We start from the raw sequence: 90,448 nt of genomic DNA, 5'->3' as shown, positions 1-90,448 counted from the left end.
CGCGCCGCGCGTCGACGCGCCGCCGCCATCCTTCGCGCCGGCGCCAGAGCGCGCCGCGCTTGCGAACTTCGACGCGCTCGTCGCGCTTGCGGCGGAAAAGCGCGACATACAGCTCAAGATCGCGCTCGAATCTGAAGTGCGGCTCCTTCGCTTTGAGCCCGGGCGGATCGAATTCGAGCTCGCGCCGGGAGGAACGCCGGGGCTTGCGTCGACGCTGACGCAGAAATTGCAGGCCTGGACAGGCGAGCGCTGGATGATCTCGGTCGTCGCCTCGGGCGGGGCGCCGACAATCAAGGAAAAGCGCGACGCGAGCGAGCGCGAGCGGCGCTCCGGTCTCGAGTCCGACCCCTTTGTCGCCAGCGTGCTCGCGCGTTTTCCCGGCGCGCAGATTATCGCGGTGCGCGGCAGGGAGGAGGGCGCGGCGTCCTCCGAAACGCTCTATGATGACATGCTGCCGCCGGCAGACGACGACGGAGAAGCGCAATGATGGATTTCATGGGCCTGATGAAACAGGCGCAGCAGATGCAGGCCAAAATGGCCGAAGCGCAGCTCGAACTCGATCAGATTATCGTCGAGGGCGAGGCGGGCGGCGGGCTCGTGAAAGTCGCGCTCACCGCGAAGGGCGCGATGAAGTCGATCTTCATTGATCCGAGCCTCGTAAAGCCCGAGGAGAAGGAAATTCTCGAAGATCTGATCGTCACCGCGCATATGCAGGCGCGCGCCAAGGCGGAGGAGGCGATGGCGGAAAAGCTGAAGGCGCTTACCGGCGGTTTGCCGCTGCCGCCGGGCTTCAAACTGCCGTTTTGACTTGCTTTGCGTAGCGCCGCGTTTCTCGCGTCATGGCCGGCCTTGAGCCGGCCATCCACGTCGTGACGCTGCGCAAGGTCGACCTTTGTTGATGACGGTTACGGCGTGGGTGCCCGCGACAAGCGCGGGCATGACGCGAAAACCTGATGAGGCCAGTTGATCCGATTATGGCGGAGCGCGTCGCCGGTCCCGAAATCGAAAAGCTCGTGCAATTGCTTGCGCGCGTGCCGGGACTCGGGCCGCGCTCGGCGCGGCGCGCGGTTTTGCATCTCATCCGCAAGCGGGAGGAATTGCTCGCGCCGCTCGCCGAGGCGATGCGCGTCGCCAAGGAGCGCATCGTCGTCTGTTCCGCCTGCGGCAATATCGATACGAGCGATCCCTGCACCATCTGCCGCGACCAGCGGCGCGACGCGTCGATCCTCGTCGTCGTCGAGACCGTCGCCGATCTCTGGGCGCTGGAGCGGGCCGGGCTGCTCAACGCGCGTTATCACGTCCTGGGCGGCGTGCTGTCGCCGCTCGACGGCGTCGGGCCGGACGATCTTTCGATCGCGAGCCTCATCGCGCGCGTGCGCGCGGGCGAGACGCGCGAAGTGGTGCTCGCGGTGAACGCCACGGTGGATGGGCAGACGACCGCGCATTACGTCGCCGATCTGCTTGCGCCCACGGGCGTGAAGGTGACGCGGCTCGCCCATGGCGTGCCGGTCGGCGGCGAACTCGACTATCTCGATGAAGGCACGCTCGCGGCGGCGCTGGAGCGGCGCAGCGTTTTTTGAGTCTTGCGCCGTCCTGGCCGGGCTTGACCGGGCCATTCACGCGACGACATCGCGCCGGACTTATATCATCTGGCCGAACGCCGTGAATGCCCGCGACAAGCGCGGGCATGACGGCTGATTTACTTCGCCGCGGATTTTGAGGCGATGATCTTGTCGAGATCGGCGACGCCGATTTCGCCCGTATATTTGTCGCCATTGATGAAGAAGGTCGGCGTGGAATTCACGCCGAATTTTTGCGCCGCCCGATCGCGGACCTTGTTGACGTTCTCATAGAGCGCCTTGTCCTTGAGGACCGCCTCGAATTTCTCCTGTCCGATGCCCGCCTGTTTCAGCACATTGGCGAGTCCGTCGAGCGGCTTGTCGATAAAGGCCCAGTTCTTCTGCTGCGAAAACAGAAGATCGACCGTGGCGTCGCGCTTGTCGCCGAGTTCGCGCGCCAGCATGAAAGCCGCGGCCGCGAGCGGATCGAGCGGAAATTCGCGCAGGATGAATTTCGCCTTGCCCGTGTCGATGTAGTTCTTCTTCAAGGTCGGATAGACGTCTTGATGAAAGGCGGCGCAATGGCTGCAGGTCATTGACGCATATTCGACGATCGTCACGGGCGCGTCCGCCGCGCCCTCCACGATGTCGGGCAGGTCGCCCGGCGCCATCAATTCGTCGATCGAGACTTTCCCCGACGGGGATTTTTCGGCCCGCGCCGGGACGCTTGCGAGCGTCAGCGCGCCCGCGGCGACGGCAAAAAGACGGCGGCGGGACAGGGCAAGATAGAGGAATTGCATGGGCGGTCCGTGAATTGTGAAGACGAAAGACCATATCGTCTTCGACGAATGTGGCAATTCAAATCTGGCGCTTCGCCGGGCCCCTTTTCAAAGCCCGTGTCGAGGCTGAATGAACCAATACATGACGCCGAGGAATGCGACGACGCCGCCAAACCAGAAGACGACGTCCCCGATCATCAAATCCTTCATGGTGAAGCTCAATACGCTGACGAGCAGGCCGCCGATCGCGATCCAGAGCGGCCGCTGGCCGCGCTCCTCAACTTTCGGCCGACGCTTATTCGGGAGATCTGGCATAGGAAGTCTTCCTGCATTTGTCGAAGCGCCGCTCAGCGCCAGATAAGCTTTAGCGCCGCATTCGCAATAGGGAAGGGCGCGCCGCCTCGGGGAAGCTTCCAAAAAAAGAGCGGCCGCCTTTTCGCGGCCGCTCCCGGGCGGAACGACGCCGGCCGCGCATTTAGCGGGAATAGAACTCGATGACGAGGTTTGGCTCCATCTGCACCGGATAGGGCACTTCCGTCGCATGCGGGACGCGGGTGAGCTTCGCGATCATCTTGGCGTGATCGACGTCGTAATATTCGGGCGTGTCGCGCTCGGCGAGCTGGACCGATTCAAGCACGGTCACGGCCTGTTTCGAGCTTTCCTTCACCTCGATCACGTCGCCGACCTTCACCTGATAGGAAGGAATGTTGACGCGCGAGCCGTTGACGCGGATATGGCCGTGATTGACGAATTGGCGCGCCGCGAAAACGGTGGGGACGAATTTCGCGCGATAGACGACCGCGTCGAGACGGCGCTCCAGAAGGCCGATCAGATTGTCGCCCGAGTCGCCCCGCATGCGGATCGCCTCCGCGTAATATTTGCGGAACTGCTTTTCCGAGATATTGCCGTAATAGCCCTTGAGCTTCTGCTTTGCCTTGAGCTGCGTGCCATAGTCGGAGAGCTTGCCCTTGCGACGCTGGCCGTGCTGGCCGGGGCCATATTCGCGGCGATTGACGGGGCTCTTCGGGCGGCCCCAGATGTTCTGGCCCAAGCGGCGGTCGAGCTTATATTTGGCTTCGGCGCGTTTCGTCACTTAACTTCGTCCTCTCACTGGCTGCGTTCCGCGCGCGAGAGGCGAAAAGACGAAACGCCTCCCGAAGCGTCAGGCTTCGGGCGGCGCCTCTCAAATCGCGTTTCCCGCGCGCTCCCGGTCTCCGGGGGCAGGAACGCGCCCTCCTCTGCCGGAAACCGGCCGACAGGCGTCCGCTCGGGAGCGCCACGGGTGCATGTCCGGCGGGGCGAAACCCTGCCGGAATGAGGGGAGCTACAAGAGCGCGCTCCTCAAGTCAAGGCAGTTCGTTCCCGCCTATTGGCCTTCGAGCATGTCGAAAATCGGCAGGTTGGACTCGTAGGGAACGATCACGTTGTCGGGCAGGCGCTGCGGCAGCGTCTCGTTCATATACCAGCTGCGCTGATTGGCCTGGATCGGGTCCTGATTGAAAAAGGTCTGCTGGACCATGTAGCGATTGGTGCTGCCCACCGGCACTTTGGTGCCGGGATCGAGGAAACTGCGGCGCTCGATCTCGATCGGACCCCTTGCGCGGGGGGCGTCGTCCGGGGAAACGCGCGTGCGCGATTTGGCGAGCGCGTCGCCGCCCGCCACGATCATCAACAGGCAGGTCAGACCGGCCGACAGCATCTTGTCCTTGCGCATCGCAATCCCTTTCTTCGCCTTGAGGCTCGCGTGCATAATAGCCGAAGGGTTGCGCAAAAGCGAATTACGCGCGCCGCGCCAGCGCCGGTTTCGCGCATCATCTTGAACGCCGCGCGAAGGCGCGTTGGACGTGGCTCAGCGCGGGCTCTGCGCCGAAGTCCTCGCGCGGGCGCGATGCGCGCCGCTTGCCGGCTGCGCCGCGTGTTTTTGCGCGGGGATCGTGGCGGTCACGTCGTCGCGCGAGACATTGACGCAATCCTTGCCGCGGCCCGCTTCCGCCTTTTTCAAGAAATCGTTGAGGAGGACGTTGTCGGCGCCGGGCGCATAGGCGAGCTTGTCGAGAATGCAGCCGAGCGCGACGCGGTCGATGGGCTTGCGCGCCTCGCCGCAGGCGAGGCCGGCGATCTCGATGCCGGCGGCGCCGTCGATGAGGCGGGCGGCAAGGCAGGCGCGTTCGCTCGCCGCGACGCCGTCCGCCGCGGGCTGGACGAGACGAATGTCGGCGGTCTCGAAGGCGCCGAATCTCGTAAGGAGCGCGGCGGGCTGGCCGATCTTCGCGACATCGAGGCCGGCCTGCGCGGCATGGCGGGTCATGTCGAGGAAGAAGTCGGACGCCGCTTCCGTCTCGGCGATGTCCTGATGGACGTCGACGCGCATGAAGGGGCCGCCCATCGCAAATCGTCCCATGGTGAGGCTGTCGATCCGGCCCAGGCCTTCCGCGCCCTCGCGCACGGCGATGGTCTTTTTCTCATGCGCGAATTCGGGCGCGGCGATATCGAAGGCGCTGAAGGGCCTCGCGACGAGCGCCGAGGCGCCGACGATGTTGTCGATGGCGATCTTCGTCGCGAATTTGCTGGCGGAGGGCGTCGCGGCCCGCTGCGGCGTCGCGGCTGGCGGCTCCATCCGCGTTTCGGCGACCCGCGTCTCGCGCGGCGCGCTGAAAAGAAGCGCCACAAGGAGGGTCATCGTGGCGGTCACGCCCATGCCAAGCGCGGCGCGCACGCCCAAGCGCCGCGCGCGCAACGCCCGCGGAGAGGACGAACGCCCATAGTTTTGATTTAAATCGGCAGCGCTCATGGGACGCGACTCCAGGGGTCCCCGCCCCCTCGCGGACTGGAACCATGCGCCCCATCATCGCGCGCCTTATCAAAATTAGGGTTAACGCAATTAAGCGATTGGCGTCACGGTGAATGAAAGGTTGACGCCGGAACAAACGAAAAGGCCCGCGCCGGGGCGCGGGCCTTATAGCTGGTGGAATGGCGAAGGATTATTCCTCCGCTTTCTTGCCTTTCTTGGGCGTCTCTTCGCGCGCCTTGAGCGCGGCGCCGAGAATGTCGCCGAGCGACGCGCCGGAATCGGCCGAGCCGTATTGCGCGATCGCCTCCTTCTCCTCGGCGACTTCAAGCGCCTTGATGGAGACGGAGATTTTGCGCGCCTTGCGGTCGAAGAGCGTGACGCGGGCGTCGACCTTTTCGCCCACGGCGAAACGCTCGGGACGCTGGTCGGCGCGATCGCGCGCGAGTTCGCTGCGCTTGATGAAAGTGGAGAGATCGGTGCCGGCGATCTTCACGTCGATGCCGGAATCCTTCACCTCGATCACTTCGCAGGTGACGACCGCGCCCTTCTTCACCTCGCCGCCTTCCTCGCCGCCGCCGCCGCCGACGGAAGCGAAAGGATCGCTGCCGAGCTGCTTCACGCCGAGCGAGATGCGCTCTTTCTCGACGTCGACGTCGAGAACCTGGGCGTTGATGACGTCGCCCTTCTTATATTCCTCGATCACCTGCTCGCCCGGACGGTTCCAGTCGAGGTCGGAGAGATGGACCATGCCGTCCACATCGCCGTCGAGGCCGATGAAGAGACCGAATTCGGTCTTGTTCTTGACTTCGCCGGAGACGGCCGAACCGACGGGGTGCTTCTCGGCGAAGGCCTCCCAGGGGTTCTGCAGGCACTGCTTGAGGCCCAAGGAAATGCGGCGCTTGACCGGATCGACCTCGAGCACCTGAACGTCGACCTCCTGGCTCGTCGAGACGATCTTGCCGGGATGCACGTTCTTCTTCGTCCAGCTCATTTCGGAGACATGGACGAGGCCCTCGATTCCCGGCTCCAGCTCCACGAAGGCGCCGTAGTCGGTGATGTTGGTCACGCGGCCGTGGAACTTCGCGCCGATCGGATATTTCGCCTCGATGCCCTGCCACGGGTCTTCGAGGAGCTGCTTCATGCCCAGCGAGATGCGATGCGTCTCGTGATTGATCTTGATGATCTTCACCTTGACGGTCTGGCCGATGGTGAGCACCTCGGAGGGGTGGTTCACGCGCCGCCAGGCGATGTCGGTGACATGCAGCAGCCCGTCGATGCCGCCGAGATCGACGAAGGCGCCGTAATCGGTGATGTTCTTCACGACGCCGTCGATCACCTGCCCCTCTTCGAGATTGGCGACGATCTCATGGCGCTGCTCGGCGCGGCTCTCTTCGAGCACGGTGCGGCGGGAGACGACGATATTGCCGCGCCGGCGATCCATTTTCAGGATGTGGAAGGGCTGCGGCACGTTGAGGAGCGGACCCACGTCGCGAATGGGACGGATGTCCACCTGGCTGCGCGGCAGGAAGGCGACGGCGCCGTCGAGATCGACGGTAAAGCCGCCCTTGACCTGGTTGAAGATGACGCCGTCGACCTTTTCATTGGTCTCGAACGCCTTTTCGAGCTTGACCCAGCTCTCTTCGCGCCGCGCCTTGTCGCGCGAGATGACGGCTTCGCCGAGCGCGTTCTCGACCCGCTCCAGATAGACCTCGACCTCCTCGCCCACTTTCGGGGCGGGGTCGCGGCCATAGCCGGTGAATTCCTTGATCGGTACGCGGCCTTCGGTCTTCAGGCCGATGTCGATGACGGCGACGTCCTTTTCGATGGCGACGACGCGGCCCTTGATGACGGACCCTTCGAAAGCCTCGTTGTCGCCATAGCTTTCTTCAAGCAATGCGGCGAAATCTTCGCGCGTGGGCGCGCGCTCCGTGATGGCGGCCATTTTTTCTCCTGAAAAGCCCCGATGGGGCGGCGCCGGCTAGGTTGGCGTTGCGGGCGGCTTTCGACGATCGGACGTCCCCGCGCCCTGACGGCGCCTAAGAGGGACGAAAAGTTCGCTTACGAACTGGCCGGCGCGGCCCGAAGATCGAAAACCATGCGAAAAACGCCGGCGGATCGACCGTCAGCGTCCGGCTTCTCTATCAGCGCCGCCGCCCGTCCGCAAGCGGGACGATGACGCCCGTTTCGATGGCGGCCCTGGGAAACCGATGACATGATGGCGCAATAGTCTCGATAATATACTTTTCTGGTGGATTATTCATCTTTTAAAAGTCTTCCGCGACAGATGAGATTCTCGCTGGCGGAATCGCAGCGCCGCGCATAATCTTTCCAAACTCTCGAGCGTCTTCTTTAAGGAAGATGCGAAGGAGATGACGGCGACAAGCGTTTCGGGCGCGGGGAGCCCGCCCGAGCTTCCGTTATTTTAGCATGGCGCCGGCGGTCGGCTCCCGGCGAAGATCGGTTCGCGCCGGTCGGCGCGAATCAGGCGACATCAAGTCAGTCGAATTCCGCCGCGCAAGCGGCGAGAACGTTTCTCTGTCGCTTGTGACGGAGTTTTTTGGAGAGGAGAATGCAATGAAGTCGAATGTTATTTCCGGATCGGCGCTCGCCGCCGCCGCCATCGCCCTCGCGCTCAACGGCGCCTCGATGGCCCCGGCGCATGCGCATGGCGCGACGCAGACGCAGGCCAAGACCCATTGCGGCGGCAAGGGCAGCTGCCATCACAAGGCCAAATGCCATCACAAGGCGAAATGCCACCACTACAAGGGCCACTGCAATATGAAGAGCCGCTGCCACAGCAAGTAGCCGCTTCGGGCGCGGGAAGGCCTTTGGTTCGTTCCCGCGCCGCCTCGTCGCCGGCTTCGGCCGGAGCGGCGAACCTCCGGGAAAGAGGAAAGGCGATGCAAAAACCTGCGCCGCTCGGATATGGCCTCGGCCTGCGTCCCGTCTATTACGACGAGATTTTGGAGACGCGCCCGCCGATCGATTGGTTCGAGATCATTTCAGAAAATTACATGCTCGCCGGGGGGCGGCCGCTCGCCATGCTGGACCGGGTGCGGGCCGATTATCCGATCGTGATGCATGGCGTGTCGATGTCGCTTGCCTCGACGGATCCGCTGAACTTCGACTATTTGCGCGCGCTCAAGACGCTGGCGGAGCGCGTGGAGCCCGCCTGGATCTCCGATCATCTCGCCTGGACGGGCGTGCATGGCCTCTCGCTGCACGACCTTCTGCCCATCCCCTATACGCGCGAAGCGCTCGCGCACGTCGTCGAGCGCATCCAGCGCGTGCAGGATTTTCTCAAGCGCCGGCTCGTCGTCGAAAACGCCTCGACCTATGTCTCCTTCGCCGATTCCGAGATGAGCGAGCAGGAATTTGTCCGCGAGATGGCGAACCGCGCCGATTGCCTGCTGCTGCTCGACGTGAACAATGTCTTCGTCTCGAGTTTCAATCACGGGTTCGATCCGGTCGCCTTCATCGACGCCGTTCCGGCCGAGCGCGTCGTGCAGTTTCATATGGCGGGCCATACGAATGAAGAGACGCATCGCGTCGACACCCATGACCAGCCGGTCTGCGAGGAGGTGTGGGAGCTCTATGAGCGCGCGCGCCGCCACTGCGTCGACGCATCGGCGATGATCGAGCGCGACGACAATTTCCCGCCGCTTTCCGAGCTTCTCGACGAAGTCGGGCGCATGCGCGAGATCGACGCCCGCATCGCGGCGGAGGGCGCGCGCAGCGCGGCATGAAGCTCGCCGATTTCCAGTCCCGGTTTCAGGCGAGCCTGCTCGGCGGCGCGAGCGACGCCGACGGCCCGCTTATCGAAAAGATTAAATCATCGCCCCGCGGCGCGACGCCCGAGACGCTGCTCGGCGTCTATCAAAGCGGTTATCGCGCGCGGCTTGCCGACTTCGTCTCCGAGGATCATCCCGGCCTGCGCGCGCTCCTCGGCGATGAAGATTTCGATGCGCTCGTCGACGCCTACATCAACGCATGTCCGGCGCGACATCCCAACGCCCGCTGGTTTACGACGGGCCTCTCCGATTTCATGCGCGAGGACCAGCGCTGGCGCGACGACGTTCACGCCCTGTCGATGGCGCGTTTCGAGCGCGCCATGACGGACGCTTTCGACTCCGCCGACGAGACGCCCCTAAGCGTTCAGGCGCTCGCCGATTTTTCGCCGCAGGATTGGCCGCGCCTCGTCTTCGCCTTTCATCCCGGCGTCGCGCTGCTCGAACTCGCGCCCGGCGCGCTGGCCGCTTACGCCGCCGCCGTGAGCGAGGAAGAGGAAGAGCCAGCGACGGAGGATGCGCCTGCGCCAGAAGGCGTGGAATATGTCGCGGTCTGGCGCGTCGACCACGAGTCAGCCTATCGTCGGCTCGAGGCGGATGAATATGTCGCGCTCTGCGAGGCGCGCGCCGGCCGGGCCTTTGGCGACATCTGCCAGATGGCCGCTTTTCAGCAGTCCGGCGAGATGAGCCCCGAGCGGCTCGCGCAATGCCTCACAGGCTGGTTTGAAGGCGGAATGATCGTCGGCGTGCGCGTCGAGGACGAGGATCACTCCTCGAAGACGCCCTCAAGCGCGTAATGCGAGATGGTCTTGCGGTTGGCGATCAATTCGTCGACCGTCGGCTCGCCTTTGATCGCCCGCGAGATCGCGAGCTTCGTCGCCTCGTAATTGGTGCGATAAAGATCTTTCTTGTCGAGTTTCTTCTGGTGCTTGGCGCAGCGCGGATCGAGCCAGACCATGATGATCATGCACAACTCGTCGATCTGCTCCCTGGGGATGATTCCCTCGGCGACGCAATCGACGATCGCGTCGCCCGTCGCCGCTTGCACGATCCCGCCGAGAAGCTCGACATAGTCCTCCGACTTCACCGTCATTTTGGTGGTCATCATGGTGGCGGGACGCACCTGCTGATTGAGATCGCGGATGACGAACATGCGCGGATGGCCGGCGACCTGTCCCGCCAAACTGGCGAAGGCGTGGCCCACCGGGCCTTTCACGTTGCCGATCAGCACTTCCGGCATGGCGTCGGTATATTGCCCATCCGCCGCCAGAACCGTCGCTTCGCCCGTCGCCAGCCAGATATGCTCGGTCATCGTCATTCCTCTTTGTTGGATGCGCGTTGGATAGCATCGGGCGCTGTCACATGAAAGCGGCCCCCGCCGGCTCGCCCTCGGCGCGGCGGCCTTTACGGGAGGGCTCGCGTCGAACGCCCGCGCTTTTTGCAAATTCCTTATGGCGGAGCCGGAGAAAGCGAATGGATTCCTTATGCGCCCACGCCGCAATTTACCAAGAACGGGGTCGATGTTCTCCCCTCTTGGAGATGCGATATGAAGCCGCTATTCGTTTGCGCCGCTCTTTTGGCGAGCGTCGCATCCACTCACGCACAGCCGACCGAATTCTCCGGACCGACGGAACAGTCTCAAGCCGCATCGAGCAGAAGCGAGGTCTCCGTTGACTATTACAGCGCGACCGGCCGCCTGTTAGGAAGCGTGATCACGATCGGCGGCACGACCTATTTCGCCGGCCCCGATGGCGCGCCGTTGGGAACGTCAACGACGATAGACGGTCGTAAGGTCTACAGGAGATATTGACGCCCGTCGCCGACATAAGCCGGTTCCCGCTCAACGGATCGCTGACGCGCGCACGCCGATCTTCGCGGCAAGCGAAGAGCCGTCGTGCGCCAGCGCATCGAGCAGCCCCCGCTTGATGCGCGCGATCAGCCCGGGGCCTTCGTAAACCAGAGCGGAATATAGCTGCACGAGCGCCGCGCCGGCTTCGATCTTGGCGAGCGCCGCTTCTGCGCTGTCGACGCCGCCGACGCCGATCAGCGGAAATTGTCCTTCGACGCGCAGATAGGTCTGCGCGAGCATGCGCGTCGAAAGATCGAAGAGAGGCGCGCCGGAAAGGCCGCCGCTTTCATTCGCGAATGTCGGGCGCAGCGAAGCGGGCCGCGAGATCGTCGTATTCGACACGATCATGCCGTCGATGCGCCGTTCGCGCGCGACGCGCACAATATTATCGAGTTGCGCGAGCGTGAGGTCCGGCGCGATTTTGAGGAGCAGGGGACGGCGGAGGCTCGCCGCGTCCCGCGCGTCGATAACGCGTGCGAGGAGCTCGGAGAGCGCCTCGGGCTCCTGCAGATCGCGCAGGCCCGGCGTATTCGGCGAACTCACATTGATCGCAAAATAGCTCGCGACGTGGGCGAAGGCGCGAACGCCCGCGACGTAATCGGCGACGCGGTCCGCGGCGTCCTTATTGGCGCCGATATTGACCCCGACGATTCCGCCGCGCCGACGTTTCGACAGGCGCGCGAGCGCCGGCGCATGGCCCTCATTGTTGAAGCCATAGCGATTGATCACCGCGCGGTCTTCCGTCAGTCGAAAGGCGCGCGGGCGCGGATTGCCGGCCTGCGCGCGCGGCGTCAGCGTGCCGACCTCGACGAAGCCGAAGCCGAAGCCAAGCATCGCGTCGGCAACTTCGGCGTTCTTGTCGAAACCCGCCGCAAGCCCGATTGGATTTGGAAAATTAAGGCCGAAAGCGGAAACGGCGAGACGCGGATCGTCTGGCGCTTGCGCTCGCGGCGGCGTAAATTTCAGCGCGGCGATGGTCGCGCGATGCGCGTCCTCGGGGTCGAGCAGGCGCAGGAGCGGCGCCGCGAGGCGAAAGGCGTCGATCATATAATGAGGCCGGAAAAATCATGACGCCCGTCGGCGCGAAGCGGCAGGGGATGAAGGCGCATGACGGCGTCGAGCGCAAGCGCGTCATAGAGATGCGGAAAGAGCGCGCCGCCGCGCGAGGCCTCCCATTTCAGCGCGTCGCCGAGCCGCTCGGCGTCGATCGCGATGAGCAGCAGATCGTCGCGCCCCGCGAAATGTCGCGCCGCCGTCTCCTCGACCTGCTCGGCCGTGGAGAAGTGAATATAGCCGTCGGTAAGATCGATGGCCGCGCCGCGGAAGACGCCTTCGGGCTCGGCGGCGCGCCAGTCGGTGTGCGAAACGATTTTGTAGATAAGGGTCACTGTCTGCTCCTTCTCGCGGCCGGAGGGGAGAGGCTAGCGATGAGCGGAAAGCAGTTTTGCTTCGCCGCCGCTCTGCTTGATCTTCTTAACGGCGTCGCGATCGAAACTGGTGAAAACCACGCCGCCCGCGCGTCGTCCTTCAAAGGCGATCACGCCATCGGCGAAATCGCCGCCGGCTTCCAGAACCGAGAGTCCCGCTTCGACCGCCGGCCGATCGGCCTCGACCGTCTCGCTGTCGATAAGCGCGCGAATGGCGCTGGCGACCTCGCGCGCGCTCCTCTTATAGCCGCGCATCAACACCCACGAGAATTCGCATAGGCTCGCCGTCGCGACGGCGACGCGTTCCGCGCCAAGAAGCGCCCGGGCGGCGATGGGGCTTTGAACGGGATCGTCGCCGACCGCTGCGCGCAATAGCACATTCGTGTCCGGCGTGATCCTCACTTCTCGCCCGCCCAGCCTCCGGCAATGATCTCATCGATCTTCTCCAGTGGCATGCCGGCTTCGCCGGGGCGACGGAGGGAATTGACGAAGCGCGTCAAATCGCTCTTGCCCGTCGCCGGGCGCAATTTCGCGCTTCCGGCGGCGGTCAATTCCACCGTCACGCGATCGCCCGGGCCGACGCCAAGATGGTCGAGCACCTTCTTGCGAAGCGTCACCTGGCCTTTGGCGGTAATTTTAAGCGTGTTGGTCGTCATGCGATAAATGTAAGGTAATATTGCCTTACTTTCAAGGCGGCGCGGCTCACTCGGCGGCCCTTGCCTCTTGCGGCGCGCTGGCGAGAGCGCCGCGACGCGGCAGGCGCGCGATCATGCCAATCAGGGCGCGGTCGGAGATGACGACGAGCCGCTCGCCGCGATTAAGCCAGGCGACGGCGTCCTCGATCGTTTCGGCGTCGGCGATCTTGGCTTCCGCCAGCGCGCGGTCGGCGCTGATCTGGCCGCGCTGGCGCGGCCTTCGCGTCGGCAGCCAGTTTTCATGCCGTTCGCGCAGGTCCGAGTCGCCATGGATCGCGATCAGGCAATTCACTTCGTCTTCGCCAGCGCGCGCCAGCGCCTTCGAGAGCGCCCTGGCGCGCTTGGCGATCGGAGGCGTCGTCGTTTCTTCAGGCGTCGCCAGCACGCCGGCGCGGCGGAAGACGAGGCCGAGCCAGCGCTGGCTCGTCGCCCATGAAATGAAGATCGCCAGCACGAGGCCGGCGATCGTCGGCGACATCCAGGCGACGAGCGAAGGCGAAATCATGAAGCCGGCGACGAGGCTGAGGAGGCCCAACGCCACATGCCAGATATGGCGGCGCACGATGTCGGGGAAGGGCACGGAGCCGTCGTCGCGCCGCTGCGGATCCCAGCCCGTATCGAAGCCGAAGACGATGTGGAGAACATGCCCGGTCTGGATCAGCATCATGATCGGCGCGAGCAGAGCGGAAAGCACGATCTCGAAAACCGTCGAGATCACCAGCATAAAAAAGCCGCCCGAGCCCTTGCGCGTCTCCGGCTCATAAAAGGCGACGAGCAGGCCGAAGAGTTTCGGCGCGAGCAGAATGCTCATGGTGAGCGCGAAGAGCTGCAGCGAGCGCTCGGCGTCGAACCGCGGGAAGGTTGGAAAAAGCACAAACTCGCCAGTAAAATATTCCGGGCGGAAATAGCTCGCCTGAAAGACGATCACAATGCCGACGAGCAATTGCAGAAGCCAGAGGGGCGAAGTCAGATAGCCGAAAATGCCGGTGAGGAAGTGCTGGCGCGACGCCCAGTGCAATCCCTTGGCGAGCAGTACGCGCGAATGCTGCAGATTGCCTTGGCACCAGCGCCGGTCGCGTATCGAGACGTCGATGAGCGAGGGCGGGCTTTCTTCATATGAGCCGCCGAGGGTGGGCGTCATATAGACGGCGTAGCCGGCGCGGCGGATGAGCGCCGCCTCGACGAAATCATGGCTCAATATATGGCCGCCCCACGGCGGGCGTCCGCGCAGGTCGGGCAGGCCGCAATGCTGGGCGAAAGCCTCGGTGCGGATGATGGCGTTATGGCCCCAATAATTGCCGTCGCGGCCCATCCAGGCCGAAAGGCCCATGGCGATGACGGGCCCGTAGACGCGCGCCGCGAATTGCTGAACGCGCGCGAAAAGCGTGTTGCGGCTGATGATGAGCGGCAATGTTTGAATGATGCCGCTGTCGGGGTCCGCCTCCATGGCGGCGGCGAGACGCACGATGGTCGGGCCGGCCATCAGACTGTCGGCGTCGAGGACGACCATATGCTGATAGGCGCCGCCCCACCGGGAGACGAAATCCTCGATATTGCCGGCCTTGCGGCCCGTGTTCTTTTCGCGCCGCCGATAATAGACGCGCGCCTGCGGACCGAGCCGCCGGCGAATGCCGATGAAGGCGCGCTCCTCGGCGATCCAAATGTCCGGATTGGTCGTGTCCGAGAGAAAATACCAGTCGAAATGCGCGCCCAGGCCGGTCGCTTGCACGTCCTCATAGATCGTTTGCAAGGCGGCGAAGACGCGGCTTGGCGCCTCGTTATAGATCGGCATGACGACGGCGGTCTTCTCCGCGAGCGTCGCGGGAAGCGGCGGCGGCCGCCGATGGCGGAGCAGCAGGACGAAGCCCACGACGCAGCTTGCGAAGGAGAGGGCGATCCAGGAGAAGTTGAGGACGAAAAGCGCCAGCAGCGTCCACTTCAAGGTGGTGACGCCGCCCACGTCGATGACCCGATACATCTCATGGGCGCCATAGGCGGTCAGCGCGAAGCCGCCGCCGAAAGTCACGAGGCGCGCGAGCCAGGGCGTGCGCCACAGCCAGGGCGCTTCCGGCTTGCGCCTTTGCCGGCTGTCAAATTTGTAAAGATTTTGCGCCGGCATGGAGAGCCGGCTTTCGATCGGCGTCGGCGGCGCGACGGCGGGATCGGCGGTCGCCGGCGTTTCCCTGGCGGGCGGCGCCTCGTCTTCCGGCGCGAGGGTTAAAGCGTCCATCTGTAAAGCCAGGTTTCGCTTATCGGCTGCTCGTCCGACTGCAAGACGAGCCGCAACTCGCAAAAAGTCTCGTTCCCAGGGTCGACGTCGAATGTGACGCGGCAGGTCTTGGCCAGCGGGTCGAGAAAAGTGCGAATATTCGTCGCCGATCCGGGAGAAGTCGTCAACGCCGCATTCAGCTGCGCCGTACGCTGAGGATTGGCCAAGATATCGCCCGCAAAGACGACGAGAAAACGGCGAAGCCTGCCGCCCGGCGCGCGGCCGGAGCGCGCCTCGGCCGCCGTCGCCAGCGGCGGACGCGTCGGCGGCTCCCAGCACCAGAATTGCCGGTAGGCGAAGGCGGCCTCCTTGCCGGCGACGAGGGGCGCCTTGGGCCGCCAATAGGCGACGATATTGGAATTGATCTCAGATTCCGAAGGAATCTCGACAAGCTGCATGGCGCCTTCGTCCCAATCGCCAAGCGGCTCGATCCAGAGCGACGGGCGGCGCTCCCAATGCTGGTCACTATCTTCGTAGGCCTCTATGTCGCGTTGGCGCTGCAGCGCGCCGAAGCCCTTGGGATTGGCGTCGACAAAGGAGGAGAATTGCAGATTTTCGCGATTGGATACGGGACGCCAGAGCCATTCGCCCTTGCCGGTCAGCATCTGAATGCCGTTGATCTCCGCGGCCATGGGCCGCCAATCGTCGACGCGGCGTTGGTCGAGCGGCGTAAAGAGCGACGCCGCCGCGAAGCCCGCGAGGCCGTAATGATCGACGTTGGCGCGCGGGTAGAGCGTGAGCTCCGTGTCGATGAGCGTCGCCTCGCCCGGCCGCAGCGTGAAGCGATAGACGCCCGCGACGCTCGGCGAATCAAGGAGCGCGTAGATGACGAGCGCGTGGTCGCCCGGCGCCGGCTTTTCGATCCAGAAGCTGCGGAAGGCCGGGAACTCCTCGCCGCGCGGATCGGCGGTCCGAATGGAGAGTCCGCGCGCCGTCACGCCCAAATTCTGGCCCTGCGCCAGCGCGCGATAGAAACTCGCGCCCTGAAAAATGGCGAGCTCCGCGTCCGGCACGCCGCTTTGCGCATAGAGCACGCGAAACCCGGAAAAGCGGAGATCGGGGAGCGGCTCGGTAATCTTCAGGCCGCCATAGTCGAAATTACTCTGATCATAGAGGACGCGCGTCGCGGCGCCATTCTCGACGAGATAAATGTCGACCGCCGCCGCGAAAATATGGCCGCGATGCAGCGGCTCGATGGAGAAGCCCCTGTTCTCCCGACGCCATATGGCGGCGCCCGGCCTGTTCTTGATCCCGACGAACTGCTCGTAGGAAAGATTTGCGAAAGGTTCGCGCAGCTCCGTCGGAGGCGGCTGATAGGGCTTGGCGGCGAGCGCGCGGGCAAGCTCTGCGACCATGTCGCGGGTGAAGGGGGCGGGTTCGGCCGTCGACGCCCGCGCGGCGGCGTCCGCATGGAAGCCGGGTTGCGCCGGCGCCATCCCGGCCGCGATCGCGGCCAAGCCCGCTTTCAGAACATCTCGACGTTCAAACATGAGCTACCGAAGGGAGGGCTCGAGCCGATCCGCGCAGATCCCGAACATGGCGCTTTAGCTTATTATTGCGGCGCAGCGTGGACGACGACCCTCTATACTAGATAGCCAAGGAGAGAAAACGCTTTTCTTGGTCGTTTTCATGGCCCGCGCGCGAATGCCGCGGCGGCTTGCGCTCCGCCGCGCGAATCTGCCAGAACCGACGCGCAGGCCGCGCCGCCCCCGCGGCTTCTCTCGTAACCCCAACCCTTGAGGGCGTCGATGCCGACACCCAGAAACGCCCTCGCCGTCATCCTCGCCGCCGGCGAAGGGACGCGGATGAAGTCCGACCGGCCGAAGGTTCTGCATGAGATCGCCTCTCGCTCCCTGCTCGCCCATGCGCTGTCGAGCGCAGCCGAGGCGGGCGTCGGCCGCGTCGCCGTGGTCGTGGGGCCTGGGCGCGACGACGTTTGCGCCGAGGCGCGGCGCTATGCGCCCGAGGCCGAAATATTCGTTCAAAGCGAGCGGCGCGGCACGGCCCATGCCGTGCTCGCCGCGCGCGCGGCGATCGCCAAGGGCTGCGACGACCTTCTTGTCCTCTTCGCCGATACGCCGCTCGTCGAGGGACGAACGATCGCCGCCTTACGCGCGGCGCTTGCCGCAGGCGCCAGCGTCGCCGTGCTGGGCTTCGAGGCTTCCGATCCCTTTGGCTATGGCCGCGTGTTGCGCGACGCTGGCGGACGCCTGATCGCGATCCGCGAGGAGAAGGATGCAAGCGAGGCGGAGCGCGCCGTCACGCTCTGCAACGCCGGGCTGATGGCGATCGACGGCGGCGAGGCGCTGGCGCTGCTCGACAGGATCGACAATAAAAACGCCAAGGGCGAATTTTATCTCACCGACGTAGTCGAGCTGGCGCGCGCCGCCGGCTGCGAAATGGGCGTCGTGGTCGCGGACGAGTCGGAAGTGCAGGGCGTCAACGACCGGATGCAACTCGCGCAGGCGGAGGCCGTCGTCCAGACGCGGCTCCGTCGCGCCGCCATGGCGGGGGGCGCCACCCTCATCGCGCCGGAAACCGTGTTTTTGAGCGCGGATACGGTCATCGGCCGCGACGTGACGATCGAGCCGCATGTCGTCATCGGCCCCGCCGTCGTCATCGGCGACGGCGCCGTGATCCATTCCTTCTCGCATCTCGAAGGCGCGCGCATCGGGGAGGGCGCGGCGGTCGGCCCCTTCGCCCGGCTGCGGCCGGGGGCGGCGCTTGCCCAAAACGCCAAAGTCGGCAATTTCGTCGAGATCAAGAACGCCAATCTCGCGCAGGGCGCCAAGGTCAATCATCTGACCTATATCGGCGACGCCGACATCGGCGCCAACGCCAATATCGGCGCCGGAACCATCACTTGCAATTACGACGGCTTCCTCAAGAGCCGCACGCGGATCGGCGAAAACGCCTTCATCGGCTCCAATTCCGCGCTCGTCGCGCCTGTGACGATCGGCGCGGGCGCCTATATCGGCTCTGGCTCCGTCATCACCAAGGACGTCGCCCCGGACGCCCTCGCGGTGGCGCGTGGCCGGCAGATGGAAAAGGCCGGCTGGGCCGTCTCTTTCCGGGCGGCGCAGGCCGAAAAGAAGGCGAAGGGGAAGACCTCATGAGACTCCTTCTGACCGCAGCGATCCTATTCACCGTTGCGAGCTCTCTATGCGCGCGGGCCGATCAAAAAATCGATCGCATAACCGTGGACGCCGTGGAAACCTTCACGATGGATAGGCTCTCATGGAAAGACGAGCCGATCCTTCCGAAAGGCGCCAAGAGCGCGCTACTGATCGGCGACCCGGCCAAGGCGGGCGTGTTTATCGCCTATCTCAAATTTCCGCCGAACTATAAAATCCCGCCTCACACGCACCCTTTCGCCGAGGTCGTTACCATCCTGAGCGGGAAATTGGGGAACGGCGTTGGCGAGAAATTCGATGCGCCAAAAGGCGGTGTGCTGAAGGCGGGCGCCAGCTTCGCCTTGCCGGCGGGGCATGCGCATTTTGTCTGGACCACCGATGAGGAAACGATCGTCGAACTGATCGCGACCGGGCCATGGGGCATCGCCTATGCCGATCCGAAGGAGGATCCGCGCCAGGAGGCGAAGTAGGCGCCTGCTATAACCACGGTTTTCGTCTCCTTCCCGCGCCTGTTCGCCCTGGCGGCGCGCTTGCTAAAATCGCTTCGGAGGTCGTCATGTGCGGCATTGTGGGAATTCTCGGGAAAGGCCCGGTCGCGGGGCAAATCGTCGAGGCCCTGAAGCGGCTCGAATATCGCGGTTATGATTCCGCCGGCGTCGCCACTCTGGAGAACGGGCGGCTGACCCGGCTGCGCGCCAGCGGCAAGCTTAAAAATCTTGAAGAAAAGCTCGCCGCCGCCCCGCTTTACGGCGCCATCGGCATCGGCCATACCCGCTGGGCGACGCATGGCCGTCCGACCGAGAACAACGCCCATCCGCACGCCAATGACCGCGTCGCCGTGGTGCATAACGGCATCATCGAGAATTTCCGCGAATTGCGCGCGGAGCTTGCCGCGAAGGGCCATGTCTTTACGACCGAAACGGATTCCGAAGCCGTCGCCCATCTCGTCGCCGAAGAATTGCGCGATGGCGCGACGCCTGAAAAAGCCGTCGCGGCGGCGCTGAAGCGCCTCAAGGGCGCGTTCGCGCTCGCCTTTCTCTTCGAGGGCGAGGAGGATCTCCTGATCGGCGCGAGGCGGGGCTCGCCGCTCGCCGTCGGCTGGAGCGACGAAGGGGCCTATCTCGGCTCCGACGCTCTGGCCCTCGCGCCTTTCGCGACTTCCATCGCCTATCTCGAAGAAGGCGATTGGGTGACGCTGACGCGAGAGAAAACCACTTTCCACGACGCCGACGACAATATTGTCGAACGGCGGCGCCAGCCGCTGCAATCGGGCTCATTCCTGGTCGACAAGGGCAACTACCGCCACTTCATGGCGAAGGAGATCCATGAGCAGCCGGAAGTCGTCGGCCGCACGCTCGCCCATTATCTCGACCTCGCCGAAGGCGTCGTGCGTTTGCCTTTCGATTTGAAATTCGATCCGAAGGCGCTGACGCGGATCACCATTTCCGCCTGCGGCACGGCCTATTACGCCGGACTTGTCGCGCGCTATTGGCTGGAGCGTTTCGCGCGGCTTTCGGTCGAGATCGACGTCGCCTCGGAGTTTCGCTACCGCGAAGCGCCGCTCCCCGAAAACGGGCTCATGATCGTCGTCTCGCAGTCGGGCGAAACGGCCGACACGCTTGCGGCGCTGCGTTACGCCCGCGCGCAGGGCCAGCACATTCTGGCGATCGTCAATGTCGAGACCTCGACCATCGCGCGCGAGAGCGACACGGTGGCGCAGACTCTCGCGGGTCCCGAGATCGGCGTCGCCTCGACGAAAGCCTTCACCTGCCAGCTCGCGGTCTTCGCCTGTCTTGCGCTCGCGCTCGGCCGCGCGCGCGGCGTCTTGAGCAAGGAGCGCGAACGCGAGCTCGTGGCGGAGCTCGTCGCGACGCCCGGACAGATGGCGGAGGCGCTGTCCCGCGAAGCGCAGGTCGAGCCCGTGGCGCGCGATGTGGCGCGGGCGTCGAGCGTGCTCTATCTCGGGCGCGGCCCGGCCTTTCCGCTGGCGCTCGAAGGCGCGCTGAAGCTCAAGGAGCTCTCCTACATTCACGCCGAAGGCTATGCGGCGGGAGAATTGAAGCATGGCCCCATCGCGCTCATCGACTACGCCATGCCGGTGATCGTGCTGGCGCCGCCGGACGCGAACCTCGAAAAGACGGTCTCGAACCTGCAGGAGGTCGCGGCGCGCGGCGGCCACCTCATTCTCATCGGCTCGCCGCACGCGCGCGAAGCCGCGGCGGCGGAGCTCGCCGGCTTCATCGACATGCCGGAGAACGTCGCGGGTCCTTTCGCGGTCATCGTCTATGCCGTTCCGGCGCAGCTCCTCGCCTATCACGTCGCGACTTTCATGGGCAAAGACGTGGATCAGCCACGCAATCTCGCAAAGAGCGTCACGGTGGAATAATCACCCTCGGCGAATCGTCTCGACGGCGGCCAGCGCCTCGGCGATGGCGCTTTCGGCCGCAGGCATGCCCTGTCCGTCCGAATGGGCGAGCAGCACATTGCCGAAGCGTTTCGGCAAAGCGCGCATCATGCCGACGACCCCAGGCGAGGCGATGAGGTGATGATGTCCCCAGCGCGTGAGGCGCGCCTCAACCAGCCGCGCCTGCGAAAAGACTTCGGGCATGAGGCGTCGTAAATCCTCGACAATCGGACGGGCGAGCGCGGCGCGGTCGCCTGCGAGCAATTGCGCGCGGCCCGCGCCGGGATCGCGGAAGGGCGCATAGACGGTCAGGACGCCATGATCCTTCGGCCGGGCTTGCGGCGCGAGGACCGCCGCGGCGTCGATCGCGTCGATGAAAGCGCCGCCGCCCGGCGTCCAGCTATCATAGGGGCGGGGCGAGATGGGGCCGTCGAAGCAGCAATTGGCGACGAGATAGCTTCCCTGCCGCAGGCCCGTCATTTTCGCCGTCACGACCGGATCGACGCCGCGCAGAATGCGGGCGGCGAAGAAATAGGGCGCCGCGACGACCGCCCAGCGCGCCTCGATGCAGCGCGGCTCGCCGAAAGTCGCAGCGTCGAGCCAACCGATGCGCGCATAGCCGTCTTCCGCAGGCTCCACGGCGAAGACCGCAGCGCCGGTGACGATCCGGCCGGCCCCGCCGCGCACGATCCGCTCGGCCATCGCGCGCGTGATCGCGCCATTGCCGCCCGGAAAGGCGTGGATGCGCCCGATGATCTCGGAGAGAAAATTGACGCCCGCATAGGCCGAGATTTCGGCGGCGCGCGCGCCAAGCGCCGAGAAACAGAAAGCGTCGATAAAATCGAAAAGACGCGGATCGATATGCTCGCGCCGCAGAAAATCGAGGAGCGAGAGTCGATCGAGCGTCAGCGCCGCCTCCGCGGCGTCGTTGATTGGAATTTTTGGAAAGTCCGCGCGGTCGGCGAGCGCGCGAAGCAGTTCCTTCAGGCTTTCATAGGCGCCGCGCCATTCGCCGTCGCGCGGGTCTTGCGCGCCGGGAACGCCTGTCAGCAGGCGATCGACCGGCTCCGGAACAGGCTGGGGCGTCAGGCCCAGCCGATCGTAAAAATCGCCGAAAGGCTTTGCAAGATCGACGATATAGGCGGAGCCCAGCGCATAGTCGATGTCGCGCCAACGCCCGGATTTGGCGACGCCGCCGGGCGCGGTTTCGCGCTCCAGAAGGACGAGGTCGCGGTCGTGGAGCAGCGTCGCGACGGCGAGTCCCGCAAGGCCGCCGCCGACGATCGCCACATCGACGCGCCGCTCGGGCGCAGGGAGGGGCCTGCGCCACAGCCCGTCGCGTATGGCGTGCATCGGCGCGAAACTGTCGCCGGTCCAGTCGCCAAGCCGATAGTCAAATTCCTCGGCCGCCCGCGCGCGCCAGCGCCCCGGCGCGGCTGCGGCGGCGCCGAATCCCGCAATGACGGCTCGGCGCGTCAGCATGGCGGTTTCCCGTACGGACGGGCTTGATTATACATGTGTTCTCGCTACGGATTTCGCCCCGCCATTGACAGGGGGCGGGCCAAACTGGTCTATGCGCTAAACTCGCGCTTCGCGCCCTCCCGGCAAAGGACGCCCCGCCACTTGCTCGCCTCCATTCCCTTGGCCTATGTCGCTCCCTTCGAACGTGCATGGCGCAATCGGGAGCTTATCCGCGCCGTCGCTCGGCGCGAATTCATTTCGAGGTTTCGCGGCTCGGCGCTCGGCCCGCTCTGGGCGGTGCTCTCGCCGCTGTTCATGCTGCTGACCTACACGGCGCTCTTCTCCATTACCGTGCCGCAGCTTTCCACCGGCATGAGCGTGTCGGATTATGCAAGCTCCATTTTTATCGGGCTGATCGTCTTCAATTTGTTTAGCGAACTTGCCTATCGCGCGCCCATGCTGCTGCATGAGCATGTGAACTTCGTCAAGAAATCGATCTTCCCGAGCGAGACCATCGCCTGGACGGCGACCATCCGCGCCTTCACATACGCCGGCGTCGCCTTCGGCGTTTACATCGGCTTCCGACTGTTGACGGCTGGCGGCGTCCCGCTGACCATCGTGCTGACGCCCTTCCTCGTCATTCCTTTCGCGCTCTTTATCCTGGGCGTCGTCTGGTTTTTGATGGCGCTCGGCGCCTTCACGCGCGACGTCGCGCATATCATGGCGTCGGTTGTGCCGATGCTCATGTTTGCGACCCCGATTTTCTATCGGCTCGACCAGATCGCGGCGATGTCGAAATCCGCCGCTTTCTGGCTGCGGCTCAATATCGTCGGCGAATATATCGAAATGCTGCGCGCCATCGCCCTCGACGGAAACATCCCGAACATTTTCGGCTATCTCGTTGTGGTCGCCATCTCCTATGCGGTGTTTCTCGGCGGCTATCAGTTCTTCATGCGCTACAAGTCGGTCATCGTCGATGTCATCTGAGCTCGCCATTCGCTGCATGGGCGTCGGCAAGGCGTTCCAGCTTTACGCGCATCAGAACGACCAGCTGAAGCAGGTGCTGTTTGGCTTGTGGAAGAAATTCTACAAGGAGAAATGGGTCCTGAACGACGTGAATTTCACCGTCGCGCGGGGCGAGCGCGTCGGCATCGTGGGGCGCAACGGCGCCGGCAAGACGACGCTTCTGCAAATCCTTTGCGGCATCACTCAACCGACGAAAGGCGCCTTCGAGGTCAAGGGGCGGATCGCGCCGATCCTGGCGCTTGGCTCCGGCTTTGACGGCCTCCTGACCGGGCGCGAAAACGCCCGCATCGGCGCGGCGATCCTGGGACTGTCGCGCAAGGAGGTCGACGCCTGCATCGAGGACATCGCCGCTTTCGCCGATATTGGGTCTTTTTTCGAGCAGCCGATGCGCACCTATTCGATGGGCATGATCGCGCGCGTCGCTTTCGCGATTTGCGCCCACGCCCGGGCCGACGTGCTCATCGTCGACGAAGCGCTGTCCGTGGGCGATGAAATCTTCCAGAAGAAGTGCGAGGATTACATCAACGAATTTGCCAAGACCGGCACGATTCTCATTGTTTCGCACAGTCTTGAGTTTCTTCAATCCCTATGCACGCGCGTGATCTGGCTGGAAAATGGCGTCGTGCGCGAGGTCGGAGATCCCGAGAAAGTGACCGCCGATTATCGCGCGGCGATGCTGGCGGAGCGGCAGGATCAGGAGAGCGGCGCGGCGTAAGCGTTTGGCGGCGCGGCGCTCGGCGCGCCGGCAAGGCGCCTGGGCTTCCCGCTCCGATTGAGCCGGGCGATGAGCTGGGCGGAAACGCCGACTTCAGCGAGCGCCAGCCCCCCGAGCAACAAGATAAAAAGTCCGCTTATCCGCAACAGCGATTCGAGCGCGACCAGAAAGCCGATATGCACGGCCGGAATGGCGATGATCGTCAGGCTTCCCGCCGCGCCGCGCCGGCCGGTGATATTGCCGAAGGTCAGCACCAGCGCCATGGCGAGCAGCGTATGGGCGAGCGCGAGCGCCGGCACGCCGAAGCGCTTCGCCGCTTCCGCCATCCATTCGCCGATTTCGCGCGGATCGCCTCCTACGCGCGGCCGACTGGCGAGGAAGTCGTCGGCGGATAATTCATAGACGCCGCGCCAGCCGCGGTTCGGCAGCGTGGCGCTCCCCTGCATCGGCAGCGCCATGGCGTATTCGTCGAAATTGGCGATGCGCACGTCGCCGGTCGTCAGCGAGCGCGTCTGGATGCTGCCGTTGGAGAGGGCGACGATGACGCCCGATTCATTGCGGCGGAATTCCGCGCGGGCGGCCGTGATCGTCTCTTCCTGCATCTTCTCGATCGAGAGTTGCCGGACGAAAAGATTCACCGCGAGGTCGGGCGTCTCCCAGCGTTCGATGTAGAGCGTCTTGACGCCCTTGTCGAAAGTGTAGAAATGCGCCGCGTCCAACATGCGATGATTGAGCGAATTGCGCACGACATTGAGCACGTCCTGCATATTGGTCGAATAATAAGGCGCGACGAAATTGGCGAGGACATAGCCGAGAACGGCGATTCCGGCGGCGAGCGTCAGCGCCGGCCGGCAGATCGACCAGACCGAAAGGCGCAGCGCATAGAGAACGGCGATCATGCCTTCGCTCGCCATGCGGGCGAATTCGAGCGCGGTGGCGACGCCGACCGCCATCGGCAGCGTCACGTATGCGACGGTCGGCGTCACGCCGACCAGCGCCGGGAACACGAGGCCGCCGCGCACGGCGGCGGGCGGAAGCTGATAGAGCAGATAGGAGAGGACGACGGGAACGGAGAGCGCGAACTGCACGACGAGCACGCCGAGGCCGATGCGCTTGAAGAGGTAGAAGAACAAAAGGCGCGGCATGGCGGGAGTCTCAACAGGTCATTGCGGGCGCAATAAAGCGATCCGGCGCCACGCCTGTGATTCCGGCCCGCTTCGTCGCTTCGCATGCGATGAGGACGCTCGTCATTTCTTGAACCTCGCCCAGGCGGCGCGGGAATATTCCGTCCAGGCCGCGTCGAACACGCTGCTGCGGGGCAGCGCCGTCGCGCCTGCCCAATGCGCGAAATAGATCTCCTTGCCTTCGTAATCCACCGGCTTGCCGTCGCGAAAGGCGACGCCCGGCGCCTTGTAGAAGCTTTCATGCGAAGCGCCCGCGACGACATTGGGCAAAAGGTCGATCTTGAGCCCGCGACGATGCGTCACGAAATTCACGAGCGGCTGCGCGAAGAGCTGGCCGCGCTTGCGCACGTCGTGAAAGATCGCCGCGTCGTCGCGGACCGTGTCGATAAAATCGGAAAGCTTCAGGAATTTGTTCGACGTGACCCAGAATCCGTCGTTGAAGAGCAACGCGTCCTTTAGAAAGGGATAATGGTCGCGCCTGTCGTTATAGACATATTCGAAGCTTGGCGACGCCACGATGAATTCGGTCTTGCCTTCCTCGAGGCGTCCGAAAGCGGGCGTGAAGTCACGAAAGAGAATGACGTCGACGTCGACATAAGCGACTTCGTCGAGCGGCAGGGCGAGCGCCTGCAGCTTGCGCAACCGGCGGCGGTTGCTGTTGAAAATGCCGGGATAGAGTTCATGCGAGAGTTTGTCGATTTCGATCGGCTCCTCGCCGACATAGACGGCGCCATAGACGTCCGCCGCGCGCCGCGTCATCGCGACATTGTCGTCATAGGGAATAAGATAGAGCGGCAGCGACGAATTGGTGTCGCGATAGCTTTCCAAAAAAGGCAGCAGCCAGTCGATGATCTTGTCGTTGCCGACGATGGCGATCCCGTAACGTTTTGACAGAGAAGGGGCATTTCCCGCCGCGGCGTCCTGCGGCGAGAGGGCTGGATTTGGAAGACGAAGGCTCATATAGGGGGTGTACTTGTAAAATTCGGGCAAAAGCAAGGGGGCGCATCCCTCTCCCCGGTTGCGGGGCGAGGCGGGACGAAGGGCCAGCGGATTGGCGATATTCTTGAAAGCTTGTTTCGGGCGGCCAGTGAGTTGGAGACCCTTGACGTTGGCGTTTCGCGAAGCGGACGGCGAATCGATTAAGAGCGTCGGAACGATTTGGCGATCCGACGCGCCTATGTCGCCGCGCCATGTCTGAAGCGGCGCGCCTTTCTCCGGAAGCGGCGCGCGGCGGCGCCGACGCCGCGCCGCTCGCCGGTAAGACCGTCGCCGTCGTGCACGCCGCCTGGCACAGTTGCGGCAGCTATCAGGTCAACGTCAGCCAGATCGCTGCCTATAAGCGGCTTGGCGCGCGCGTTCTGTCCATCGCCATGATGGACGACATCGGGCGGCGTCCGCCCCATGGCGGGCGCTGGGCCGGCTATCTCGCCGCCACGCGCGATATCGGCGCCGACCGGCGCTTTTACTCCAGCGCGCCGCTTTCGGCGCTCGCCTCGCGCTTTCTGATCGACGGATGGTGGCGGCTCATTCATGGCGATCAGGCGACCTGGCTGATCGAAATCGCGAAGCGCGCGCCGCTACCGGAGGGGTTTGAGGGCGAGAGGATCGATCTCGTTCACGCCAATCATTATTTCACGCTGCCCTTCGTCGAGACCTTGCGGCGCGGCCGACGCATTCCCATCGTTCTGGAGACGCAGGATATACAGGCGCGCCAATATGTGCTGCGCAACAAGGGCGGATTCTTCATTCCGCCTTATGCGACCTATGACGACATGCTGAAAATCGAGCTCGAATGGATGCGCCGCGCCGATCTTTGCGCGCATCTTAACGAGGAGGAGCATGAAGATTTTCAAAAACTCCTGCCGAAGATGCGCCACAAGCTCATCTATCCCGCCGTGGCCGAGGCGCCCCGCGCCAGGGGACGCGAAATCGTGATCGTCGCGAGCGACAATTACGCCAATTACATGAGCCTGCGCTGGTTCTTGCAGGAGGTCGTCCCGCGCGGGGGAGCCGCGCGCGTTTCGATCTATGGCAATATCGACGGCGGCTTGAGAAAGCGGGATGCCGCGCTTTACGAGGCGCATCGCGCTCTGTTCAAAGGCCGCGTCGACGACATTGGCGCGATTTACGCCAACGCCGGCTGCGTTCTGCTGCCGACCGTCGAAGGGCATGGCCTGTCCATCAAGGCGGTGGAGGCGCTTTCCTGCGGCGCGCCGCTCGTCGCCACGCCGCTGGCGTTCAGGGGGATGCGGGTCGATCCGCGCCGATTGGGCAATGTCGCGCTCGCCGAGAACTCCGCCGAATTCGCGCTGGCCTGGCGCGCGGCGCAAGCGCGCGCGGACGCCGGCGAGACGCCGCTCTGGGAGCTGAGCGACACGCGCCGGCTTTACGAAGAAAGCTTCAGCCCGCAGGCCTATGCGCGGGCGCTGGCGACGGCCGTCGCGACATTGGGGATCATGTGAGCGAAACGCCTCTTGCCGGCCGCCGCGTCGCCCTGCTTCATCCTGCCTGGCATTCCTGCGGCACCTATCGCGTCGTCCTCGGCCAGATCGCCGCCTATCGGGCGCTCGGCGCGGATGTGTCGCCCATCGCGATCAGCCTCGATCCGGGCTTCTTTCCGGGGCGCGGCTGGATCTGGAAATCCTTCATAGAGGCGACGCCGGAGCTTGACGACAGCCCGCGCTATTATGGCGGCGCGCCGTTTCGCGCCATGTTCGCGCCGCGTTTTCTGCGCGATACGCTCTGGCCCTATCTCCATGGCGATCAGGCCGTGATCCGCCTGGGCATGGCCAAACGCGCCATGCTGTCGCCGGGCGTCGAAGACGCCGCCTACGATCTCGTTCACTGCAATCATTTCTTTCTCATGCCCGTGGCGCGCCGTCTCGCGCGCGGGCAGGGGGGCGCTATTGCGCCGATCCTGCTCGACACCCATGATCTGCAAGCGCGCCAATTCGCGCTCATGAATGAGCGGATGCCCTGGCTTGCGCCGCGCGCGACCTATGAGGCGATGCTCGCCCAGGAGATCGAGGCGATGCGCGGCGCGGACCTTCTCCTGCATCTCAACGCGCAGGAGGCGGAGGATTTCAGCGCCTTGCTGCCGGAAAAGAGCCATCGGCTGCTCTACCCCGCCGTGCCCGAGGCGCCGACGGGACCGGGCGGACCGGATATCGTTCTGGTCGCCAGCAATAACAGCGGCAATGTCGAAAGCGTCGTCTGGTTCCTGCGCGAGGTCGCGCCCAAGGCGCCGGGCGTCGCCGTCAAGATCGTCGGCAATGTCGACGCGGGCGTGCGTGCGCGGGCGCCCGACGTTTACGCCGCATATAAGGGCTGGTTCCTGGGCCGCGTCGAGGATCCCGGCGCCATCTATGCGGGCGCGCGCCTCGCTTTGCTGCCGACGATCAGCGGCGCCGGCCTCTCGATCAAATCCGTCGAGGCTTTATCGAGCGGCCTGCCGCTCGTCGCGACGCGGCAAGCGCTGCGCGGCATGGACGAAGAGGCGTTCCGCCTCGCCGATCTCGCGCTTGCCGATTCGCCCGATGAATTCGCCCGCGCCCTGACGGAAGCGGCGGCGCGCGCGCCTTTGGACGAAGCCGCGCGGCGCGCGAGCGCGGCCCGCCGTTATTATGAGTCGCATTTCTCCCTTTACGCCTATGAGCGCAGTCTCGGCGCGCTGGCGAGCCCACTCATCGCGCGCGCCAAGTGAACGCCGCGCTTAAACAGCGGCTTGCATGGAGGTGTGGCGGTTTGGCAACGGCGCGGGAAAAACCGCGTCCGCGGCCCGAAGATTAATTACGTCTCAGAGTTGAGGATGTTACCTTGCATTTGAAACCGCCGCTCCATTCGGGAGGGCGCGGCTTCGGCCGATTGGAGCGCGTCAGATGACCATTAAAACTATTATTGCCGGCGCTTTGGCGTCCGTTTTCATGATCGGCGCGGCTTCTGCCGCCGACCTCCCGAGCCGTAAGGCTCCGCCGCTTCCGCCGCCGCCGGCGCCTTTCAGCTGGGACGGCTTTCATATCGGCGTCAGCGGCGCCTATGGCGGCGGAGACGCGAGCTATTCCTCGAACATCTATTCGTTTGGCGGCGCAGCCCCGTTCTTCGGCCTGCAGACCTCGAATTCGTTCGGCACCAGCGGCTATCTCGTCGGCTACCAGAGCGGTTATAACTGGCAGTTCGCCAATGGCGTCGTTGTCGGTTACGAGGATGAATTCTCCTACGCCGACATTCGCGCCAATTCGAACAGCTTCGTCGGCGGCTCGGCGGCCCGCATCCAATGGTTCGGCACGGAGCGCCTGCGCTTCGGCTACGCCTTCGGACGCTTCCTGCCCTACATCACCGGCGGTCTCGCCTATGGCAAGGTCCGCTCCTCCGGCAGCGATTTCGTCAACGGCGCGTTATTCATGGGCAATAACCAACCGGTCTGGCAGGCCGGCTGGGTGGTCGGCGCCGGCCTCGAATATGCTGTGTTCGACAATTGGTCGGTCAAGGCGGAGTATCAGTACACGAGCCTGAACGGCCCCAACGGCGCCAGCGTCGGCTTCCCCGGCGCCTATCGCGTCTATCAGGGCAATCACCTCGACACCCATATCGCCCGGTTCGGCGTCAATTATAATATCAAGAGCATCGGCGCGCTGATCGGCTGGGACAATCTCGGCCTCTGAGCGGTTCGCCTCTCGGCGTCATACATAGCCCGGCTGCGAAATGGTTTCGCAGCCGGGCTTTTTTCGCGCCCGCGCCGATGCGATATTCTGATTGTCATGATCCGACACGTCCCGCTCGTCCCTCCCTCGGCCGCCAGCCTCGCTCAGCTCAGCGACCGGTCGCGCGAAATCTTCCGGCAGATCGTCGACGGCTATCTGGCGTCGGGCGACCCCATGGGCTCGCGCCAATTATCGCGCCTTCTTCCCATGACGCTGTCCCCGGCTTCCGTGCGCAACGTCATGCAGGATTTGGAGGAGCTCGGGCTCATCTACGCGCCGCACACCAGCGCCGGCCGACTTCCCACGGAGCTTGGCCTCCGTTTCTTCGTCGATTCGATGCTGCAGATCGGCGACTTGGAGGAAAGCGAGCGCGCCCGCATAGCGGCGGAAGTCGAGGCGGCCTCGAAAGACCATGATCTTGCCGGCGTCCTCTCGGAGGCGACGAGCCTGCTGTCGGGTCTGACCGGCGTCGCGGGCGTCGTCGTCGCCTCGAAGGACAATGTGCGCCTGAAGCAGATCGATTTCGTCCGCCTCGAGCCCGAACGCGCGCTGGCGATTCTCGTCGCCGACGACGGCAGGGTGGAGAATCGCGTCATTCCGGTGCCGCGCGACCTGCCGGCCTCGGCGCTGACGGAAGCGGCGAATTATCTCAACGCCCGCATCAGCGGCCGCACGCTGGCCGAGGCGCGCGCGAGCATCGAGGCATCCCGCAAGGCGGCGAAGCTCGAACTCGACGAATTGACGGCGCGCCTTGTCGGCGCGGGGCTCGCCAGCTGGACGGGCGCCAATTCCGAGGATCGTCAGCTCATCGTGCGCGGCCAAGCGCATCTGCTCGAGGACCTCACCGCCGCGGACGATCTCGAACGCGTGAGGCTGCTCTTCGCCGATCTCGAAACCAAGACCGAGGTGATCGATCTCCTCGAGCGCGCCGAGCAGGGCGAGGGCGTGCGCATCTTCATCGGCTCGGAGAACAAGCTATTCTCGCTCTCCGGCTCCTCGATGATCGCCGCGCCGTTGCGCGACGCCGATCGGCGCATCATCGGCGCGCTTGGCGTCATCGGTCCGACGCGGATCAATTACGCGCGTATCGTGCCGATGGTGGATTACACGGCTAAAGTGGTGGCGCGCGTCGTCGGCGGCGGCTGAAAATCGCTCCGCGCTTAAGAAAAATTCTGCGGATCGACGTCGACCTGCACGCGCACGCCGCCGCGCTCCTTCGGCCCAGTTGCGAGCATGTCGCGCAGGAAGGCCTGCATGTCGGCGCCGCGCGGACCCTTCGCCAGCAGCCGAAAGCGATAGCGGCCGCGAATCAGCGCGAGCGGCGCCTCGGCGGGTCCGAAAAGCGCGATCTCGCCCTCTGTTGCGAAGGCGCCGGGCGGGGCGACGCGATAGCGCGCCGATGGCTGAAGCTCATGGGCGGCGCGCGCGAGCGCCCGCGCATGCGCTTCGGCGACGCCGGCGTCCTTGGCCGAGACGATCAGCGCCGCGAGCCGGCCGAAGGGCGGCAGGCCGGCGCGCTCCCTGATCGCGATCTCCTGCGCGTAGAATTTTTCCGCGTCGCCCGACAGCAGCGCGGCGATGACCGGATGGCCGGGCTGAAAGGTCTGGATCAGCGCCCGGCCGGGCTTGTCGCCGCGCCCGGCGCGCCCCGTCACCTGATTGAGTAATTGGAAAGTGCGCTCGGCGGCGCGGGGATCGCCGCTGCCAAGGCCAAGATCCGCGTCGACGACGCCGACGAGCGTCAGATGCGGAAAATTATGGCCCTTGGCGACGAGCTGCGTGCCGATGACGATATCGAAGGCGCCTTTGGCGATCTCCTCCAATTCGCGCCGCAGCCGTTCGGCCCCGCCCGGAAAATCCGAGGAGAGCGTGAGGATGCGGGCGTCGGGGAAGAGCGTCGCCGCCTCTTCGGCGAGACGCTCCACGCCGGGCCCGCAGGCGGCGAGCGCGTCCTCGGCGCCGCATTCGGGGCAGACGTCGGGGCGGCGCTCGACATGGCCGCAATGATGGCACATCAGCGCGCGGCGAAAGCGATGCTCGACGAGCCAGGCGTCGCAATTCTCGCAGCGGAAGCGATGGCCGCAGACCCGGCAGAGCGTGAGCGGCGCATAGCCGCGGCGATTGAGAAAGAGCAGCGCCTGTTCCTGGCGCGCGATGGCCTCCCCGATCGCGAGGGCGAGCCGCGGCGCGATCCATCTACCGCGCGGCGGGCCTTCCGCGCGCATGTCGATCGCCTCCAGCGTTGGCATCAGCCGGGCGCGCGCGCGCGAATCGAGCCGCAAATGCTTATAGCGCCCGCGCATGGCGTTCACCCGCGATTCGATCGAGGGGGTCGCCGAGGCGAGCACGATCGTCGCTTCCTCGAAACGCGCGCGCGCGACCGCCATATCGCGCGCGTGATAGCTCACGCCGTCGTCCTGCTTGTAGGCGCCGTCATGCTCTTCATCGACGACGATGAGGCGCAAGTCGCGAAAAGGCAGAAACAGCGCCGAACGGGCCCCGACGACGACGCGCGCGTCGCCCGTCGCGCAGCCGCGCCAGATGCGCGCGCGCTTGCGCGCGGTGACGCCGGAATGCCATTCGGCCGGCTTTTCCCCGAAGCGCGCCGCGAAACGTTCGAGAAACTGCGTCGTCAGCGCGATCTCCGGCATCAGGACGAGCGCCTGTCCCCCCGCCTGCAGCGCGCGCGCGATCGCCTCGAAATAGACCTCCGTCTTGCCGGAGCCGGTGACGCCTTCAAGAAGGAATGGCTTGAAGGCGCGCGAGGCGAGCGCTTCAGCCAGCGCGTCGGCCGCGGCCTGCTGCGCCGCTTCCAGCGCCGGCGTCGCGAAACAGGGGTCGAGCGGGCGCTGGACGGGCTCGGGGGGCGCCGAGACGGTCTCGAGCGCCCCTTCGTCGACGAGCGCGTCGATGACTCCCGTCGAGCAGGCGGCGGCTTCGGCGAGCGCTTTTTTAGGATATGCGACGCCGCCCTCCGCCGCCTCCAGCATGCGCGCGCGGGTAGGGGTGGGGCGCGCGGGCGGCTTGCCCGTCGCGCGATAGAGCGTGCGCGCCGTCTCCGGCCCCGCGTCCTCGGCCGCGCGCGTCGCGAGCCGCAGCGCCATGCCGCGCGGCGTCAGCGTGTAGCGCGCGAGCCAATCGATGAAGTTGCGCAATTTCTCCGCGAGCGGCGGCCGGTCGAGCCGCTGGGAGATCGACTTGAGATTGCCGCGGGGGCCGGGGGCGGGTTCGACGGACCAGACGACGCCGTAAGCCTCGCGCTTGCCGAGCGGCGCGATGACGCTGTCGCCGGGCTGAAGCCGCATCGCCGGGGGCGCGAGATAGGAATAAGCCGCATCGACGGCGACGGGCGCCAAGACCTCGACGATCTGGGCCCCTGCCTCGCTTCCGTCGTCTCGCGCCGCGCACATGCGGCGGGCTTAAAGCAAATGGCGGCGGCCCGGAAGCGCCGCGCCCGTGCCAAATATTCACAAGCCTTGCGGCGCAATCTTGCCTTGCACGTGCTGCAGGTGTCCGGCAGAGTCCAAACGTAACAGTTGTCGCAGCACCGCTTGAATGGCTGCGAATCTAATCGCTATTATTGCATTCTGAGCTGTATGGACTTGGTTGCAAAACAATTGTGTTATCGGTGGTAGCGTTGGTAGGATTCAAGAGCGTGCAAAAGTTAATGTGGTGTGTGATTTCAGGATGAAATATATCTGCGTATTCCGCGTGGCCCCACATTATAATTTCGCCTTCTTTGTTTAGCGCTCGGATAACATCTTCCTGTTTGACTGCAATTCCTGCAAGTTCGGACGAACTATTGGGGCTAATAACTGAGTTTTGTAGGGGGACTTTGTTGTACGGCTTTGAAAAATCGTTACTATTTGGAATTCCTCCTTGAAAAAATCGAATTGAAGCCCACGCGATAAAGCGGGAGGTTCGAGTCCCTCCGTGGTTTTGAAATTTGTTAACGAATACATAAGAAGTCGGAGTTCCATCCTTCTCTTTAATGATAATTTCGTTTCCAGGAATTTGAGATACCAATGCCCGTAACTGTTCTCTATTGTCTGCCTGCGTTTGATTTGCTACGCTCCATTGTTGATATATAAACCAATCACTGATTACGGAAGCTATGACAAGGCATCCAGTAAAAATAGCGACGGCTCGCGTCCACCGAACCATTTCATTATCAAGATTTGAGGCCGATTTGTCTTCGGTAGGCTCACTAGTAGCCATACTCTAATCTCCAAGTTTACAATGGCAATGGAATCTGACGGATCATAGCTATTAACACCGCATACCGCTGGTTCAACCCCTGCTTCTATCGCCAAAATATACGCAATCGTTTGGCATGCGAGGCTTCAGTAGTCTGACGAAGGGCGTGCGCCCGTCAAGGCTACCAGCGTTCCGCCCTTCGACGCCGCCCTTGCATTGCGGCTCATGCGCGCCTATCCCCTAAGACGCCAGTCGGCTGGACGGCCGCTGCGTCATGCAGAGGAAAGTCCGGGCTCCACGGAGACACGGCGCCGGATAAGGTCCGGCGGGGGCGACCCCAGGGATAGCGCCACAGAAAGCAAACCGCCGCGCAAGCGGTAAGGGTGAAAGGGTGCGGTAAGAGCGCACCGCCTCAGCGGCAACGATGAGGGCACGGCAAGCCCCGCCGGGAGCAAGACCGAATAGGGGCGACGCGGAAATCGGCCGCAAGGCCGGTCTCCAAGCCCGTCTCCGGGCGGTCGCCCGGGTTGGTCGCCAGAGGCGGTCGGCGACGACCGTCCCAGAGGAATGGCCGTCACGTCCCGCAAGGGGCCATACAGAACCCGGCTTACAGGCCGGCTGGCGACTTTTCGACTATGGCCGGCGGCGGCCGCCCGTGGATATGGATCGGCGCCCATAAACCCTCCCTTAACACTAACAAAGCCTAATGCGGTCTGGCGCCATTTGGCGCTTCAGCATGCCGCCGCTTCGCCGACCCTTTGAAATCCAATGGCCCGCCACCTGACGCCGCAGAGACGAGTCGAGACGGCAAGACCGTCCGCCGCCCCCCGGCGCGCCCTATTTCCGGCGCGGCCGTCCCGAATCAGGGCGACGCCGGGGCGCGGCGCGCAGATGCGCAACGCAAGGAGAGAGGGAATGGGGCGGCGCGGCCATGATCCTGCTTCCGTAGCTCCTGGCGCGGCGCGTCACACGCCCGTCCTGCTCGCCGAGGCGATCGGGGCGCTGCGTCCCCACGCCGGCGGGCGCTATCTCGACGCGACCTTCGGCGCCGGCGGCTATACGCGCGCCATTCTCGCCCACGCCGACACACGCGTCCTCGCCCTCGACCGCGATCCCAACGCCATACGCGACGGCTATGCTCTGGTCGATGAGATGCGCGGACGGCTGACGCTCGTCGAGGCGCGTTTTTCGCAGCTTGAAGAGGAGGCGCGCGCGCAGGGCTTCGCGCCGCTCGACGGGGTCGTCTTCGACATTGGCGTCTCGTCGATGCAGTTCGACGAAGCGTCGCGCGGCTTTTCCTTTCGCGCCGAAGGCCCGCTCGACATGCGCATGGAGGGGCGCGGCGCGAGCGCGGCCGACATCGTCAATGAGGCGGATGAGGAGACGCTCGCCGACATTCTCTATTTTTACGGCGAGGAGCGCGCCGCGCGGCGCATCGCTCGCGCCATCGTTCACGACCGCGAGACGGCGCCGTTCACAACGACAAGAGCGCTCGCCGAAATGATCGCCCGCGTCGCGCCCAACCGCGCAATTGACATTCATCCCGCGACCAAGAGCTTCCAGGCGCTGCGCATCGCCGTCAATGACGAGCTTGGCGAATTGCTCGACGGGCTGATCGGCGCCGAGCGCGTTCTTGGCGAAGGCGGGCGCCTCGTCGTCGTGACCTTTCACTCGCTCGAAGACCGCATCGTCAAGCAGTTCCTCGCCGAACGCGCCGGGCGCGGCGAGACCGGCTCACGCCGCCTGCCGGGCGAATCCGCGCCGCCGGCGCCAAGCTTTATCTGCGAGGGCCGTCAGCCCGTGGCGCCGAGCGCGCAAGAGATCGCCTCAAATCCGCGCGCTCGCTCCGCGAAGCTGCGCTGCGCGAGGCGCACGGGCGCGGCGGCGCATCCGCTCGGCGCAAGACTGACGCGTCTTGCGCGCCTGCCTATTCGCGACAAGGGGAACCTATAGATGCTGCGGCTTCTCAACATTGTCGCGATCCTGATTTTGATCGGCTCGGCGGTTTACGTCTATTCGATCAAATATCAGACGAGCTTTCGCGCCGAGCAGATCGTCAAGACGAAGATCGAGATCAAGGCGGAGCGCGACGCCATCGCCGTGTTGCGCGCCGAATGGGCCTTCCTCACGCGGCCGGAGCGGCTGCAGCAGCTCGCCGACGTCTATCTGCCGGATTTGAAGCCGCTTGAATTGACGCAGATCGTTTCGGCGCAGTCATTGCCCGACAGGTCGCCGCGCATCGATTCCATCGGCCAGAAACTCGACGCGCTGGGCCTCAGCATGGCGGCGACGCCGCCCGCCGCCGCAAGCGCGCCCACGACGACGCCCAAAGCGCAGGGGCAAGCCCAAGAGCGACACAAGCCATGACGCAGACGACGCCCAACACGCCATCGACGCCGCCGCGCAAGGGCGGCCTGCGCGCCTTGATCCGGGCCGCCTTTTCGACGAGCCTCGCTTTGAGCGGCGCGCGCATGCGCCTCGCCGCTCTCGGCTTTCTCGCGCTTTATGGCGTCGTCGCCATTAAGCTCGTCTATCTTGGCTTGAAGCCCGAGGCGACGACGACGCGGCGCGCGGCGGCCGAGGCGGTCGCCGCTTCGCGCCCCGACATTCTCGATCGCAATGGCGAAGTGCTGGCGAGCGACGTGAAAGTGATGTCGGTCTTCGCCGAGCCGCGCCGCATTATCGATAAGGACGAGGCGACGGAGCTTCTGACCGCCGTTCTGCCCGATCTCGACGCGCGCGATCTGCGCGAGCGCCTCGGCACGAAGAAAGGCTTCGTCTGGGTGAAGCGCGAAGTGACGCCGCATCAGAGGGACGAGGTGTTTCACCTCGGCCTGCCGGGCGTCGGCCTGATCGCCGAAAACAAGCGGGTCTATCCCAATGGGCCGATCGGCGCGCATGTGCTCGGCTTCGCCAATATCGACAATCAGGGCATCGCCGGAATCGAGAAATATGTCGACGGGCAAGGCCTCGCCGATCTCCATGGCGCGGGCTTCGGCGTCACCCCTGACGATCTCAAGCCCATCTCGCTTTCGCTCGACCTTCGCGCCACCCATGCGCTGCGCGACGAATTGGAGAAGGGCGTCGTCCACTTCAAGGCCAAGGCCGGCGCCGCGGCGATCCTTGACGTCAACACCGGAGAAGTGATCGCGCTCGCCTCGCTGCCCGATTACGATCCCAACAAGCCGACCGAAGCGCTCGATCCCATTCACATTAACCGTATGAGCGTCGGCGTCTATGAGATGGGCTCGACCTTCAAGGCGCTGACCGTCGCCATGGCGCTCGACTCCGGCAAGATCAATCTCAATTCGCGGCTCGACGCGCGCGGCTCGCTCTCCTTCGGCCGTTTCAAGATTCACGACTATCATGCGCAAAACCGCGCGCTCAGCGTGCCGGAAGTCTTCACCTATTCGTCGAATGTCGGCGTCGCGCGCATGGCGATGGGGCAGGGCGTCGAAAAGCACAAAGCCTTTTTGCGCAAGATGGGCCAGCTGACGCGCATGCGCACGGAGCTGCCCGAAAGCGCCGAGCCCATCGTGCCGAAGAGCTGGGGCGAGTTGAACACCATGACCATTGCCTTCGGCCATGGCCTCGCGGTGGCGCCGCTGCAGGCGATGATGGCGGTCGGCGCGCTGATGAATGGCGGCTATCTCATCACGCCGACCTTCATCAAGCGCAGTGAGGAGGAGGCCAAGGAGAGCGCCGAGCGCGTCGTGAAGCCGGAAACGAGCGAAGCGATGCGCTATCTGATGCGCCTCAACGCGGAAATCGGCACGGCGCGAAAGGTCAATATCAACGGCTATTTCGTCGGCGGCAAGACCGGCACCGCGGAGAAGGTCGTCGGCGGCCATTATTCGAAGAACAGGCTTTTCACCACCTTCATGGCCGTGGCGCCCGCGGACCAGCCGAAGTATCTTTTCCTCACCATCATGGACGAGCCGCAGGGCCTGCCCGAAACCGGCGGATACGCCACGGCGGCGTATAACTCCGGCCAGGTGACCGGCGAGATCATCGAGCGAGTCGGTCCGATCCTCGGCCTTGCGCCGCGTTTCGAGCCGCCGCATCAGCCTTTTCCCCTCCTCGCGAAACTGGGTTACGGCTATGCGAACATTCCCGCGGCGCGCGGCGGAGGACATTGATGCTGCTTTCGGAGCTGCTTGCGACGCCTGACCTCGAGCCCGCCTTGCGCGGGCTTTCGGTCGCCGGCCTGACGGCCGACAGCCGCATGGCGCGCGAGGGTTTCGCTTTCTTCGCCATTCCCGGCCATGCCGGCGACGGATTGAATTTCGTCGCGGACGCGGCGGCGCGCGGCGCGCGCGTCGTCGTCGCGCAGCGCAAGGCCGACTCGCCGCTGCCGCTCATCGTCGTTTCCGACGCGCGCCGCGCTTTGGCGCTCGCCGCTGCGCGCTTTTTTCCGCGCCAGCCGCAAATGATCGCGGCGGTGACGGGCACGAGCGGCAAGACCTCCATCGTCGCTTTTCTCCGGCAGATATGGGCGGCGCTCGGCCATGACGCGGCTTCGCTCGGGACGGTGGGCCTCGTCGACAGCCGCGGCGCGCATTATGGCGCGCTGACGACGCCCGGACCCGTCGAATTGCATAGGACGCTCGACGAATTGACGGGCCGGGGGGTGACGCATCTCGCGATCGAAGCCTCTTCGCTCGGCATCGACCAGCGCCGGCTCGACGGCATGCGCATCGACGTCGCCGCCTTCACCAATTTCTCGCGCGACCATCTCGATCATCACGCCGATATGGAAGAATATTTCGCGGCGAAGATGCGGCTCTTCGATACGCTGCTGCATCCGGGCCAGACCGCGGTCGTCGACGCCGACAGCGACGCCGCGCCGCGCGTCATCGAGATTTGCCGCGCGCGGGGCCTGAACGTCTTTACGGTCGGCGCCAAGGGAGAGGCGATCGCATTGCTGTCGGCGGCGCCGCAGGCCTTCGCCACCTCGTTGCGCTTGCGCTGCGCCGGCGCCGACTATGCGGTCGAACTGCCGCTCGCCGGCGCCTTTCAGGTCTCCAATGCGCTTGTCGCCGCCGGCCTCGCCATCGCGAGTGGCGACGATTCCGTGCGCGTCTTCGCCGCGCTCAACGATCTCAAGGGCGCGCCGGGGCGGCTCGAACGCGTCGGCAGCCGTCATGGCGCGCCGGTTTTCGTCGATTACGCGCATAAGCCCGACGCGCTCGAGAAGGCCCTCGCGACGCTGCGGCCGCTCACCAAAAATCGTCTGATCGTCGTCTTCGGCTGCGGCGGCGACCGCGACAAGGGCAAACGCCCGCTGATGGGCGAGATCGCCGCGCGCGGCGCCGATCTCGCCATCGTCACGGACGATAATCCGCGCAGCGAGGAGGCGGCCGCGATCCGCGCCGCGATCTTAGCGGGCGCGCGCGGCGGACCGGCGGAAATCGTCGAGATTGGCGACCGGCGCGAGGCCATCGCCGCCGCCATTCGCCGCCTTCAGGCCGGCGATGCGCTCGTCGTCGCCGGCAAAGGCCATGAAACCGGCCAGATCGTGGGCGACCGGGTCTTGCCTTTCTCCGATCACGAGGCGATCGCAGAGGCGCTCGGGGAGCAGAATCCATGATGGGGAAACCCCTGTGGTCGGGACTGGCGCTGATCGGCGCGCTGCGCGCGCGCGCGAGCGGCGGCCTTGCGCGCGAGGCTTTCGGCGTTTCGATCGACACCCGCACGCTGCAGCCCGGCGATCTCTTCGTCGCGATCAAGGGCGAAACCCGCGACGGGCATGATTTTGTCCGCACGGCTTTCGAGAAGGGCGCGGCCGCGGCGGTGATCGACGAAGCCCATGCCGCCACGCTGGCCGGGGCGGGGCCGCTCTTCGTCGTGAAAGACGTGCAGCAGTCGCTGGAATGGCTCGGCCAGCGCGCGCGCGAGCGCAGCGGCGCCTTCATCGCCGCCATCACCGGCTCCGTCGGCAAGACCTCCACCAAGGAGATGACCCGGCTCATGCTGTCGCGCTTTGGCGAGACGCACGCCTCCACCGCCTCCTATAATAATCATTGGGGCGTGCCGCTGACGCTTGCCCGCATGTCGGCGACCGCCCGTTACGGCGTGTTCGAACTCGGCATGAATCACGCCGGCGAAATCGCCGGGCTCGTCGCGCAGGTGCGCCCGCATGTGGCGGTGGTGACGCGCATCGCGCCGGTGCATCTCGAATATTTCGCTTCGCTCGACGCGATCGCCGACGCCAAGGCGGAGATTTTTTCGGGTCTCGACGGCGGCGTCGCCATCATCAATCGCGACGACGGCTTTTTCGACCGCCTCGCCGAGGCCGCCGCCCCGACAGCCGGCCATATTCTGAGCTTCGGGGAGACGGAAGGCGCCCAGGCGCGGCTCGTCACCTATGAAGCCGTCACCGAAGGCGCCGTCGTCGAAGCGGAGGTTCTCGGCAGGCGGTTGCGCTTCGGCATCGGCGCGCATGGCAAGCATGTCGCGCTGAACGCGCTCGCGGCGCTGCTCGTCGGCGCCGTTTTCGACGTTGACCTCGAAGAGGCGGCGGCGGCCTTCGCCGATTTTGCGCCGCCCACGGGCCGCGGCCAGCGCGAGAGGATTATGACGCCGGATGGCGCCTTCACGCTGATCGACGAGAGCTACAACGCCAATCCGACCTCGATGCGCGCGGCCCTGGACGCGCTGGGCGCGGCGAAGCCCGGCGCGGGCGGACGGCGTATCGCCATTCTCGGCGACATGCTGGAGCTCGGGCCGCAAGCCGCCGAACTCCATGCGGGCCTCGCGGAGGCCCTTAGCGCCGCCAATGTCGATCTGCTATTCACCTGCGGGCCGCTGATGTCGCGGCTGAGCTTTGCGGCGCCCGACGCCATGCGCGGCGCGCATCGCGCGACGCCGCTCGAACTCGAAGAGGCCGTTCTCGCCGCCGTCCGCCCGGGCGATGTCGTGATGGTGAAAGGCTCCAACGGTTCGCGCATGTCGAAAATCGTCGCGGCGCTGAGAAACGCCTCCGTCTCCGAGCCGGCGCGCTAAGGAAGAAACGATGTTCACTCTGCTCGCGGACCTGTCCCATCTCTACAGTCCGCTCAATATCTTTCGCTACATCACCTTTCGCGCCGCCATGGCGGCGGCGACGGCGCTGTTCTTCGTCTTCTTCTTCGGCCCCGGAGTCATCGCGGCGCTGCGCCTCAAACAGGGCAAGGGCCAGCCGATCCGCGAGGATGGGCCGGCGTCCCATCTCGTGACAAAAAAGGGCACGCCGACGATGGGGGGATTGATGATCCTCTCGGGCCTCGTCGCGGCGACGCTGCTTTGGGCGAATTTGCGCAACGCCTATGTGTGGATCGTGCTTTTCGTCACGGTCAGCTTCGGCTTCATCGGCTTTTACGACGATTATCTCAAGGTGACGAAACAGACCCATGCCGGCTTCTCCGGCAAGGCGCGCCTCGCGCTGGAATTTTTGATCGCTGGCGTCGCCTGCTATCTGCTGATGCAGACGGGCGGCGAGAACATGACCAAGCTCGCCATTCCGATGGTGAAGGGCTATGTCGCGACGCTCGGTCCCCTTTTCATCGCCTTTGGCGCCTTCGTCATCGTCGCCGCCGGCAATTGCGTCAATCTGACGGACGGTCTCGACGGCCTCGCCATCGTGCCGTCGATGATCGCCGCCGGCGCCTTCGCGATCTTCGCCTATCTCGTCGGCAATTCGATCTTCTCCAATTATCTCGGCGTCAATTACGTCGCTGGCGTCGGCGAACTCACCATCGTCTGCTCTGCCTTCATCGGCGCGGGGCTCGGCTTCCTGTGGTTCAATGCGCCGCCCGCGCAGATTTTCATGGGCGATACGGGCTCGCTCGCGCTCGGCGGGCTTGTGGGCGCCGTCGCCGTCGCGGTGAAGCAGGAATTCGTGCTCGTGATCGTCGGCGGGCTCTTCGTGATCGAAGGCGCCTCGGTCATCATCCAGGTCGGCTATTTCAAGCTGACGGGCAAGCGCATCTTTCTCATGGCGCCGATCCATCATCACTTCGAGCAGAAGGGCTGGAAGGAGCCGCAGATCGTCATCCGCTTCTGGATCATCGCCTTCGTGCTGGCCCTCATGGGCCTCGCCACCTTGAAGCTGAGGTGACGATGACGCCCATCGAAACTTTCAAGGACAAGCGCGTCGCGCTTTTCGGCCTGGGCGGTTCCGGCCTTTCGACCGCGCGCGCGCTCATCGCCGGCGGCGCGCGGGTCGCCGCCTGGGACGATAGCGAAGCCGGCCGGCTGAAGGCGGTCGCCGAAGGCGTGGCGCTCGATGACCTCCGCGGCGCCGACTGGCGCGGCTTTGACGCGCTTATCCTGTCGCCCGGGGTGCCGCTGACGCATCCCGAACCCCATTGGACCGTGCTGGCGGCGCAGGCGGCGGGCGTCGAAATCATCGGCGACATCGAACTCTTCTGCCGCGAGCGCGAGGCGCGCGCCGGGGGCGCGCCCTTCATCGCCATCACCGGCACCAACGGCAAATCCACGACGACGGCGCTGATCGCGCATATTCTGCGCGAGGCGGGGCGCGACGTGCAATTGGGCGGGAATATCGGCGTGCCGATCCTCGATCTCGAGCCGCCGTCGGACGAGCGCATCCATGTCATCGAATGCTCGTCCTTTCAGATCGACCTCGCGCCGTCGCTCGCGCCGACGATCGGCGTGCTCATCAACATCACGCCCGATCATATCGATCGCCACGGGACGATCGAGAATTACGCCGCGATCAAGGAGCGGCTCGTCGCCGCTTCGGAAGTCGCGCTTGTCGGCGTCGACGACGCTTATTGTCACGCCATCGGCGCGCGGCTTGCGGCCCGTGACGAGCCGGACAAGCGCGTCGTCCCCGTCTCGGCGACGCGGGCGCTCGACTGGGGCTTCTATGTCGAGGAGAAAAGCATTTATTTCCGCGAAGAGGGCCATCCGCCGGAGGAAGCCGAGCAGGTCGCCTCGTTCGAAGGCGCGCGCGCGCTTCGCGGCGCGCATAATGCGCAAAACGCCGCCTTCGCCGCCGCCGCCGCCTGGGAATGCGGATTGGACGACGAAGAAATCGCGCGCGGCTTGACGAGCTATCCTGGCCTGCCGCATCGCATGGAGGAGGTCGGCCGCATCGAGCGCGCGCTCTTCATCAATGACTCCAAGGCGACCAACGCCGACGCCGCGGAGAAGGCGCTGAAAAGCTTTGCCGACATCTATTGGATCATCGGCGGGCGCTCGAAAGAGGGCGGGATCGAGCCCCTGCGTCCGCATTTCGCGCGCATCCGCAAGGCCTATCTCATCGGCGAGGCGAGCGCTGATTTCGCCAAGACGCTCGATGGCGCGCTGCCCTATGAGCATTGCGAAACGCTCGACGTCGCGACGACGCGCGCGGCGCTCGACGCGCTGGCGTCGGACGCGGACGAGCCGGTCGTGCTGTTGTCGCCCGCCTGCGCCTCTTACGATCAATTCAAGAATTTTGAGACGCGCGGCGATGCGTTCCGCGGCCTCGTTCACGGACTTCCCGCCGTCATCGCGGCTCGAAGAGGAGGATCGACATGATCTCGCGCGCGCAGCGAACCCCATTCTCGGATTGGGCCTGGACGGTGGACCGCTGGCTGCTCGCCAGCCTCGCTTTGCTGATCGTCGCCGGGCTCGTGTTCGCCATGGCAGGCAGTCCGCCGGTCGCGGAGCGGCTGCATCTGCCGACCTTCCATTTCGTCAACCGGCAGGTGCTTTATCTCTTGCCGGCGCTCGCGGCGATGATTGCGACATCCTTTCTGTCGCCGCGGCATGTGCGACGTTTGGCGCTCGTCATCTTCGCCATTTCGCTCGCGCTCGTCGTCGCGACGATTTTCTACGGACAGGAAGTGAAGGGCGCGAAGCGCTGGATTTTCGGCATACAGCCGTCGGAATTCCTGAAGCCCGCCTTCGTCGTTCTCGTCGCCTGGGCCTTTTCGGAGGGCGCGCGGCGCAAGGACGTGCCCGGCAACCTCATCGCCCTGCTGCTGTTGCCGCTCACGATCGGGCCTCTGATCCTGCAGCCGGACTTCGGCCAGACCATGCTGATCTCCATCGTCTGGGCGGCGCTGTTCTTCATGGCGGGACTGCATTGGATCTGGGTCGTCGGGCTTGGCGGGGTCGGCGGCGCGTCGGCGCTCCTTGCCTATAAATTCGTGCCGCATGTCCATGCGCGCATCGAGTCCTTTCTCGAGCCGCCGCCGCCCATCGCCGGCGTGCCCACGAATTTCCAGTCCGAGACGGCGCTCGAGAGCTTCATCGCCGGCTCCTGGTTCGGCAAGGGTCCGGGCGAGGGCGTGGTGAAGCGCATCTTGCCCGACTCGCATACGGACTTCATCTTCGCGGTCATCGGGGAAGAATTCGGCATTATCGTCTGCATCGCGCTCGCTTCCGTCTTCGCCTTCGTCGTCGTGCGCGGGCTGTTCTCGGCGGCGCGCAACGACGACCCCTTCTGCCGTTTCGCGACGGCGGGCCTCATCATGCTCTTTGGCTTGCAGAGCCTCATCAACATGGCGGTGAATGTGCATCTCATGCCGGCGAAGGGCATGACGCTGCCTTTCGTCTCCTATGGCGGCTCGTCGCTGATTTCGCTCTCGCTCGGCATGGGTTTCCTGCTCGCCGTCACGCGCAAGCGCCCCCGCACGCGGGTGCTGACCGAGATTGCGGCGAGCGGCGCGCCCGCGGCGGCGCGATAGAACGCCAAAGATGATCTCATCCCCCATTCTTCTCGCCGCCGGCGGCACCGGCGGCCATCTCTTTCCCGCCGAGGCGCTCGCGCATGCGCTTGACGCGCGCGGACTTGCGGTCGAGCTCGTCACTGACGAGCGCGCGCTGCGCTATGGCGGCGCCTTTCCGGCGCGGGCGTTGCATGCCATTCCGGCGGCGACGCCGCGCGGCGGCTCGCTCATCGCCAAGGCGGTCGCCGTCGCGCGCCTCGCGATGGGCGTCGCGCAGGCGGTCGCGCTGCTGCGTCGGATCAAGCCCGCCGCGGTGATCGGCTTTGGCGGCTATCCGACGGTGCCGCCGCTGCTCGCCGCCGCTTATCTCGGCCTGCCGAGCGCCCTGCATGAGGCGAATGGCGTCATGGGCAAGGCCAACCGCTTTCTCGCGGGGCGCGTCGACCGGATTGCCGCCGGCCTGCCGACGCTTTCCGTTCCGCCCCCTCTTAAGGGCAAGGTCGTCGTCACCGGCAATCCGGTGCGCCCCAATGTGCTGGCGGCGGCGCAGACGCCTTATCCGGGTTTCGACCATGGCGTCTTTCGGCTTCTCGTCACCGGCGGCTCGCAGGGCGCGCGGGTGATGGCCGACATCGTTCCCGAGGCGCTCGCGGCGCTGCCCGAGGATCTTCGCCCGCGCGTGCGCGTCGTGCAGCAGACCCGGCCGGAGGACATCGCTCGCGTCGAGGCGATCTATTCGGGCGCGGGGGCGAACGCGGAGATCGCGCCCTTTTTCACCGATCTTCCCGCGCGCATCGCCGCGGCGCATTATGTGATTGCGCGCGCCGGCGCCTCGACCGTCTCGGAGCTGGCGGTCATCGGCCGTCCGGCGATGCTCGTGCCCCTGCCGCATTCGCTCGATCAAGATCAGGCGGCGAACGCCGCCTTTCTCGAACAGGCTGGCGGCGCCGAGACGGTGCGCCAGAGCGATTTCACGCCGGAATTTTTGACGCGACGCCTTACGGAACTCATAAATGCGCCGGCTGAGCTCGCCCTGCGCGCGGAGGCCGCGAAACGCGTCGGCGTCGCGGACGCCGCCGAACGTCTCGCCGATCTGATCATAGACGTGGCGCGAGAAGGCGCCGCGAAACGGAGTAACGGATGAAACTGCCGCGCGAACTCGGCCCCATTCATTTTGTCGGCATCGGCGGCATCGGCATGTCCGGCATCGCCGAAGTGCTGCTCAATCTCGGCTACAAGGTACAGGGATCGGACGCCGCCGAAAACGCCAATGTCAAGCGCCTCATCGAAAAGGGCGCGACGGTCAGCGTCGGCCATGACGCGAAGAATCTCGGCGAAGCGGCGGTCGTCGTCGTCTCGACCGCGATCAAGCGCGACAATCCCGAACTTATCGCCGCGCGCGAGAAGCGCCTGCCGGTGGTGCGCCGCGCCGAAATGCTCGCGGAATTGATGCGCCTCAAGCAATGCGTCGCCATCGCCGGCACGCATGGCAAGACGACGACGACGTCACTCGTCGCGACGCTGCTCGACGCCGGCGGCCTCGATCCGACCGTCATCAATGGCGGCATCATCAATGCTTATGGCACCAATGCGCGTCTTGGCGCCGGCGACTGGATGGTGGTCGAGGCCGACGAAAGCGACGGCACTTTTCTCAAACTGCCGGCCGATGTCGCCATCGTCACCAATATCGATCCCGAACATCTCGACCATTTCCACACATTCGACGCCATCAAAGAAGCCTTCCGCAATTTCGTCGAGAATATTCCCTTCTACGGCTTCGCGGTGATGTGTCTCGATCACCCGACGGTGCAGGAGCTTGTCGGTCGCATCGAGGATCGCCGCGTCATCACCTATGGCGAAAATCCGCAGGCCGATGTGCGGCTGCTCGACGTTGATCTCGCCGGCGGCGTGTCGAAATTCAACGTGCTGCTGCGCGACCGCAAGACCGCGCAGGCGATCTATCTTGAAAATCTCGTGCTGCCGATGCCGGGCCATCACAATGCGCTGAACGCCACGGCGGCGGTCGCGGTGGCGAACCAGCTCGGCCTGTCGCCGGAGCAGATCCGCAAGGCGCTCGCGGGCTTTGGCGGCGTCAAGCGGCGCTTCACCAAGACCGGCGAATGGAACGGCGTGCAGATTTTCGACGACTATGGCCATCATCCCGTCGAGATCGCCGCCGTGCTGCGCGCGGCGCGCGCCTCGACCAAGGGCAAGGTCGTGGCGCTGATGCAGCCGCATCGCTATACGCGGCTGCAGTCGCTCTTTGACGCTTTCGCGACCTGCTTCAACGACGCGGATGTGGTGATCATCGCCGACGTTTATCCCGCCGGCGAGCAGCCGATCGCCGGCGTCGATCGCGACGCGCTCGTTTCCGCGATCAAGGCGCATGGCCATCGGCGCGCGATGGGGCTGCCGTCGCCCGAAGTGCTGCCGGCGATGATCCGAGAGATCGTCGCGCCCGGCGATTATGTCGTGTGCCTCGGCGCCGGCAATATCACGCAATGGGCTTATGCGCTGCCGGAGCAATTGGCGGCGGGGCAGGAAGCCATTTGAGTGAGACGCCAAAATGCGAGTGGTGTTGACAAGCTTCCATGTCCGTCAAGCCATAGGCGCACCATGTTGACTTCGGCGGGACGGCGAGTACAGTTCACTACATCGTAGTCAAACTTCTGAGCCTCATGAAATCCGCCGCGCCCGCGCCGACATCCGTTCGCCTCTCTGGCGAAACCCGCAAAATCCTCGACGAGGCGGCGCGGCGCACGCGCCGCTCGCGTTCTTATCTCGTGGAGGAAACGCTAAAGCAGTTTCTTCCGCGCATCGTGCAGAAGGAAACCCAGCCTTCGCCCAAAGAGCGCATTCGTCGCCTGAAGGAGCTGGAGGGCATAGGCTACCGGCTTGTCGGACCGCAATCCATTGAGGAGATCGACGCGCGCATCCGTGAATTCCGTGGCGACGAATGAGACGCTTCCGGCCGAAGGCGGGCGGGCCTATTTCGACGCAAACTCGGTCATCTATTTCATCGAGGCGAATCCGGAATTTTATTCGAAGATATCCAGCCTCTGGTATGCCCTGATTGAACAAAACACGACCTTTGTCACCAGTGAAATCTGCGTTGCGGAATGCTTCTACGGCGCTTTCAGACGTCAGAGTCAGGTGCTCGAAAACGGTTACGATCGACTGTTCTTTGAGGAGGGGACTTTTGACATTCGGCCTGTGGACCTCGAAACGCTCATTGGTGCGGCGCGCCTGGGCGCCGATCTTGGCCTAAGACTGATAGACGCTGTGCATTTTCGAACGGCGTTGGCCGCGCAATGCGATATCTTCGTCACCAACGATCGCCGCTTCCGTTCAAGTCATGGCGTGCGCGTCGTCCAAATCGCCGAGCTGTGACGTAGCGTCGATCAAGCCGAAAGCCGCACATGACTTTCCCAGACATTTCCGCCGACATCGCCGCCGCCATGCCGCAATTGCGCGGGCGCGTCGCGTCGAACGAGCCGCTTGCGCCTTACACTTGGTTTCGCGTCGGCGGCCCGGCGCAAATCCTGTTCATGCCGGTCGACGAAGCCGACCTCGCCTATTTCCTCGCGCATTTGCCGCAAGAAATTCCGGTCACGGTCGTCGGGCTTGGCTCTAATCTCATCGTGCGCGACGGCGGCGTCGCAGGCGTCGTCGTGCGGCTGTCGGCGAAAGGCTTCGGCGAGATCGTCGTCGATGAGGGCGATCGTTTGCGCGTCGGCGCCGCCGTGCCCGACGTGAAGGCGGCGCGCGCCGCGGCGGAAGCGGGGATCGACGGCCTCGCCTTCTATCGCGGCATTCCCGGCGCCATCGGCGGCGCGCTGCGCATGAACGCCGGCGCCCATGGCGGCGAGACGAAAGATGCGCTCATCGAAGCGCGCGGCGTCGATCGCGCCGGCGCCCTCCGCGTCTTTTCCAACGCCGATCTCGGCTATTCCTATCGTCATTGCTCGGCGCCCGACGATGTCATCTTCACGCAGGCGCTCTATCAGGGGCGCCCGGGCGATCCCGCGACGATTCTTGCCGAGATGGAGCGCATCACCGCCGCGCGCGAAGCCTCGCAGCCGATCAAGGAGAAGACCGGCGGCTCGACTTTCAAGAATCCCGAAGGCCGCAGGGCCTGGGAGCTGATCGACGCGGCGGGCTGCCGCGGCCTTGTCGTCGGCGACGCGCAGGTAAGCGAGATGCACTGCAATTTCCTCATCAATCGCGGCAAGGCGACCGCCGCCGACATTGAGGCGCTCGGCGAAGAAGTGCGCCGCCGCGTGCGCGAGACGAGCGGCGTCGATCTGCATTGGGAAATCAGGAGAATAGGCGTCGCGTGACATGACAGCGTTGATCGATGCTGGGGTGACAAAAACAAACCCTTGCGCCTATTCGTGTAAGGCTGTAAGTTGGTAAGACCATTATGGAGGCTTGTCGTTGGCGTCGGCGAAGCAAAAACCCGTTTACTCGAAAGTCTCTGTCAAGAGCCAGACAGTGTTGCCGCGCGAAGTGCGTGAGCGTCTAAAGATAAAGCCGGGCGACAGGCTCCGTTATGTTTTTGATGAAGGCGGCGTACGCATTGAACGAGGCTCTTCTGCCGAGGGCGAAGACCCCTTCGCGACATTCAGCGAGTGGTCGAGCGAGATAGATGACGCCGCCTATGGCGACCTCTGACAAAATTCGTTACGCGCCGGGAGATATCATTGTCGTCCCTTTTCCATATTCCGACCAATTCGCCGAGAAGCGACGCCCGGCGCTCGTCGTGTCCAACGCCAAGGTCCAATCGCAAGGCTACATATGGGTCGTTATGATCACCAGCGCGCTGCATTCGCGCTTCACGAATGATCTTGAGATAGACGACCTCGCTCAGGCGGGCTTGTCTTCGCGCTCAATCGTCAGACCGGTGAAAATCACCAATGTCGAGCCTGCTCGCGTTATCCGGCGCGCGGGCCGGTTGAAGCCTGAACAAGCCGCCATCGTTTTTGACGTAGTGAAGTCCTTCATCGGGCGCTAAGCCCTGTCAAAGAGCAGGCTGAGTATGACCAAACACGTCGCCGTGCTGATGGGCGGACTTTCCGCCGAACGCGAGATTTCGCTGCGCTCGGGGGAAGCTTGCGCCAAGGCGCTCGAAGAGCAGGGCTTTCGCGTCTCGCGCGTCGACGTCGGCCATGACGTGGCGCAAGTCCTGTCGGCCTTGAAGCCCGACGTCGCCTTCAACGCGCTGCATGGCAAGTTCGGCGAAGATGGCTGCATTCAGGGGGCGCTGGAGCTCTTGCGCATTCCCTATACGCATTCCGGCGTTCTCGCGTCTTCCGTCGCCATGAAGAAGGATGTCGCGAAAGTCGTCATGGCCGCGGCCGGCGTACCGGTGCCCAAGGGACGGGTCGTGCATCGGGCGGACGCCGCGAGGGCGCATGCGCTGGCGCCGCCCTATGTGCTCAAGCCCGTCTCGGAGGGCTCGTCCTTTGGCGTCTTCATCGTCAAGGCGGACCAGGAGCATCCGCCGCAGGAGCTCACCCGCGCCGACTGGGCGCATGGCGATCTGATGCTCGCCGAGCAATTCGTCGATGGGCGGGAACTGACCTGCGCGGTGATGGGCGATCGCGCGCTCGACGTGATCGAAATCGTCGCGGCCGACGGCGGCTGGTACGACTATCACGCGAAATACGCCAAAGGCGGGTCGAAACACGTCCTTCCTGCGAATCTTAAACAGAATATTTACCAAGAGGTTCAACATTTGGCGCTCGAGGCTCATCGAGCTCTCGGCTGTCGCGGCGTGAGCCGCGCAGACTTCCGATACGACGACCGCCCCGGAGGTACGGGCGAGCTCGTCGTATTGGAAGTCAACACCCAGCCGGGCATGACCGAGACCTCGCTCGTGCCAGAAATGGCGGCTTTTGCAGGTTTTTCTTTCGGCGAGCTTGTCAAATGGATGGTGGAAGACGCGTCCTGCGATCGTTGATCGAGTCGTTTTCGGCTCCGCATTCGCTTGCCCCCGTCGCTGCCGTCTCCGCTTCCGTCCATGCCCATCCGGCCCCGGCCTACGGCGCCGCCGCCGTTAACCCCGCCCTCCCGCGCGCCCCGGCGCGAAAAGGGCGGGGCGCGCGCCTTTTGGCCCGTATGGCGTTCTTGGCGCGGCCGGGCGTCGGCGCTGTCGCCGTCTTCGCCTTTTTCGGCCTCGTCGGCCTCTGCGGCTTCGTCGAGAATGGCGGCTACGCCGATCTCGTGGCGCATGAGGGCGAGCTTTACGACATCGCCGCGCGCGCGGCAGGCTTCCCGGTTTCAGCCGTCACCATCACCGGCCAGTCGCGCCTGACCGAGCGCGAACTGCTCGACGCCGCCGGCGTCGGCCCGCGCAATTCGCTTCCCTTTCTCGACGCCGCCGCGTTGCGCGACCGGCTGATGGCGCTTCCCCTCGTCAAATCGGCGCGGGTGATGAAGCTTTATCCCGATCGCCTCATCGTCGCGATCGAGGAGCGTCAGCCGAGCGCGCTCTGGCAGCGCGACGGGCGCGTAGCGGTCGTCTCCGAGGACGGCGTGCCCATCGACGAATTGCGCGACCAGCGCTATCTCGGCCTGCCTTTCGTCGTCGGCGAGGGCGCGCAGAAGCGCCTGCCCGAATTCGCGATGTTGATGAAGGTCGCGGGCGATCTCGCGCATCGGGTCAAGGCTGGCGTTCTCGTCGCGGGCCGGCGCTGGAACTTCGAGATGACGAATGGCGTGACCGTGAAGCTGCCGGAGACCGATCCGTCCGGCGCGCTGGAGACGCTTGCGCGCCTGCAGCGGGAAGCGCGCATTCTCGACAAAGATCTCATGTTCATCGATTTGCGCATTCCCGATCGCGTCGCCTTGCGCTTGACGGAAGATGCGGCGGCGGCGCGCGAAGCGCAGCTCGCGCCCCGCAAATCGTCGAAACATGGCGGGTAGAAAAGTGGTGGTGAGAGCATGACCTCGCATATCGTTCCGCCCCGCATGAAGCCGCTGTCGCCGCGCCGCGCGGCGACTTTCGCCGCGCTGGACATCGGCACGTCGAAAATCGCCTGCCTCATCGCGCGGCTCACGCCCATCGGCGCCGTCGCGCCCGGCGACTGGCGGACCCATCGCATCCGCGTCGTCGGCATCGGACATCAGCGTTCGCTCGGCGTGAAGAATGGCCTCGTCGTCGACATGGACGCGGCGGACGCCGCCATCCGCCAGACCGTCGACGCGGCCGAACGTATGGCCGGCATGCAGATCGACCGCGTCATCGTCACGGCGTCGGGCGGCCGTCTCGCTTCCGAACATTTCCAGGCGACGCGCGCGATCGGCGGCCGCGAGGTCGCCGAGCACGATATTCATCGCGTGTTGGAGGCCTCCGCCGCGCATCATCTGCATCGCGGCCGGATCGCCGTGCATTCCTTGCCGACGGGTTTTTCGCTCGACGGCGTCGCCGGCATTCGCGAGCCCAAGGATATGATCGGCGAGGAGCTTGGCGTCGATCTCCATGTCGCGACTTGCGATTATGCGGCGGCGCGCAATCTCGTGCTGGCGGTCGAGCGCGGCCATCTCGGCGTCGAGGCGCTCGCCGCCGCGCCTTATGTGGCCGGCCTGTCGACGCTCGAGCCCGACGAAGCGGAGATGGGCGTCGTGCTCGTCGACATGGGCGCCGGCTCGACTTCGGTCGCCGTCTTCGCCAAAGGCGAGATGATCCATCTCGACGCCGTGGCGCTCGGCGGCAATCACGTCACCATGGACATCGCACGCGGCTTGGACGCGCGTCTTGCCGATGCGGAAAGGCTGAAGACCTTTCACGGCTCGGCGATCGCCTCGCCCTCCGACGAGCGCGAGACCTTCTCCTTCGATCACGTCGGCGACAGCGGCGACCATAAGGCGCATGCGCCAAAAGCGCATCTCGTGCGCATCATCCGTCCGCGCGTCGAGGAAACGCTCGAATTCCTGCGCGATCGCCTGGCCAAGGCCGGCTATCCGAGCGGCCCGGGCCGGCGCGTCGTGCTGACGGGCGGCGCGAGTCAATTGACCGGCGTCGCGGAGGCGGCGCGGCGCATTCTTGGCGGACAGGCCCGCGTCGGCCGTCCGATCGGCGTCTGGGGCATGCCGGAAGCGGCGAGAAGCCCCGCTTTCGCCGCCGCCGTCGGCCTGCTGGTCTATCCCCAGGTCGCTGGCCGCGAATATTTCGAACCGCGTCGGATCGAGCGCGCGGCGACCGGAACCGACGGCTACATGACGCGCGTAGGCAGATGGTTAAGAGAAAGCTTCTAGCATCGGGGGAAAGCGATTCTCCTGATTCGGGCGCCGACCCTGAGGGCGGGGGAGCGTCGAACAGAATTGCCAAGGACGACGCGTTCGGCGACCGGGCGTCCAAGGGCGAAGGACAACGGGCGCCGAGTCGTTAAAGGGAATAGTGAGAGGCCTGGCAGATGACGATCAATCTCAAAGCTCCCGAATTGAGGGAATTGAAGCCCCGCATCATGGTTTGCGGCGTGGGCGGCGGCGGCTGCAACGCCGTCAATAATATGATCACCTCCGGGCTGTCCGGCGTCGACTTTCTCGTCGCCAACACGGATGCGCAGGCGCTTGCGTCCTCGCAGGCCGAGCGCATCATTCAGATGGGGCTGCAGGTGACGGAAGGGCTCGGCGCGGGCGCGCAGCCTGAAGTCGGCCGCGCCGCCGCCGAAGAGGCGCGCGAAGAAATCCGCGAGCATCTGACGGGCGCGCATATGTGCTTCGTCACCGCCGGCATGGGCGGCGGCACCGGCACCGGCGCGGCGCCGGTCATCGCGCAGATCGCGCGCGAGATGGGCATTCTCACCGTCGGCGTCGTGACCAAGCCTTTCCATTTCGAGGGCCAGCGCCGTCTGCGCATCGCCGACTCAGGCATCGGCGAACTGCAGAAATGCGTCGACACGCTGATCGTCATCCCCAACCAGAATCTGTTCCGCATCGCGACCGAGAAGACCACCTTCGCCGACGCCTTCGCCATGGCCGACCAGGTGCTCTATTCGGGCGTCGCTTCGGTCACGGACCTCATGGTCAAGGAAGGCCTCATCAATCTCGACTTCGCCGACGTGCGCTCGATCATGCGCGGCATGGGCAAGGCGATGATGGGCACGGGCGAGGCGACCGGCGAGCGCCGCGCCAATCTCGCGGCGGAAGCGGCGATCGCCAATCCGCTGCTCGACGAAGTGTCGATGAAGGGCGCGCGCGGCCTCTTGATCTCCATCACCGGCGGCCACGACCTCACGCTCTATGAAGTCGATGAGGCGGCAAGCCGCATCCGTCAGGAAGTCGACGAGGACGCCAACATCATCCTCGGCGCGACTTTCGATTCCTCGCTCGAAGGCGTGGTGCGCGTTTCCGTCGTCGCAACCGGCATCGATCTCGCGGCGATCACCGCCGACGATCCGACGAGCGAAGCCCGTCTGCAAGAGGCGGCGGAGCGTCTGCGCAGCCAGTTGCAGAACGCCCGCGCGCAGCAGGCCGCGCCAGTCGTGGAGAGCGCGCCGGCCGCCGTCTATCATGAGGAGCGCGAAACGCCTCAGGCCTATTTCCACGACGGGGCGCAGGCCGCCGCGCATGGCGTCTATCTGGAGCCGGCGCCCCCGCGCCAGACCTATGCGGAGCCCAGGTTCGAAGCGCCGCATGTCGTCGCCGACGCGCCGACCGCGCCTTACGTGCCGCCGGCGCCCGAATTGCCGCGCGCCCCGCGCATGCCGCAGATCGAGGATTTTCCGAAACCGATCCAGGATCAGCTGCGTCAGGCCCGCGTCGGCGACGCCGGCGCCGATCGCCGCAAGTCGATCTTCGAGCGTCTCGCCTCCTTCGGCGCGAGCCGGCAGGAAGAAGCGCTGCAGGGCGCGCCCGCCGCGCCGCAGCCGCATCCTGGCTCCCGTCCGCCGCTCGCGCCGCCCGGCGGCCCGCAGCCGTCGCCGACGCACGCCGAATATGGCAAGCGTCCGGCCCAGCCGGCGCCGCACCCCTATAATGCGGGTCATGCGGCTCACGACCCGCATGCGCGCCGCCCCCAGCAGCCGCGCCCCGTCGAGGAGGACCATCTCGAAATCCCGGCCTTCCTGCGCCGCCAGGCCAATCACTGATCCTGATCAAGACTAACGAACGAGGCCCGGCGGTCCGCCGGGCCTTTTCATTTCGGCGATCCGCTTTTGTAACATTCTGTAGGAAAGCGTTACTGGAGCCGGCGCGGCGCCCTTTGCTATCTTGCCGCCGGCTTTTTAGGGGAGGGCTGCGCGATTCGTCCCGATCAACGCCGAGAGTCGCCGCGCGACGCGCGGGCCATGCAGCGCACGCTCGCGCGCAGCGTCTCGCTCGCCGGCCGCGGCGTGCATGGCGATCGTCGCGTTTGCCTGACCCTTGCGCCCGCCGGCGCCGACTCGGGCGTCGTCTTCAGCATCGCGGGAGCGGAGATCGAGGCGCGCTGGTCGCGCGTCGATTCGACGCGGTTGCGCACGCGGCTTTCGGCGGAGGGCGCCGCCGTTTCCACCGTCGAACATCTGATGGCGGCGCTTGCGGCGCTCGAGATCGATAATGCGCTGATCTTCCTCGATGGCGACGAAGTTCCGGCGCTCGACGGTTCCGCCCGCGATTTCGTCGCGGCGATCGACGAGGCCGGCGTTCGCGCGCTTCCAGTCCCGCGTCGGGCGTTGCGCGTGACGAAGCCTGTCAGGGTTGCGGACGGCGCCGGCTGGGCGGAGCTGCGGCCCGCCGATCGGGGTCTCCATCTCGACGTCGAGATCGCCTTTCCGGGCGGTCCTGGTCGTCAGCGGCTCGCGCTCGATCTCACGCCCGAGTCGTTTCGGCGCGAACTTGCCTTCGCACGCAGTTTCGGCTTCCTGGGCGACGCCGAAAGGCTCTGGCGCGAGGGGCTCGCGCTTGGCGCCGGCCTCGACAATACGATCGTCTTCGACGGCGATTGCGTGCTGAACCCGCTGGGCTTGCGCGCGCCGGACGAATGCGTGCGCCACAAAATGCTCGACGCCGTCGGCGACCTCGCGCTCGCCGGCGCGCCGCTGATCGGCGCCTTTCGCTCCTATCGCGGCGGCCATGGCCTCAATCTGGCCCTTCTCAAGGCCGCCGCCGACGCTGGCGCGCTGGTCGCTGATACCTCGCTTGTGGCGGCGGAACGGGCCCATTGGCCCCCGCCCAGCCTCTCGCCATAATCTCGCCAGAAGAAGGCTTATTTTTTAATTGACCCGCGAAAGCGGGCGAATTGGCGCGCCGCCGCGCCTTTCAGGCGCGAGAGGGCCGGGGCCGCCGCTGGCGGCGCGACTCGACCGAAGAGATTTCAAAAGGCGGCTTGGCGCGACCATCGTCAGGCGTGGCGCAAGGGGCAGCACATGTCGGTTATCGCACGTTCGATTCGTTCGTCGGCCTTTGTCGCGGCGGCGCTGCTGATGGCGGGCGCGCCGGCGCGCGCCGATATCATGGATCAGATCACCAGCGGCTTCGGCCTGTTCGGCGGCGGCGGCTCAAAATATACCACCGAGATCACGCCCGACATTCCGGCGGACGATCTCTACAATCAGGGCCTCGCCCGGCTGCGGGCCAAGGATTTCGAGGGCGCGACCAAGAAATTCGGCGAATTGGAGAAGCAGTACCCCTCGTCGGACTGGGCGCGCAAAGGCCTGCTGATGACGACCTTTGCGCAGTTCCAGCAGCCCAAATACGACGACGCGGTGCAATCGGCGCAGCGTTACATCGGCCTTTATCCGAATTCGGCCGACACGCCCTATGTTTATTATCTCGCCGGCATGTCCTTCTATAATCAGGTGCCGGACGTGATGCGCGACCAGTCGGCGGCCGAGAAGGCGCTGGAAGTGTTCCAGCAGCTCGTCCAGAAATTCCCCAAGTCGGAATATGTGAACGACGCGCGCTACAAGATGCAGGTGACGCGCGACCAGCTCGCCGCCAAGGAGATGAACGTCGGGCGCTTCTATCTGACGCGCAAAAACTATCCGGCGGCGATCAACCGCTTCCACGACGTGCTCGGCAAATATCAGCAGACGCGCCACACGGAAGAAGCGCTATATCGTCTGACCGAAGCCTATCTCGCCATGGGCGTCACCAATGAAGCGCAGACGGCCGCCGCGATTCTGGGGCATAATTTCCCCGATTCGCAGTGGTACAAGGACGCGCATGCGCTGCTGCAGGCCGATGGACTCCAGCCGCATGAATACACCGATTCCTGGCTCTCCAAGGTCGGCAAGACGCTGCACGCGATCTGACCTAATCTGCCGCGAAACGCGCCTGAACGAACGCGCCCGTCTGCGCGAGCGCGCGTCGCGCTTCCGGCAGCCGCGCGTTCCATAAGTGCCATGCGTGGATCATTCGCGGCCAAATCTCCAATGTGACGGAGACTTCGGCCGCGCCAGCCGCCGCGGCGAGCCTTGTCGAATCGGCGAGCAGGGTTTCCTCCGAACCTACTTGAATAAGAAGCGGCGGCAGGCCGCCGAATGCGCCGAAAAGCGGCGAGACGCGCGGGTCCTTCCGGTCGACGCCAGCGGGAACATAGGCCTGGGCCAGCTCTTCGAGATAGGGCCTGTGCAGGAGCGGATCGGCGGCGTCCTTGGTCGTGAGGGTTTCGCCCGACAGGGTCAGGTCCGTCCAGGGCGATACGAGCCAGGCGCAGGCGGGAAGCGCCTCCTGAAGGTCGCGCAGGCGCATGAGCAGGGCGAGCGTCAGGCCGCCGCCGGCGCTGTCGCCGCCGACCGCTATTTTGTTCGCGGCATAGCCCTGAGCGCGCAAGAAGCGCCACGCCGCCAGCGCGTCTTCGTAAGCCGCGGGAAAAGGATGCTCCGGCGCGAGCCGGTAGGCGACGGCGAGCGCGCGTGCGCCCGCCGCGCGTCCCGCCTCGCTCGCCATGCGGCGATGGCTGAGGATGGAGCCCGAGCAATAGCCGCCGCCGTGAAAGAAGAGGATGGCGCGCGAGGGGTCGCTCTCCGGCGCGAGCGACCATTCGGCGGCGACGCCGTCCAACGCCGCCTGCTCCAATGAAATATCGGGCGCGGCCGGCCAGACCGCCCCGACCTCCTCGATGCGGGCGCGCCGCGCCGCCCAGCCCTGCGGCCGCGGCTTGGCGCCCAGGAGCGCGCGAATCTCGTTGACGCCGACCTCGGCCATGAAAATCTCCGTTTTGAAAAGGCGCTCAGCAATTATAATCCGGCGCGCCTTTCCGCCAGCGAAGGATCATCGAGCAAAGACGCCATGCTGGTTCGCCTCTCCATTCGCGACATTGTGCTCATCGACGCGCTCGACCTCGAATTCGAGCCGGGGCTGACGACGCTCACCGGCGAGACGGGCGCCGGCAAGTCGATCCTGCTCGACGCCTTCGTGCTGGCGCTTGGCGGCCGCGGCGACGCCTCGCTCGTGCGCGCCGGCTGCGAACAGGGACAGGTGACGGCGGTCTTCGAGCTCGCGCCGGACCACCCTGCGCATCTCGCGGCGCGCGAATTCGGCCTCGCCAGCGAAGACGAATTCGTCTTGCGCCGCGTGCAGTCCGCTGACGGCCGCACCCGCGCCTTCGTCAACGACCAGCCGGCGACGGCGCAGGCGCTGCGCGCCATCGGCCGCGAACTCGTCGAAATCCATTGCCAGCATGACGAACGCGCGCTCGTCGATCCGGCGGCGCATCGCGCGCTTGTCGACGCACATGGCGGCCTTGCCGCGCAGGCGAATGAGCTGCGCGCGCGCTATGGCGCGTGGCAGGAGGCGCGCCGCGCGCTTGCCGAAGAGGAGGCCCGCGTCGCGAAAGCGCGCGCCGACGCCGATTTCCTGCGCCACGCCCATGCGGAGCTTTCCGAGCTCGCGCCGCAGCAAGGCGAGGAGGAGGCGCTCGCCGAGCGGCGTCTCTTCATGCAGCGCGCCGAGAAAGTCGCCGCCGACATCAGCGACGCGCTCGCCGCCTTTGCGAACGACGGCGCGCCCGCGGTCGAGATCGCCCAGGCGGCGCGCCGTCTCGAGCGCCGGCTCGTCCAGGCGCCGCTGCTTTTAGAGCCGCCGGCGCGCGCTTTGGCGCAGGCGGTCGACGCCCTTAGCCTCGCCGAACAGGCGCTGGAGCAGGCGCTGAGCGAAACGAAATTCGATCCGGCGGAATTGGAGCGCGTCGAGGAACGGCTCTTCGCGCTGCGCGGCGCCGCGCGCAAACATCGCGTCGCTGTCGCGGACCTTGCGAAGCTCGCGGAAAAATTCGCAGACGACATCGCCGCGCTCGACGCTTCCGAAGCGCGGCTCGTGGCGTTGGGCCGGGCGCTCGCCGAGGCGAGGGCGGCCTATGACGCAGCGGCTCAGGCGCTCTCGGCCGCGCGTAAGGCGGCGGCGAAGCGGCTCGACGCGCTCGTCGACGCCGAATTGAAGCCGCTAAGGCTGGAAGGCGCGCATTTCTCGACGCAGGTGACGAGCGACCCGGAGGCGCGCGGCCCGGAGGGGATCGACCGCGTCGAATTCTGGGTGCAGACCAATCCGGGATCGCGCCCTGGGCCTTTGACGAAGGTCGCGTCGGGCGGCGAACTCGCGCGCTTCATGCTGGCGCTGAAGGTCGTGCTCGCCGATCGCGGTTCGGCGCCGACGCTGGTTTTCGACGAGATCGACACGGGCGTCGGCGGCGCGGTGGCCGACGCCATCGGCCAGCGGCTGGCGCGGCTCGCCAAGCGCGCGCAGGTGCTCGCCGTCACTCATGCGCCGCAGGTCGCCGCGCGCGCCGGCCAGCATTTGCGCATCAGCAAGGGCGCGCCGGTGAAGGCGGGCAAGGAGAAGCGCGTCGCCACCAGCGTCGCCGTGCTGGCCGAAGGCGAACGCCGCGAGGAAATCGCCCGCATGCTGTCGGGCGCCGCCATCACCGAAGAAGCCCGCGCGGCGGCGGCAAGGTTGTTGGAAGGGGCGGGGTAGGGGGCCGCCTTTGGGGGGCGTCTCAGTTTGATTTTCGTCTTTGGCGGGAAGCGGAAGTTTTGGCTGGCGGGATGGCAATCGTAACGCTCCCAGCAGCGGAAGTTTGCGCCGCTCGCGTTCTGAATTGCGGTCCACTGTCGTCTCGCTCGCGCCGCCCCATGAGCGGCTATGAGACCCCTTCGAGCACTGCGCGTCCTGGGAATCGGGACGCACGATGTGAATTAGCGGTGGCCCCTCCTTGCCCCAGCGCGCCGGGAAGTCTTTCTCGCTGTGGCCCTTCTAAGCGCTTTCACTTTTACGGTCTTTCTTACCAAATGCTTTGTTGTTGCCTTCTTTTTTGGTACCCCCTTGCGCATGGCCTTCTTGGTGACTCCTCTGCGCACAGCCTTCCTCGCAGCAGTTGGGCCGCCGCCTATTCCTGACATCCCCTCTCGTCGGCCGGTCATCTTACTCTTAACCGCCTTCTTCTCCATTCTAGTCGCCGGAAATGCAAGTTTTGCCAGCGATTCGAGGTCCTCTTCTGTAGCCGGGGCGATTGATCTAGGCATGGGCTTCATAAGCGGCAATATTTCTATGTTATCAGGGCTTGAGAGTTCGTGTGGGACGGGGCAGTCGAACCCGTCAGCCTTGGACTGCGGTACATAAAAAACAACTGACACTAATGGGTGGCCCAGCACGCCAGAATCTGTCTTTTTAATTGTTTTTCGAATATCTCCCCATAATACGCCTCGGCGATAAGAAATCTCCAAGTACTCATATGAATGCAAATAAACTTCCCATGTACGCGGCCGATACCGCCTCCTTATTTGAACCACTCCCCGCTTGGTTGTGGGGTTTAACTTAAGGACATGCTCGTCTTCTTGTGTTTCCTCAAAGGTATGCGAACTTGTTCCGGTGAGAACACTTTCCGTTGTAGACGCTATTTCATAATCTGTTTTTGAAAGTATTTCAGAGTCTATTTTTCCAGAGAAGCCAGGAATTTTGGCACTGAATTCTGCACCGAGTTTTGCCGCTAATCGATCGCATACGCGAGAACTCGTCGCAAACTTGATCGCGTTTGAAATAGTATCGGTCCGGATATTTGTGATCTGGCGTTTTATCTTTATCTCGTGGGCAACATGCGGCCCAACGTTAAGTTCCTCAATAACGGGACCGGGTAGGGAATTCTCACCATCAGATTCGACAATCAGTATCCGCGCGCGAATAGCCGCGTAGCGGTCGCCGCCCAATGGCCGCCATTTTGAGCGGTCCGATAAATCTGAACCCGGCACAATTTCCCATTTCTTAGTCACCGATATGTCCTTTCGTAATCGAAAAAAACTCGTCATCCCCCGAGTGTGGCGTACGGGGACGGGGGCAAATCGCTCGCGAAGCGCGCTTTTTTGGTGCCGGCGCGAGAGAGTGGTTTGCGGCGGTCATTGATGATTCTCCGGTAGGGTCGTTCATCCTACCGATGCTAGTGTCAGCTGGGCGTATAAGAATTCAGCCCCAGAAAAAAGTTTACGCTATCCTAAATATACTTTCAAAATTGCACGCGGTTTCGTTCAGCGCGCCTTTCCACCGGAAGGTCCGAGAAGGGTCCATCAAGCCATTCATCATCCGCTTGGTGGCGCGAATGCTGCGGGTTACAAGCTGAAATTCAAACTGAGACCCTACCCAGGGTGATCGAGTGAGGAAAAATGCGCGAAAACGGGTTTCCTCGTCCTTCGAGACGGCCTCTTCGAGGCCTCCTCAGGATGAGGAAACCCTTTATCCGATCGTCCCGAGCTAGCAGGGACGCTTGCGCGCCCCTCCCTACGCCGGCAGCATGACCACCTTGGTCTTGATCGGCGTGCGCGAATAGAGGTCGAGCATGTCCTGGCTGAGGAGGCCGGTGCAGCCGCTGGTGATGCCCTGGCCGATCGTCTCGGGGTCGCTGGTGCTGTAGATCGTGTAGACCGTGTAGGCGCCGTTCTTATAGAGATACAGCACGCGGGCGCCGAGCGGATTTTCCAGACCTCCCGGCATGCCGCGGGCGTATTTGCGCGCCTCCGGCTGGCGCGCCATCATCTCTTTTGGCGGCGTCCAGGTGGGCCATTCGGCCTTGCGCCCGACATAAACGTCGCCGCTCCACAGGAAGCCCGTGCGGCTGACATTGGCGCCGTAGCGGGTGGCGTTTCCGTCGCCTTCGATGCGGTAGACATAATAATTGGCGGGATCGACGATAATCGTGCCGGGCGCCTCTTTGCTTTCGTAGCGCACTATCTTGCGAAAATATTTCGGATGGAGCTTGCCGATGTCGACCGCCGGGATCGGGTATTTCTCATTGGGCACGGCGGCGTAGAACCGCGCCGCCTCGGCCCGGCCCATGTCGTCGGACACGCAGCCGGCGAGACCGGCCGCGCCGAGACCGGCGGCGGAGCCGAGCAGAAACGACCGGCGGTTGAGACGCCCCGGCGCAAGCCCGCTCAGAGCTTCCTCGCTGCTGTCGCCGGATTCGGCGATCCCTTCGTCCCTGATCATGATTTTTAAGCCCCGATGACCTATCGCCCGACCGAGAATATTCCGGCGCAAACCCGCTGAATGTCAGTGCAGAGCTGAGGTCGCCGTCACTAGCATTCGGAAGGTGACGGACATCGGCTATGGTCGGCAATTCCGGTCATTCTGTGGCGGCGATCGCCACGGCGAAAGTCGAACTGAAAAACCGCCGTTTTTTCGTTTCGAATGGCGTCGTCGCCGGGCGCAATGTGACGCCCCAGCGCGCCGACAGGGTCGGCGGCCGGCGCGCCGCCTTTCGTTGCCTCCCGTTCCGCGCTGGCCTAAGAGAGAGCGCCATGCAGGACGCGCCCTTGCTCAAACCCGCCGCCGATACGCTCGCCGAACTGCGCGACGAGATCGACCGCATCGATCTCGAGATGCATCGGCTGCTGATGCAGCGCGGCGAAATCATCGACCGGCTGATCGCGGTCAAGCGCGAGCAGGGCGCGGGCCCCGCCTTTCGCCCCGACCGCGAGGCGCAGATGATGCGCGCGCTGGTCGCGCGCCATCAGGGCCTTTTGCCCGTCGACGCCGTGGAAGGCGTCTGGCGCGTCATCGTCTCCACCTTCACCTATGTGCAGGCGAATTATTGCGTGCATGCCGATGATTCCGGCGGCGACGCGCAAATGCGCGATTCCGCGCGCTTCCATTTCGGCTTCACCGTGCCCTATGTCGCCCATCACGGCGCGGGCGCCGTAATCGACGCCGTGGCGGCCTCGCAGGGCGATCTCGGCGTGCTGCGCGCGACGGGCGGCCTCGCCGACGGCGCCTGGTGGATGCGCCTTGTCGGCGAGGACGCGCCGAAAATCATCGCCCGGCTGCCTTTTGTCGAGCGGCCCAATCATCCCGCCGGCCTGCCCGTCTTTGTCGTCGCGCGACTCGCGCCGGAGGCGATGGCGCATGGCGTGTCGCTCTACGCCGTCGGCCTCGCGCGCTGGACCCATGCGCTGCCCGGCGCGTTTTCCACGCTCAAGGGCGAAATTCTGGCGAGCGCGCCGCATCCCGAAGGGCTCGCGCTGCTTGTCGCGGCGGCGGGCGACGCGGACGCCCGCGGCTTCGCCGGGGCGATGGCGGCGGCGGGGATCGAAGGCGCGCGCGTCGACGTCATCGGCAGCCATGCGATGCGCTTTCAATTGGACGATGCGCGCAGCGGCGTCTTCGCGCCAGGGAGTTGACCATGACGCGTCCCGCACCGCGCCCGAGCGTTCTCGCGATCGATCCTTACGTGCCCGGCAAGAGCGCCGCGCCTGGAGCCGGGCGCGTCTTCAAATTGTCGGCCAATGAAACGCCGCTCGGGCCCTCGCCGCGCGCCATCGAGGCGCTGCGCGACATGGCGCCGGAGATCGCGCTCTATCCAGAAGGCTCGTCGCGGGCGCTGCGCGAGGCGATCGGCGCCCGCCACGGCCTCGATCCTGCCCGCATCATCGCCGGCGCCGGCTCCGACAATATTCTGGAGCTGCTCGCGCTCGCCTATGTCGGGCCCGGCGACGAAGGCGTCTACAGCCAATATGGCTTTCTCGAATATAAAATCGTCATTCTCGCCGCCGGCGGAACGCCTATCGTCGCGCCGGAGACGCATTACACGGCGAATGTCGACGCGCTGCTCGCCTGCGTGAACGAGAAGACGAAAATCGTTTTTCTCGCCAATCCGAACAATCCGACCGGAACCTATCTGCCGGCGCGCGACGTCGCGCGGCTCGCGGCTTCGCTTCCTGCCCATGTGCTGCTCGTGCTCGACGCGGCCTATGCCGAATATGTGCGGCGCGAGGATTACGAGGCGGGCGTCGCGCTCGTGAACGCGCATGAGAATGTCGTGATGACGCGCACTTTCTCGAAAATCTACGGGCTCGCGGCGCTGCGCGTCGGCTGGGGCTATGGCCCCGCGCATGTCATCGACGCGCTGAACAGAATTCGCTCGCCCTTCAATGTTTCGAGCGCGGGGTCTGTGGCGGCGATCGCCGCGCTCGCGGACGAGGCGCATCTCGCCGCGGCGGTCGGGCATAATGAACGCTGGCTGCCCTGGCTGACGCGCGAGATCGCCGCGCTGGGCCTGACCGTCCTGCCGAGCGCCGCGAATTTCGTCGCCATCCGTTTTCCCGAAGCAAAGGGCCTTACGGCGGCGGACGCCGACCGTTTCCTCACCGCGCGCGGGCTGGTGCTGCGCGCCGTCGCCGCCTATGGCATGCCCGACTTTCTGCGCCTCACCGTCGGTTCGCAGGAAGCGAATGAGAAGGTCGTCGCGGCGCTCGCCGAATTCATGCAAGGCGCGGGCGCGCGCGAAAGCGCGCGAGCAAGCCTTCATGGCTGAGCCCGTCTGCGAGCGGCTCGCGCTTATCGGCGTCGGCCTCATCGGCTCCTCGATCGCCCGCGCGGCGCGCGAATTCGGCGCGGCGCGACATATCGCGCTCATGGATTCGTCGCCGTCCGTCGTCGCGCGCGCGCGCGAACTCGGCCTCGCCGATCTTGCGACGGAAGATCATGCGGAGGCGCTCGCAGGCGCCGATCTTGTCATTGTCTGCACGCCGGTCGGCGTCTGCGGCGAGGTCGCGCAAAAGATCGCACCGTATCTGCCGAAAGGCGCCGTTGTCTCGGATGTCGGCTCGGTGAAAGGCGCGGTGGTCGCGCAAATGGCGCCGCATCTTTCCGAACGCACGCGTTTCATCCCCGCCCATCCGATCGCCGGCACTGAATTTTCCGGGCCCGACGCCGGCTTCGCGATGCTTTTTCAAAACCGCTGGTGCATCTTGACGCCGCCCGATGGCGCCGATGCGTCGGCGGTGGAAAAGCTCATGGCGTTCTGGACGCGGCTTGGCGCCAAGGTCGAGACGATGAGCGTCGCGCATCACGACGCGGTGCTCGCGCTCACGAGCCATCTGCCGCATCTCATCGCCTATAATATCGTCGGCACGGCGGATGATTTCGGCGACGAGACGCGCTCCGAAGTCATCAAATTCTCGGCCTCGGGCTTTCGCGACTTCACGCGCATCGCGGCTTCGGACCCCATCATGTGGCGCGACATTTTTCTCGCCAATAAGGATGCGGTCCTCGAAATGCTCGGACGCTTCAACGAGGATTTGAGCGCGCTCCAGCGGATGATCCGGCGCGGCGACGGGCAGGGGCTTTTTGAATTCTTCTCGCGCACGCGGGAAATCCGGCGCTCGATTATCGAGCAGGGGCAGGATACGGCTGCGCCCGATTTCGGCCGCAGAAGCGGCAATTAGAGCGGTTTCCGGCGAAGCGAATGCGGGCTTCGCATGGAAAATGCGCCCATCGACGAAACAGGTCCTTCACGAATCGATGATTCATGGAGGCGCTTTACAAAATTCCTGCGCCGTCTTGCCTTTTGCGACGCGCCTTTCATATCCCCTAGGATGTTGCCGCGAAATATCGGCGAACAGGAGGTCGGCCTATGAAAGCCCGGCAAGGCGCGGCGATTCCGAGAAGCGGAGATATGCGAGACGGAATAAGAGCCGGCTGGTTGAGCCGCTTTATCCTTATCTTGTCATCCTTTCGGAGGCGTATGGCCGATGCGCAGCGCGTCATTGGCGTTGCGGTTGACGAGTTCCTGCACCTTGCCGGAAAGCGCCGACAGGACCCACGGAAGCTGCACGTCAATGCGCAACTGATCATTCATGACCGCGACCTCCGCCGTCGCCGTCTGCCCGAGAGTCACGACGCGAATGGTCGCGACGTCGCCGGCCCAGGCGACCTCGGAATGGCCGATCTTGTCCACATAGTCCCGCTGCATTCTGGTCAGTTGTTCGGCGATACGGGCTTTCGCCGCTTCGACGCCGAGATTATGCGGCACAGTGACGGTGATGGCGTTCGACATGGGGCTTTCCTCCGCTCGCTCCAATTTAGGCGCCTTCAAGTCGAATGAGAAGGATGGCGCGATTGGGGATATGGAAAAGAGCGAAGCTTTCCCCTTTAAAGGCGGCGCGAGAGCGCTTCGGCGCGTCCATTCTCCTGTGCTCTCTCGTCGCGACGGCGGCCGCCGCGCGGGACGCGCCGCCGCTGCCGCCGCGCCGCCCCAACCTGCCGCAGGCCTCGAAGCCTGTCGAGACGAAGCCTGCAGAAGCGAAGCCGCCGCCGGAGACGACAAAGCCTGCGGAGGCGGTCGAAACATGCTTCGACAATTTGCGCGCGGCGGGCGTCCTCTTCGAGCAAACGCCCGCGCCGGCGGCGCCGCTCGACGGTTGCGGCATAAACGCGCCTGTCCGTCTTTCGGCGCTCAAGCTTGGCGACCGGCGCGTCGCTTTCAATGGGACGCCGCAACTCGATTGTCCCTTCGCGATTCAATTTGCGGATTTTGTGAAGAATCTCGCAGCGCCGCTCGGCGCCGCGACGATGGAGGCGCCGCTTGTCGCGATCGATTCCGGGCCGGGCTATGAGTGCCGCGGCCGCAATCGCCAGACCGGCGGCAAGCTCAGCGCGCATGGCAAGGGGATCGCTATTGATTTAAGCGCCTTCATTTTCTCCAATGGACGCAAAGTCGCGGTCGAAAAGCAGGACGATCCGCAGTCGACCGCTTATTTCAAGACGTTGAGAACGGCGGCCTGCGGCTGGTTCACGACGGTGCTCGGGCCGGGCTCCGACGCCGCCCATGCGAACCATTTACATGTCGACATCGAGCGGCATGGATCGAGCGACGCCTATCGCATTTGCCAATAATTCAGCGCGCCGAGGCGAGAAGTCCAAGCCGCGTCAGCTCATGCTCGCGGATATTGCGGGTGATCGGGTAATAGCCGCCCCGCTTGGCCTGGGTCTGTCCATCCTTGGAGAGGACATATTTGACGAATTCGCCGCTGAGCGTGTCGATCGGCTTCTTGGGATCTTTCAGCACATAAATATAGAGGCCTCTCGCGAGGGGATATTTCTTTGAGTACGTGTTGTCGAACGTCGCCTCATAGCAGCTTTTTCCCGAGTTCAAGGGAACCGCGCGAACGTCAGCCGTCTTGTAGCCGATGCCGGAATAGCCCATCGCATATTTGTCTTTCGCCACTTCGCTGACGACGGCTTCCGACCCGACCTGCATTTGCACCACGTCTTTGAAGTCGCCCCCGCCCAAGACGTGCTGTTTGAAATATTTGTAGGTGCCGGACAGATTGTTTCGGCTCTGCATGTCGATGGGCTTTGTCGCCCATTCGCCGGTGAGGCCAAGCTCGCCCCAGGTGCGGATGCTCTTGCCGCCGCCGCCTTTGGGGTCGGCGGCGAAAACCCGTTCTATTTGCTCCATGCTGATGCATTGAAGCGGGTTGTCCTTATGGACATAGATCGCGAGCGCGTCGATCGCCACGAGAACGGCCGTGGGTTTATAGCCGTATTTCGCCTCGAAGGCGCCGATCTCGTCGGGCGTCATCTGCCGCGACATCGGGCCAAGCTGCGCTTCGCCGGAAAGGAGGGCGGGCGGCGCCGTATTCGAGCCCTTGCCGATGAGTTCGATCGACACATTCGGATAGATTGACTGAAATCCCTCGGCCCAGAGCTCCATTTCGTGATGCATCGTGTCCGAGCCGACGGACTTCAACTTTCCCGACAGTCCATTGACGACGTTATAGGGAGAGAGCTCCATGTCGAATGCGGCCGCGCCTGCGGTCAAAGCCACAATGGCGGCGAAGACGGCCGGAAGGGCTCGCAGTTTCATGGCTTTTCTCCGTTGCGCCAAATCATGCGGCCGAACCACCCCGCTGCGGCAAGCGCGCGATCGACGTGGAACGGCTCTTTGGGATGCGGCTTTCTGGGGTCCGATGTATCGTTGGGCGTTCTTGCTTTCGCCGTAATGTCGCCAAAAGAAATGACACGTCCATGACGCTTGCGTGACAAGATTCTCGCGCCGTCGCGCGCCGTCCAATAACAGGCGCAAAAAAAACCGGAAGGCGATGCGTCGCCTTCCGGTTCGATAGTCTCGCCGCCCTCGCCAGGCGCAGCGGCGTGGTTCCTCAGTAGCTGTAATACATGTCGAACTCGACCGGATGCGGCGTCATCTCGAAGCGATAGACGTCCTGGAACTTGAGGTCGATATAGGACTGGATGAAGTCCTCGCTGAACACGCCGCCGGCGGTCAGGAAGGCGTGGTCGGCCTGAAGGCTCTGCAGCGCTTCGCGCAGGCTGCCGCAAACCGTCGGGATCGCCTTCAACTCTTCGGGCGGCAGGTCGTAGAGGTCCTTGTCGGCCGGCGCGCCCGGATCGAGCTTGTTCTGGATGCCGTCGAGGCCGGCGAGCAGCATGGCCGAGAAGGCGAGATAGGGATTCGCCGTCGGATCGGGGAAGCGAACCTCGATGCGCTTCGTCTTCGGGCTGGAGCCGAAGGGGATGCGGCAGGAGGCCGAACGGTTGCGCGACGAATAGGCGAGCAGCACCGGCGCCTCGAAGCCCGGAACCAGACGCTTATAGGAATTCGTCGAAGGGTTGGTGAAGGCGTTCAGCGCCTTGGCGTGCTTGATGATGCCGCCGATATACCACAGGCATTCCTGGGAGAGGCCGGCGTATTGGTCGCCCGCGAAGAGCGGCTTGCCGTCCTTCCAGATCGACTGATGGACATGCATGCCGGAGCCGTTGTCGCCATAGACGGGCTTGGGCATGAAGGTCGCCGACTTGCCGTAGGAATGCGCGACCTGATGGATGGCGTATTTATAGATCTGCAGATGGTCGGCGACGGTGACGAGCGTTTCGAACTTCAATCCGAGTTCGTGCTGCGCCGAAGCGACCTCGTGATGGTGCTTCTCGACCTTGACGCCCATCGCGGCCATGGCGGCGAGCATTTCGCTGCGCATGTCCTGCGCCGAGTCGACCGGCGGCACCGGGAAATAGCCGCCCTTGGTGCGCACGCGGTGGCCGAGATTGCCGCCCTCATAGGCGGTGCCGGAATTGGACGGCAGTTCGGAGGAGTCGAGCGTGAAGCCGGTGTCATAGGGTTCGGCGGAGAAGCGCACGTCGTCGAAGACGAAGAATTCGGCCTCGGGGCCGAAATAGGCGGTGTCGCCGATGCCGGTGGACTTCAGATATTCGAGCGCCTTCTTGGCGATGCCGCGCGGGTCGCGATTATAGGGCTGGCCGGTCAAGGGCTCGACCACATCGCAGACGATGGAAAGCGTCGACGCCGCGAAGAAGGGATCGATCGCGGTCGCCTCGAGGTCGGGAACGAGAGTCATGTCCGACTCGTTGATCGCTTTCCAGCCGGCGATGGACGAACCGTCGAACATGATGCCTTGGGTGAGAGCTTCCTCATCGACGATCGAAATGTCGAACGTCACATGCTGCCATTTGCCGCGCGGGTCGGTGAAACGGAAATCGACGTATTTGACGTCGTTGTCCTTGATCAGCTTCAGTACGTCCTTGGCCGTTGTCATGTCGGTCGATGCCTCTCTTGGTTGATCTTTCTGATCCGTTGCTTGCTGATCCGTTGCTTGTCCGGCGGGAGCCGCGAAGCGCTTAAAGATTTTGTCGAGGAAGCTCATGACGCGGGGGCTCGCTGGTTAGATGGCGTCCGTCCCTGTTTCGCCGGTGCGGATTCGGATCGCGCCTTCCACATTCGAAACAAATATCTTGCCATCGCCGATGCGCCCGGTCTGCGCCGCCTTGCGAATGGCCTCCACCGCGCGCTCCACGGCGTCGTCCGCAAGAACGATCTCTATTTTTACTTTGGGAAGAAAGTCCACGACATATTCGGCGCCGCGATAGAGTTCCGTATGCCCTTTTTGGCGACCAAAGCCCTTCGCCTCCGTGACCGTGATGCCTTGCAGACCGGCGGCCTGCAACGCCTCCTTCACTTCATCGAGCTTGAAGGGCTTGATGATCGCCTCGACTTTCTTCATTCAATTTCCTCGCGCGTTCAGCTGAAGCCCCGCCCGCCGGCTGCTATAGGCTTCGGCTAGAGCGCCGCCGAGCTTCTAACATTGCAGCAATGGCGGCGCCATGGCCAAAGTTATGGCGCCGATCATAGGCTGTACGCTTATTATCTGCGCCATATGATCATATATTAGGCGATATACGTCTATTTTTTATGCAAATTATCCTCATCCTTGACAACGGGCAGATCTTCTCGCGCGCCCCATTCCGACCAGGAGCCGTCATAGACTGTCGCCGTGGGCCGCCCCGACGCCGTGAGCGCGAGACTGATGATGCAGGCAGTGAGGCCCGAGCCGCAGCTCGCGATGACTGGCTTGTCGGGATCGAGCCCCGCCGAAGCGAAAGCCTGCTCCAAACCCGTTTTGTCTTTCAGGCGTCCATTTTCGACGACGGCGCCGAAGGGCAAATTCAGCGCGCCGGGCATATGGCCCGAACGCAGTCCGGGACGCGGCTCCGGCGCGAGGCCGCGAAAGCGCTCCGCCGAGCGCGCGTCGACGACTTGCGGCGAGCCCATTTCGAGCGCGCGCTTCACTTGCGCCGCATCGGAGACGAGGCTGGGGACGAAACGCGCGGTGAAGGGCGCGGGCGATTCCTTTTGCGGCTCTTCCTGCTCCAAGGGACGGCCTTCGGCCTTCCAGGCCGGCAGCCCGCCGGCGAGGAGCGAGACATTCTCGGCGCCGAAAGCCGCGAGCGTCCACCACAGCCGCGGCCCCGAAAACAGGCCGACGCTGTCATAGACCACCGCGCGCATCCCGTCGCCATAGCCTAGCCGCCGCATCTCCGCCGAAAAGATTTCGGGCTTGGGGAGCATATGCGGCAGGTCCGTCGAATGATCGGCGATCGCGTCGAGGTCGAAGAAGCGCGCGCCGGGAATATGGCCGGCGAGATATTCGGCGCGCGCGTTCCGGCCCGTCGCCGGCATATGCCAGGACGCGTCGAAGATGACGACGTCGGGCGCGTCGAGATGATCGGCCAGCCATTGGGTAGAGACGAAAAGCGTATCGAGATCAGCTTTATGCGACATGGTCTCGCTCATCATGCGCCTCGAATGATTTAGGCGGAGGCAATCAAACTCGCCGGCGAAGCCGCTTCCTCAGGATGAGAAAACATGACCCGGCCGCTGGGATCTTCTTCGCGGCGCCCGCTTGCATCCGCCGCCGCGGCGGCCACAATACGCCGATTCGATTCTCACGCCATTGGCGCAGGAGCATCATGCTCGACATTCCCGGCAAAGCCTGCGGTCCTTGCTATTTTTGCTGCAAGGTCCTTGAAATCGAGGAGTTTAAAAAACCGGCGGGAAAGCTCTGCGAGCATTGCGCCATGGCGGCGGGCTGCGGCGTCTATGACACGCGGCCGCAGGTCTGCCGCGACTATCACTGCCGCTGGAAGGAGGAGCGCGGGTTCTCTTCACAACTGCGTCCGGACCGCGTCGGCACGCTGCTCATGGACGATCCCGACAGCGACGAATATCACGCGGTCTGCGACCCGGAAAAGCCGTTTTCCTGGCGCAATCCTCTCGTATTCAAGCATCTTGTCGCCGAGGCGAAGGCCGGCCGGATGGTGGTCGCCAAGGCGGGGCTAAGGGCATGGCGCATCTTCGAAGACGGACATTGGCAGGAATGGGCCTGATCCTTCGCGCGCCGGCGGCGCGGATGAAAACGCAGGCCGCGCGAAGCGACTTGCTGTAGAACCATGAGCGCGAAAGACATGCTGTCAGATTTCGCCGCGCGCCGCCGAGCCCGCTTCATGGCGGCGGCCTCCGTCGTCCTTTGCGCCTTTCCGGCCAGCGCGGAAACGCTTAGGGCCCGTTACGCGCTGAGCCTCATGGGATTTCCCATCGGCAGCGCCGTCGCCTCCGGCGTCGTCGAGCCGCAGAATTATCGCGTCGACATTTCGATGCGGACGACGGGCCTCGCCAATCTCGTCAATAACGCCAAAGGCGCGGCGACCGCGAGCGGCGGCCTCGGCGCCGGCGGCCCGTCGCCGGCGAGCTACGCCAACGTCACCTCGAACAGCGACGAGACGCGCACCGTGCGCATGTCGCTCGCCGGCAACGCCGTGCGCGCGATCGAGGTGCGGCCGGCGCCCTGGGACGCTTCGTCGCGCGTGCCGGTGACGGAAAGCGCCAAGCGGAATGTCGTCGATCCGGTGAGCGCGCTGATCATGAGCGTGCCGCATGGGCAGGAGCTGACGGGCCCCGCCGCCTGCAACCGCACCATCTCAGTCTTCGACGGGGTGACGCGCTTTGACGTCGAACTCGTCTATGCCGGCGCCCAGACGGCGGAAACCAGAGGTTACGCCGGCCCCGTCTCCGTCTGCACGGCGCGCTATACGCCCATCGCCGGCCACAGGCCCGATAGCGCGTCGACGCGCTATATGGCGGCCAATAGCGATATGAGCGTCTGGCTCGCGCCCTTGGCGGATGCGCGCGTGGTCGTGCCGATCCATATCGCCATCGGCACGGCGGCGGGCATGCTCGTCATCGACGCCGCGGAGTTCCAGATCGGCCAGCGGCGGGCCGATTCAGGGCGCTGACATCCCCTTCAGTTCACCCGCATTTCTTTCGTCTTCTTGCGGTTCATCCGGTCGGATTCATATTCGAGATATCGCACCTCGAAAGGCTCGGCGCCCTTGTCCGGGCGCAGGCAGAAGGAGGGGCGGGGCGAGAAGCCGCCGCCCGGCGCCTCGAAACAGTCGGTGAAGCGCACTTCGCACTGGAACAGCGTCTCGGTCTTGGGCGCCGCCTGCGCGACAATTGCGCGCGCCCTCTCCGACGCTTCCTTGCATATGCCGGCGTCGACGCCCCACGACGCGCAGTCGCTCAGGGTCGCCATATATTTGCCGCCGCTCGCGCAGACGGGCGAGCGCCGCAGCCCATAGAAGGTCGCGACGCCAGCGGCGACGAGGGCGATGGCGATGAGAAGATATTTGAACATAGGGGCTTTAAGGCGCTCACTCTAGTATTGGGGCGGGACGCGCGCAGGATAGTCTCGGCGAGGCGCGCGCAGCAAGCGCGGACTGGCCTTCATCCCGCTTTTACGCGGACGGGCCCGAAAAAAGGGGCGATCAACAGTCGCTTGACAAGGGTCTGCGTCTGCAATAGTTCGTGAAACGCCGTATTTCGGAACCGCAGCAAAAGCTGTGGAGCATAATAGCTCTCCGAGCGCGGACAGGGCCGATGAAGCAATGCAGATGCGTTCCCGCCCAATGTGGTCGGCGTTACTAATTGACCGAGGGTGGACGGCGTCGGCGATACGATCCACTTGACCGTAAGAAGGAACGAAGCAATGCCGTTTCCAACGGGATTGCAGCGTGTAATATCGGCTTGCGGCTAAATCCGAAGTAATATCTGACTGAAGGAGGAAACTATGGGCGCTATTCTCGAATTGACCAGCTATGCCGCGACTCCGGTCGGCATGATCGCGATCATCGTCATTGGCGCGGTCGCCTATTTCGCCGCCCGCTGGGTTTTCAGCGACTAATACAAGCGCTTTCACCAGCGTTTCAAAAAGCGGCGCGTCGGCCAGGGTCGATGCGCCGTTTTTGTCGTCCGGCCGTTCGCCGGGGGCCTTGCTTGCGGCTGCGCGGAACGCGCTTGCATCTCCCATCCGCTACGCTATTCTGAGCGATACGCCACCTCGAATGGGCAGGGCGTGTCGGCCCGTTAAACCTGCCGATTGCATGATTTTTGGGCTTATATGGGCGGCGTCAATGGACGAGCCGCAGTCCATGCGGCCATGGAGGCTGTGATGGCGCCTACCTCTTCGATCAGGACCGGCGACAGCCAGAAGGATGGTTCGTCCGGCGACGCCGCCCCGACGGCCGGCCCGCGCGAGCGCATAGACGTCGCCATCGCCGACAAGAGCCCGCTGATCCTCGCGGGGCTCGACAAGCTGCTCTCCGACGACCGCCGCTTCAATCTCGTGGCGAAACTGACGGACGGCGAGGAGTTTCTCGAAGCCGCGCGTCAGCAGAAGTTCAACATTGCGGTGATCGGCTGGCAATTGCCGACGCTGCATGCGCGCGAGGTATTGCGGGCGCTTTCCCGCCAGGTCGCGGCGCCCAAGATCGTCGTCTACAGCGGCACCAACGACCCCGCCGCGCCGGCGGAAACGCTCCAGCTCGGCGGCGCCGGCTTCGTCTCCAAGCGCGCCCCGCCCGAGCGCCTGCTCGATGTGCTGGCGGCGGTGGCGGCGGGCGACATGGTGTTTCCTTTCGTCGACATCCGCAAAATGCGCAGCGATCCTTTAGAGAATCTGACGCTGCGCGAGCGCAGCCTGCTTTCGGCGCTCGGCTCCGGCCACACCAATAGCCAGCTCGCCAAGGATTTCGGCGTCTCGATCAATACGATCAAATTCCACCTGCGCAATCTTTTCGAGAAGCTCGACGTGCGCAATCGCGCGCAGGCGATCGCGCTGTTCCTGGAGATGAAGCACGGCGCTTATCCCGGCGGCGGGGGCGGGCGCAGCATGGAGCCGTCGAGTTCCTCGCGCGCGCGCAGAGCGCATCGGCCGGAATAGCGCGTCGGCGCGTCACGGCGCCGGAAAGAGCGCGTCGGTCTTTCCGGTCAGCCGATAGGCGACAAGCCCCGCCCATTCATGAACGGCGGCGTCGACGAGGCTGAGCGCGCCCGTCGCGCCGCCCGGAAATTCGAGACGCCCCAAGTCGCCATGGGTGCGATAGTCGACGGGAAAGGCGATCGCCGGAAAGCCGGCCTTGCGAAAAACGCCCATCGCCCGCGGCATATGGAGGGCGGAAGTGACGAGGAGCCAGCGTTCGCCCGGCTTCGGCTGAACGCGTTCGCGCGCGAAGACGGCGTTTTCAAGCGTGTTGCGTGAGCGGTCTTCATAAAGGACGTCGCCTTTGTCGACCCCCGCCTCGCGCCAGAATCGTCTTACGGCCTCCGCCTCCGGACGGGAGCCCGGCGTGGCGGCGCCGCCGGTGAAGACGAGCCGCGCATCGGGATATTTGCGCATAAGCGCGATCGGCGTCGTGAGCCGCTCCGCCGCTTCCGACAAAACCGGCCAGTTTTTATCGGCGCTCAATTCCGCATCGGCCGCCCCGCCAAGCACGATGATTCCGTCGGGCGCCGGCATGTCGCGCGGCGGCTCGGGAAAGCGCGCTTCGAGCGGCGCCGCGAGCATATGCCCGAGCGGCGTGAAACCCATGAGGAGCAGCGCGAGCGCGCCGAGCGTCGACAGCGCGCGTCCCCATGCGCGCCAGCGGGTGTAAAGCAGCGCCGCGCCGATGACGCAAAGAAAAATCCCGACGTGAACCGGCGCCAGAAAGAAGCCGAAAATCTTCGAGGCGATGAAGAACATCGGCTTTCGCGACTCATCCGCTTATCATTCCCGACGCGCCAAGCGCGATCTGGAATCCAGGACCTACTCAAAAGACTCGCGTCATGACTCTGGATCCCCGGTCAGGCCTTCGGCCTGCCGGGAATGACGCGTCAAGCGATCCGCTCGACATTCCGTACTACATATTCGGATAGTTCGGGCCGCCGCCGCCCTCGGGCGGAACCCAGGTGATGTTCTGCGCAGGGTCCTTGATGTCGCAGGTTTTGCAATGGACGCAATTCTGCGCGTTGATCACGAAGCGCGGATCGCGCCGCGTCTCCTCGTCGGCGTAGACGACCTCATAGACGCCCGCCGGACAATAGAGCCGCGCCGGCTCGCCATAGATCGGCAGATTGCGCGCGATGGGGATCGCGGGATCGGTCAGTTTCAGATGAACCGGCTGGTCCTCTTCGTGATTGGTGTTGGAGACGAAGACCGAGGAGAGCTTGTCGAAAGCCGTCGGCGCCTGGAGCTTGGGATAGGCGATGGGCGTCGCTTCCGAGAGCGGCTTCAAGGTCTCATAGTCGGCCTTGCCGTGCTTGAGCGTGCCGAAGAAGGAGAAGCCGAAAAGTTCATTCGTCCACATGTCGAGGCCAAAGAGCGGCGCGCCGACATAGGTCCCGTATTTCGACCAGAGCGGCTTGACGTTGCGCACGGGCTTGAGGTCGCGGCCGATGTCGGAGGCGCGCCAGGCGGCGTCATAGGCCGTCACTTCGTCATGCGCGCGCCCTTCCGCGATCGCCGCCGCGACGTGGTCGGCGCAGAGAATCCCGGAGAGCACGGCGTTATGCGAACCCTTGATGCGTGGCACGTTCATGAAGCCCGCCGCGCAGCCGACGAGCGCGCCGCCCGGCAAGACGAGCTTCGGCACGCTCTGCCAGCCGCCCTCGGTCAAGGCGCGCGCGCCATAGGAGATACGTTCGCCGCCTTCGAGCGTCGGCGCGATCAGCGGGTGAGTCTTGAAGCGCTGAAATTCGTCGAAAGGCGACAGCGTCGGATTCGAATAGTTGAGATGCACGACGAAGCCGATGGAAACATATCCGTCCTCGAAGTGATAAAGGAAGGAGCCTCCGCCCGTATCCGCGGCGAGCGGCCAGCCGAAGGAATGCTGCACCAGCCCGTCTTTGTGCTTTTCCTTCGGAATGCGCCACAGCTCCTTAAAGCCGATGCCGAATTTCTGCGGTTCGCTGTTCGCGCAAAGATCGTATTTCGCGAGAAGCTGCTTCGTCAGCGAGCCGCGCGCCCCTTCGGCGAAGATCGTATATTTGCCCTTGAGCTCCATGCCGCGCGTGAAGCTGTCCTTGGGCGCGCCGTCGCGGCCGACGCCCATGTCGCCGGTCGCGACGCCGACGACTTCGTCCTTGTCGCCATAGAGAATCTCGGCGCCGGCGAAGCCCGGATAGATTTCGACGCCGAGCCCTTCCGCCTCCTGCGCGAGAAAACGCACGACATTGCCGAGCGAGCCGACGAAATTGCCGTGATTGCTCATCAGCCGGGGCATCAGCGCATTGGGAATGCGAAGGCCGCTCGTCTCCGACAGCAGCAGGAACTGGTCCTCATGCACCTGCGTCTTCAAGGGGGCGTCGTCACGCTCGCGCCAGCCTGGCAGGAGACGGTCAAGGCCGATCGGGTCGATCACCGCGCCCGACAATATATGCGCGCCAGGCTCCGAGCCTTTCTCGATGACGACCACCGAAAGATCCGGCGCGACCTGCTTTAAGCGAATCGCCGCGGCGAGGCCCGCCGGGCCGGCGCCGACGACGACAACGTCATATTCCATTGTTTCGCGCGGCGGCAACTCGGCGTCCTGTTCAGCCATTTTCAATCCCTTTTGCGTTTCTTGGAGATATTCTAGCCTTTTTCGGCAGGGGGCCGCAAAGGCGCGTTTCGCGCCATTGTATGGCCTTGTCTTCCGCGCTAATCAGCCGTGTCCTGCTTCGCCGCCTGGGGCGGGAGGCGCCGAGTCCAAATCATGCGCGATTCCTTAAACCTCGCCGCGGCCGCATGAAACCTTGGGCGCTTGTTCTCGCCCTTGCGCTTGCGGCCGTCGCCGTCTGGCGCTTTGCGGGCCGTTCCGAGAGCGCGAACGGCGCGTTTCTCGGCTATGTCGAAGGCGAGACGCTTTACATCGGGCCGAATGAAAGCGAGAGGCTCGCGAGTCTCGCGGTCACGACCGGCGCCGAGGTGCAGAAAGGCGCGCCGCTCTTCGCCATGTCGACGACGCTGCTTGGCCGCGAGCGCGACGAAGCGGCGGCGCGCATCGGCCAAATGGAGGCGCAGGTCGAAAATCTCCGGGCGGCGATGAACCGGCCGCAGCAGATCGCCGTTCTGGAGGCCGGGCAGGAGCGGGCGGAGGCCGCTCTGCGTCTGTCGCTCGCCGATTACGACCGCCAGCAGAAACTCTACGCCGACGGCCATGTCGCAAAGGCCGCGCTCGATCGCGCCGCCATGGCCCGCGACCGAGACCAAGCCAATCTGAAGGAGGCGCGCCGCCAGGTGGAGGCGGCGCGGATGGCGAGTCGTTCGCACGAGATCGAGGCCGCCGCCGAGAACGTCAGGCAGGCGCGGGCCCAGCTCGAAGCGCTCGACATTCGCATTAAGCGCCAGAATGTCGTCGCGCCGGCCGACGGCGTGGTGCAGGACATCTATTTTCGTCCCGGCGAAATGGTCAATGCGGGTCAGCCGGTGCTCGCGCTGTTGCCGCCCGAAAACCGCAAGGTGCGCTTTTATGTCTCCGAGCCGAAGCTTGCGAATGTCGCGCTCGGCGAGCGCATGCGCGTGAGCTGTGACGGCTGCGCCGGCGATCTCTTTGGACGCGTCAGCTACATCGCCAGCCAGCAGGAATACACCCCGCCCGTCATTTTCAGCGATACGGAGCGGGCGAAGCTCGTCTTCAAGGCGGAAGCGCGGCTCGAAGGCGCCGCCCGCGCCCTGCCGATCGGCATGCCGGTGGCGGTCACTCCCGCGCCGGAGGCTTTGGGAGCGGCGCGGTGAGCGTGGAAAGCGACATCGCGATCGAGGTGCGCGGACTGACCAAATCCTTCGGCGCGAGAAAGGTCGTGGATAATTTCTCGCTCCAGGTCGAGCGCGGTCATATTCAGGGCTTTCTGGGTCCGAACGGCAGCGGCAAGACGACGACGATCCGCATGTTGTGCGGCTTGCTCACCCCCGACGCCGGCGAAGGCCGCTGCCTTGGCTACGACATCCGCACGCAGCAGGAAGAGATCAAGCGTCACGTCGGCTATATGACGCAAGGATTTTCGCTCTATCGCGATCTCACCATTCGCGAGAATCTCGAATTCGTGGCGCGCATTTATGGGCTGGAAGGGCCGGAGCGCGCGGCGCAGGACGCGCTCGAACGACTGGGCCTTCTCGCGCGCGCCGATCAGCTCGCGGGCGAACTCTCCGGCGGCTGGAAACAGCGCCTCGCGCTTTGCGCCTGCACGCTGCCCGGCCCCTCGCTTCTCCTGCTCGACGAGCCGACCGCGGGCGTCGATCCGAAGGCGCGCCGCGACTTCTGGGATGAAATCCATCATCTCGCGACGCAGGGCCTCACCGTGCTCGTCTCCACGCATTACATGGATGAAGCCGAGCGCTGTCATGAGATCGCCTATATCGCCAATGGGCGATTGCTCGCGTCGGGAACGATCCCGCAGATTATCGCCGGCGCGGGCCTTTCCACATGGGTCGTGACGGGCGAGGGGCTCGACGCGCTCGCCCGCGAAATTCAAAAAGAGCCGGGCGTCGACATGGTGGCGCGCTTTGGCGGGGCGCTTCACGTCGGCGGCCGCGACGGCGCGGCGATGGAGCGTCTTGCGCGCCGTTATGGCGCGAATGCGGCCTATCGCTGGGCGCGCGACGAGCCGACGCTTGAAGACGTCTTTATCGATCTGATGATTCGCAGCGGAGCGGACAAATGAGCGAACCGCTGGACGCGCCGGGTTTCTCGCGGCCCGCGCGGCGCGGCGCTGCGGCGCAGTCCTGGCAGCGGCTCGTCGCCATGTTCGTCAAGGAGTTCATTCAGCTCAGGCGCGATCGGCCGACTCTGGCGATGATCGTCGGCATTCCGCTCATGCAATTGCTGCTCTTTGGCTACGCCATCAACACCGACCCCAAGCATCTGCCGACCGCCTTGCTGACGCGTGACGACGGTCCGCTCGCCCATGCGCTGATCGGCGCGCTGCGCGCCACTGATTATTTCGACATCAAATATGTCGCGAAGGGCGAAACGGACGCCGACCGGATCATTCTCTCGAATGAAGCGCAATTCGTCATTCAAATCCCGCCGGATTTCTCGCGCCGGCTCATTCGCGGCGAAAAGCCCGCTCTGCTCCTTATCGCTGACGCCACCGACCCGACGGCGACTTCCGGCGCCGTCGCGGCCGCGCTCGGCGCCATGGGGCAGGCGCTCGATCGCGAACTGACCGGCCCGCTCGCTTCCCTCGCGCAATCCGAGGCGCCTTTCGAGCTTCGCGTGCAACGGCGCTACAATCCAGCCGGGGAGACGCGTCGCAACATCGTGCCGGGGCTCATCGGCACGATCCTCACCATGACGATGCTGATCTATACGGCGCTGTCGGTGACGCGCGAGGTCGAGCGCGGCACCATGGAGGCGCTGCTCGCCATGCCGGTGCGTCCCGTGGAGATCATGCTCGGCAAGATCGCGCCTTATGTCGTCGTCGGCGCAGTGCAAATGGCGACGATCCTGATCGTCGCCTCCTTCTTGTTTCATGTGCCGATCGTCGGCTCGCTTTTCACGCTTATCCTGCTGACGCTGCTCTTTATCGTGGCGAATCTCTCGGTCGGCTACACGATCTCGACGGTCTCCGCCAATCAGTTGCAGGCGATGCAGATGACCTTCTTCTTTTTCCTGCCGAGCATGTTGCTCTCGGGCTTTCTGTTCCCATTTCATGGCATGCCGGTCTGGGCGCAATATGCGGGGGAGATGCTGCCGCTCACGCATTTCCTGCGCATCGTGCGCTCGGTGATGCTCAAGGGGTCTGGATTTTCCGACCTCGCCGTCGATGCGGCGGCGCTCGCGGTCTTCATGCTCGCGGCGATGAGCATCGCCGTCATGCGCTTCCGCCAGACGCTCGACTGACGTTGACGGCGGATTTTGCATAGGCCTAACATCGTGCCGGAGGCAGGCGATGACCGATACGCAGGACCCCTATAAGCGGTTCAACACGATGATGAAATTGGCCGCTGTCGCGGCCGTGCTGTTGACCGGCTATTATATCTGGTCGTTTTTCGTCTCCAGCCGCTATCAGGCGCTTTGTGGCGGCTCCTATTGGGAACTGAACCAAAAACAGATCGACTCCTGCCTCGACATGAAGAGAGAGCTGGAAAAGTAAAAGGCGACCGCGAGGGAGAAGATGGAGAGTCTGCCAGGCCCATCCGCCATCCTCCTTGGCGCGGCGCTCCTTCTCATCGCGCCGGGCGCATCCGCGAAGGAAATTCATCTCGACTGCGAGCGAGAAAGCCAGACGGCGATGGTCGATATCGACACCGACCGCGCCTTCCTGCAGATCATGTGGGGCGAGGGCGTCGCCGAGGAATTCAAGGAGGGCGATTCCTATATCTCCGGGCCGGACAAATACGGCCGCAAGGAGAAGGTCGCCTATGTGATGCATGTCGAGCGCGACGTCGTCACTTTCGGAACCGATCGTTCTTGCCTGGAGGATGGCGCAAGGAAATGCGTCGACCAGCATGTGCGCAACACGCTCGACGTCAATCGCGGCGAGATGAAATATGACGATGGCGATACGATCGCCGTGCTGAAATGCCATCCCGCGCCGCCGGGGCGGCGGTTCTGAAACTCTCTATCGGAACGCGGAATGTCATTCCCGGCAGGCCGAAGGCCTGACTGGGAATCCAGAATCAAAACGCGAGACGATGGAGTTTGTTCTGGATTCCCGATCGCTTCCTTCGCAAGCGTCGGGAACGACATCCGAGCTTTTCAGACGGAAGCCGCATGACAGCGCGAATTTGCATCTCAAAAAAGAAAAGCGAGGCTCTGCACAAGGAAGCCGGCGAAAAGCAGCAGCCCCGCGTCGCGATTGGCGCGAAAGAGGCGCAGCGCCGTTACCGGCGCGATGTCTTCGTCAACCTGCGCGATCTGCCAGGCAAGATGCGCCGCATAGGCGGCGACGCCGAGAAAGGCGAAGGCCCCGCCGCCCGCGAGAAGCGCGGCGAGCGCCGCGCAGGCGATTGAGCCGGCGTAGAGCGCGCCGACCGCGAGTTTAACGCGCGCGCCGAAGAGCCGCGCCGTCGAGCCCACGCCGATGACGACGTCGTCGCGTATGTCCTGCAGCGCATAGATCGTGTCGAAGCCGATCGTCCACAGGATGGCGGCGGCGTAAAGAAACAGCGCGGGCGCGCCGAGCGCGTCCGCGCGCGCAGTCCAGCCGAGGAGCGCGCCATAGGCGAAGGCGAAGCCGAGTATCGCCTGCGGCCAGGAAGTGAAGCGCTTGGCGAAAGGATAGACCAACACGATCAGCGGCGAGAGCAGGCCGAGCGCGATGGTCAGTCCGTTGAAGGACAGAAGCACGGCGAGGCCGACAAGACATTGCGCGACGATAAAGCCGAGCGCCGCCCGCGGCGTGACGCGCCCGCTCGCGAGCGGCCGTGACCGCGTGCGCTCCACCTTCGCGTCGATGTCGCGATCGACATAGTCGTTATAGGTCGAGCCCGCGCCGCGCATGGCGACGGCGCCCACGAAGAATAGAGCGAGATGCCAGAGATTGGGCGCTTCGCGGAGCGACGCCGAGGCGAGCGCGCTCGACTCCCAGCAGGGAAGCAGCAGCAGCCACCAGCCGATCGGACGGTCGAGTCGCGCGAGCTGAACATAGGGCCGAAGCGCCGGCGGCGCGCGCCGCCAGAGCGGATGGTCTACGATGGAGTCGGGCAGAGCGGGTGCGCCCGCCGCCTCGCCGCTTGGCCTCAAGCTCACAGCGGTCCGGCGGGGAGTTTCGGCGGCGCCATCATGCCGCCGCCGGCCTCCGCCTGTTCGCGCATTTGCTTGGCCTTCGCCGCGACCGCGCAGGCCTGCGAGGCGAAAGTTTGAGTCTTGGCGCGCGCTTCCTTGAAGTTGTCGACGACATTATCGGGAACGTTGCACCATTCCTTGTTCTTGGTCATGTAATTCAACATTTCCGTCTCGACGCTGACGAGACGTTTCGCGGCGGGGCAGGCGGCGACCGGGTCCATTTTGCCCTTTCCGGCCTTGCCGAGAGCATTGAGCGCCTGGATGCCCGCCATGCGCTTTTCCGAGAGCTTTTGGAAGTCTTCCTGGCAGGACTGTTGTTGTGCGTAGGCGCCGCTCGAGGCGACGATCAGCGCCAGGAGCGACAGGCGCGCGACGTTGCGCTGGAATAGAAGGGCTCCGAGAATCATGGTTTACGTCCGCTTGTCTGGCTCGCACGCATTATCAGCAGGCTTGCCCGCGAGGCAAGATTTGGCGAACTTGCCCGCATCAAAGCGGCGGCTTCATGGCAGGCGCGCGCCGCGCCCGCGCCTTCTCGGGAAGTGATTGTGGCACATTATGATTTCAACGCGCAGCGCTTGTTCGTCGCCGACGATCTCGCGCCTGGCGCAGAGCTTACGCCTTCTTCCGAGGCGCTCAACTATCTTCTCAATGTATTGCGGCTGGGGGAGGGCGACGCCATCGTCCTCTTCAACGGCCGCGACGGCGAATTTCGCGCGACGCTGCGCGAGGTTACGCGCCGCAAGGCGTTCTTGCGGGTCGAGGAGCTGCTGCGCCCGCAAAGCGCCCCGGCGGATCTCGACTATTGTTTCGCGCCGTTAAAGCAGGCGCGGCTCGACTATATGGCGCAGAAGGCGACCGAAATGGGCGCAGGGCGGCTCGTTCCGGTCATCACTCATCGCACCCAGGTGCGCCGCGTCAATCCGGCGCGCCTGCGGGCGAATGCGATCGAGGCGGCGGAGCAATGCGGCCTGCTCGGCGCGCCCGAGGTCGCGGAAGCCGTCGAATTGCCCGCCTTTCTCGAGTCCTTTCCCAACGACAGGCTGCTCGTCTTCTGCGACGAGGACGCCCCCCTCGCCAATCCCGTGGCGGCCCTCGACGGTCAGACCGCGCAAAGCGGCGTGAGCGTGCTGATCGGTCCCGAAGGCGGCTTCGACGAAGGCGAGCGCGCGGCGATTCGGCGTCTGCCGAATCTCGCGCGCCTGTCGCTTGGCCCGCGCGTGTTGCGCGCGGATACGGCCGCCGTCGCGGCGCTCGCGATCGTGCAGGCGGCGCTCGGCGATTGGCGGCGACCGGCCGGATCGGCTCCTTATACGGAAAATAAAGAGTAAAATTCAGATTGTGCGCAGGAGCGCGCGGCGCGGCGGCGAAGACACGATGCTGCCACGATGTTCGTCTCTATTCGCCTTGGCGGAACGAGGCGCCGCGTCGGGGTAGAGCGAAGCGCCGATCGTCGCCGCCCGCGTAATGAGCGTAACGAACGCGAATTCTTTACCATGTTGGGCGCCTGAAGTTTCGACACGCCACAGCGCGCCGAGCTTTCGGAAATAAGGCTGACGACTCATGACACTGACCATTTTCCGTCGCAGCGACCGTCTTCTTCCGCCGCATCTTTTCCTTGGCGCGCTGGCCTTTACGGCGCTTGCCGTCGCGCCCGCCCGGGCGGAAAACGCCAGTCAATGCGCGCGTTACGGCGCCGACTATGTCGCGGTGGCGGGCTCGAACGGCTGCGTGCGGCTCGGCGGCCATGTGCGCGTCGACATGCCGCGCAATCCGCTCGCCCCCATGGGCTACGCCGAAATGAGTCGTGACGGCGTGCGGCACGCCGCTTCGCGCTCGGCGCTGCCGCCGATGGCGCCTTTCGGCCTGCACGATCTCTTCCCGCGCTGAAGCGAGCGTCGGGGCCGGCGGCGGAAGCGCCCTATATCGGCATGACGCATTCCGTGAAGGCCGGCTCTACCGATCGCCCCCAAGCTCCGTGATAGGCGTCGAGCCGCCGCTCCGCCAATGAACGCCCCTCTTCGACGATCACTTCCAGCGGCGTGAGATAGACGGTCTCGTCCTCTCCTTCGGCGTTGAGCCGGGCGCGCCGGCGTAGCCCCTCTTTCGCGAGCGCCAGAACGTCGCGGCCGATGTCGCGCAGATTGCGGTCGCCGATCATGGCGGCGAGCGCAAGCCTTGGAACCTCGTCGCGCAGAGTTTCGCGCTCCTCCGCGCTCCAATTCTTGGTCAATTGGCGCGCCTGATCGAGCGCCGCCGAATCATAGAACAGTCCCGCAAAGAGCGCGGGCAGGGCGGTCAGGTGGGCGCGCGGGCCGGCGTCGGCGCCGCGCATTTCGAGATAGTTCTTGAGCCGCACTTCGGGAAAAATCGTCGAGAGATGATTGGCCCAGTCGGACATTGTGGCGCGCTCCCCCGGCAGTTGCGGCAGGCGCCCTTCTAAAAGGTCGCGGAAGCTCGCGCCGGCCACGTCGTGATAAACGTCGCCGCGCTTGACGAAATACATCGGCACGTCGAGGGCGTAATCCACATAGCGCTCGAAGCTGAATCCCTCCTCGAAAACGAAGGGCAGCATGCCGGTGCGATCCGGATCGGTGTCGCGCCAGATGAAGGAGCGCTGCGAGAGCCGGCCGGTCGGCGCGCCCTCGAGGAAGGGAGAATTGGCGAAGAGCGCGGTCACGAGCGGCTGCAGGGCGAGTCCGACGCGCATCTTCAAGACCATGTCGGCTTCGCTGACGAAGTCGAGATTGACCTGCACGGTCGCGGTGCGAAACATCATATCGAGGCCGAGCGCGCCGACCTTCGGCATATAGGCCCGCATGATGTCATAGCGTTGCTTGGGCATCGCCGGCGTCTCTTCCCGCGTCCATTTCGGGCTGCAGCCGAGATCGAGGAAGCGTATGCCGAGGGGCCGCGCGACCGCCGCGAGCGCTTCGAAATGCGCTTCGATCTCGGCGCTCGTCGCATGAACGTCGAGCAGGGGGGCGCCGGAGAGTTCGAACTGGCCGCCGGGTTCGAGCGAAATCGCGCCGCCGCCGTCAGGCTGATAAAGCCCGATCAGCGCGTCCCGGTCGAGAATCGGCTCCCATCCCAGCGCCGCCTGCAATCCTTCGAGGAGCGCGCGCACGCCGCCGCGGCCGCCCGCGCCCTCATAGGGGACGGGCGCGTTCTCGCCGGCATAGAACGGGATTTTCTCATGCTCGGTGCCGATGCGCAGCGGCGCGCCGCCGGTCTTGCACCCATTTTCCAGCCACTCGACGAGCGCGCTGCGCGACGCGATCGGCGTCGTATCGGATACGTCGCGGGCCATTTACCGGAGGTTTTCCATATCTGTAAGTCGTGCGCGAGGGCTGCGGCGGCGGCGCGCCCCATGCGCTCCCGGGACCGGGCCGACGTGGATTGCCGGAAAAGCCGCCTTCGCGCAAGCCTCGACTATGGTCAGCCGCGCGAGGCGCCGCCGCCAGGCCTTGGGCGCCTCTAGAGGCCAATTCTCTGTAAACGCTTGATTACAAGCGCGTCACCGCCACCCATCCAAGGCCTCGATGAATTTCGCGCCCTGCCTGTTTTGGCGGCGACGCCAATTGAATCCGCCGCTCTCCGCCGCGCCGTCAGCGCCTGCCCAATATCTGGCCGAGCAGGTCTTGGAGATCCGCCCGCCCGCCAGCGCTCTGGCTTTGACTTTCGCCTGCGCCGGGGCTTACGCCGCCGCCGCGCCCGACTTGCAAGGTTTTCTTGATCTCTTCAATCGCCTGCTGAACCGAATCCTGATCGAGTCCTTCGGGCAGTCCGGCCGGCCCGCCGCGGCCGATTCCTCCGCCCGCGTCGCCGAGCGGTCCGCCATAGTCATCCGGCCGCTGTCGGCGTCCCCCGCCAAGCAGCGAACCGAGAATCGAGCCCAGAATGCCGCCGAGAGGTCCAAGGCCTCCGCCGCCGCGCGGCAGGGGAGGTGGCGCCGGCTCCGGTTCGCGAGGGGGCGCGCCGATCGCGCCGCCGCCGAGAATCTGCCCCAGGATCTGGCTCAGCGCGCCGGATTTGACGACCTGCTCCAGGATTGAGCCCAGTCCCTGATTGCTCGCATTTTTGAACAATCCGCCAAGCAGCACCGAGGCGAGCACCGGCAGGAGCTGCGAGAGAATGTCGGGACGCAGGCCGGACTCGCGCGCCGCCGCCTGCACCACCTGACCCGCAGCGGCGGGCGAACCGAAAAGATCGTCGAGGAACGCGCGCGACTGGGCGACGGAAGCCTCGCCTTGCGCGGTCTCCGCATCGTAGAAGGCGGCCCCGCGTTGGGGCGAGACAAGCTCCCCGATCAGCTTCTCGAAGAGCTGGGGGTGTTCCACCGCCCGGCTCAACCCGATTTCGAGCGCGGGGGCGAGCGCCCTCACCGCATTTTCCGCCTGTTCGTCGCTCAGGCCGTAGCGTTGAGCGAGATTGGCGATCAACTGGCCGCCTTGCGCGGAGAGCAGAATCTCGTCGAAGTTGGACATGAGCGTTTCCCTTCCCGCCGAGGCCGCAGGGCGCAGCCGGCGACGGGCGCATGTTGTCACACTCCACCCGCCCCGCCAATTGACGCGGCGCCCGCGTCGACGCCCTGTCCTCAAAGCCTCGCTATCGGCGTAAGGGCGGGCAGGGCCGTCCTCGGCTTGACACCCGCGCCCCGGCGCGACATCACTTGCCTCAAATCGGCGGCCGCAGCGAACGGATGGCGCGTTCCATCGCGCGTTTCCCGCCGCCTTTACGCCGCCCTCCGTCAAAGGCGCAAAGATGAATATTCAGACCCGTCCGCCCCAGCCGGTTGCGCCGGAGACAGATGCGCCGAACGCGTCGGCGCGGAAGCCGCCGCTGAAAATCCTTCTGTGCTCGCCGCGGGGATTTTGCGCCGGGGTCGTGCGGGCGATCGACGCCGTCGAGCGCGCGCTCGCCAAATTCGGGCCGCCCGTCTATGTGCGCCACGAGATCGTGCATAACCGCTATGTCGTCGAATCGCTCAAGGCCAAGGGCGCGATCTTCGTCGAGGAGCTCGAGGAGATTCCCGAGACGAGCGCCCCCGTGATCTTTTCCGCCCATGGCGTCGCGAAATCCGTGTCGGCGCAGGCGACGGCGCGCCATCTGCTCGCCATCGACGCGACCTGTCCGCTCGTCACCAAAGTGCATCGCGAGGCCGAAATCCACTGGCGGCGCGGACGCCGCGTGCTGCTCGTCGGCCATTCCGGCCATCCCGAGGTCGTCGGCACCATGGGCCAATTGCCGGAAGGCGCGGTGGTGCTGGTCGAATCGGTTGAGGATATCGAGCGTCTGCAATTGGAGGATGAGAGCAATCTCGCCTATGTGACGCAGACGACGCTCTCGCTCGACGATTCGCAGGAGATCGTCACCGCGCTGATGCAGCGGTTTCCGAAGATCGTTGGCCCGCATAAGGAAGACATCTGCTATGCGACGACGAACCGGCAGGCGGCGGTGAAGCAGGTCGCGCCGCATGTTGACGCCGTGATCGTCGTCGGCTCGCCCAATTCCTCCAATTCGCAGCGGCTGCGCGAAGTGGCCGAGCGCGCCGGCGCGCCGGCTCAATTGGTGCAGAGCCGGGGCGAAATCGACTGGGCGATCTTCGGCTCGATCGCGTCGCTCGGCATCACCGCGGGGGCGTCGGCGCCGGAAGTTCTCGTCGAGGAGATCATGGACGCTTTCGCCGAGCGTTATGAGATCGCCGTCGAGATGGTCTCCACCGCCGACGAGAGCGTCTCCTTCCCGCTGCCCAAGGAGCTGCGGGCGATCGCCTGACGGCGCGGCCCCGCGGCGAAACGGCGACGCTCATGGCCGTCTATACGCAGGTCGACGACGAAGAGCTGATCGCTTTTCTTTCGACCTATGATCTTGGGCCTCTGCTCGCCTGCAAGGGCATCGCCGAAGGCGTCGAGAATTCCAACTACTATCTGCACACGGGCGCCGGCAGCTTCATTCTCACGCTTTATGAAAAGCGCGTCGCTGAAGTCGATCTGCCGTTCTTTCTAAGTTTGATGGAGCATCTTGCCGCGCGCGGCGTCACCTGTCCGCTGCCGGTGAAGAATAAGGCGGGCGTCGCGCTCGGGCGCCTCGCCGGCCGTCCCGCCGCCATCATCACCTTTCTCGACGGTTATTCCGTCCAGCATCCCGAAGCCGCGCATTGCGCCGCGCTCGGCTCGGCCCTCGCCGAGTTTCATCTCGCGGGCGCCGATTTCGCCCTGCGCCGCGCCAACGCGCTTTCCGTCGACGGCTGGCGGCCGCTCTTCGCGCCCTGCGCGAGCCGGGCGGAGGAAGTCGCGAGCGGCCTGGGCGCGCTCGTCGAGGCGGAGCTCGGCCATCTCGAAGCCCGCTGGCCGCGCGACCTGCCGAGCGGCGTGATTCACGCCGATCTCTTCCCCGACAATGTCTTCTTTCTCGGCGACAGGATTTCCGGCCTCATCGATTTCTATTTCGCCTGCACCGACGCCTACGCCTATGATCTGGCGATCTGCCTCAATGCTTGGTGCTTCGATGCGGAGCACCGTTACGAGCCGGAAAAAGGCGCCGCGCTTCTCGACGCCTATCGGCGCCGCCGGCCGCTTGCGGCGGAAGAAATCGCGGCCTTTCCGACGCTCGCGCGCGGCGCCGCGCTGCGGTTTCTGCTGACGCGCTACGTCGACTGGCTGAATGTGCCGCCCGGCGCGCTGGTTCGGCCAAAAGACCCGCGCGAATATCTTGCGAAGCTTCGGTTGCACCAGTCCGCAGTCGACGCGCGCTTTTACGGCCTCGCGTCATGACGCGCCGCGTCAACATCTGGACCGATGGAGCCTGTTCGGGAAATCCCGGCCCCGGCGGCTGGGGCGCGATCCTGCGTTTCGACGCGCGCGAAAAGGAAATCAACGGCGGCGAGCCGCTCACCACCAATAATCGCATGGAGCTGATGGGGGCGATTATGGCGCTGGAGACGCTGACGCGGCCCTGCGCCGTCGATCTCCACAGCGATTCGCAATATTTGCGCAATGGCGTCACCTCCTGGATCGCCGGCTGGAAGGCGCGGGGCTGGCGCACCGCCGACCGGAAGCCGGTTAAGAACGTGGATCTTTGGCAAAGGCTGGAGTCCGCCGCCGAGCGGCATGACGTCGACTGGCATTGGGTGAAGGGACATGCCGGCCATGAAATGAACGAGCGCGCCGACGCGCTGGCGCGCGCCGGCATGAGGCCCTTCATGCCCGGCCGGCCTGCGTCAAATGGGCGCCCGTCCTGACGGGCTCTTGTTTACGCGCCGCGCAACCCTATCTCCCGAATCATCTAGGACTCTTCTTCTCCCTTGGGGGGCGCGGCGCGGCCGCGTCCCCCATTTTACTGCGGCCATCATCTTGACATGCGGCGCTGCCAAGCAACCATGTGTCGATTCCCAGTATGCGCGTCTTCGCTGATTCTCTCTTCGACGGGGAGCAAAGACGTCGATGCATCTTCCCAAAAAATGGTGGATCGGACTGCCGATCCTCGCCGGCCTCGTTTATTTCGCGCAAGACGCGCTGACGCCGCAGCTTGAGGCGGCGATTCGCGCGAGCGTCGCCGCGCGGCTTTCGCAAGCGCCGGACGCCATCGACCGGCCGCAGATAAAAGTCGCGGGCCGCGATGTCGTCCTCGCCGGCATTTCGCTCTCGCCCGAGGCCAAGCGGCGGCTTCTCGCGGCGATCGGCGTCGAGACGCCCGCCCGCCTCATCGTCGATGCGACGGAGCCGCTCACGCTCGCCAGGCCCTTCATGCTCAAACTGGAGCGCCAGGGCGGCAAGGCGACGATCTCGGGCCATCTGCCGCCTTCCGGCGCGCGCGAGCGGCTCGCCGCGCAAATCGCCGCCCTCGGCCTTGAGGTGACGGACGCCGCGACCTACGCCGACGGCGCCCCGCAAAATTTCGCCGAACTCGCCGCCTTCGCCGCGCAACGCCTCGCGGAGCTCGATCCGGCGAGCGCCACGATCAGCGACGCGACGCTCGCGGTCGCGGGCGAGGCGCGCAGCGGCGCCGATTATGACAAGGCGCTGTCCGCGCTCAAAGCGCCGCCCCTTGGCGCCGGCGACTTCAAGATCGAGATCTCGCCCCCGCGCGTCTCGCCTTACGTCTTCTCCGCGTCGCTGCGCGACGGCGTCATCGCGCTGTCAGGCCATCTGCCGACGGAAGCGATGCGCAAGGAGGTCGTCGCGAAAGCGGCGGCCGCCGGCGCCGGCGCGGCGGTG

At 64.8% G+C, this 90,448-nt stretch carries 87 protein-coding genes, 1 other RNA gene and 2 pseudogenes; 57 read left to right on the top strand and 33 right to left on the bottom strand.

Annotated elements, in window-relative coordinates:
• From V3H18_RS04565 to recR, 3 genes and pseudogenes are all read left to right on the top strand, one after another.
• A pseudogene (locus V3H18_RS04565) lies at positions 1–487 on the top strand (DNA polymerase III subunit gamma/tau); the annotation flags it as partial.
• A complete protein-coding gene (locus tag V3H18_RS04560) occupies positions 484–807 on the top strand; it encodes a YbaB/EbfC family nucleoid-associated protein (protein ID WP_332080737.1) in 324 nt (107 codons plus the stop codon). The pseudogene V3H18_RS04565 and the gene V3H18_RS04560, both read left to right, overlap by 4 nt.
• Positions 808–974: 167 nt before the next feature.
• Entirely contained in the window at positions 975–1,580 is a 606-nt protein-coding gene (recR, locus tag V3H18_RS04555; protein ID WP_332080736.1) for a recombination mediator RecR, read from the top strand.
• A 119-nt stretch (positions 1,581–1,699) separates the two neighbouring features.
• Here recR and V3H18_RS04550 read toward each other — a convergent pair whose 3' ends face one another.
• The 6 genes from V3H18_RS04550 to rpsA all read right to left on the bottom strand — a co-directional run bounded on the left by V3H18_RS04550 (position 1,700) and on the right by rpsA (position 7,071).
• A complete protein-coding gene (locus V3H18_RS04550; protein WP_332080735.1) occupies positions 1,700–2,359 on the bottom strand; it encodes a thioredoxin domain-containing protein in 660 nt (219 codons plus the stop codon).
• An 87-nt stretch (positions 2,360–2,446) separates the two neighbouring features.
• Complete coding sequence (locus tag V3H18_RS04545; RefSeq protein ID WP_332080734.1) at positions 2,447–2,653, bottom strand: hypothetical protein; 207 nt, start codon at positions 2,651–2,653, stop codon at positions 2,447–2,449.
• Positions 2,654–2,813: 160 nt separating this feature from the next.
• Positions 2,814–3,431, bottom strand: coding sequence for a 30S ribosomal protein S4 (gene rpsD, locus V3H18_RS04540; RefSeq protein WP_332080733.1), 618 nt, complete (start codon positions 3,429–3,431; stop codon positions 2,814–2,816).
• A gap of 273 nt (positions 3,432–3,704) precedes the next feature.
• Positions 3,705–4,052, bottom strand: a complete 348-nt coding sequence (locus tag V3H18_RS04535; protein ID WP_332080732.1) for a hypothetical protein — start codon at positions 4,050–4,052, stop codon at positions 3,705–3,707.
• Between the two features lie 135 nt (positions 4,053–4,187).
• Entirely contained in the window at positions 4,188–5,054 is an 867-nt protein-coding gene (locus V3H18_RS04530) for a hypothetical protein (RefSeq protein WP_332080731.1), read from the bottom strand.
• 265 nt (positions 5,055–5,319) lie between these two features.
• Positions 5,320–7,071, bottom strand: coding sequence for a 30S ribosomal protein S1 (gene rpsA, locus V3H18_RS04525; RefSeq protein WP_332080730.1), 1,752 nt, complete (start codon positions 7,069–7,071; stop codon positions 5,320–5,322).
• Between the two features lie 632 nt (positions 7,072–7,703).
• Here rpsA and V3H18_RS04520 point away from each other — a divergent pair.
• From V3H18_RS04520 to V3H18_RS04510, 3 genes are all read left to right on the top strand, one after another.
• A complete protein-coding gene (locus V3H18_RS04520) occupies positions 7,704–7,934 on the top strand; it encodes a hypothetical protein (protein ID WP_332080729.1) in 231 nt (76 codons plus the stop codon).
• Positions 7,935–8,029: 95 nt separating this feature from the next.
• Positions 8,030–8,875 (top strand): MNIO family bufferin maturase, encoded by an 846-nt coding sequence (gene bufB, locus V3H18_RS04515; RefSeq protein WP_332080728.1) that lies wholly within the window; start codon positions 8,030–8,032, stop codon positions 8,873–8,875.
• Positions 8,872–9,714 carry a DNA-binding domain-containing protein gene (locus V3H18_RS04510; RefSeq protein WP_332080727.1) on the top strand — a complete coding sequence of 281 codons (843 nt, stop codon included), beginning with the start codon at positions 8,872–8,874 and terminating at the stop codon, positions 9,712–9,714. Before bufB ends, V3H18_RS04510 begins: the two co-directional genes overlap by 4 nt.
• Here the strand turns inward: V3H18_RS04510 and fae are convergent.
• The gene (gene fae / locus V3H18_RS04505; protein WP_332080726.1) at positions 9,684–10,229 is read right to left on the bottom strand and encodes a formaldehyde-activating enzyme; all 546 of its coding nucleotides are present in this window, start codon (positions 10,227–10,229) and stop codon (positions 9,684–9,686) included. The genes V3H18_RS04510 and fae overlap by 31 nt on opposite strands.
• A gap of 234 nt (positions 10,230–10,463) precedes the next feature.
• Here fae and V3H18_RS04500 point away from each other — a divergent pair, with 234 nt between their 5' ends.
• Positions 10,464–10,727, top strand: a complete 264-nt coding sequence (locus V3H18_RS04500) for a hypothetical protein (RefSeq protein WP_332080724.1) — start codon at positions 10,464–10,466, stop codon at positions 10,725–10,727.
• A gap of 30 nt (positions 10,728–10,757) precedes the next feature.
• On the opposite strand, the gene V3H18_RS04495 is transcribed toward V3H18_RS04500, so the two are convergent.
• The 6 genes from V3H18_RS04495 to V3H18_RS04470 are packed head-to-tail and all read right to left on the bottom strand — an operon-like array spanning position 10,758 to position 16,593.
• Positions 10,758–11,813, bottom strand: coding sequence for a quinone-dependent dihydroorotate dehydrogenase (locus V3H18_RS04495; RefSeq protein ID WP_332080723.1), 1,056 nt, complete (start codon positions 11,811–11,813; stop codon positions 10,758–10,760).
• Positions 11,810–12,154, bottom strand: a complete 345-nt coding sequence (locus V3H18_RS04490; RefSeq protein WP_332080722.1) for a DUF952 domain-containing protein — start codon at positions 12,152–12,154, stop codon at positions 11,810–11,812. The genes V3H18_RS04495 and V3H18_RS04490 overlap by 4 nt, the downstream gene beginning before the upstream one ends.
• Before the next feature lie 33 nt (positions 12,155–12,187).
• Positions 12,188–12,595: a type II toxin-antitoxin system VapC family toxin gene (locus V3H18_RS04485; protein WP_332080721.1), complete on the bottom strand. Its 408-nt coding sequence runs from the start codon at positions 12,593–12,595 to the stop codon at positions 12,188–12,190.
• A complete protein-coding gene (locus tag V3H18_RS04480) occupies positions 12,592–12,849 on the bottom strand; it encodes an AbrB/MazE/SpoVT family DNA-binding domain-containing protein (protein WP_332080719.1) in 258 nt (85 codons plus the stop codon). The genes V3H18_RS04485 and V3H18_RS04480 overlap by 4 nt, the downstream gene beginning before the upstream one ends.
• A 46-nt stretch (positions 12,850–12,895) precedes the next feature.
• Positions 12,896–15,118, bottom strand: coding sequence for a glucans biosynthesis glucosyltransferase MdoH (mdoH, locus tag V3H18_RS04475; protein ID WP_332080718.1), 2,223 nt, complete (start codon positions 15,116–15,118; stop codon positions 12,896–12,898).
• Entirely contained in the window at positions 15,106–16,593 is a 1,488-nt protein-coding gene (locus V3H18_RS04470) for a glucan biosynthesis protein (RefSeq protein WP_408631758.1), read from the bottom strand. Before V3H18_RS04470 ends, mdoH begins: the two co-directional genes overlap by 13 nt.
• Before the next feature lie 312 nt (positions 16,594–16,905).
• On the opposite strand from V3H18_RS04470, the gene glmU reads away from it, so the two are divergent.
• The 3 genes from glmU (at position 16,906) to glmS (ending at position 20,677) form a co-directional block, all read left to right on the top strand.
• Positions 16,906–18,273, top strand: a complete 1,368-nt coding sequence (gene glmU / locus V3H18_RS04465; protein ID WP_332080716.1) for a bifunctional UDP-N-acetylglucosamine diphosphorylase/glucosamine-1-phosphate N-acetyltransferase GlmU — start codon at positions 16,906–16,908, stop codon at positions 18,271–18,273.
• Entirely contained in the window at positions 18,270–18,761 is a 492-nt protein-coding gene (locus tag V3H18_RS04460) for a cupin domain-containing protein (RefSeq protein WP_332080715.1), read from the top strand. Before glmU ends, V3H18_RS04460 begins: the two co-directional genes overlap by 4 nt.
• 86 nt (positions 18,762–18,847) lie before the next feature.
• Positions 18,848–20,677: a glutamine--fructose-6-phosphate transaminase (isomerizing) gene (gene glmS / locus V3H18_RS04455; RefSeq protein WP_332080714.1), complete on the top strand. Its 1,830-nt coding sequence runs from the start codon at positions 18,848–18,850 to the stop codon at positions 20,675–20,677.
• Here the strand turns inward: glmS and V3H18_RS04450 are convergent, their stop codons facing one another.
• On the bottom strand, positions 20,678–22,177 hold the full coding sequence (locus V3H18_RS04450; RefSeq protein ID WP_332080713.1) for an FAD-dependent oxidoreductase: 1,500 nt from the start codon (positions 22,175–22,177) through the stop codon (positions 20,678–20,680).
• Positions 22,178–22,318: 141 nt separating this feature from the next.
• On the opposite strand from V3H18_RS04450, the gene V3H18_RS04445 reads away from it, so the two are divergent.
• Positions 22,319–23,143, top strand: a complete 825-nt coding sequence (locus tag V3H18_RS04445) for an ABC transporter permease (protein ID WP_332080712.1) — start codon at positions 22,319–22,321, stop codon at positions 23,141–23,143.
• Positions 23,133–23,897: an ABC transporter ATP-binding protein gene (locus V3H18_RS04440; protein ID WP_332080711.1), complete on the top strand. Its 765-nt coding sequence runs from the start codon at positions 23,133–23,135 to the stop codon at positions 23,895–23,897. Before V3H18_RS04445 ends, V3H18_RS04440 begins: the two co-directional genes overlap by 11 nt.
• Here the strand turns inward: V3H18_RS04440 and V3H18_RS04435 are convergent.
• Together V3H18_RS04435 and V3H18_RS04430 are read right to left on the bottom strand one after the other, a co-directional pair.
• Entirely contained in the window at positions 23,876–25,042 is a 1,167-nt protein-coding gene (locus tag V3H18_RS04435) for an LptF/LptG family permease (protein WP_332080710.1), read from the bottom strand. The genes V3H18_RS04440 and V3H18_RS04435 overlap by 22 nt on opposite strands.
• Positions 25,043–25,144: 102 nt before the next feature.
• Positions 25,145–26,041, bottom strand: coding sequence for a hypothetical protein (locus V3H18_RS04430; RefSeq protein WP_332080740.1), 897 nt, complete (start codon positions 26,039–26,041; stop codon positions 25,145–25,147).
• 230 nt (positions 26,042–26,271) lie between these two features.
• Here V3H18_RS04430 and V3H18_RS04425 point away from each other — a divergent pair, with 230 nt between their 5' ends.
• The 4 genes from V3H18_RS04425 (at position 26,272) to hrcA (ending at position 30,927) form a co-directional block, all read left to right on the top strand.
• Entirely contained in the window at positions 26,272–27,543 is a 1,272-nt protein-coding gene (locus tag V3H18_RS04425; protein ID WP_332080709.1) for a glycosyltransferase, read from the top strand.
• On the top strand, positions 27,540–28,784 hold the full coding sequence (locus V3H18_RS04420; RefSeq protein ID WP_332080708.1) for a glycosyltransferase: 1,245 nt from the start codon (positions 27,540–27,542) through the stop codon (positions 28,782–28,784). The genes V3H18_RS04425 and V3H18_RS04420 overlap by 4 nt, the downstream gene beginning before the upstream one ends.
• A gap of 175 nt (positions 28,785–28,959) precedes the next feature.
• Complete coding sequence (locus tag V3H18_RS04415; protein WP_332080707.1) at positions 28,960–29,742, top strand: outer membrane protein; 783 nt, start codon at positions 28,960–28,962, stop codon at positions 29,740–29,742.
• Between the two features lie 96 nt (positions 29,743–29,838).
• Positions 29,839–30,927, top strand: a complete 1,089-nt coding sequence (gene hrcA / locus V3H18_RS04410) for a heat-inducible transcriptional repressor HrcA (protein ID WP_332080706.1) — start codon at positions 29,839–29,841, stop codon at positions 30,925–30,927.
• Positions 30,928–30,941: 14 nt separating this feature from the next.
• Here hrcA and V3H18_RS04405 read toward each other — a convergent pair whose 3' ends face one another.
• Together V3H18_RS04405 and V3H18_RS04400 are read right to left on the bottom strand one after the other, a co-directional pair.
• Positions 30,942–33,191, bottom strand: coding sequence for a primosomal protein N' (locus V3H18_RS04405; RefSeq protein ID WP_332080705.1), 2,250 nt, complete (start codon positions 33,189–33,191; stop codon positions 30,942–30,944).
• A gap of 157 nt (positions 33,192–33,348) precedes the next feature.
• A complete protein-coding gene (locus V3H18_RS04400) occupies positions 33,349–33,999 on the bottom strand; it encodes a hypothetical protein (RefSeq protein ID WP_332080704.1) in 651 nt (216 codons plus the stop codon).
• A gap of 227 nt (positions 34,000–34,226) precedes the next feature.
• Here V3H18_RS04400 and rnpB point away from each other — a divergent pair.
• From rnpB to V3H18_RS04290, 22 genes are all read left to right on the top strand, one after another.
• Positions 34,227–34,604: RNase P RNA component class A (gene rnpB / locus V3H18_RS04395), an RNA gene on the top strand.
• A 289-nt stretch (positions 34,605–34,893) separates the two neighbouring features.
• Positions 34,894–35,931, top strand: a complete 1,038-nt coding sequence (gene rsmH / locus V3H18_RS04390; protein WP_332080703.1) for a 16S rRNA (cytosine(1402)-N(4))-methyltransferase RsmH — start codon at positions 34,894–34,896, stop codon at positions 35,929–35,931.
• The gene (ftsL, locus tag V3H18_RS04385; RefSeq protein WP_332080702.1) at positions 35,932–36,345 is read left to right on the top strand and encodes a cell division protein FtsL; all 414 of its coding nucleotides are present in this window, start codon (positions 35,932–35,934) and stop codon (positions 36,343–36,345) included.
• Complete coding sequence (locus tag V3H18_RS04380) at positions 36,342–38,117, top strand: peptidoglycan D,D-transpeptidase FtsI family protein (RefSeq protein WP_332080701.1); 1,776 nt, start codon at positions 36,342–36,344, stop codon at positions 38,115–38,117. The genes ftsL and V3H18_RS04380 overlap by 4 nt, the downstream gene beginning before the upstream one ends.
• A complete protein-coding gene (locus V3H18_RS04375) occupies positions 38,117–39,568 on the top strand; it encodes a UDP-N-acetylmuramoyl-L-alanyl-D-glutamate--2,6-diaminopimelate ligase (RefSeq protein ID WP_332080700.1) in 1,452 nt (483 codons plus the stop codon). The genes V3H18_RS04380 and V3H18_RS04375 overlap by 1 nt, the downstream gene beginning before the upstream one ends.
• Positions 39,565–40,983: a UDP-N-acetylmuramoylalanyl-D-glutamyl-2,6-diaminopimelate--D-alanyl-D-alanine ligase gene (locus V3H18_RS04370; RefSeq protein WP_332080699.1), complete on the top strand. Its 1,419-nt coding sequence runs from the start codon at positions 39,565–39,567 to the stop codon at positions 40,981–40,983. Before V3H18_RS04375 ends, V3H18_RS04370 begins: the two co-directional genes overlap by 4 nt.
• 10 nt (positions 40,984–40,993) lie before the next feature.
• Positions 40,994–42,076 carry a phospho-N-acetylmuramoyl-pentapeptide-transferase gene (gene mraY, locus V3H18_RS04365; RefSeq protein WP_332080698.1) on the top strand — a complete coding sequence of 361 codons (1,083 nt, stop codon included), beginning with the start codon at positions 40,994–40,996 and terminating at the stop codon, positions 42,074–42,076.
• 2 nt (positions 42,077–42,078) lie between these two features.
• Positions 42,079–43,506, top strand: coding sequence for a UDP-N-acetylmuramoyl-L-alanine--D-glutamate ligase (murD, locus tag V3H18_RS04360; protein WP_332080697.1), 1,428 nt, complete (start codon positions 42,079–42,081; stop codon positions 43,504–43,506).
• Positions 43,503–44,660 (top strand): FtsW/RodA/SpoVE family cell cycle protein, encoded by a 1,158-nt coding sequence (locus V3H18_RS04355; protein ID WP_332080696.1) that lies wholly within the window; start codon positions 43,503–43,505, stop codon positions 44,658–44,660. The genes murD and V3H18_RS04355 overlap by 4 nt, the downstream gene beginning before the upstream one ends.
• Before the next feature lie 10 nt (positions 44,661–44,670).
• Positions 44,671–45,786 carry an undecaprenyldiphospho-muramoylpentapeptide beta-N-acetylglucosaminyltransferase gene (gene murG / locus V3H18_RS04350; protein WP_332080695.1) on the top strand — a complete coding sequence of 372 codons (1,116 nt, stop codon included), beginning with the start codon at positions 44,671–44,673 and terminating at the stop codon, positions 45,784–45,786.
• The gene (gene murC, locus V3H18_RS04345) at positions 45,783–47,195 is read left to right on the top strand and encodes a UDP-N-acetylmuramate--L-alanine ligase (RefSeq protein ID WP_332080693.1); all 1,413 of its coding nucleotides are present in this window, start codon (positions 45,783–45,785) and stop codon (positions 47,193–47,195) included. Before murG ends, murC begins: the two co-directional genes overlap by 4 nt.
• A gap of 125 nt (positions 47,196–47,320) precedes the next feature.
• On the top strand, positions 47,321–47,602 hold the full coding sequence (locus tag V3H18_RS04340; RefSeq protein WP_332080691.1) for a ribbon-helix-helix protein, CopG family: 282 nt from the start codon (positions 47,321–47,323) through the stop codon (positions 47,600–47,602).
• Complete coding sequence (locus tag V3H18_RS04335) at positions 47,580–48,032, top strand: type II toxin-antitoxin system VapC family toxin (RefSeq protein WP_332080689.1); 453 nt, start codon at positions 47,580–47,582, stop codon at positions 48,030–48,032. Before V3H18_RS04340 ends, V3H18_RS04335 begins: the two co-directional genes overlap by 23 nt.
• 29 nt (positions 48,033–48,061) lie before the next feature.
• Positions 48,062–48,982 (top strand): UDP-N-acetylmuramate dehydrogenase, encoded by a 921-nt coding sequence (gene murB, locus V3H18_RS04330; RefSeq protein ID WP_332080688.1) that lies wholly within the window; start codon positions 48,062–48,064, stop codon positions 48,980–48,982.
• A gap of 97 nt (positions 48,983–49,079) precedes the next feature.
• The gene (locus tag V3H18_RS04325; protein ID WP_332080686.1) at positions 49,080–49,316 is read left to right on the top strand and encodes an AbrB/MazE/SpoVT family DNA-binding domain-containing protein; all 237 of its coding nucleotides are present in this window, start codon (positions 49,080–49,082) and stop codon (positions 49,314–49,316) included.
• The gene (locus V3H18_RS04320) at positions 49,303–49,656 is read left to right on the top strand and encodes a type II toxin-antitoxin system PemK/MazF family toxin (protein WP_332080685.1); all 354 of its coding nucleotides are present in this window, start codon (positions 49,303–49,305) and stop codon (positions 49,654–49,656) included. Before V3H18_RS04325 ends, V3H18_RS04320 begins: the two co-directional genes overlap by 14 nt.
• A 24-nt stretch (positions 49,657–49,680) precedes the next feature.
• The gene (locus tag V3H18_RS04315; protein ID WP_332080683.1) at positions 49,681–50,604 is read left to right on the top strand and encodes a D-alanine--D-alanine ligase; all 924 of its coding nucleotides are present in this window, start codon (positions 49,681–49,683) and stop codon (positions 50,602–50,604) included.
• Positions 50,605–50,762: 158 nt separating this feature from the next.
• On the top strand, positions 50,763–51,569 hold the full coding sequence (locus tag V3H18_RS04310; protein WP_408631759.1) for a cell division protein FtsQ/DivIB: 807 nt from the start codon (positions 50,763–50,765) through the stop codon (positions 51,567–51,569).
• A gap of 18 nt (positions 51,570–51,587) precedes the next feature.
• Entirely contained in the window at positions 51,588–52,901 is a 1,314-nt protein-coding gene (ftsA, locus tag V3H18_RS04305; protein ID WP_332080681.1) for a cell division protein FtsA, read from the top strand.
• A gap of 158 nt (positions 52,902–53,059) precedes the next feature.
• A complete protein-coding gene (gene ftsZ, locus V3H18_RS04300) occupies positions 53,060–54,736 on the top strand; it encodes a cell division protein FtsZ (RefSeq protein WP_332080680.1) in 1,677 nt (558 codons plus the stop codon).
• Between the two features lie 198 nt (positions 54,737–54,934).
• Positions 54,935–55,816, top strand: coding sequence for a UDP-3-O-acyl-N-acetylglucosamine deacetylase (lpxC, locus tag V3H18_RS04295; RefSeq protein ID WP_332080679.1), 882 nt, complete (start codon positions 54,935–54,937; stop codon positions 55,814–55,816).
• A 177-nt stretch (positions 55,817–55,993) separates the two neighbouring features.
• Entirely contained in the window at positions 55,994–56,881 is an 888-nt protein-coding gene (locus V3H18_RS04290) for an outer membrane protein assembly factor BamD (protein WP_332080678.1), read from the top strand.
• 1 nt (position 56,882) lies between these two features.
• Here V3H18_RS04290 and V3H18_RS04285 read toward each other — a convergent pair whose 3' ends face one another.
• Positions 56,883–57,776 (bottom strand): alpha/beta hydrolase, encoded by an 894-nt coding sequence (locus V3H18_RS04285; RefSeq protein WP_332080677.1) that lies wholly within the window; start codon positions 57,774–57,776, stop codon positions 56,883–56,885.
• An 84-nt stretch (positions 57,777–57,860) separates the two neighbouring features.
• Here V3H18_RS04285 and recN point away from each other — a divergent pair, with 84 nt between their 5' ends.
• Positions 57,861–59,540, top strand: coding sequence for a DNA repair protein RecN (gene recN / locus V3H18_RS04280; protein ID WP_332080675.1), 1,680 nt, complete (start codon positions 57,861–57,863; stop codon positions 59,538–59,540).
• Positions 59,541–59,761: 221 nt separating this feature from the next.
• Here recN and V3H18_RS04275 read toward each other — a convergent pair whose 3' ends face one another.
• Together V3H18_RS04275 and V3H18_RS04270 are read right to left on the bottom strand one after the other, a co-directional pair.
• Positions 59,762–60,832, bottom strand: a complete 1,071-nt coding sequence (locus tag V3H18_RS04275) for a hypothetical protein (RefSeq protein ID WP_332080674.1) — start codon at positions 60,830–60,832, stop codon at positions 59,762–59,764.
• A 502-nt stretch (positions 60,833–61,334) separates the two neighbouring features.
• On the bottom strand, positions 61,335–62,042 hold the full coding sequence (locus V3H18_RS04270; protein WP_332080673.1) for a L,D-transpeptidase: 708 nt from the start codon (positions 62,040–62,042) through the stop codon (positions 61,335–61,337).
• Between the two features lie 311 nt (positions 62,043–62,353).
• Here V3H18_RS04270 and V3H18_RS04265 point away from each other — a divergent pair, with 311 nt between their 5' ends.
• Genes V3H18_RS04265 through V3H18_RS04255 form a run of 3 tightly spaced genes read left to right on the top strand, consistent with a single transcriptional unit; the run spans position 62,354 to position 65,278 of the window.
• The gene (locus V3H18_RS04265) at positions 62,354–63,232 is read left to right on the top strand and encodes a chorismate mutase (protein ID WP_332080739.1); all 879 of its coding nucleotides are present in this window, start codon (positions 62,354–62,356) and stop codon (positions 63,230–63,232) included.
• Between the two features lie 2 nt (positions 63,233–63,234).
• Positions 63,235–64,365: a histidinol-phosphate transaminase gene (gene hisC, locus V3H18_RS04260; protein WP_332080672.1), complete on the top strand. Its 1,131-nt coding sequence runs from the start codon at positions 63,235–63,237 to the stop codon at positions 64,363–64,365.
• The gene (locus V3H18_RS04255) at positions 64,358–65,278 is read left to right on the top strand and encodes a prephenate/arogenate dehydrogenase family protein (RefSeq protein WP_332080671.1); all 921 of its coding nucleotides are present in this window, start codon (positions 64,358–64,360) and stop codon (positions 65,276–65,278) included. Before hisC ends, V3H18_RS04255 begins: the two co-directional genes overlap by 8 nt.
• A 281-nt stretch (positions 65,279–65,559) precedes the next feature.
• On the opposite strand, the gene V3H18_RS04250 is transcribed toward V3H18_RS04255, so the two are convergent.
• Positions 65,560–65,889, bottom strand: a complete 330-nt coding sequence (locus V3H18_RS04250; RefSeq protein ID WP_332080670.1) for a polyhydroxyalkanoic acid system family protein — start codon at positions 65,887–65,889, stop codon at positions 65,560–65,562.
• Between the two features lie 53 nt (positions 65,890–65,942).
• Between V3H18_RS04250 and V3H18_RS04245 the strand changes: the two genes are divergently transcribed.
• Positions 65,943–66,728 (top strand): extensin-like domain-containing protein, encoded by a 786-nt coding sequence (locus V3H18_RS04245; protein ID WP_408631757.1) that lies wholly within the window; start codon positions 65,943–65,945, stop codon positions 66,726–66,728.
• A 1-nt stretch (position 66,729) separates the two neighbouring features.
• On the opposite strand, the gene V3H18_RS04240 is transcribed toward V3H18_RS04245, so the two are convergent.
• The 4 genes from V3H18_RS04240 to sseA form a co-directional block, all read right to left on the bottom strand.
• Positions 66,730–67,701 carry a PstS family phosphate ABC transporter substrate-binding protein gene (locus tag V3H18_RS04240; RefSeq protein ID WP_332080668.1) on the bottom strand — a complete coding sequence of 324 codons (972 nt, stop codon included), beginning with the start codon at positions 67,699–67,701 and terminating at the stop codon, positions 66,730–66,732.
• Positions 67,702–67,996: 295 nt separating this feature from the next.
• On the bottom strand, positions 67,997–69,406 hold the full coding sequence (gene glnA, locus V3H18_RS04235) for a type I glutamate--ammonia ligase (RefSeq protein ID WP_332080667.1): 1,410 nt from the start codon (positions 69,404–69,406) through the stop codon (positions 67,997–67,999).
• A gap of 126 nt (positions 69,407–69,532) precedes the next feature.
• Positions 69,533–69,871 (bottom strand): P-II family nitrogen regulator, encoded by a 339-nt coding sequence (locus V3H18_RS04230; protein ID WP_332080666.1) that lies wholly within the window; start codon positions 69,869–69,871, stop codon positions 69,533–69,535.
• 179 nt (positions 69,872–70,050) lie between these two features.
• Entirely contained in the window at positions 70,051–70,929 is an 879-nt protein-coding gene (sseA, locus tag V3H18_RS04225; RefSeq protein ID WP_332080665.1) for a 3-mercaptopyruvate sulfurtransferase, read from the bottom strand.
• Between the two features lie 188 nt (positions 70,930–71,117).
• Between sseA and V3H18_RS04220 the strand changes: the two genes are divergently transcribed.
• Both V3H18_RS04220 and V3H18_RS04215 read left to right on the top strand, forming a co-directional pair.
• Positions 71,118–71,534, top strand: coding sequence for a hypothetical protein (locus tag V3H18_RS04220; RefSeq protein ID WP_332080664.1), 417 nt, complete (start codon positions 71,118–71,120; stop codon positions 71,532–71,534).
• Between the two features lie 78 nt (positions 71,535–71,612).
• On the top strand, positions 71,613–72,440 hold the full coding sequence (locus V3H18_RS04215) for a DUF3108 domain-containing protein (protein WP_332080663.1): 828 nt from the start codon (positions 71,613–71,615) through the stop codon (positions 72,438–72,440).
• A gap of 8 nt (positions 72,441–72,448) precedes the next feature.
• Here the strand turns inward: V3H18_RS04215 and V3H18_RS04210 are convergent, their stop codons facing one another.
• Positions 72,449–72,841, bottom strand: coding sequence for a hypothetical protein (locus V3H18_RS04210; RefSeq protein ID WP_332080662.1), 393 nt, complete (start codon positions 72,839–72,841; stop codon positions 72,449–72,451).
• 813 nt (positions 72,842–73,654) lie between these two features.
• Here V3H18_RS04210 and V3H18_RS04205 point away from each other — a divergent pair.
• A complete protein-coding gene (locus V3H18_RS04205; RefSeq protein WP_332080661.1) occupies positions 73,655–74,425 on the top strand; it encodes a response regulator transcription factor in 771 nt (256 codons plus the stop codon).
• A gap of 12 nt (positions 74,426–74,437) precedes the next feature.
• Here V3H18_RS04205 and V3H18_RS04200 read toward each other — a convergent pair whose 3' ends face one another.
• On the bottom strand, positions 74,438–75,226 hold the full coding sequence (locus V3H18_RS04200; RefSeq protein WP_332080660.1) for a YdcF family protein: 789 nt from the start codon (positions 75,224–75,226) through the stop codon (positions 74,438–74,440).
• 157 nt (positions 75,227–75,383) lie between these two features.
• Positions 75,384–77,063, bottom strand: coding sequence for an electron transfer flavoprotein-ubiquinone oxidoreductase (locus tag V3H18_RS04195; protein ID WP_332080659.1), 1,680 nt, complete (start codon positions 77,061–77,063; stop codon positions 75,384–75,386).
• Between the two features lie 185 nt (positions 77,064–77,248).
• On the opposite strand from V3H18_RS04195, the gene V3H18_RS04190 reads away from it, so the two are divergent.
• The 5 genes from V3H18_RS04190 to V3H18_RS04170 all read left to right on the top strand — a co-directional run bounded on the left by V3H18_RS04190 (position 77,249) and on the right by V3H18_RS04170 (position 81,060).
• Entirely contained in the window at positions 77,249–78,238 is a 990-nt protein-coding gene (locus tag V3H18_RS04190) for an HlyD family secretion protein (protein WP_332080657.1), read from the top strand.
• Complete coding sequence (locus V3H18_RS04185; RefSeq protein ID WP_332080656.1) at positions 78,235–79,164, top strand: ABC transporter ATP-binding protein; 930 nt, start codon at positions 78,235–78,237, stop codon at positions 79,162–79,164. Before V3H18_RS04190 ends, V3H18_RS04185 begins: the two co-directional genes overlap by 4 nt.
• 80 nt (positions 79,165–79,244) lie before the next feature.
• The gene (locus V3H18_RS04180) at positions 79,245–80,345 is read left to right on the top strand and encodes an ABC transporter permease (RefSeq protein ID WP_332080738.1); all 1,101 of its coding nucleotides are present in this window, start codon (positions 79,245–79,247) and stop codon (positions 80,343–80,345) included.
• 49 nt (positions 80,346–80,394) lie between these two features.
• On the top strand, positions 80,395–80,598 hold the full coding sequence (locus tag V3H18_RS04175) for a hypothetical protein (RefSeq protein WP_332080655.1): 204 nt from the start codon (positions 80,395–80,397) through the stop codon (positions 80,596–80,598).
• A gap of 21 nt (positions 80,599–80,619) precedes the next feature.
• Positions 80,620–81,060, top strand: coding sequence for a hypothetical protein (locus tag V3H18_RS04170; protein WP_332080653.1), 441 nt, complete (start codon positions 80,620–80,622; stop codon positions 81,058–81,060).
• A 179-nt stretch (positions 81,061–81,239) separates the two neighbouring features.
• On the opposite strand, the gene ubiA is transcribed toward V3H18_RS04170, so the two are convergent.
• Together ubiA and V3H18_RS04160 are read right to left on the bottom strand one after the other, a co-directional pair.
• A complete protein-coding gene (gene ubiA / locus V3H18_RS04165) occupies positions 81,240–82,196 on the bottom strand; it encodes a 4-hydroxybenzoate octaprenyltransferase (RefSeq protein ID WP_332080652.1) in 957 nt (318 codons plus the stop codon).
• Entirely contained in the window at positions 82,193–82,639 is a 447-nt protein-coding gene (locus V3H18_RS04160) for a hypothetical protein (protein WP_332080651.1), read from the bottom strand. The genes ubiA and V3H18_RS04160 overlap by 4 nt, the downstream gene beginning before the upstream one ends.
• Positions 82,640–82,777: 138 nt before the next feature.
• On the opposite strand from V3H18_RS04160, the gene V3H18_RS04155 reads away from it, so the two are divergent.
• Both V3H18_RS04155 and V3H18_RS04150 read left to right on the top strand, forming a co-directional pair.
• Positions 82,778–83,560 carry a 16S rRNA (uracil(1498)-N(3))-methyltransferase gene (locus tag V3H18_RS04155; protein WP_332080650.1) on the top strand — a complete coding sequence of 261 codons (783 nt, stop codon included), beginning with the start codon at positions 82,778–82,780 and terminating at the stop codon, positions 83,558–83,560.
• Between the two features lie 232 nt (positions 83,561–83,792).
• Positions 83,793–84,119, top strand: a complete 327-nt coding sequence (locus V3H18_RS04150) for a hypothetical protein (RefSeq protein ID WP_332080649.1) — start codon at positions 83,793–83,795, stop codon at positions 84,117–84,119.
• A gap of 31 nt (positions 84,120–84,150) precedes the next feature.
• Here V3H18_RS04150 and V3H18_RS04145 read toward each other — a convergent pair whose 3' ends face one another.
• Together V3H18_RS04145 and V3H18_RS04140 are read right to left on the bottom strand one after the other, a co-directional pair.
• Positions 84,151–85,539, bottom strand: coding sequence for a glutamate--cysteine ligase (locus V3H18_RS04145; RefSeq protein ID WP_332080648.1), 1,389 nt, complete (start codon positions 85,537–85,539; stop codon positions 84,151–84,153).
• Positions 85,540–85,837: 298 nt separating this feature from the next.
• Positions 85,838–86,716: a DUF937 domain-containing protein gene (locus V3H18_RS04140; protein ID WP_332080647.1), complete on the bottom strand. Its 879-nt coding sequence runs from the start codon at positions 86,714–86,716 to the stop codon at positions 85,838–85,840.
• A 277-nt stretch (positions 86,717–86,993) separates the two neighbouring features.
• On the opposite strand from V3H18_RS04140, the gene ispH reads away from it, so the two are divergent.
• The 4 genes and pseudogenes from ispH to V3H18_RS04120 form a co-directional block, all read left to right on the top strand.
• Entirely contained in the window at positions 86,994–88,007 is a 1,014-nt protein-coding gene (gene ispH, locus V3H18_RS04135; RefSeq protein WP_332080646.1) for a 4-hydroxy-3-methylbut-2-enyl diphosphate reductase, read from the top strand.
• Positions 88,008–88,039: 32 nt separating this feature from the next.
• Positions 88,040–89,005, top strand: a complete 966-nt coding sequence (gene thrB, locus V3H18_RS04130; RefSeq protein ID WP_332080645.1) for a homoserine kinase — start codon at positions 88,040–88,042, stop codon at positions 89,003–89,005.
• Complete coding sequence (gene rnhA / locus V3H18_RS04125) at positions 89,002–89,472, top strand: ribonuclease HI (protein ID WP_332080644.1); 471 nt, start codon at positions 89,002–89,004, stop codon at positions 89,470–89,472. The genes thrB and rnhA overlap by 4 nt, the downstream gene beginning before the upstream one ends.
• A 202-nt stretch (positions 89,473–89,674) precedes the next feature.
• Positions 89,675–90,448 (top strand): annotated as a pseudogene (locus V3H18_RS04120) (OmpA family protein); the annotation flags it as partial.

The sequence above is a fragment of the Methylocystis borbori genome (genome assembly GCF_036576025.1).
In the GTDB taxonomy this organism is placed as follows: Bacteria; Pseudomonadota; Alphaproteobacteria; order Rhizobiales; family Beijerinckiaceae; genus Methylocystis; species Methylocystis borbori.
This window is presented reverse-complemented; position numbering and strand designations above follow the sequence as displayed.

What these genes read in the sequence shown, in the direction of transcription:
- V3H18_RS04145 (WP_332080648.1), bottom strand. Translation starts at nt 85,539, where the DNA reads ATGGCCCGCGACGTATCCGATACGACGCCGATCGCGTCGCGCAGCGCG.
- glmS (WP_332080714.1), top strand. Translation starts at nt 18,848, where the DNA reads ATGTGCGGCATTGTGGGAATTCTCGGGAAAGGCCCGGTCGCGGGGCAA.
- V3H18_RS04520 (WP_332080729.1), top strand. Translation starts at nt 7,704, where the DNA reads ATGAAGTCGAATGTTATTTCCGGATCGGCGCTCGCCGCCGCCGCCATC.
- recR (WP_332080736.1), top strand. Translation starts at nt 975, where the DNA reads ATGGCGGAGCGCGTCGCCGGTCCCGAAATCGAAAAGCTCGTGCAATTG.
- murB (WP_332080688.1), top strand. Translation starts at nt 48,062, where the DNA reads ATGACTTTCCCAGACATTTCCGCCGACATCGCCGCCGCCATGCCGCAA.
- V3H18_RS04220 (WP_332080664.1), top strand. Translation starts at nt 71,118, where the DNA reads ATGCTCGACATTCCCGGCAAAGCCTGCGGTCCTTGCTATTTTTGCTGC.
- V3H18_RS04370 (WP_332080699.1), top strand. Translation starts at nt 39,565, where the DNA reads ATGATGGGGAAACCCCTGTGGTCGGGACTGGCGCTGATCGGCGCGCTG.
- recN (WP_332080675.1), top strand. Translation starts at nt 57,861, where the DNA reads ATGCTGGTTCGCCTCTCCATTCGCGACATTGTGCTCATCGACGCGCTC.
- mdoH (WP_332080718.1), bottom strand. Translation starts at nt 15,118, where the DNA reads ATGGACGCTTTAACCCTCGCGCCGGAAGACGAGGCGCCGCCCGCCAGG.
- rpsA (WP_332080730.1), bottom strand. Translation starts at nt 7,071, where the DNA reads ATGGCCGCCATCACGGAGCGCGCGCCCACGCGCGAAGATTTCGCCGCA.
- V3H18_RS04210 (WP_332080662.1), bottom strand. Translation starts at nt 72,841, where the DNA reads ATGTTCAAATATCTTCTCATCGCCATCGCCCTCGTCGCCGCTGGCGTC.
- V3H18_RS04215 (WP_332080663.1), top strand. Translation starts at nt 71,613, where the DNA reads ATGCTGTCAGATTTCGCCGCGCGCCGCCGAGCCCGCTTCATGGCGGCG.
- V3H18_RS04265 (WP_332080739.1), top strand. Translation starts at nt 62,354, where the DNA reads ATGCAGGACGCGCCCTTGCTCAAACCCGCCGCCGATACGCTCGCCGAA.
- glnA (WP_332080667.1), bottom strand. Translation starts at nt 69,406, where the DNA reads ATGACAACGGCCAAGGACGTACTGAAGCTGATCAAGGACAACGACGTC.
- V3H18_RS04290 (WP_332080678.1), top strand. Translation starts at nt 55,994, where the DNA reads ATGTCGGTTATCGCACGTTCGATTCGTTCGTCGGCCTTTGTCGCGGCG.
- V3H18_RS04245 (WP_408631757.1), top strand. Translation starts at nt 65,943, where the DNA reads ATGGCGCGATTGGGGATATGGAAAAGAGCGAAGCTTTCCCCTTTAAAG.
- V3H18_RS04270 (WP_332080673.1), bottom strand. Translation starts at nt 62,042, where the DNA reads ATGATCAGGGACGAAGGGATCGCCGAATCCGGCGACAGCAGCGAGGAA.
- V3H18_RS04415 (WP_332080707.1), top strand. Translation starts at nt 28,960, where the DNA reads ATGACCATTAAAACTATTATTGCCGGCGCTTTGGCGTCCGTTTTCATG.
- sseA (WP_332080665.1), bottom strand. Translation starts at nt 70,929, where the DNA reads ATGTCGCATAAAGCTGATCTCGATACGCTTTTCGTCTCTACCCAATGG.
- rsmH (WP_332080703.1), top strand. Translation starts at nt 34,894, where the DNA reads ATGGGGCGGCGCGGCCATGATCCTGCTTCCGTAGCTCCTGGCGCGGCG.
- V3H18_RS04160 (WP_332080651.1), bottom strand. Translation starts at nt 82,639, where the DNA reads ATGATTCTCGGAGCCCTTCTATTCCAGCGCAACGTCGCGCGCCTGTCG.
- V3H18_RS04550 (WP_332080735.1), bottom strand. Translation starts at nt 2,359, where the DNA reads ATGCAATTCCTCTATCTTGCCCTGTCCCGCCGCCGTCTTTTTGCCGTC.
- lpxC (WP_332080679.1), top strand. Translation starts at nt 54,935, where the DNA reads ATGCAGCGCACGCTCGCGCGCAGCGTCTCGCTCGCCGGCCGCGGCGTG.
- murG (WP_332080695.1), top strand. Translation starts at nt 44,671, where the DNA reads ATGATCTCATCCCCCATTCTTCTCGCCGCCGGCGGCACCGGCGGCCAT.
- murC (WP_332080693.1), top strand. Translation starts at nt 45,783, where the DNA reads ATGAAACTGCCGCGCGAACTCGGCCCCATTCATTTTGTCGGCATCGGC.
- V3H18_RS04190 (WP_332080657.1), top strand. Translation starts at nt 77,249, where the DNA reads ATGAAACCTTGGGCGCTTGTTCTCGCCCTTGCGCTTGCGGCCGTCGCC.
- V3H18_RS04320 (WP_332080685.1), top strand. Translation starts at nt 49,303, where the DNA reads ATGGCGACCTCTGACAAAATTCGTTACGCGCCGGGAGATATCATTGTC.
- V3H18_RS04310 (WP_408631759.1), top strand. Translation starts at nt 50,763, where the DNA reads ATGGCGTTCTTGGCGCGGCCGGGCGTCGGCGCTGTCGCCGTCTTCGCC.
- V3H18_RS04255 (WP_332080671.1), top strand. Translation starts at nt 64,358, where the DNA reads ATGGCTGAGCCCGTCTGCGAGCGGCTCGCGCTTATCGGCGTCGGCCTC.
- V3H18_RS04285 (WP_332080677.1), bottom strand. Translation starts at nt 57,776, where the DNA reads ATGGCCGAGGTCGGCGTCAACGAGATTCGCGCGCTCCTGGGCGCCAAG.
- ftsL (WP_332080702.1), top strand. Translation starts at nt 35,932, where the DNA reads ATGCTGCGGCTTCTCAACATTGTCGCGATCCTGATTTTGATCGGCTCG.
- V3H18_RS04440 (WP_332080711.1), top strand. Translation starts at nt 23,133, where the DNA reads ATGTCATCTGAGCTCGCCATTCGCTGCATGGGCGTCGGCAAGGCGTTC.
- V3H18_RS04170 (WP_332080653.1), top strand. Translation starts at nt 80,620, where the DNA reads ATGGAGAGTCTGCCAGGCCCATCCGCCATCCTCCTTGGCGCGGCGCTC.
- V3H18_RS04315 (WP_332080683.1), top strand. Translation starts at nt 49,681, where the DNA reads ATGACCAAACACGTCGCCGTGCTGATGGGCGGACTTTCCGCCGAACGC.
- murD (WP_332080697.1), top strand. Translation starts at nt 42,079, where the DNA reads ATGACGCCCATCGAAACTTTCAAGGACAAGCGCGTCGCGCTTTTCGGC.
- V3H18_RS04470 (WP_408631758.1), bottom strand. Translation starts at nt 16,593, where the DNA reads ATGGCGCCGGCGCAACCCGGCTTCCATGCGGACGCCGCCGCGCGGGCG.
- V3H18_RS04240 (WP_332080668.1), bottom strand. Translation starts at nt 67,701, where the DNA reads ATGAAACTGCGAGCCCTTCCGGCCGTCTTCGCCGCCATTGTGGCTTTG.
- ftsZ (WP_332080680.1), top strand. Translation starts at nt 53,060, where the DNA reads ATGACGATCAATCTCAAAGCTCCCGAATTGAGGGAATTGAAGCCCCGC.
- mraY (WP_332080698.1), top strand. Translation starts at nt 40,994, where the DNA reads ATGTTCACTCTGCTCGCGGACCTGTCCCATCTCTACAGTCCGCTCAAT.
- V3H18_RS04535 (WP_332080732.1), bottom strand. Translation starts at nt 4,052, where the DNA reads ATGCGCAAGGACAAGATGCTGTCGGCCGGTCTGACCTGCCTGTTGATG.
- V3H18_RS04195 (WP_332080659.1), bottom strand. Translation starts at nt 77,063, where the DNA reads ATGGCTGAACAGGACGCCGAGTTGCCGCCGCGCGAAACAATGGAATAT.
- V3H18_RS04230 (WP_332080666.1), bottom strand. Translation starts at nt 69,871, where the DNA reads ATGAAGAAAGTCGAGGCGATCATCAAGCCCTTCAAGCTCGATGAAGTG.
- V3H18_RS04200 (WP_332080660.1), bottom strand. Translation starts at nt 75,226, where the DNA reads ATGTTCTTCATCGCCTCGAAGATTTTCGGCTTCTTTCTGGCGCCGGTT.
- hisC (WP_332080672.1), top strand. Translation starts at nt 63,235, where the DNA reads ATGACGCGTCCCGCACCGCGCCCGAGCGTTCTCGCGATCGATCCTTAC.
- V3H18_RS04180 (WP_332080738.1), top strand. Translation starts at nt 79,245, where the DNA reads ATGTTCGTCAAGGAGTTCATTCAGCTCAGGCGCGATCGGCCGACTCTG.
- V3H18_RS04205 (WP_332080661.1), top strand. Translation starts at nt 73,655, where the DNA reads ATGGCGCCTACCTCTTCGATCAGGACCGGCGACAGCCAGAAGGATGGT.
- V3H18_RS04480 (WP_332080719.1), bottom strand. Translation starts at nt 12,849, where the DNA reads ATGACGACCAACACGCTTAAAATTACCGCCAAAGGCCAGGTGACGCTT.
- V3H18_RS04140 (WP_332080647.1), bottom strand. Translation starts at nt 86,716, where the DNA reads ATGTCCAACTTCGACGAGATTCTGCTCTCCGCGCAAGGCGGCCAGTTG.
- glmU (WP_332080716.1), top strand. Translation starts at nt 16,906, where the DNA reads ATGCCGACACCCAGAAACGCCCTCGCCGTCATCCTCGCCGCCGGCGAA.
- hrcA (WP_332080706.1), top strand. Translation starts at nt 29,839, where the DNA reads ATGATCCGACACGTCCCGCTCGTCCCTCCCTCGGCCGCCAGCCTCGCT.
- V3H18_RS04435 (WP_332080710.1), bottom strand. Translation starts at nt 25,042, where the DNA reads ATGCCGCGCCTTTTGTTCTTCTACCTCTTCAAGCGCATCGGCCTCGGC.
- V3H18_RS04500 (WP_332080724.1), top strand. Translation starts at nt 10,464, where the DNA reads ATGAAGCCGCTATTCGTTTGCGCCGCTCTTTTGGCGAGCGTCGCATCC.
- V3H18_RS04375 (WP_332080700.1), top strand. Translation starts at nt 38,117, where the DNA reads ATGCTGCTTTCGGAGCTGCTTGCGACGCCTGACCTCGAGCCCGCCTTG.
- rnhA (WP_332080644.1), top strand. Translation starts at nt 89,002, where the DNA reads ATGACGCGCCGCGTCAACATCTGGACCGATGGAGCCTGTTCGGGAAAT.
- V3H18_RS04495 (WP_332080723.1), bottom strand. Translation starts at nt 11,813, where the DNA reads ATGATCGACGCCTTTCGCCTCGCGGCGCCGCTCCTGCGCCTGCTCGAC.
- V3H18_RS04430 (WP_332080740.1), bottom strand. Translation starts at nt 26,041, where the DNA reads ATGAGCCTTCGTCTTCCAAATCCAGCCCTCTCGCCGCAGGACGCCGCG.
- V3H18_RS04425 (WP_332080709.1), top strand. Translation starts at nt 26,272, where the DNA reads ATGTCTGAAGCGGCGCGCCTTTCTCCGGAAGCGGCGCGCGGCGGCGCC.
- V3H18_RS04460 (WP_332080715.1), top strand. Translation starts at nt 18,270, where the DNA reads ATGAGACTCCTTCTGACCGCAGCGATCCTATTCACCGTTGCGAGCTCT.
- ftsA (WP_332080681.1), top strand. Translation starts at nt 51,588, where the DNA reads ATGACCTCGCATATCGTTCCGCCCCGCATGAAGCCGCTGTCGCCGCGC.
- ispH (WP_332080646.1), top strand. Translation starts at nt 86,994, where the DNA reads ATGAATATTCAGACCCGTCCGCCCCAGCCGGTTGCGCCGGAGACAGAT.
- V3H18_RS04250 (WP_332080670.1), bottom strand. Translation starts at nt 65,889, where the DNA reads ATGTCGAACGCCATCACCGTCACTGTGCCGCATAATCTCGGCGTCGAA.
- V3H18_RS04405 (WP_332080705.1), bottom strand. Translation starts at nt 33,191, where the DNA reads ATGTGCGCGGCGCGAGACGACGGAAGCGAGGCAGGGGCCCAGATCGTC.
- V3H18_RS04560 (WP_332080737.1), top strand. Translation starts at nt 484, where the DNA reads ATGATGGATTTCATGGGCCTGATGAAACAGGCGCAGCAGATGCAGGCC.
- V3H18_RS04450 (WP_332080713.1), bottom strand. Translation starts at nt 22,177, where the DNA reads ATGCTGACGCGCCGAGCCGTCATTGCGGGATTCGGCGCCGCCGCAGCC.
- fae (WP_332080726.1), bottom strand. Translation starts at nt 10,229, where the DNA reads ATGACCGAGCATATCTGGCTGGCGACGGGCGAAGCGACGGTTCTGGCG.
- bufB (WP_332080728.1), top strand. Translation starts at nt 8,030, where the DNA reads ATGCAAAAACCTGCGCCGCTCGGATATGGCCTCGGCCTGCGTCCCGTC.
- thrB (WP_332080645.1), top strand. Translation starts at nt 88,040, where the DNA reads ATGGCCGTCTATACGCAGGTCGACGACGAAGAGCTGATCGCTTTTCTT.
- V3H18_RS04340 (WP_332080691.1), top strand. Translation starts at nt 47,321, where the DNA reads ATGAAATCCGCCGCGCCCGCGCCGACATCCGTTCGCCTCTCTGGCGAA.
- V3H18_RS04380 (WP_332080701.1), top strand. Translation starts at nt 36,342, where the DNA reads ATGACGCAGACGACGCCCAACACGCCATCGACGCCGCCGCGCAAGGGC.
- V3H18_RS04150 (WP_332080649.1), top strand. Translation starts at nt 83,793, where the DNA reads ATGACACTGACCATTTTCCGTCGCAGCGACCGTCTTCTTCCGCCGCAT.
- V3H18_RS04175 (WP_332080655.1), top strand. Translation starts at nt 80,395, where the DNA reads ATGACCGATACGCAGGACCCCTATAAGCGGTTCAACACGATGATGAAA.
- V3H18_RS04355 (WP_332080696.1), top strand. Translation starts at nt 43,503, where the DNA reads ATGATCTCGCGCGCGCAGCGAACCCCATTCTCGGATTGGGCCTGGACG.
- V3H18_RS04400 (WP_332080704.1), bottom strand. Translation starts at nt 33,999, where the DNA reads ATGGCTACTAGTGAGCCTACCGAAGACAAATCGGCCTCAAATCTTGAT.
- V3H18_RS04545 (WP_332080734.1), bottom strand. Translation starts at nt 2,653, where the DNA reads ATGCCAGATCTCCCGAATAAGCGTCGGCCGAAAGTTGAGGAGCGCGGC.
- V3H18_RS04510 (WP_332080727.1), top strand. Translation starts at nt 8,872, where the DNA reads ATGAAGCTCGCCGATTTCCAGTCCCGGTTTCAGGCGAGCCTGCTCGGC.